Origin of the sequence: Flavobacterium geliluteum, assembly GCF_017948595.1 — a bacterium.
In the GTDB taxonomy this organism is placed as follows: Bacteria; Bacteroidota; Bacteroidia; order Flavobacteriales; family Flavobacteriaceae; genus Flavobacterium; species Flavobacterium flavipigmentatum.
Map to the genome: position 1 here is coordinate 1 of NZ_JAGFBV010000002.1, position 115,343 is coordinate 115,343.

General features: G+C 35.3%; 85 protein-coding genes, 1 other RNA gene and 1 pseudogene (1 of these 87 running past the window's edge). 27 read left to right on the forward strand and 60 right to left on the reverse strand.

The window, feature by feature from the left end; genetic code table 11:
• Positions 1 to 64: 64 nt before the first annotated feature.
• The 5 genes from J3495_RS01540 to J3495_RS01560 form a co-directional block, all read right to left on the reverse strand.
• Positions 65 to 553 carry a hypothetical protein gene (locus J3495_RS01540; RefSeq protein ID WP_210664806.1) on the reverse strand — a complete coding sequence of 163 codons (489 nt, stop codon included), beginning with the start codon at positions 551 to 553 and terminating at the stop codon, positions 65 to 67.
• A 74-nt stretch (positions 554 to 627) separates the two neighbouring features.
• A complete protein-coding gene (locus J3495_RS01545) occupies positions 628 to 2,385 on the reverse strand; it encodes a flavin monoamine oxidase family protein (protein ID WP_210664807.1) in 1,758 nt (585 codons plus the stop codon).
• Positions 2,386 to 2,398: 13 nt separating this feature from the next.
• On the reverse strand, positions 2,399 to 3,586 hold the full coding sequence (locus J3495_RS01550; protein ID WP_210664808.1) for an FAD-dependent oxidoreductase: 1,188 nt from the start codon (positions 3,584 to 3,586) through the stop codon (positions 2,399 to 2,401).
• 340 nt (positions 3,587 to 3,926) lie between these two features.
• On the reverse strand, positions 3,927 to 4,316 hold the full coding sequence (locus J3495_RS01555) for a DUF1398 domain-containing protein (protein WP_210664809.1): 390 nt from the start codon (positions 4,314 to 4,316) through the stop codon (positions 3,927 to 3,929).
• A 170-nt stretch (positions 4,317 to 4,486) separates the two neighbouring features.
• The gene (locus J3495_RS01560) at positions 4,487 to 5,251 is read right to left on the reverse strand and encodes a response regulator transcription factor (protein WP_210664810.1); all 765 of its coding nucleotides are present in this window, start codon (positions 5,249 to 5,251) and stop codon (positions 4,487 to 4,489) included.
• Positions 5,252 to 5,763: 512 nt separating this feature from the next.
• Here J3495_RS01560 and J3495_RS01565 point away from each other — a divergent pair.
• Both J3495_RS01565 and J3495_RS01570 read left to right on the forward strand, forming a co-directional pair.
• Positions 5,764 to 7,053 carry a hypothetical protein gene (locus tag J3495_RS01565; protein WP_210664811.1) on the forward strand — a complete coding sequence of 430 codons (1,290 nt, stop codon included), beginning with the start codon at positions 5,764 to 5,766 and terminating at the stop codon, positions 7,051 to 7,053.
• A gap of 750 nt (positions 7,054 to 7,803) precedes the next feature.
• Positions 7,804 to 10,272: a glycoside hydrolase family 95 protein gene (locus J3495_RS01570; RefSeq protein ID WP_210664812.1), complete on the forward strand. Its 2,469-nt coding sequence runs from the start codon at positions 7,804 to 7,806 to the stop codon at positions 10,270 to 10,272.
• Positions 10,273 to 10,333: 61 nt separating this feature from the next.
• On the opposite strand, the gene J3495_RS01575 is transcribed toward J3495_RS01570, so the two are convergent.
• The 21 genes from J3495_RS01575 to J3495_RS01675 all read right to left on the reverse strand — a co-directional run bounded on the left by J3495_RS01575 (position 10,334) and on the right by J3495_RS01675 (position 45,363).
• Complete coding sequence (locus J3495_RS01575; protein WP_317192624.1) at positions 10,334 to 12,229, reverse strand: glycoside hydrolase family 97 protein; 1,896 nt, start codon at positions 12,227 to 12,229, stop codon at positions 10,334 to 10,336.
• 70 nt (positions 12,230 to 12,299) lie between these two features.
• Entirely contained in the window at positions 12,300 to 13,658 is a 1,359-nt protein-coding gene (locus J3495_RS01580; RefSeq protein ID WP_210664814.1) for a glycoside hydrolase family 43 protein, read from the reverse strand.
• A 77-nt stretch (positions 13,659 to 13,735) separates the two neighbouring features.
• Positions 13,736 to 15,307: a glycoside hydrolase family 43 protein gene (locus J3495_RS01585; protein WP_210664815.1), complete on the reverse strand. Its 1,572-nt coding sequence runs from the start codon at positions 15,305 to 15,307 to the stop codon at positions 13,736 to 13,738.
• 44 nt (positions 15,308 to 15,351) lie between these two features.
• Complete coding sequence (locus tag J3495_RS01590) at positions 15,352 to 16,482, reverse strand: glycoside hydrolase family 43 protein (protein WP_210664816.1); 1,131 nt, start codon at positions 16,480 to 16,482, stop codon at positions 15,352 to 15,354.
• Positions 16,483 to 16,492: 10 nt separating this feature from the next.
• Entirely contained in the window at positions 16,493 to 18,793 is a 2,301-nt protein-coding gene (locus J3495_RS01595; RefSeq protein WP_236025372.1) for a glycoside hydrolase family 127 protein, read from the reverse strand.
• A gap of 70 nt (positions 18,794 to 18,863) precedes the next feature.
• Positions 18,864 to 21,401, reverse strand: coding sequence for a glycosyl hydrolase 115 family protein (locus J3495_RS01600; RefSeq protein WP_210664817.1), 2,538 nt, complete (start codon positions 21,399 to 21,401; stop codon positions 18,864 to 18,866).
• Positions 21,402 to 21,428: 27 nt separating this feature from the next.
• On the reverse strand, positions 21,429 to 23,093 hold the full coding sequence (locus J3495_RS01605) for a sialate O-acetylesterase (protein WP_236025373.1): 1,665 nt from the start codon (positions 23,091 to 23,093) through the stop codon (positions 21,429 to 21,431).
• A gap of 78 nt (positions 23,094 to 23,171) precedes the next feature.
• Positions 23,172 to 24,410 (reverse strand): SGNH/GDSL hydrolase family protein, encoded by a 1,239-nt coding sequence (locus J3495_RS01610; protein ID WP_210664818.1) that lies wholly within the window; start codon positions 24,408 to 24,410, stop codon positions 23,172 to 23,174.
• Between the two features lie 42 nt (positions 24,411 to 24,452).
• Complete coding sequence (locus J3495_RS01615; protein ID WP_210664819.1) at positions 24,453 to 26,183, reverse strand: glycoside hydrolase family 43 protein; 1,731 nt, start codon at positions 26,181 to 26,183, stop codon at positions 24,453 to 24,455.
• Between the two features lie 295 nt (positions 26,184 to 26,478).
• On the reverse strand, positions 26,479 to 28,422 hold the full coding sequence (locus J3495_RS01620) for a RagB/SusD family nutrient uptake outer membrane protein (RefSeq protein WP_210664820.1): 1,944 nt from the start codon (positions 28,420 to 28,422) through the stop codon (positions 26,479 to 26,481).
• 12 nt (positions 28,423 to 28,434) lie between these two features.
• Positions 28,435 to 31,524 (reverse strand): SusC/RagA family TonB-linked outer membrane protein, encoded by a 3,090-nt coding sequence (locus tag J3495_RS01625; RefSeq protein ID WP_210664821.1) that lies wholly within the window; start codon positions 31,522 to 31,524, stop codon positions 28,435 to 28,437.
• Between the two features lie 570 nt (positions 31,525 to 32,094).
• The gene (fsa, locus tag J3495_RS01630) at positions 32,095 to 32,751 is read right to left on the reverse strand and encodes a fructose-6-phosphate aldolase (RefSeq protein ID WP_210664822.1); all 657 of its coding nucleotides are present in this window, start codon (positions 32,749 to 32,751) and stop codon (positions 32,095 to 32,097) included.
• Positions 32,752 to 33,029: 278 nt separating this feature from the next.
• A complete protein-coding gene (gene xylA / locus J3495_RS01635; RefSeq protein WP_210664823.1) occupies positions 33,030 to 34,355 on the reverse strand; it encodes a xylose isomerase in 1,326 nt (441 codons plus the stop codon).
• Between the two features lie 7 nt (positions 34,356 to 34,362).
• Positions 34,363 to 35,847 (reverse strand): xylulokinase, encoded by a 1,485-nt coding sequence (locus J3495_RS01640; protein ID WP_210664824.1) that lies wholly within the window; start codon positions 35,845 to 35,847, stop codon positions 34,363 to 34,365.
• A gap of 79 nt (positions 35,848 to 35,926) precedes the next feature.
• Positions 35,927 to 36,961: a glycoside hydrolase family 43 protein gene (locus J3495_RS01645; protein WP_210664825.1), complete on the reverse strand. Its 1,035-nt coding sequence runs from the start codon at positions 36,959 to 36,961 to the stop codon at positions 35,927 to 35,929.
• 27 nt (positions 36,962 to 36,988) lie between these two features.
• Positions 36,989 to 38,422, reverse strand: coding sequence for an MFS transporter (locus J3495_RS01650; RefSeq protein ID WP_210664826.1), 1,434 nt, complete (start codon positions 38,420 to 38,422; stop codon positions 36,989 to 36,991).
• A 251-nt stretch (positions 38,423 to 38,673) separates the two neighbouring features.
• Positions 38,674 to 39,780: an endo-1,4-beta-xylanase gene (locus J3495_RS01655; RefSeq protein WP_210664827.1), complete on the reverse strand. Its 1,107-nt coding sequence runs from the start codon at positions 39,778 to 39,780 to the stop codon at positions 38,674 to 38,676.
• Positions 39,781 to 39,909: 129 nt separating this feature from the next.
• Complete coding sequence (uxuA, locus tag J3495_RS01660) at positions 39,910 to 41,082, reverse strand: mannonate dehydratase (protein WP_317192625.1); 1,173 nt, start codon at positions 41,080 to 41,082, stop codon at positions 39,910 to 39,912.
• A gap of 18 nt (positions 41,083 to 41,100) precedes the next feature.
• Positions 41,101 to 41,841 (reverse strand): SDR family NAD(P)-dependent oxidoreductase, encoded by a 741-nt coding sequence (locus tag J3495_RS01665; protein ID WP_210664828.1) that lies wholly within the window; start codon positions 41,839 to 41,841, stop codon positions 41,101 to 41,103.
• Positions 41,842 to 41,858: 17 nt separating this feature from the next.
• Positions 41,859 to 44,024: an alpha-glucuronidase family glycosyl hydrolase gene (locus tag J3495_RS01670; protein ID WP_210664829.1), complete on the reverse strand. Its 2,166-nt coding sequence runs from the start codon at positions 44,022 to 44,024 to the stop codon at positions 41,859 to 41,861.
• Positions 44,025 to 44,331: 307 nt separating this feature from the next.
• Positions 44,332 to 45,363, reverse strand: coding sequence for a LacI family DNA-binding transcriptional regulator (locus J3495_RS01675; RefSeq protein WP_210664830.1), 1,032 nt, complete (start codon positions 45,361 to 45,363; stop codon positions 44,332 to 44,334).
• Positions 45,364 to 45,606: 243 nt separating this feature from the next.
• Here J3495_RS01675 and J3495_RS01680 point away from each other — a divergent pair, with 243 nt between their 5' ends.
• Positions 45,607 to 48,234: a beta-glucosidase gene (locus J3495_RS01680; RefSeq protein WP_210664831.1), complete on the forward strand. Its 2,628-nt coding sequence runs from the start codon at positions 45,607 to 45,609 to the stop codon at positions 48,232 to 48,234.
• A gap of 116 nt (positions 48,235 to 48,350) precedes the next feature.
• Here J3495_RS01680 and J3495_RS01685 read toward each other — a convergent pair whose 3' ends face one another.
• Positions 48,351 to 49,040, reverse strand: coding sequence for an SIMPL domain-containing protein (locus J3495_RS01685; protein WP_210664832.1), 690 nt, complete (start codon positions 49,038 to 49,040; stop codon positions 48,351 to 48,353).
• Between the two features lie 54 nt (positions 49,041 to 49,094).
• The gene (locus J3495_RS01690; protein ID WP_210664833.1) at positions 49,095 to 49,733 is read right to left on the reverse strand and encodes a rhomboid family intramembrane serine protease; all 639 of its coding nucleotides are present in this window, start codon (positions 49,731 to 49,733) and stop codon (positions 49,095 to 49,097) included.
• Positions 49,734 to 49,849: 116 nt separating this feature from the next.
• Between J3495_RS01690 and J3495_RS01695 the strand changes: the two genes are divergently transcribed.
• Both J3495_RS01695 and J3495_RS01700 read left to right on the forward strand, forming a co-directional pair.
• Positions 49,850 to 50,719, forward strand: a complete 870-nt coding sequence (locus tag J3495_RS01695) for a lysophospholipid acyltransferase family protein (RefSeq protein WP_210664834.1) — start codon at positions 49,850 to 49,852, stop codon at positions 50,717 to 50,719.
• A 212-nt stretch (positions 50,720 to 50,931) separates the two neighbouring features.
• The gene (locus J3495_RS01700) at positions 50,932 to 52,416 is read left to right on the forward strand and encodes a glycosyl hydrolase (RefSeq protein WP_210664835.1); all 1,485 of its coding nucleotides are present in this window, start codon (positions 50,932 to 50,934) and stop codon (positions 52,414 to 52,416) included.
• Positions 52,417 to 52,496: 80 nt separating this feature from the next.
• Here J3495_RS01700 and glmM read toward each other — a convergent pair whose 3' ends face one another.
• Positions 52,497 to 53,885: a phosphoglucosamine mutase gene (glmM, locus tag J3495_RS01705; RefSeq protein WP_210664836.1), complete on the reverse strand. Its 1,389-nt coding sequence runs from the start codon at positions 53,883 to 53,885 to the stop codon at positions 52,497 to 52,499.
• Positions 53,886 to 54,080: 195 nt separating this feature from the next.
• Between glmM and J3495_RS01710 the strand changes: the two genes are divergently transcribed.
• The 12 genes and pseudogenes from J3495_RS01710 (at position 54,081) to J3495_RS01765 (ending at position 72,180) form a co-directional block, all read left to right on the forward strand.
• Positions 54,081 to 54,665: an acyl carrier protein phosphodiesterase gene (locus J3495_RS01710; RefSeq protein WP_210664837.1), complete on the forward strand. Its 585-nt coding sequence runs from the start codon at positions 54,081 to 54,083 to the stop codon at positions 54,663 to 54,665.
• Positions 54,662 to 56,350: a gamma-glutamyltransferase gene (gene ggt, locus J3495_RS01715; protein WP_210664838.1), complete on the forward strand. Its 1,689-nt coding sequence runs from the start codon at positions 54,662 to 54,664 to the stop codon at positions 56,348 to 56,350. Before J3495_RS01710 ends, ggt begins: the two co-directional genes overlap by 4 nt.
• 110 nt (positions 56,351 to 56,460) lie before the next feature.
• Positions 56,461 to 57,609 carry a S1 family peptidase gene (locus J3495_RS01720; RefSeq protein ID WP_210664839.1) on the forward strand — a complete coding sequence of 383 codons (1,149 nt, stop codon included), beginning with the start codon at positions 56,461 to 56,463 and terminating at the stop codon, positions 57,607 to 57,609.
• An 84-nt stretch (positions 57,610 to 57,693) separates the two neighbouring features.
• Complete coding sequence (locus tag J3495_RS01725) at positions 57,694 to 59,478, forward strand: chloride channel protein (protein ID WP_210665006.1); 1,785 nt, start codon at positions 57,694 to 57,696, stop codon at positions 59,476 to 59,478.
• A gap of 64 nt (positions 59,479 to 59,542) precedes the next feature.
• Positions 59,543 to 60,480: pseudogene (locus J3495_RS01730) on the forward strand (Fic family protein).
• A gap of 115 nt (positions 60,481 to 60,595) precedes the next feature.
• Positions 60,596 to 63,427, forward strand: coding sequence for an excinuclease ABC subunit UvrA (uvrA, locus tag J3495_RS01735; RefSeq protein ID WP_210664840.1), 2,832 nt, complete (start codon positions 60,596 to 60,598; stop codon positions 63,425 to 63,427).
• Positions 63,428 to 63,879: 452 nt separating this feature from the next.
• Entirely contained in the window at positions 63,880 to 64,239 is a 360-nt protein-coding gene (locus tag J3495_RS01740) for a cupin domain-containing protein (RefSeq protein ID WP_210664841.1), read from the forward strand.
• Between the two features lie 205 nt (positions 64,240 to 64,444).
• The gene (locus tag J3495_RS01745) at positions 64,445 to 65,173 is read left to right on the forward strand and encodes an LOG family protein (RefSeq protein ID WP_210664842.1); all 729 of its coding nucleotides are present in this window, start codon (positions 64,445 to 64,447) and stop codon (positions 65,171 to 65,173) included.
• 298 nt (positions 65,174 to 65,471) lie between these two features.
• Complete coding sequence (locus J3495_RS01750) at positions 65,472 to 68,222, forward strand: aminopeptidase (RefSeq protein WP_210665007.1); 2,751 nt, start codon at positions 65,472 to 65,474, stop codon at positions 68,220 to 68,222.
• 188 nt (positions 68,223 to 68,410) lie between these two features.
• Entirely contained in the window at positions 68,411 to 70,822 is a 2,412-nt protein-coding gene (locus J3495_RS01755) for an alpha-ketoacid dehydrogenase subunit alpha/beta (RefSeq protein ID WP_210664843.1), read from the forward strand.
• Positions 70,823 to 70,942: 120 nt separating this feature from the next.
• Positions 70,943 to 71,902: an IS110 family RNA-guided transposase gene (locus tag J3495_RS01760; RefSeq protein WP_210664844.1), complete on the forward strand. Its 960-nt coding sequence runs from the start codon at positions 70,943 to 70,945 to the stop codon at positions 71,900 to 71,902.
• A 95-nt stretch (positions 71,903 to 71,997) separates the two neighbouring features.
• Positions 71,998 to 72,180, forward strand: coding sequence for a hypothetical protein (locus J3495_RS01765; protein WP_210664845.1), 183 nt, complete (start codon positions 71,998 to 72,000; stop codon positions 72,178 to 72,180).
• A gap of 565 nt (positions 72,181 to 72,745) precedes the next feature.
• Here J3495_RS01765 and kdsB read toward each other — a convergent pair.
• Positions 72,746 to 73,477, reverse strand: a complete 732-nt coding sequence (kdsB, locus tag J3495_RS01770; RefSeq protein ID WP_210664846.1) for a 3-deoxy-manno-octulosonate cytidylyltransferase — start codon at positions 73,475 to 73,477, stop codon at positions 72,746 to 72,748.
• 701 nt (positions 73,478 to 74,178) lie between these two features.
• Between kdsB and J3495_RS01775 the strand changes: the two genes are divergently transcribed.
• Entirely contained in the window at positions 74,179 to 75,948 is a 1,770-nt protein-coding gene (locus tag J3495_RS01775) for a carbohydrate-binding protein (RefSeq protein WP_210664847.1), read from the forward strand.
• Between the two features lie 270 nt (positions 75,949 to 76,218).
• Here the strand turns inward: J3495_RS01775 and ygiD are convergent, their stop codons facing one another.
• Positions 76,219 to 77,049: a 4,5-DOPA-extradiol-dioxygenase gene (gene ygiD / locus J3495_RS01780; protein WP_210664848.1), complete on the reverse strand. Its 831-nt coding sequence runs from the start codon at positions 77,047 to 77,049 to the stop codon at positions 76,219 to 76,221.
• Positions 77,050 to 77,166: 117 nt separating this feature from the next.
• Positions 77,167 to 78,591, reverse strand: coding sequence for an ATP-dependent DNA helicase (locus J3495_RS01785; protein ID WP_210664849.1), 1,425 nt, complete (start codon positions 78,589 to 78,591; stop codon positions 77,167 to 77,169).
• 229 nt (positions 78,592 to 78,820) lie between these two features.
• On the opposite strand from J3495_RS01785, the gene J3495_RS01790 reads away from it, so the two are divergent.
• From J3495_RS01790 to J3495_RS01805, 4 genes are all read left to right on the forward strand, one after another.
• Positions 78,821 to 79,642, forward strand: a complete 822-nt coding sequence (locus J3495_RS01790) for a DUF3822 family protein (protein ID WP_210664850.1) — start codon at positions 78,821 to 78,823, stop codon at positions 79,640 to 79,642.
• Complete coding sequence (locus tag J3495_RS01795) at positions 79,639 to 80,241, forward strand: RsmD family RNA methyltransferase (RefSeq protein WP_210664851.1); 603 nt, start codon at positions 79,639 to 79,641, stop codon at positions 80,239 to 80,241. Before J3495_RS01790 ends, J3495_RS01795 begins: the two co-directional genes overlap by 4 nt.
• A gap of 150 nt (positions 80,242 to 80,391) precedes the next feature.
• Positions 80,392 to 80,562 (forward strand): winged helix-turn-helix domain-containing protein, encoded by a 171-nt coding sequence (locus J3495_RS19155; RefSeq protein WP_236025377.1) that lies wholly within the window; start codon positions 80,392 to 80,394, stop codon positions 80,560 to 80,562.
• A 98-nt stretch (positions 80,563 to 80,660) separates the two neighbouring features.
• The gene (locus J3495_RS01805) at positions 80,661 to 80,855 is read left to right on the forward strand and encodes a hypothetical protein (RefSeq protein WP_210664852.1); all 195 of its coding nucleotides are present in this window, start codon (positions 80,661 to 80,663) and stop codon (positions 80,853 to 80,855) included.
• Here J3495_RS01805 and J3495_RS01810 read toward each other — a convergent pair.
• The 3 genes from J3495_RS01810 to rnpB form a co-directional block, all read right to left on the reverse strand.
• Positions 80,850 to 81,761, reverse strand: coding sequence for a ketopantoate reductase family protein (locus J3495_RS01810; RefSeq protein ID WP_210664853.1), 912 nt, complete (start codon positions 81,759 to 81,761; stop codon positions 80,850 to 80,852). The two genes, J3495_RS01805 and J3495_RS01810, sit on opposite strands and share 6 nt — an antisense overlap.
• Positions 81,762 to 81,898: 137 nt before the next feature.
• Entirely contained in the window at positions 81,899 to 83,152 is a 1,254-nt protein-coding gene (locus J3495_RS01815; protein ID WP_210664854.1) for a cation:dicarboxylate symporter family transporter, read from the reverse strand.
• A 28-nt stretch (positions 83,153 to 83,180) separates the two neighbouring features.
• An RNA gene (rnpB, locus tag J3495_RS01820) (RNase P RNA component class A) lies at positions 83,181 to 83,502 on the reverse strand.
• A gap of 123 nt (positions 83,503 to 83,625) precedes the next feature.
• On the opposite strand from rnpB, the gene J3495_RS01825 reads away from it, so the two are divergent.
• Complete coding sequence (locus tag J3495_RS01825) at positions 83,626 to 83,919, forward strand: hypothetical protein (RefSeq protein ID WP_210664855.1); 294 nt, start codon at positions 83,626 to 83,628, stop codon at positions 83,917 to 83,919.
• Positions 83,920 to 84,236: 317 nt separating this feature from the next.
• Here the strand turns inward: J3495_RS01825 and J3495_RS01830 are convergent, their stop codons facing one another.
• The 6 genes from J3495_RS01830 to J3495_RS19160 form a co-directional block, all read right to left on the reverse strand.
• On the reverse strand, positions 84,237 to 84,608 hold the full coding sequence (locus J3495_RS01830; protein WP_210664856.1) for a LysM peptidoglycan-binding domain-containing protein: 372 nt from the start codon (positions 84,606 to 84,608) through the stop codon (positions 84,237 to 84,239).
• Between the two features lie 7 nt (positions 84,609 to 84,615).
• On the reverse strand, positions 84,616 to 85,095 hold the full coding sequence (locus J3495_RS01835; protein ID WP_210664857.1) for a BON domain-containing protein: 480 nt from the start codon (positions 85,093 to 85,095) through the stop codon (positions 84,616 to 84,618).
• Positions 85,096 to 85,273: 178 nt separating this feature from the next.
• A complete protein-coding gene (locus tag J3495_RS01840) occupies positions 85,274 to 85,738 on the reverse strand; it encodes an Mpo1 family 2-hydroxy fatty acid dioxygenase (protein WP_210664858.1) in 465 nt (154 codons plus the stop codon).
• 44 nt (positions 85,739 to 85,782) lie between these two features.
• Positions 85,783 to 87,012: a TMEM143 family protein gene (locus J3495_RS01845; RefSeq protein WP_210664859.1), complete on the reverse strand. Its 1,230-nt coding sequence runs from the start codon at positions 87,010 to 87,012 to the stop codon at positions 85,783 to 85,785.
• A 102-nt stretch (positions 87,013 to 87,114) separates the two neighbouring features.
• Positions 87,115 to 87,816, reverse strand: a complete 702-nt coding sequence (locus J3495_RS01850) for a gasdermin (RefSeq protein WP_210664860.1) — start codon at positions 87,814 to 87,816, stop codon at positions 87,115 to 87,117.
• A gap of 422 nt (positions 87,817 to 88,238) precedes the next feature.
• Positions 88,239 to 88,379, reverse strand: a complete 141-nt coding sequence (locus J3495_RS19160) for a hypothetical protein (RefSeq protein ID WP_236025378.1) — start codon at positions 88,377 to 88,379, stop codon at positions 88,239 to 88,241.
• 612 nt (positions 88,380 to 88,991) lie between these two features.
• Here J3495_RS19160 and dnaX point away from each other — a divergent pair.
• Positions 88,992 to 90,077, forward strand: coding sequence for a DNA polymerase III subunit gamma/tau (gene dnaX / locus J3495_RS01860; protein WP_210664862.1), 1,086 nt, complete (start codon positions 88,992 to 88,994; stop codon positions 90,075 to 90,077).
• 109 nt (positions 90,078 to 90,186) lie between these two features.
• On the opposite strand, the gene J3495_RS01865 is transcribed toward dnaX, so the two are convergent.
• On the reverse strand, positions 90,187 to 90,336 hold the full coding sequence (locus J3495_RS01865) for a hypothetical protein (protein WP_210664863.1): 150 nt from the start codon (positions 90,334 to 90,336) through the stop codon (positions 90,187 to 90,189).
• Here J3495_RS01865 and J3495_RS01870 point away from each other — a divergent pair.
• The gene (locus tag J3495_RS01870; RefSeq protein WP_229974385.1) at positions 90,317 to 90,760 is read left to right on the forward strand and encodes a DNA polymerase III subunit gamma/tau; all 444 of its coding nucleotides are present in this window, start codon (positions 90,317 to 90,319) and stop codon (positions 90,758 to 90,760) included. The genes J3495_RS01865 and J3495_RS01870 overlap by 20 nt on opposite strands.
• A 75-nt stretch (positions 90,761 to 90,835) precedes the next feature.
• Here the strand turns inward: J3495_RS01870 and J3495_RS01875 are convergent, their stop codons facing one another.
• The 12 genes from J3495_RS01875 to pyrR form a co-directional block, all read right to left on the reverse strand.
• A complete protein-coding gene (locus tag J3495_RS01875) occupies positions 90,836 to 91,414 on the reverse strand; it encodes an NAD(P)H-dependent oxidoreductase (protein WP_210664864.1) in 579 nt (192 codons plus the stop codon).
• Positions 91,415 to 91,470: 56 nt separating this feature from the next.
• Complete coding sequence (locus J3495_RS01880) at positions 91,471 to 92,031, reverse strand: Crp/Fnr family transcriptional regulator (RefSeq protein WP_210664865.1); 561 nt, start codon at positions 92,029 to 92,031, stop codon at positions 91,471 to 91,473.
• Positions 92,032 to 92,038: 7 nt separating this feature from the next.
• Entirely contained in the window at positions 92,039 to 92,620 is a 582-nt protein-coding gene (locus J3495_RS01885; protein WP_210664866.1) for a TMEM175 family protein, read from the reverse strand.
• A gap of 8 nt (positions 92,621 to 92,628) precedes the next feature.
• Positions 92,629 to 93,519: a Ppx/GppA phosphatase family protein gene (locus J3495_RS01890; protein ID WP_210664867.1), complete on the reverse strand. Its 891-nt coding sequence runs from the start codon at positions 93,517 to 93,519 to the stop codon at positions 92,629 to 92,631.
• 36 nt (positions 93,520 to 93,555) lie between these two features.
• Complete coding sequence (ppk1, locus tag J3495_RS01895; protein WP_210664868.1) at positions 93,556 to 95,637, reverse strand: polyphosphate kinase 1; 2,082 nt, start codon at positions 95,635 to 95,637, stop codon at positions 93,556 to 93,558.
• A 5-nt stretch (positions 95,638 to 95,642) separates the two neighbouring features.
• Positions 95,643 to 96,128, reverse strand: a complete 486-nt coding sequence (locus tag J3495_RS01900) for a SixA phosphatase family protein (protein ID WP_210664869.1) — start codon at positions 96,126 to 96,128, stop codon at positions 95,643 to 95,645.
• 600 nt (positions 96,129 to 96,728) lie between these two features.
• A complete protein-coding gene (locus J3495_RS01905; protein WP_210664870.1) occupies positions 96,729 to 97,226 on the reverse strand; it encodes a CAP domain-containing protein in 498 nt (165 codons plus the stop codon).
• Positions 97,227 to 97,392: 166 nt separating this feature from the next.
• Positions 97,393 to 98,037 (reverse strand): pyridoxamine 5'-phosphate oxidase, encoded by a 645-nt coding sequence (gene pdxH / locus J3495_RS01910; protein WP_210664871.1) that lies wholly within the window; start codon positions 98,035 to 98,037, stop codon positions 97,393 to 97,395.
• Between the two features lie 96 nt (positions 98,038 to 98,133).
• Positions 98,134 to 99,039 (reverse strand): ribonuclease Z, encoded by a 906-nt coding sequence (locus J3495_RS01915; protein WP_210664872.1) that lies wholly within the window; start codon positions 99,037 to 99,039, stop codon positions 98,134 to 98,136.
• A 122-nt stretch (positions 99,040 to 99,161) separates the two neighbouring features.
• Complete coding sequence (locus J3495_RS01920) at positions 99,162 to 99,494, reverse strand: ribonuclease Z (RefSeq protein WP_210664873.1); 333 nt, start codon at positions 99,492 to 99,494, stop codon at positions 99,162 to 99,164.
• A 123-nt stretch (positions 99,495 to 99,617) separates the two neighbouring features.
• The gene (locus J3495_RS01925) at positions 99,618 to 100,544 is read right to left on the reverse strand and encodes an aspartate carbamoyltransferase catalytic subunit (RefSeq protein ID WP_210664874.1); all 927 of its coding nucleotides are present in this window, start codon (positions 100,542 to 100,544) and stop codon (positions 99,618 to 99,620) included.
• Between the two features lie 93 nt (positions 100,545 to 100,637).
• A complete protein-coding gene (gene pyrR, locus J3495_RS01930) occupies positions 100,638 to 101,177 on the reverse strand; it encodes a bifunctional pyr operon transcriptional regulator/uracil phosphoribosyltransferase PyrR (protein WP_007805230.1) in 540 nt (179 codons plus the stop codon).
• Positions 101,178 to 101,822: 645 nt separating this feature from the next.
• On the opposite strand from pyrR, the gene J3495_RS01935 reads away from it, so the two are divergent.
• Both J3495_RS01935 and J3495_RS01940 read left to right on the forward strand, forming a co-directional pair.
• Positions 101,823 to 102,230 (forward strand): hypothetical protein, encoded by a 408-nt coding sequence (locus tag J3495_RS01935; protein WP_210664875.1) that lies wholly within the window; start codon positions 101,823 to 101,825, stop codon positions 102,228 to 102,230.
• 158 nt (positions 102,231 to 102,388) lie between these two features.
• Positions 102,389 to 102,562 (forward strand): hypothetical protein, encoded by a 174-nt coding sequence (locus J3495_RS01940; RefSeq protein WP_210664876.1) that lies wholly within the window; start codon positions 102,389 to 102,391, stop codon positions 102,560 to 102,562.
• 45 nt (positions 102,563 to 102,607) lie between these two features.
• Here the strand turns inward: J3495_RS01940 and J3495_RS01945 are convergent, their stop codons facing one another.
• The 6 genes from J3495_RS01945 to nagB all read right to left on the reverse strand — a co-directional run.
• The gene (locus J3495_RS01945) at positions 102,608 to 104,227 is read right to left on the reverse strand and encodes an ABC-F family ATP-binding cassette domain-containing protein (protein WP_210664877.1); all 1,620 of its coding nucleotides are present in this window, start codon (positions 104,225 to 104,227) and stop codon (positions 102,608 to 102,610) included.
• A 169-nt stretch (positions 104,228 to 104,396) separates the two neighbouring features.
• Complete coding sequence (locus tag J3495_RS01950) at positions 104,397 to 105,170, reverse strand: TlpA family protein disulfide reductase (protein ID WP_210664878.1); 774 nt, start codon at positions 105,168 to 105,170, stop codon at positions 104,397 to 104,399.
• A gap of 184 nt (positions 105,171 to 105,354) precedes the next feature.
• Entirely contained in the window at positions 105,355 to 106,053 is a 699-nt protein-coding gene (locus J3495_RS01955) for a DUF3592 domain-containing protein (RefSeq protein ID WP_210664879.1), read from the reverse strand.
• 473 nt (positions 106,054 to 106,526) lie between these two features.
• On the reverse strand, positions 106,527 to 112,040 hold the full coding sequence (locus J3495_RS01960) for a glycosyl hydrolase family 18 protein (protein WP_210664880.1): 5,514 nt from the start codon (positions 112,038 to 112,040) through the stop codon (positions 106,527 to 106,529).
• Positions 112,041 to 112,518: 478 nt separating this feature from the next.
• Positions 112,519 to 114,594: a beta-N-acetylhexosaminidase gene (locus J3495_RS01965; RefSeq protein ID WP_210664881.1), complete on the reverse strand. Its 2,076-nt coding sequence runs from the start codon at positions 114,592 to 114,594 to the stop codon at positions 112,519 to 112,521.
• A 157-nt stretch (positions 114,595 to 114,751) separates the two neighbouring features.
• Positions 114,752 to 115,343, reverse strand: the 3' end of a protein-coding gene (nagB, locus tag J3495_RS01970; protein ID WP_210664882.1) for a glucosamine-6-phosphate deaminase. The gene runs 1,346 nt beyond the window's last position; the window shows 592 of its 1,938 coding nt (coding positions 1,347-1,938); its start codon lies off the right edge, out of view — the gene reads right to left on this strand; its stop codon occupies positions 114,752 to 114,754.

Here is a 115,343-nt window from a genome sequence, read left to right on the forward strand (position 1 = left end):
ATAATAGAAAACGTCTGCATTCTTCTTTGGGATATAAAACACCTAAAGAAATCGAACTAGAATTTTATAAAATTAAAAGTGTAGCATAGGTCTTAGAAAATTTGTCCCACTTTTTGTTGCAAGTCCAATTACGAACTCCTCCCGGAACCAGATCAAATGTTAGTTTTTCTATATACTCTTGACATTCAAAACTATATTTTCCGGGAATAGTTCCTGCATTGGTACCCGGCGAAGGCATAATAGTAGTATGTATACCGGTCCCTATTAATTTTCTTTCACTTTTTTCGCTATTATTATAACTGACCCAGGTACCTTGTAATACTTTTAAAATACCGTAATCTACATTGTTTACTATCTTCTGTAGATTATCCTCATAAAAAGGCCTAATTGGATCTTCAATTTGAACTTTTGAATATCTTGACATCAAAGTTTCTAATATACCTTTGTTATCTTCCTGAACATCTCCCAGAAATGCTTCATTTCTATTTTGATCTGAATTTGAATTAACTTGATCTAAGTTTATATCCTCTTCAGGGTTGTTACGTTTTAGCATAATATTGTTTTTAAATTAATAATTTGTACATCTAATGTCTGATAACATCGTCTTTTTAAAAAAGTAGATTTATTTTACCATCCTAAATAATAATCTTTAGACAACCAGAACGGACGATCAAGTCCAAAATATTCCTGAAGCATTTTCTCTGCTTCACAAAAAGCACCTTCGACCCAACCTTGCTGATCAGAATAGGCTTCCCCGCAAATATGAATTTGTTCGTTAACATCGGGCTTTCTCATGTAAGGCATTACTTTTTTAACAGAATATCCAGCTTTCCATGCATGATATCCTGCACCAAAAGGGTCGTCTGTCCAATCCTTAAAATAAGTTACATAAGGTTCCGGTATCGTTACATCTGCACCGTGTAGTTCACGTAGCTGGTTCATCAATTCGCCTACCATCAATTTAGTAGCCTGAACATCATTTAATTCATGCAACTCTTTTAGCGAAGCTGATTTAGCCGGTTTTACCTCAAAAAGTACTTTATCATCAGAAAGTGCTTTCCAGAAGGTTTCCGTTTCCATATCTCCATAACTTCCTAATAACATAGAGTTGTTAGTTTTTTCATCTGTTCCAAAATAATAACATTGTCTCATTGGTAAATCAGTGATAGAATGCCCGGAGTCAATTCCTAATTCTTTCCACCAAGGGTATTCAAAACCCATTAATATTTTGAAAGCAGGTTCCATAATTACAGAACGGATATTTTTATTGATAACGGAGTTTTCATCTGCATTAAAAAAGAAATTATTTTGATCCAGAAGTTCTAAAGATTTTCTAGGCATAGCCAAGACTATAGAATTGGCAAATACATGCCATTTACTATTTGTTTTCAGATTTAGAAATGTCAGTTGGTATTTATGCGTTTTTACTGAATGTTCTTTTGTAAAAGTCACCAGTTTATTTTCAGACCAGATACAGGCACCTTCATGATCTATGTAAGAATTGGCTAATGCATACGCGATACTATCATACCCTTCTTCGATAGTTTTGTAAATGGTTCCTGCTGAAAAATCACCTACCATGTACGGGAAAGCTTCGGCTGAATTCCAATTGATCGTATTGGAATAATAACCTCCTGCATTCGCTAAAAATTGATATCCTTCCTGCGAAACCTGATCCTTAATTAAATTCCAGAAACCAAGATCATTTACTTTACGTTTGTCGTAAGGAGAATTAGGAAAATTATAAACCAATTTAGGTTTTATATCATCCCAGTCTCTGCTGTCTAATTCAAAACTATAATCGTAGATAGAAGGCCCTTTTTTGATTTTTTTAGCATAGTGTTCAGCAACCCATGGATCTGCCATTAAAACATCATAAATAATTTTATTAAAAAGCTGATCTGAACTAAATCCAAAATCATTTTCATTCAAATAATATCGGGTTGGCAGTTTTTTATCTTCTTCCTGAGTGACATTCCAGTCATCTTGTTTAAAATGCTCTTTTCTAAGATACATTAATAGTTTTGCGGGATCGCCCATAGGAAAAGGTACTGGCGTCATAATATCTTTTAAAATAGGGATATGTTTGCTGGGATCCTCCGGAGGTACATAACCTTCAATTAATGTTGTTACAATTTCCTGAGAAGTCAGGTAGCGCATTCCTCCTAACTCACCCCAGAAATTCATTCCAGGCATGATAACAGATTCCAGCCTTCCGCCTAGTTTACTATTCATATCAAAAATTTGTACCTGATCAGCAGTGTATTTTTTATCAGTAACGAGACGATAAGCAGTATATAATCCCGAAGTTCCGGCGCCAATAATAGCAGTTTCGATTTTTAAATCAGGTTTCATTCCTGAATTTAACGGCGTATTTTTATTCATAATATTGTCGTTTTTAAATTGCTTTAAAATATTTATATCCTAATTGAAATGGGGTAATATCAAAATCCGTATGTCCGTCTAAGGCAAGATCCGACATGATTTTTCCTAAAAACGGAGTGAATTTTGCTGCCCATCCGGTAGCGTATAACACGATGTTTTTATGATTGGGCACATAGCTTGGCGCAAAATCAATCAACAATTCCTTATTGGCAATTTTACTCAGGGCGATAAGACATGTTGATGTATATTCAGGTTCCGTACTTAATCCTGTCATGTGCTCTTTTACCCAGTCTGAAGTATAACCTAGTTCTTGCGGATTAGGAATTAAGGTTCTATCACTTGGTTCTTCGAGCGGATTGATCACAAAGTCTGGCGCTACGCGAATGTATTCGGGATGATCCCAGTCGACTGAAGGAAATCCATAAAACTGATTGCCATTTTCACCTACTGGATTTTGAAATACAAACCAGGTTGGGTATTGAATGTTGGGATCTGTTTTTTTAAAATATGCCGAAGACATATTCCAATACGTGGCTTCTATTTTAAAATCGAGCAGATTGACCACGCTATTGATGTAAGGACCAGGAATAATAACTATTTTTTTGGCGATGTAAATTCCGTTTGGAGTGGTGAGTTCAAAAAGTTCTCCCAACTGATTGATTGCCAGTACAGGAGAATTCTCTTCTAATTGAACCGTTTCTTCCTTTTTGCATAAATCTAAAAGTGTTTCATTGGTTGCTTTAAAATTAATACTGGCGCCATCGGCTTGAAACAATCCGGTATAGGTTTCCGGTAAATTCTTAAAATGGTATTTTTCTTCGATTTCTTTCGCTGTTAGCGTTGTATAAGGAACTCCTAATTCTTTTAATGCTTGTTCCGCTTCAGCAATATTTCCCTCTGTAGAATGCACAGCAGGATCTCCAAACCAAAGTGTCCCCACTTTATCGAGTAATGTCGTATTCGTTTCTTTTTCCAGCGCATCCCAATAAGGCTGAGCATCCAACGCCATCTGCACCATATATTCCTGCGGATATGGAATTCTAAACTGGCGAGAAACTCCTGCAGAACTTCCTAGCTGATTTACAAACGTAAACTGCTCTAAGACCAGAGTTTTTGCTTTTCGCTTGCCAAGATGGTATGCCGTAGCCAGACCAATTGGCCCACCACCAATAACGATTACATCGTAGTTTTCTGTGTTCATAATTTTCTTCTTTATTGTAGATTTTGGTTACGCATTTAGAACAATACACAAGCATTGCCATAAGTCTAAATTACTGGAGTTATAAAATCAATTATAAAAAAATGACACAAAACGGAGATTATAAGTCACAAGACAAACTTTAAACTGAATGAAATATGTTAAAACAAAAAAGATGCACAAAGTCCCCTGACATTTGTACATCTTTTATAAAATAATTCCATGTTAAATTAAAACTTGATAAGCACAGTAAAATATGTAGTTTTAACCCGTTGGGGGTAATTCCCCATGTTCGCACCCAAATTGACTCCTTCAGCTAACGATTGCAACACATAAAAAACACTTAAGAAGGAATTAGTTCTACCAAAATTTCCTTTCCAGCTTTATCGTAATAGGTACAGGTCATTTTGTCCATACAGATTTCCCACTTTTCAATACCAAAGGCCGCACACATTTTGATGAAGGTCAGAAAATCTGTTTTACCTTGTTGATGCGCTACCAATTCCGACTTAAATCCTTCACTTTGCGAGTTATCTGCAATTACTAAAGGCTCATATTTTGCCGGTACTTTTGCTGTATAATTGTTAGTTCCGTGGTAGTTAATATGTCCATCTGCAACATAAGCTTCGTAGTGCGTAACACCTAAAGCTTTGATTTCTTTAATGTAAGAAGAAAAGTCTGCACCAGATTTTACTTTACTGTGAGCCGCTTTAATTTGTTCTACTGTAAACATTTTTTTTTGATTTTAATTGTTAAACGATTTGTTGAATTACATGTTATCATAATGCTACTATATATCAAAATGATCATGATTTTAGAATTACATTTTCATTGCATGTACTTTAAGATTACAATGCAAAGATGCAGGTGCTAAAAGCCCTGTAATTGTAAAAAATCGTTTTTCTATAAAAACCGTTTAAAATTTTCTGGAGTTTCGCCTGTAAAGTGTTTAAAATCTTTGATAAAATGAGCCTGATCGAAAAAAAAGTTTTCATAACAGATTTCAGTCAATGTTTTAGTTTTTTGCAGATGCTCCAGAACTGTGTTGAAACGCACAATAGAAGCAAATTTTTTAGGTGTTGTTCCGACCACTTTTCTAAACCGTTTTTCAAAAGGGCTTTGGCTGATAAACAGTTTTTCGTTTAATTCTTTGATACGAATTGTGCCATTACTTTGGTAGATAAGTTTAATCGCTTCAACAATTAATTTGTCTGTTTGAATGTCTTTCAGTTGTGAGACCAAAAACTGTTCAACGATTTTTATTCTTTGTACATCTGTAGTCGCATTTACCAATTTTTCTTCCACTTCAATTACGCTATTTTTATGAAAAACATCATCTAAGGAAAGACTTAGATTAAAAAGTACATTTGCAGGATGTGATGCAAAATGAGTAAAACCAATTTCGGTAAAATAAACCAATATCGTCCCTATGTCGGTCGAATTTTTAAAGATTTTATAGCTGTCAGCAATTCCTGTTATTCCTGCCGAAGAGAGTTTGGTTTCTGTTTTATCATACACATTTACAAGTTTCCCTTTGTATTGAAAACCAATAACAAGTCCAGAAGATGGAAAGACTTTGTATTCATTTTCCAACTCATTCTCCGACACTACAAAATATTTTATGTAGGGTTGTAGTTGTTCACTCGGAAAATATTTGACAAATTTCATTATTAAATCTATTGGTTTGAATTCCCTAAAATTGCCAAAATCTGCTTATCCTCCAAAAACAGATACAAACACTTTAGTAGTTCATAAGAATTTGATCATTGCTAGATTTTTCGCTATATCTAATATAAAACTATTTTTTGTTTTAAGAATTATTTTTATTGAATAGCGGCAAAAAATAAAATTGATTAATAATATTATCTAGATAAAAAAACCGTGAAATTAATGTATTTACGTACTTTTATTTTTTTTAATGAACTTGATGGGAGTGAAATTCGAATCTCTATAATTGGAACAGTTTAGCCTTTAAATCGAATAAAAGAGTGCTAACAAGGAAAACTATTTGACTTTCTAAGCTTCTCCTAATCAATTTTGAACTCGTACATCTCTTCATTTTTTGTTTTTTATAGTTGTGAATTGTTTTTAAAGTTGTATATTTACAAAAGCCAACATAATGATTTTGTATTGCAAAATTATTATGCCAAATTTAAATATTAACCTAATACCCCCTTATCATGAAAAAAATTACTCAAATCATCTGTGTTCTTTTGACAGTTACAAGTATGAGTGCACAACAAGAGAAAGGAATTCTGGGCTACAACAACTGGTTAGACAACTGGACCGAATTTAAGCCACACAAAGTTGAGTATGGAGAACCTAACCAAATTTTAGCTGGAAATATAAGTGTTAATACAAAATTACTTAAGAGAAATGTTTACGTGCTACAAGGAAATGTGTATGTAACAAACAATGCTGTTTTAACAATCGAGCCTGGAACTTTAATTATTGGTGACTTTGAAACAAAGGGAACTTTAGTAGTAACAAAAGGTGCTCAAATCATCGCTGATGGCCTTGAGACTGACCCTATTGTTTTTACTTCAAATCGTAGTATGAAAAAAGCGGGAGATTGGGGAGGCGTAGTAATTCTTGGTGATGCTCCAATCAATAAATTTGGAAATGCTGGTTCTTATAATTTAGATCTTGATCCAACTCTTACCACTTATGGCGGTGAAAATCTTGCTGGAAATTCAGGAATTTTAAGATATGTGAGAATCGAATTTGCAGGAAAAAAAGTTAAAGGATTAGATACTTTTAACGGATTGACTATTGCTGGTGTTGGAAATAAGACAATTTTAGAAAACATAATGGTAAGTTATTCAGGAGGAGATTCATTTGCCTTTTTTGGAGGTGATGTAAATGCTACTAAATTTGTTTCTTACAAGTCAATCAACGACGATTATAAATTTACTCAAGGCGTACAATGTCGTTTATACAACTCATTGGCTGTAAGATCTTCTTATTTATCTAGTAATAAAGACGGATCCCGTTGTCTTGAAGTTAAATCATACGAAAGAAAAAACGAAACTGATTTTACTAAAAAAGGAACTCTAGTTGTCGCTTCAAATATTACAATGCTTAATGATAGCGAAAATATAAAAGCTGATATTCAGGCTGGTCTTGTAAAAGAAGCTGTTTATGTAGCTGAAAATGCATCACTTGAAATGAAACGCAGTGTGATTTCAGGATTTAATCCTGCCGTTTTATTAGACAGTAAAACAGAAATTAATGATGCAAATCTAAAGAAAATCAAATTTGAAGAGATGTTTTTCAATCTATGTAATGGAAATATCTTTACAGAAAACAATTCTAATAATGAAAACTTAGAATACTGGTATGGTAACAGCATCTTCTTTAATGTTTATTCACAAAGCGATAACAAAGAAACATTCGTTGATATATTTAATGCTAAAAGACCAGATTTTAGACTTCAATTAGGAAAAATTACAGCATCTAGCGGAAAATAAAATTATATTTATTTTAACAAGCGGTTTTTTTAAAATCAATAGAAGAATATTACACTTATGTATTAGTTTGAAAATTATTTAAATTAAATTTTTACATAAAAAAACAACCAAAATAGCCTTACCGATGGTATCATCAGTAAGGCTATTTTGATTTTTGAATATTTCTGCAGACTAACACATATAATTTATTGAAGCAAAATAATAAATAGCGCTTAAAAAAGACAGCCTGGTCTGCCATTTATCCATTGTCACTGCTAATTCCATTATTGATGTTACCCTTTCTAAGGTTTTTACAAATTCTGTCAAATCATTATTTTAATGCTTTGATAAATTCAGGTTTGATTGTTTTTTTGATGGTTTTTGCTGTCATGCCAAATTATACCAAACTGATTAAAAAATGGCTGTATCAATAATTATATGCAACTAAAACAATCCTCTATTTCACAACTTAGAGAACAGCTTTCTCTGAATAAGATTTTACAGAAAATCTTAAGCGTCTAGAAAGATTGCATTAAAAAGACGATCAGATTGTACCTTTTGAGCTGACTCCAAAAGCTTAAAAACTTTTAAAAAATGAAAATCTAATTTAGTATACAGGATTTTCTCATTCTGAAAATCTTCTTATTTTTCACATTTTTCCTCATAAACAACATTTTTTATAGATAATACCATTCTTCTAATTCTCTCTTTTATATTAAATTTACAAGAAAGAAATAATATACGCCCCAATAACCAATTAAACGCTAAAGAATGTTACATCATAGACTTAAGTTACTTACTTTTCTACTGCTTTTATCTGTTACGTTTGTTCATGCACAGCAAGACTTAAAAATGCATTACGATACGCCTGCAAAAGAATGGACGGAAGCACTCCCTATTGGAAACGGAAGACTTGGTGCCATGATATTTGGAAAAATCGAGGAAGAATTAATACAGCTTAACGAAGCATCTCTGTGGAGTGGCGGTCCTGTAAAAGCAAACGTCAATCCTGATGCTTTTCAGTATTTAGCCCCTGTGCGTGAGGCATTAAAAGAAGGCAATTACGAAAAAGCATACGACCTTACAAAAAAAATGCAAGGTATTTACAGCGAAGCCTACATGCCTTTGGGAGATCTTGTTTTAAAACAAAATTTTGACAACAAAAAGCCTACCGACTATTATCGAGATTTAAACATTCAGGACGGTATTGCTACAACTTACTTCACAATTGAGGGAGTAACGTACAAGCGGGAAATCTTTGCTTCGGCTCCCAGTGAATGCATCATCTTAAAACTTACCGCCAGCCAGCCAGAAAAACTATCGGTTGTTGTAAGCACGAAAAGTCTTTTAAAAAACAGCATAATAGCGCAAGAGCAGATTCTTAGCATGAAGGGAAAAGCTCCTGCTCATGCTGACCCTAATTATATTGAGTACAATAAAGAACCTATTATTTATAAAGATACGACCCATTGTCGTGGTATGCGTTTTGAGTTACTCGTTAAACCGATTATAAAAGGTGGCAAACTTACTACGCTTGATGATGCACTGAAAATAGAAAATGCGACCGAAATTTTATTAGTAATATCAGCTGCGACCAGTTTTAATGGTTACGATAAATGCCCTGATAGCGACGGTAAAGACGAGCACCAACTAGCGGAAGATTATTTAAAAAAATCGACCAGTAAAAAATATGAGGAACTGCTGAAAGAGCACCTCGAAGATTTTCATCATTTTTTTAATAGAGTCTCGCTAAAACTCAACAAAGAAGAAAAAAATAAATCATCACAAACTATCGAAACACGACTGGAAGAATACTCAAAAGGTGGGGAAGATTCTGGACTTGAAGCATTGTTTTTTCAATACGGAAGATACTTGCTTATTTCTTCTTCCCGAACTCATGGAGTACCGGCAAACCTTCAGGGAATCTGGAACCAGCACCTCCGTGCGCCCTGGAGCAGCAACTACACTACAAATATTAACTTACAAATGAATTATTGGCCTGTTGAATCTAGCAATTTGAGCGAATTATTTTTTCCATTAGATGAATTAATAAAAAATCTATCGGTGACAGGTGCTGAAACTGCAAAAAACTTCTATCATGCTAATGGCTGGGTAGTACACCATAACTCTGATATTTGGGGCACCAGCAATCCTGTTGGTGATTATGGAAAAGGCGATCCAATGTGGGCGAATTGGTATATGGGAGCCAACTGGTTAAGTAGGCATTTATGGGAACATTATCAATACACAGGAGACATTGAATATCTTAAAAAAGTGTATCCAATTATCAAGGGTGCGGCCACTTTTACATTAGACTGGCTGCAGCAAGACAAAGACGGGTATTGGGTTACCATGCCCTCGACATCTCCTGAAAATAAGTATTATTATGATGGAAAAAGAAAAGGAACAGTAACCACAGCAGCCACTATGGATATTGCAATTATAAAAGACCTATTTTCTAATACCATAGCGGCTTCGATTCAATTAAATATTGATCCCGATTTTAGACAAACCATAGAAAATGCAAACAAAAAACTATTACCTTTTAAAATTGGCAAAAAAGGACAATTACAGGAATGGATTGAAGATTTTGAAGAAGAAGATCCACATCATAGGCATACTTCACACTTGTATTCTTTACATCCTGCCAACTTAATATCTCCTTTGAATACGCCAGAATTAGCCGCCGCTTCAAAACGTACATTAGAACTTCGTGGTGATGATGGGACAGGTTGGAGTCTTGCATGGAAAGTAAATATGTGGGCCAGACTTTTAGATGGCAATCATGCTTATAAACTATTTAGAAAACAGCTTCGCCTCACGAAAGACAATGATCCTGAATATGAAGGACATGGTGGCGCTTATCCTAATCTTTTTGATGCACATCCGCCATTTCAGATTGATGGAAACTTTGCAGGAACAGCTGGAGTCATAGAAATTCTAATGCAGAGTCAAAACAATGAAATACATTTATTGCCGGCGCTACCAGACACGTGGCATCAGGGCGAAATTGAAGGCATTGTAGCCAAAGGCAATTTTGTTGTTGCTATTGCGTGGGATATGAATAAACTGAAAACCGCTACTATCACTGCAAAAAACGACGGTCCTTGCAAAATTAGAATAAATGAAGCCTTCAGTATTAAGGGTATTGCTGCCAAAAGTAAAAAATCAGCAATTGGGTATACCTTAATTTTTAAAGCTAAAAAAGGCAAAACATATACAATTAAAACTACAGAATAATAACTACAATAAAACAAACGAATCCTTTTTTACGAAAATGCAAACCAACAGTGTTTGCCACTTAATTTAGCAGCAAAACTCCCCCATTAGAAGGAATTTTTATTTCTACTTCATGATCATCATTTAGTTTTATTGCTTTAATGTTTCCATTTAATTTTTCATCATCAAAGTAGTGCTTTAATGCTGTGCCGGAAACAATCATTGGGAGTTTTATTTTAGTTATAAGAGTCTCCTTTTGAGCATTCACACCAGCTATATACCATTTTGCTTCTTTTCGGCGCGCAAGCACAACATATTTGCCCGGATATCCTTCCAAAAAAAGAACTTCATCCCAAGTTGTGGGTACTTCTTTCATAAAATCTACAGCCCAGGCAGGAGCATCAGTTAAATTATTTGGTGCCAATGCAAAATGCTGAACGCCACTTTGAAAAAGTACCGCAGTCGCTAATGCAAATACATCAGAGGTGATTCGTTTTGAGCCTTTGTTAGGAATATTTTCGCTATTGTAAAATTTATTTAAAGCACTTCCACCGAAATCCATACTTCCCACAACATTTCGGATAAAAGTATGTGTGGCGGCATTGGACGCTTCATTATCACAACTTGCTTGTCCAAAATACAAATTTTCACTCGCTAAAACAGCTTCACTAGCGGCAAAATTGGGATACATACGCTCCCATCCTCTTGGTAATGTACAACCGTGGAAAATAACCATTAAACCAAAATCATTTGCATCAGTTAGAATGTCTTCGTATAATTTCATGGTCACTTGTTTGTCGCCACCAAAAAAATCTACTTTAATTCCTTTTACCCCTATGCTTTTCATCCACGCCATTTCCTGACGGCGTATTGTGGGATTATCCATCTTACCTCTGGGACCTTGCAGTGCATCATTCCAATACCCATTCGAATTATACCACAAATACAAACCTACACCTTTTTTTGCACCATATTCAGCTAGTTCTGCTATTTTTTCTTTTCCTATCTGAGTGTCCCAAAGCGCATCAATTAAAATCGTTTCATACCCCATTGAAGCACTAAAATCTATATACTGTTTCTGTACTGGAAAAGTAGTATTATTATCCATTTTAATAATCCAGCTCCATGAACCTTTGGTATATTGGTATTCTTTTGAAGCTTCGTATTTTGGTTTAACCAAATCAAATGGGATAGTGGTGGTCACAATTGGAGCCAGAGTTTCTCCAATAGTTATAGTGCGCCAGGGCGTTTCACCTAGGAGCGATATTCCTGGTGCCGTGGTTCCGTTACCGTTATTTTCTCCAGCCATGGGAAATCCGATAGTATATAATCCTTTATCATGACCGAGTAACCTACTGCCACAATAACCACTGTCTACACTTGTTTCGGATAGTAAAACCCATCCATCGTTTTTTACTTTAAAAAGACATGGAAACGTATAGCCTTCACCAATACCATTTTTGCCCATCGGAGCATCTAAAGTATAAGAAGTTTCATAACTTGGAGCCGTTCTGGCAAATCCTGTCATGGGCTTACTTTGCGGACAGAGAAATGTTGTCGTTCCTTCGGGTAGAAGAAAGCCAGAAGACTCTTCCTGTACCACGCACGAACGAGATTCATTTTGAGGATATACCTTGTATCTGAAAGCTACATTATTATTACTCACCCTGAATATAATATCGATAGCCATTTTTCCGTCTTTTGTAAAAGAAAATACTGCCTCATTTGCAACATAATGTACATTACGCTGCTTTATATTAGGAAGTTGATAGGTTTCATCGATTTTGTTTTGATCTGGATCGGTTTTTAAAAATAATCCTGTACTAAAATCACCAACATTGGTGGTAAGACCAAGTGGGGAATTTTCGAGAAAAGTTTTTTGATTGTATGAAATACTATAGAATGGCATTCCGTTAGAAATAGAAAGAAAAACTTTCAGTTTACCATCGGGGCTTGTTACCACCGATTGTGCGTTCAATTTTAAAAAACAAAACAAACACAAGTATAAAAGATATTTAAAATTCATAACTGTCTTTTCGTTTATTAATTTATTTAGAAAACATCCAATAATCAAAATATAAAATCTGACTGGAGGCTTTTCCTTTAAATACAAAATAGAGATCATGTATTCCGGATACTTTTTTAACATCCGTTTTTATCAACACCCAGCGATCATTTCCGCCCGTCATGGGAACTTCAACTTTACCTATCAGTTCTCCTTCTACACTATCCAATCTTATTTCAAGAGCTACATTTCCGTTGTGAATAGTTCCTAAACGGGCTGTAAATTTTGAAGCCCCTTCTTTTCGAAAATCAACATCTCTTACTTTCGTAAAAGCATCATTTTTCATAGCTGTAATAAAAACTCCAACCTGCTCATTTTGCATCGCTTTTACCTCTTTTGACCAAGCTATTGTTTCTGCTTCGGTTTTAACATAAGGATTGAGGACAGCGATGCCTTTCTTAATTCCCTCGGTCATATTGAGTTCTTTTATTTTTCCATCTTGTTGAAAAGACATTTCTTCTACCGATACTGATCGGGTGAAACCTCCGCCTCCAGGCAAAGCGCCGTTATGATAGAAAAAATAGGTTTTCCCTTTAAAATCAATAACTCCGGGGTGATTTGTAAAACTTGTGCCCTGAGTAGGCATTACAATACCCTGATATTTCCAGGTACCGGTCAGACTTTTGCTCATAGAATAACCAATATGTTCCGGAATCGGACCAGCTGCAAAAAAAAGATAATACCAATTATTTCGCTTATAAAGCCACGGTCCTTCTTCGTAAGTGGTAGGCCTTTTAGGGTCTTCTTTTCCAAGTCGTTTCCCAAAAGATTCAACGGTATTGGGAATTGTTTTTATCTCTCCATCGAAAGAAATCATATCCTCGTTTAGTCTTACAAAATAACATTCCGGATTGCCCCAAAACAGATACGCCTGACCATTATCATCAATAAAAACAGTAGGATCAATATCGGCATTACTGTTACGAATGAGTGGTTTTCCTAAAGGATCAATAAAGGGCCCGTAAGGACTATCTGCAACGGCCACTCCTATTGATCCCTGACCCTCTTTGTTGGTGATAGGGGCGTACATATAAAACTTGCCATTACGCTCTATACATTGAGCTGCCCAAGCATTCATTTTGGCCCAGCTGAAGTTTTTATAAGATAAAATCACACCATGGTCCGTCCAGTTTACCATATCTTCTGTGGTGTATAATTTCCAATCATTCATAGTAAACCACGTTGAATTGTCTTCATCGTGAGTCGTATACAGATAGACTTTACCGTTATAAACCATCGGACTTGGATCTGCCGTGTAATTTGTCTGTACAATCGGATTTTGACTAAAACCCATCAGAGGAACGAAAATTAATGCTAAAAAGCTGCTTTTTTTTAAATCCATTGTTTTTTTATTAATCATGTTCAACGATTGTTTTTAGATTTTAGAAATTTGACTTCTTTTTCCTCTAATTTTACAAGCTACATTGTAATGGTATCACCAATATAGAAATAGTCAAAATCTACAAAACCGCCAACATTTTTAGTAGCATAATTGAACAACCCAAAACGATATCCCATAAAATGAGGAATTGTATACGGTAATTTTATTGTGCTTCCGATGCTCATCCATTTTTTTCCGTCAAGGCTGTAGAAAAATCTACCCGTATCTGCTTTGTCTTTAAAATTGCATTCTGCTTTCAAGTAAACTCTGTCCTGACTTAAAGAAACACTTTCAATTTCTACTGAATTATCTTTGACGGCTTCGATCATTACAATTTTTTTCGACCCTTTTTCAATTTTTACACCCACCAATCCATAATTCTTTTGTAACAACGAAAGTCCCGCAAAGTCGCCATCTTTCATTTTAGAAACTTCCAAAACAGTGGTTCCTGTGCATTCGGGTCCAAAAGTTCTTTGTGTTAATGTATTTTTAGCCTGAAGAAAAGTACTGTCTGTTCTAGCCGTTTTTAATCTTAAATAGCCTTTTCTTTCTTTTACAGACCAAAGCGAGTTATCCGGATTATGGCTCCATTGCCACATCAAAGGCAAATCGCTATCGGTTTTTTTTCGATTAAAATCATCAGATTGTACCATTCCAGGAATTAAACCTTTGCTTGCAGGCAAATCAAGATTATCGGGAACTTTACCATTCTCGCCCAAGATTGGCCAGCCATTCTCCCATTGAACCGGAACCAGATAAGGAATACGACCCACGCCACCGGAATCTCTAAACAAATAAGAAAACCATCTTCCGTCTGGTGTGTCTATAATTCCGCCTTGAGCGACACCTAAATCATGTAGGGCTACTTTTCCTTCCCAAGGTCCCAAAATATGATCGGCTTTGTGTATAATAACAGTGCGCATCCCTCCTTTTGGCCACGTTATATTAAACAAATAATATTTTCCTTTAACTTTAAAAAGCTGCGAACCTTCAGACTGTAACATGATATTATTTCCTGCGGGAGCACTCGCATTTTCGATCAACACCTTTTGGGTTTGTTTTTTTACATCCGAAAGATCTGATTCTAACTCTATAATTTGGAGTTTTCCTGCTCCCCAAACCATATAAACTTTACCATCATCATCAAAAAAAATCGAGTGATCATGATACGAATCATTCAAAATCACTTTTTTCCAAGGCCCTTTTTCAATATTTTTGGTAGAAAAAATATACGTTTTACCCGTTGTTCCAGAAAAAGTGCTTACATAATAAATACCATTATGATAACGAAAACTGCTGGCCCAAGAGCCTCTTCCGTAATCATTTTTTCCGTTATTTAAGTTTAAGCGGTCATTGTTATCCTCGAGTGTTTGATAAACGTAAGTAAGAAGCTCCCAATTTATTAAATCCTTAGATCTCATTATGGGCAAACCCGGATTCATGTGCATGGTGGTACTGCTCATGTAGTAAGTGTCGTTAACCCTGATCATAGACATATCGGGTACATCGGCAAATACTACAGGATTTTGAGCTTTATTTTGTTGTGCGTAAACATTTTTTACCAAACCAGACAGCAAAATAATCCATAAAAAAGCTTTTCTTATTTTCATAGTTTATTTTATAATTGAATTAAAAAACAACACCTCATCATTATCTATTTTTTGAGAGGTACTGTTTGTTCTGTCCATGTTGGACTATTGATATAAAATTTACCATCAGCATAATGTACGGGTTCAATGCCCATTTGAGGAAATTTTTCCCACGGCTGAAAGGTCTGACTATAAGGATAAGGTCTTTTTTCATCCATAAAATAATGGCACGATGTCCATAAATTGCCATCAGGTCCTTCAAACAAAGCATTGTGCCCAGTTTCTTGATAAGGATCATGTGTATCTGTAAATTGCAAATTATCGTACCCTCCGCTAACCGCTAATTCTGGTCGATATCCCTTTTTTCGGGTTCCAAAAATGGGTTCACAGGAAACTAATTCCCAAGGTCCCATCGGTGATTTTGATTTTAATAATCCTACTTCGTATCCGCGGGTCCAAGTAGAGAAAAACATAAAATAGACTTCTTCTTTTTTAATCACAAAAGGACCTTCAATTCCGCCCACCATCCATTCGGGATAACCGGGCTCTTTTTTGTCTAAAAATTTATGAATTGGAGTGGTTAATTTTCCTGATTTCAAATCAATTTTTGCCTGAAAAAGTCCATTGCCACTACAATACAGATACGTGTCGCCATTATCATCTTCAAATAAAGTAGCGTCATTATTATATTGGTTCGTCAACGGGCCATTCACCAATTTATAAGGCCCTGTAATTTTATCTGCCGAAAACAGCCAGATGCTGTGCTTACTCATTCCCTTTGGATCCTCCTTGGTAACCTTGCCACTATTGACAGTAAGCCAGTATTTATTTTGAATAAAATGAATTTCAGGTGCCCAAAAACGACCATTATACGGGCAGTCCTCCGGAAGTTTGCTAGCGTCAATTAAGTAAGAATGAAATTTCCAATGTATCATGTCATCAGAAACTAAAAGTTTAACGCCTGGATTAGGACCTGTCCAAACCGGATTTGAGGTGCCCGTGGCATACCACTTATCACCTACTTTATTGATCATATAATCACGCATAGAAAGTATAGAATCTCTTGTTATGGGATTCGTGTATTTGAATACTTTTTGTACCGTATTGTTTTTCAATCCTTTAGCTGTATCATTTTTTTGCGCTGACAAAACAGATAAAAAAAACAAAAACAGTATACTAAATTGGTTTCTCATCATTTCTGTTTTATTATAATTTTAAAATTCTAAGCTGATTGAACTTTGGGCTATTACGATCCGCTTTTACTGTTATTTTAATGTTTATCACTTCCAATTTGTCTATATTCAGCCTAATTACGTTATTTTCTAAAGAAACTGTCTGGGCAGGTTTATCATTTACAAGAATTATAATGGCATCCATTTTAAGTTCATCTATACTGCTTATATCCAAAAATCTACCCGAATTATTTTTGTTTATTAGTTGATATGAAATATAAGAACGGGTACTTCTCCAGGACTTTCCATCTTCGTAACCTGAATTTGTTTTCTCGCCTTTGTAAAGATGATCTACTTCTGACTGCTGTTCTCCGCAATTAATCTTGTCTACCGTTTTTGCCTCAAGCATCATCGCATCCGCTTCCTGTTGTTTAAGCAATGCAAGTTTTTCTTGAAACTGCTCTTTTGAATAGTTTTGAAAGTACATTTGATAACGTGCGTCATGTACTTTAAAAAAGGGTTCTAATTCTAATGAATCTAAACTGAAACGCATATTACCCAATTCCTTGAGGTTTTTAATATAATCTTCCTGATCTCCCACAATTGCAAAAGCTTTATCCAGAGAATAATATTTACCGCTTGCTGTGTGTCCCATGCGGCTTTCGTCAGCAAATAAACCCTCTAAATCTTTTGTTCCTGTTTTAGCGGCCAGTACAATTGGACCGTTGACAAATGCACTCCAGTTTGATCCATCAGGCAGTCCTTCTAAACGTGTTGTAGTTTTGAATCTTACCGCTATACGATCTCCCGATTTCCATTTTCTTTTGAGTGTCACATAACTGGATGGTCTGGCTTCTATTTGCTGCGATTTATTATTTATTGAAATTTCGAAATTTTTTGCCCATTCCGGACATCTGATATTCAAAGAAAATGTTTTACTTTTTTTAAGTTTTAAAACTAAGTCAGTAGTATTTTCAAACGGAAATTTTGTGGTTTGTTCGATCTGAATATCTTTTTCTGTCCATTGTAATATTGAAGGAATAAAAAGATTTACAAAAAGATCATTATCCGAATGGCTATAAATTAGTTCTCCGTATTTGGCATGATTTTCAAGCCCTGAACCTACACAACACCACATACTAGTTTCCGGCTGAGAATATACCCGATAATGATTGGGTCTAATAGGAGTAAAATAGACAAATCCGCCTTTTTCCGGATGTTGACTTGACAGGATATGATTGTAGAGTGTGCGCTCATAAAAATCAAGATAACTGATATCATTTTTGTCTAGAAATAAAGCCTTACTAAGACGTTCCATGTTATAAGAGTTACAGGTTTCCGGTCCCTGATTGGATCTGGTCATACTGCTGAAATCATCTGTGGGATTGAAATATTCGCCAACACTGTTTCCTCCAAAGGCTACACTTCGTTTTTGAGTCACATTTTTCCAAAAGAACTGTGCAGCATCTGACCATTCTTTATTACCGGAAAGTGATGCAATTTTTTCAAAACCAATAACTTTTGGTATCTGGGTATTCGCATGAAGCCCCGTTAATTTATCTTCTTTTTTCAATAGCGGATTTAAAAGCGCCAGATGAGAAATTTTTTCAGCTGTTTCTAGATACTTCTCATCTTTTGTGAGGATATACAAATCTGCAAAAGACTCATTTATGCCGCCATGTTCTGTTTTTAATATGTTTTGTATCTGCTCCTGTGAAAGTGGACGGATGAGTTCAATAAACCAGTCTCCGAGTTTTATCAAAACATCTTTTGCCTTTTCATTATGTGCATAACGGTAAGCATCATTTAAACCTGCAAAGAGTTTATGGATATTGTACAGCGGTACCCAAGTATTATTCAATCCAAAAGTGCTTCCATCAATATCACCATTGTGAAGTCGATCCCAAAAAACCTTTCCCTGCGGAATTCCTCCCACATAACCATTATCATTCTTATCCTGGCAAACAGCTAATTCTGAAATCATGTAATCTAATCGGTTTTTAATCTCAGTATTTCCGGTGGAAGCATACATCATTGCCAGCGCAGAAAGATAATGACCCGCAATATGTCCGTCAAGACCTATACTTTCCCAATTACCATATCGCTCTGCTTTTACAGGCAGACCGGAAGATACGAGGTAAGGTGCTAACAGTTTATCGGGATTCAAAGCCAAAATATATTTAAGATCTACATCCTGAGCATTTTTAAAAGGACTTTCTTTTAGTCTTACTTGATTTAAACCGAACGAATGCATTTGGGCTGTTGCCGAAAACCCCATGAATAATCCAAGTAGACAGTATGAAATTTTATATTTTATCAAAGCAATTTTCATCATATTTTGTAATTAAAAAGCTATCGAATTTTATATTTTTATATAATAACAACTCTATATTTATATCTGACTGCTATAAACCATCTTTAGAAATCATTTCACTCTCGGGCGGTCCTAAATAAGAAGGTTTTAATCCTCCGGTGTCAATCAAAATTTTCTGCAAAACAATTCCGGGATCCAAAACACGAAAACGCAAAACATGTCTTCCTGTTTTTGAAATAGTATGTTTAGTAGCCGAATGTATCAAATGTTCTGCCTGCCACTTTCCTAATTCACCACGGTAGTGTCCGTTAAAATTAATGAGCTGCGGTTTTTCTCCATCAAAAGAAACCTCGTAACGAAGTCCTTTATTACTGTTAAAATTAAGCGTAGGAGCCAAAAGCAACTCAACATTAAATTCGCCTGTAGAGATAAAATTAATTTCATATTCCACAGCAACATTATCGTCTGGTTGTGGATAAATGTGCTGCGGAAAAGTAGTAATACCGCTTTGTGTCTTTCCAAAATCGGGAATTACTTCCCAGTGGATTTTATCTGTGTTATTCGATTTAGAAAAATTCGCTGCTTCAATTGAAACATAACCTTCTTTTTCAACGAATACTTTTCGCACTATCTGATCCTTTTCTGAAACATAGTCGATTTGAGGCAGAATATTTTTAGGAGTATCATACCAATTTTTGTATCCGATGCGCATCTGATCCATAATGTGCGTCCATTTTCCGCCAGAAATTTCATTATTATATTTATTTTGAAGAACAGAATCTCTCTCAAAATTGCTTTTTACCTGATCAGCAAAAACATTGGCCAAAATATTTTTCTCTGATGCCAATTTTCTGTTTTTGGCCTGAGCAAAATACATTTCGTAAAGATTACAGCACGCATCTATCGTGTACAAAACCAATTGAAAATAAGCGTCTTTATAGTCATTTGGAAGATCATTGTAAATTCGATACGCATCAAGGGCCAGATTCTTGTAATCATTCACTACCGATTCAAATTCGTTGTAATTTTCAAGACTGTAGGTTTTACTGTCGAGCGTCTCCGGAGTAACTCTTCTGTTAAACTTTGGATAGGTATTTAATAACCTTGCGATCTCTTTTGCATGTTTTGTTCCGAATTGCTCTGCCGCCCATTTTTGGGTAAATTCAGTAAGATTCTGAGAGTTGAACTTATCCGGATTCCATGCCATTTCTAAAAAGAAACTTATAGGAAACTCCATTGGTTTGAGATCGCCCACATTAACAATCCAGACTTTATCAACACCATGCGAATAACTCAGATTCATCTGTTCCCAAACTCTCTGGATCGGACTAATGTTAATCCATTTTGAGTTTCTTGGGCCTCCTACATAATCAAAATGATAATACATGCCGTAACCGCCTTTATGCATGGGTTTGCTGAGGTCAGGAAGTTTACGCACATTTCCCCAATTATCATCACAGAACAACAAAATAACATCGTCCGGAACGCGCATTCCCTGATCATAATACTCCTGAACCTCTTTGTATAAAGCCCAAAGTTGAGGTGTTTTTTCGGCTTTTTTTTGTGTTACCTCAGCAATAATACTTCGCTGTTCTTTTACGATATTTTCCAGAAGACTTATATTAGTTCCTTTGCTCATCGCTTCATCGCCATCACCCCTCATTCCTATCGTGACCAATTTTTCCCAGTTTTTACTCCGCTCAATACCGCCCTTCCAGAATTGATCTAACACTTGTTTATTTTTGGAGTAATCCCATACATTTGGAAGATTATTTTTCTTAATATAACGATGCCAGTCTGTCTGTGCCAGAGCCAAAGGTTCATGATGAGAGGTACCTATTATAATTCCCATTTCATTCGCCAAAGGTCCGCTGGCAGGATCATCATCATAAAAAGCACTGCCCCACATTGCGGGCCAGATATAATTTGCTTTTAAGCGAAGCATCAGCTCAAAAACTTTTTCGTAAAACTTACTATTAAACCCTCCAAATGTAGCTTTGGCCCAACCGCTTAATGCCGGCGCTTCATCATTGAGGAAAATGCCTCTATACTTTACAGCAGGTTCGCCATCGCTGTATATTCCTTTTACAAAATAAAGGCTTTCTTTTTTCTCTACAGGAACATCCGCCCAGTAATACCAAGGCGAAACACCAATTTGTCGGGATAATTCGTAAATTCCGTAAATAGTTCCGCGCTTGTCACTACCCGCAATTACAAGTGCTTCTTCTACTCCGTCAAACGGATTTTTTACATTCTGAATACTAAATTTTTCGTTTTTTCCCTGAAGTGACTTTCCATCTATTTTTTTTCTTCTAATTAAATCATCAATTACATCGTTCGCACCGATCATTCCGATTATGATTAATGGTGAAGACCGATTTGGATTTTGATTGAAAATTACTGGTTTTTCTCCTGTAACTTTTTCAAAATCAAACTGTAAATTAGTAACAGCCCTCAAAATACCGGTATCGAGACTCGCATTAACAAAAAAAGAGAGAGGTACTGATTTCTCTTTCAAAACTATTACATCAGAACCTTTTTTATTTATGATAAAAGGCTGCGCTGCTTTTGAAGGCATACCTGTACAAAGTAAGACCAGTATGATGATGAATGTTGAAAATCTATTCATTGGATTTTTTTTAGATTAACGATTCAGTTAAAATTTATAAGATGCAAAACTGGACTGATCGACAGGCTTAAATAAAAACTGTGAAAACATGTACAAACCATTTTTCCAAACCTTAAAATCATGCACACCGGGCTCAATATAATAAATATGCGGCACCTCATTTTTATCTAAATAATCATGAGTTCGCTTGCTATTGTCAATAAGCCGATCATTATCTCCGCAGGAAATCCAGAGGAGTTGTAATTTCTTTTTTGCTTCTTCTGGATTAGGAAGCAATTCTTCCGGCATTTTAGTATTTGGAGCCGCTGAGAATGCACCAACCCAAGCAAATTGGTCTAAATTTCCTAAACCGAAATTCAGAGACTGCCCTCCTCCCATAGACAATCCAGCAATCGCACGGTGCTCGCTGTCTTTGTATGTAGGATATTTTTTTTCAATAAAAGGAATTAAATCATTGAGCAAATCTTTTTCAAAAGCGGCAAATGCTTCTATCTTCTCCGGAGCCATTATATTTCCAGAAGCGCTGTCATCTTTCATCGCTCTGCCATTTGGCATGACAACAATCATGGGTTCTATTTTTGCTTCAGCATAAAGATTGTCCAATATAATCTGAGGATTTCCTCCGTTGAGCCATTCTTTTTCATCACCGCCTATACCATGTAAAAGATATAAAACTGGATATTTTTTCTTTTTATTGAAGCCTGGAGGAGTATAAACAGTTGCTTTTCTGAGAGAGCCAACCGTTTTAGAATTATAACTAATGCTTTCAACCTTTCCTGATGCTATATTAGAGTTTAACTGATCATAACCAATAGGAGCATGGATTCTTAAAATCGTTTTACCATCATCCAATTTATATCCCAATAAAGACAGCATTCTCTGCGCATACCTTTTACCTAATTCTCTATAACCCGCAGCAGTAAAATGTAAATTATCATCTGCACCAGCGCATCCAGAGGATGAAATTACGTATGAATTGGGTATCGTTTGTGGCAGTTTTGTAATAATTTTGTTCATGACCGCACACTTACCATTCTGGTCTTCGCCTACGGTCTCACCAGAAAGCAACGGTACTTTTTTAGGATCCAGATTTAAATCTTTCATCAAATTATCGTAGACGATTTTTACCTTCTTCGGCCAAAGAGTGTCATTGGTATTCGACTCACCCTGATGCAATAATATACCTTTGATTACTCCTTTTTTCTGTGCAATTCTGGCCATCTCTACAAGTCTCGCATAGGGATTACCGTCGTATTGCTTGATCATGCCTTTCATCCAGTCGGGTGCTGTTGCGATATAACTCTCCGATTTATCTTTATCAAAAAGTTCAATTTTACAGCCTCCCACGGCAACATTTATAATACCTATTTTAACATTTTTGGGCAGATTGTCCACCATAGTCCTTCCAAAATAATCCGTTAGGGTTAGTCCGGTTGTACAGCGGCATAATGGCGGTATGGCGGTGTACCAATTACCCATTTTTCGTCCTATTTCTGGACAGTCTACCGCTGCCAGAACCTGAAATCGATCGTCTACCCCAACCTTATCCTGAGGCTCGATTTTAGCGCTGCCTTCCATGTTAGATTGTCCAAAACTCAAATAAACCTGAAAATCAGCATCCTGTGAATACCCTTTTTGTCCTATTGAAAAAAGAACAGCAAATGCGAAAAATTTAATTATTGATTTCATCATATCGATATTTTTATTGTCAAAATCATTTGAAACTGGAATAGTAAACATCCAATTCTAAAAACAAAATACTGTATTTTATTACTTAAATAAATCAAGATTTACAGCCTGTCCCATCGTAAAATAGCCTAATTCGTTAGGATGTAAAAAGTCGCCGTCATGCATGTTTGACAAAATCGTTTTTGAACCAATTTCTGAAACCATTATTTTATCAAAATCAATTACAGCATCAAAGGCATTACTATTTCGAATCCATGAATTAACGAGATCTCGTGCTTCCTGCCTGTAAGGTGTATCATAAAATGATTTTTCGAAAGGCAAAATAGTACAACCATAGACTTTAATACCCTTAGCATGAGCTTTATCAATCATTATTTTATAGGCATCGATAATCTCCTGAGCTTTAACTGAAGTATCTTCAGGACGTTTTATACCTCCAATATCGTTGATGCCTTCCAGAAGTACTAGCCATTTTGCCCCTTTTTGAGATAGTACATCCCTGTCAAAACGATCCAATGCAGTAGGGCCTAATCCTCCTCTAACCACACAGTTTCCTCCAATACCCAAATTCAAAACTCCTAATTTTTCAGTTTTTTTATCTGCAGATAATCTTGCCGATAAGATATCAGTCCATCTATTTTGCTTATTGGTTCCTGATCCGCGACCGTCTGTGATAGAATTCCCAAGACAAACTATCGTGGCAGAGTCGCTATCAGCATCGACATCCAGTCCCATAATCGTGTACCAGTGATCTGTTTTTATGGCTCCGTCAAAAGCTGCATTAGTAAGATTATCGCCCTGAAGCAGATATGAAGTCGTACGCGAACCCGGATGCCCCGAAGTTTTTGCCGAAGTTGTCCCATAATGAATAGTAATCGCCAATAGCTGTCCAGACTGCAATTCAAAATCAAAAGCATCTGAAAATACTTCCTCACCGGGATTCATTGTTATTCCGGGATTACCCGTAAAGCTAATTGTTTTTTGCGTCTTTAAATCAATAATCGGTGCATTGACAACATTTGCCACGCTAACAGATTTCAGGACTGTTGGCTGATCACTTAAGATGTTCGAAAAGCGGAGTCGTAAACGTTTTCCGCCTACTGAAACCCTAATAATTTGTCGCAAAGTATTCTCTGAAAGGCCTGGAACAGGTGGCATGTTATGAGGTTCTACCAACATCTGCGCGCAGGCCCAGGTGCCTACCCAATGCTCCTTATTTAATTTACTTTGTGCTACTAACGATGACGGATTACAGATACACCCCCAAACCAGAAAGAAGAATTGTAAAAAAAGTAGCCGTCTAAAATAATCCTTTTTCATATTTAATTTATAAAATTAATACGATTGCAATTTGATATTTTTTTATTCTGGTTGAGCATCATTTGCAGCCGTAGCGTATAATCCTATTAAGGCACCTGTAAAACCTCCGGCTACATTTGTTGACAAAATATCTCCCGAAACACTTCCGCCTAAGTTTACAAAATCAACTCCGTTTAAGGCATAACCAAATTCATAACTATCACCTGTGGCTTTAACCTGCAAACGAAGGCTCTTTTTGATGTCAATTTTAGCACTTGCAACAATGGTTGATTGCCCATTTTCTGTTCTCTGCAACACGATATAAGTATCATTCCCTTTTTTTGTTACACCAAATACATAATTAAATCGCTCGCTCTGCAAACACACAATTCCGGCAAGATCCTTTTCTGAAGAGGGTTGATAATCAAGTGTGGTCGAAAAAGAAAAAGTATTGTGCTGTTGTCTGTAAAAAAGTGTAGAAGTAGGTTTAATTTCTTTAATATTTACTTCGAATGGCTTAATCTCTAATCCTTTTTTTGTTATGGAAATAAAATTTTCTCGTGGTCCTCTGAGGCCTATCCAACGATAGTCTAATTTTTCGGTTGTAAAATTTTCGGTAAACGTAAAGTTGCCATTAGGAAAAAAGCCTTCTTTGCCCGTTTTATTTTCGACTCCTTTAGGCATTTTTAATTTTGGTCCCATAGGAACTAATCCGTTTTCAAAAACAGGAAAAACTCCTGACCAGTCTACAGGCAACATAAATGTTTCACGTCCTGCATTTACACGATCTTTGTCATTAGGACGAATACCCAAAAAGACGCCATAATATTTATTGTCTGGCCCTACTACTAAGTCAGCATGTCCTGCCCAATCTACTTTATTGACCCTGTCTTTTGGAAAATATCTTTGTGTAAGGATCGGATTATTGGAGGAAGGTACAAAAGGTCCTTTTGGGCTGTCACTTACAAAAATCACCTCACTGTGATTACCTCCAGTACCCCCTTCGGCACACATTAAATAATAACGACCCTCTTTTTTATACAAATGTGGCGCTTCAATCCAGATTGGTTTTTTAGAAAGATCAACACCTCCATCAACAATAATTTTATCTGTGCCCGGAATCACTTTATCAGCTGCAACATCATATTCCCAAACTTTTATTACGCGGTGTCCCTGATACAATTCTTTGCCTTTGTCGGGAGCATCATTGTGCACGATGTAGCCTTTGCCATTGTCATCAAAGAAAATACAAGGGTCTATTCCTCCAAAATCTAATTTAATTGGACTTCCCCATCCTTTCATCGGATCTTTGGTTTTTACTATAATATTTCCAAGACCTCCTGTAAAAGCGGTCACAATCATATAAAAAGTATCATTGTGCGGATTGTAAGTTATTCCCGGTGCATAAACGCCTTGGCTGATACCTGTATCGTGTGGATTAAATTCGTTAACGTTATTTAGAACGCCCCCCAAGTCTGTCCAATTTACTAAATCTTTCGAATGGAAAATTGGAACTCCAGGAAACATGGCAAATGAAGAACAGACCATGTAATAATCGTCTCCTTTTCTGGTAATCGCAGGATCTGGATAACATCCTTGCAAAATTGGAGAATAAAACTCATCTGCCTTTAATGGATTATTTTTATAAATAGCATCGTCTCCCTGATAAATAACATTCGAAAAAACAGGCGATTTTATTTTCTGTTTTCCTGTAATTGTATCTTTAACTGTAACTCCTTTAAAAGAAAAGAGAAACAATAATCCTAGTAAAAAAAGTAATTGTCGTTGTTTCATTTGTGGTTGTTCTAATGTTAGTACCGCCTCAAAAAGAGGTTTTGCTTTGTTTTAAAAATACTCAATTAAAGATAATTCATTACTTCCAGAAATATCTTTTATTTAAATTTGCTTCCAAATATTACTTATAAAAAGTACTTTTTTTGAAGCCGATCGTCTATCAAAATTGAATTCCGTTTAAAAGCCGGGAAAGTTATTCCCGGCTTAACTAATCAAACTTAAAAACTCAACTATGCATTATTTCGTAAAGTCAACTTTTACAGTCAAAGTAAAAGTCCTTTTCTATCAAACTATATTAATAACCAGGATTTTGGTAGGCTTGTTTTTCTGCTGCTGACATTTCCATACCATCTAATTGTCCTTGCGGTATTGGGCGCAAATAGTGATGAGCATCTATCGTTCTAGTGATAACTTGTGGAGTGTGATCTCCGTAATTAGATCCACCAATTGAATATTTTCCGGCCAATTCATTCCATTTTTGAGTTCTTACTAAATCATACCAACGGTAGCCTTCACCAAAGTATTCGCGAGAGCGTTCTGCTAGAATATAATTAATGTCAATTACAGCAGGAGTTGCATTTGTTAATGCGACGCTGTTATCTGCAATTTTTGCCACTCTTCCATTATTATCCCAACGCCATTTTCCGGCACGTGCGCGTATTACATTGATAAGATTTCTGGCAGTCAAAGTACCCGTTGCTCCCTTTACCGCCGCTTCTGCTGCAACAAAATAAAGTTCTGAAAATTTTGCCACTGCAAATGGTCGGGTACTTCCGGCATTTGGCTGTCCTAATCCTCCTGTATTATCTGTACGATAAGGTCCTAATTTCCATAAACCAGGATATACGATTCTGTTTATTCCTAACGGAGAAATTACATAATCAGATCTGCCTGGTAAAACTCCTGCGCCTACACCATTATCACCTGCTCCCGTTGGATATGTAATTGGGGTAGCTGGTTCCTGATTAAGAAAAGTAACAATTGCATCGCCTGGTTGTATTGGTAATCCATTAGCATTGTACAATGTTGGCACGGTGGTTAGCCCAGTTCCTGTAAGATTCCAATTTCCACGGTAAGCCGAAGTAAATGTCCCGTCGTATCTTGAATCATTTGTTTTATCTGCAAAAGTATTTGTAAAAACTTCTATTGGTGGCGCCATTCTTACCCACGGGCGTCCTAAGAATTGATCGGCAGCTCGTTGCACAGAAGAAACCGAAGCTCCCGCAGCATTTTTGCTTCTTATGGCGGTATAATTCCATGTTCCCATCCAGCCTGCAAAATTATCCGGTGCACCACCGCTACCAAATGAAAGGCTTCCTCCGTTATAATATTCGCTGTCCTGTGTATGATCGGCGTAAAGCATCATCTCTTTATTACGGTCATTAGATCCTAAGCTAACATCATAAAAATAATCCAGTAATGCATACGGTCCAGGATTATTAATTCCTTCTATCGCTACATCATACGCCTTCTGAAAATACCATTGCGCATTGTGCCCATCAGGATCTGTTCTTGGCGTATCAGGATAGGTCGGAATATTATTTGGATTTTCTAACCACCATCCATAAGTCAGATAAGCCTTTGCTAATATTAAACGAGCTAGAGTTTTAGTTGCTGTACCTGTTAGACGTGGGGCATCCGGAAGTTCGTTTACAGCCGCTATCAAATCTGGAAAAACAGCTTTGGTATACACCTCAGTTACTGTATTTCGTTTTGAAGATCTTGACGGTTTACTGTTAAATTTAAGTTCACCCGCTCCTAAATCCAAAGGAACACCTCCAAAAGTTTGCACTAATAAAAAATAATCAAAAGCTCTGAAAAATTTAGATTCTGCAATAAGACTGTTTGAAATACCCACTGCTGCGCCATTTTCGATAATTCCGCTGGCAGTATTTATATCGTTATACGAATTATTCCACAATACATCAGAACGACTCGAGTTTGGATTTATCACCCCAACTCCGGATAAGTCATGATCTTTAAAATTTCCGTCGGCCTGTTGTCCGTAGGTTGCTTCATCTGTACCAGTCTGGCTGGCATTATAAAAATAGGCTTGTCCGTAGATGTAGCGCAAGTGAGCATAATGTGAAGTTAATCCCTGCAATACGCCCTGTTCTGTTTTAAAATAGCCAGGCTCATAAAAATCATGTGGTTTTTCTTCTAAAATATCAGAGCAGCCTGCAAAGGAAAACAAAACTACTGATCCTATAATTAAATTTTTAAAAATATATCGTTTCATGGCTCTTCTTGATTAAAATGTTAAATTAAGTCCGAATAAATAATTTCTGGTAGTCGGTGTATTTGTTCCAATAACCAGAAATCTACGCTGATAGGAAGCTACTGCCTGATTTTCATCTCCAAACGAATTGGTTTCCGGATCCATTCCAGACTGTTTGTGGTAAGGAGAGAAAAGTACAAAAGGATTTTGTGCCGTAAAATAAAGTCTAAGTTTCTCAATACCTAAATTTCTCATAAACTCCTGATCTAAAGTATATCCTAAAGTTAAGGCTCTGATTTTTACATAAGAGGCATCAAAATAACCCATTGTTGACATATATTTTGGATTATCACCGCTTCTAATACCTCTTGGATTTGGATATTCAGCATCTCTGTTGTCGGGTGTCCAATAATCTACATCGACATTGCTTCTGCGTCCGTTAAGTAAATTAAGGTAACTGGCGCCACCGTAAAGTGTACTCACCAAAACCCCTCCGCTTTTGAATGCTCCAACAGCAGAAAAATCAAAACCTTTATACGTTAGATTTGTATTAAAACCACCTTGAAAATCAGGGTCAGTCTCGATAATTTGTCTGTCACTTGCATTAATTGCGCGTGTTGGTGAACCATCTGCATTAAAATCTCCTGTATATTTTACTTTTATAGATCCTACTACTGTTCCTTGTTGGTTTATACCCGTTGGACCTGGCTCTAAAATAGACATATATTGATCACCTTCCTGCCAGATGCCTACTTTTTCGTAATCATAGATAGAATTTATATTATAACCTACAAACCATGAGTTCGCCTCATCTCTTTGTGATCCAGAAGCAAGTGCCACGAGTTTATTCTGATTTGCATATAAATTAAATCCAACGGTCCAGCTTAACCCTTTTGGATTGTCTAAAATGACACCATTTAAAGAGATTTCGTAACCTTTATTTTCGCTTTCCCCAACGTTTGCTACATAACTGCTAACACCCGATGTTGCCGGTAAACCCACTCTTTGCAAAAGATCTTTTGTATTTGTTTTATAATATTCAATTGTACCTGACAAACGATTATTAAAGAATCCAAAATCTATTCCATAGTTCCAAGTTGTAGAAAACTCCCAACCTAAATCTGGATTAGGCAATTCGGTAACATAAACACCGGTAGAATTAGTTGTTCCAAAATTATAGGGTCTCGTACTTAAAGCTCCCAAAGTAGCATAGGGATTAACAGCCTGATTGGAAGTTTCACCGTATCCTGCACGTAATTTCAGCAAACTTACTTTTGAAAACTTTTTCATAAAAGATTCATTAGAAACTGTCCATCCTGCAGAAACAGCCGGATAAGTTACCCATTTATTTCCTTTGGATAATCTTGATGAACCATCAGAACGAATGGTTCCTGAAATAAAGTAGCGGTTGTCGAATGAATACATTGCTCTCGCCATGTAAGATCGTAAACCCCATTGTGTATAGTCCTGATTGGCCGGATTTATAACGGCCTCTTCTTCACTTTGTCCTAAGTTGTAAAACTGAAATGCATCCGAAGTGATTCCGTTTCTTGATATTTGAGAAGTATTTCCTGTAAACTGCTCATTCGAATATAATCCGACAAAATTAATAGTATGCTTTTGAGCAAAAGTCTTGTCATAAGTTAACAAGTTTTCAATAAGCCATTGAGTCGATAAAGTATTGCTAATAGAAGCGTTTGATATTGTAGCAGGGTTTACGTCAAATACACCTTGTCCTTCATAATAACCATTATTAGCGACACGTAAATTTAATCCCGTGTTTATTCTGTACTTTAAACCTTCAACACCAGGAATTTTAAGTTCTGCAAAAATATTGTTATACGAACTAAAAGCTCTGTTTAAATTCACATAAGAATCACCAAGGTTATTAATAGATTCTCTGGTATAAACCCATTGATCGTCTGCGCCCATTCTAACAGTTCTTTTTAAAGATCCGTCTGCATTGTAAGGATTAGCCAAAGGCGAAGTTCCTAAGATCGTTCCCGTGCCAATGTTGTCTCCATTTGTAACCGCGTAATTGCTATTTGTATTGAATCCCATACGAAAAGCCGATCCCAGCTGCTGGTCTAGACCTGCTCTAAGGCTAAAACGCTCATATTTTTGGCCCGGTAATACAGACTCTTCTTTATAATAGCCTAAACCTGCATTGTAAGATCCGCGCTCACTACCTCCGGAAACGCTCACATCATGGCTAATCATTTCTCCAGCGCCGTAAAGCGAGTCCTGCCAATCTGTGTTCGTACCTCTGGATTCATCAACACCATCTGTATACAAACCAGCGTAATCACGAAGTGCTCCAAACTTAGCGCCATCCATCATATCGTATTTACCAAAGACTTGTTTGATACCGCTAAACGCATTATAATTAAACCTAGCTTTTTGATTTTTACGCCCTTTATTACTGGTAATTAATATAACTCCATTGGCACCACGTGAACCATAAATAGCGGTTGCAGAAGCATCTTTTAGAATATCAACCGATTTAATATCCACCGGATTAATATCGCCAATTGAACCCGCAAATGGCACTCCATCAAGTACAATTAACGGATCGTTGCTTCCTGTAAGAGACCTTGTTCCACGAATACGGATCTGCATTGAAGCTCCCGGTTTTGATGAAGTCTGTGTAAGCTCTACACCAGGCAACCTGCCTTGTAATGCCTGTGTAACGTTTGCGGCAGGCACATCATTTAATTCCTTGCCGCCAATAGACGCTACAGAGCCCGTTACAGCTTCTTTCATCTGCGTTCCATACCCGATTACCACAACCTCTTTCAAAAGACTGGAATCTTCTTCGAGAGTTACATTTATTACGGTTTGCCCGTTTACAGCAATTTCTTTGCTTTTTAAGCCTAAGAAACTAAAAACAAGAACTCCGTTGGAAGGCACAGTAATAGAATAATTACCATCAAAACTGGTACTTACTCCATTTTTTGTTCCTTTTAAATTTACATTAGCTCCCGGAATTGGACCACTTGCATCCGATACCATGCCTGTTACTTTAGTCTGTGCACTCGAATGAAGTGACAACACAAACATTAAGATCAAAAAACAAAAGCATTTTAGATGCTTCGCTTTACTTGTAACGAAAAGGTTATTCATAAAAATTGATTTAAATAGTTAAAATTCGATTTCGGTTTGGTTAATTAGTGTATTTACAACAAATATAAAAAAAACAATTAATACACAATCGGTTGTTTGTATTTTTTTTTACGAATTAACAAAAAAAATACGTTCAAAAAAACATTCTATATATTTTTAAATATAAATATTTAAACAATCCATAAACGCTCAATCCTTTTTAAATAAAATTTTAATGATTTAAAGAAGTTTTTTTAGATTCTTTAAAAAAATCATAAAACAAAAAAACCTAAAAAACTTGCTATCCATCAACAGTAGCCAGTAAAAATGAAATACAAATAGTACTAAAATAGAGAATACATAAAATGATATCGATTGCGAATATGAATATACCTGATATTAATTCTGTTTCTAATATTCATTAAAAACCCTTTAAAACAAACAATCGGTTGTTTATACAACAAAAACTCCTTTTCAATATCAATTTGAAAAGGAGTTTAAAATTAGTTTAAAAACTAAATAAGGACTATTTTTTGAAATTATACTTCTAATTTTTTGTTTGAATTGAACTTAAAACTTAGTAATTTTTTTTTACAAATTCATCTTTTTGGCATCTTCTATAAATTGTTTTAACCCAATATCTGTTAGCGGATGCTTGAGTAAACCTTTAATTGCCGATAATGGCCCAGTCATCACATCAGACCCAACTTTTGCGCAGTTTACAATATGCATCGTGTGACGTATAGAAGCCGAAAGTATTTGAGTTTGAAAATTATAATTATCATAAATCTCCCTTATTTCGGCTATTAAATGCATTCCGTCTGTTGAGACATCATCTAATCTTCCCAGAAATGGCGACACATAAGTAGCGCCAGCTTTGGCGGCCAATAAAGCCTGACCTGCCGAAAAGACCAAAGTAACATTGGTTCTGATTCCTCTATCAGAAAAGTATTTACAAGCTTTAATTCCGTCTGCAATCATTGGCAATTTTACCACAATTTGTTCGTGCAACTCAGCGAGTTCCAATCCTTCTTTGATCATTCCGTCAAAATCTGTTGAAATAACTTCTGCCGAAACATCGCCATCGACAATATTACAAATATCAAGGTAATGTTTTAGAATATTGTCTTTGCCCACAATACCTTCTTTTGCCATGAGAGAGGGGTTTGTAGTTACGCCATCCAGAACCCCCAGAGCCTGAGCTTCTTTAATATCTTCTAAATTTGCTGTATCAATAAAAAATTTCATTTTTGTGTTTTTTGGTTTGGTTAATTATTGCTTTCTAAAATATTGATTATAAGCATCGTAAAATACTTATTCAGATATAAAATAAATTTTTGGAAAAAAAATAAGGAAACTAAAGTATCCGAAAAAAACCTGATAACCAGTTTTTTTGATCTTTTATTGGGATAGAAAATTAAAAAAGAAACCACTAACTAAATTTCATTTTTAACGTTTTACAGCTATCACACAAAAAAGAACCGAACTTTAATTTCCTTATAAAATGCTCTCAACAACCTTAGAGATTAAATATATTGGTTGATGATGTTTTCAAACAATTCCTGTTTGCCACTTTGAAGATTTAATTCTCCGTTTTCGTGAGCAATTTTGTATAAATCCTGAAGATTTAATTTTCCATCAGCAAAATCCTTTCCTTTTCCAGAATCGAATGAACTGTATCTTTCTTTTCTTAATTTTTCGTAAGGAGAAGACGTGATGATTTTATCTGCGGTCAAAAGTGCTCTTGCAAAAGTATCAGCACCGCCAATATGAGCCAAGAAAACATCTTCAAGATCGGTAGAATTTCTTCTTATTTTTGCATCAAAGTTAACACCACCGCCTTGCAGGCCACCCGCTTTTAAGAAAACAAGCATTGCCTCGGTAGTTTCCTGAATGTTGTTAGGAAATTGATCCGTATCCCAGCCATTTTGGTAATCGCCTCTGTTGGCATCGATGCTTCCTAACATTCCTGCTTTTGCAGCCACTTCCAGTTCATGCTGAAAAGTGTGTTGAGCCAAAGTAGCGTGATTCACTTCAATATTAATTTTAAAATCTTTATCCAATCCGTATTCGCGTAAAAAGCCAATAGCTGTCGCCGAATCAAAATCGTACTGGTGTTTTGAAGGTTCCATTGGTTTTGGCTCGATAAAAAACGTTCCTTTAAAACCTTGGGCTCTTGCGTAGTCTCTGGACATAGTCAAGAATTGTGCCATGTGGTCTAATTCTCTGCCCATATCAGTGTTTAATAAAGACATATATCCCTCTCTACCACCCCAAAATACGTAATTTTCTCCGTCTAATGCAATAGTAGCATCCAAGGCCAGTTTTACTTGTCCGCCCGCTCGGGCAACCACATTAAAATCGGGGTTGGTCGCTGCTCCATTCATAAATCTAGGATTTGAGAAACAGTTAGAAGTTCCCCAAAGCAACTTGATACCAGATTCGGCTTTTTTCTGTTTTAAATATTCTGTAATCGTAGCCAGACGTCTTTCAGATTCTACAAAAGTCGGACCTTCGGCAACCAAGTCATAATCGTGAAAACAGAAATAATCAAAACCCATTTTGCTGATAAACTCAAAAGCAGCATCTGCCTTATCTTTTGCGGCCTGAATAGGGTCTGTCGATTGATCCCAGGCAAATCTTTGCGTTCCTGGCCCAAACGGATCGCTTCCTTGCCCACAGAACGTGTGCCAGTATGCAATAGCAAATCTAAAATGTTCACGCATGGTTTTTCCTGCCACAACCTGTTCCGGATTGTAATATTTAAAAGCCAGAGGATTGTCGGATTCTTTTCCTTCAAACTTAATTTGACCTATGCCTTTGTAGTATTCTTTATTACCTAAAACTATCATTTGTATCTTATTTATGTGTTAGTATTAATTCTAATTCTTGTTTCCATTTTTGATATGCTTTCTCGTAAGGCTCTTTGTTTTTTAGAGGTAAAAAAGTCATAACATGATCGTTGGTGGTAATACTTGATCCAAATTTTTCAAAATCACCATCCCTTAGTCCAACGGCTCTGGCAGCTCCTACTGCGCCTGTTGTATTGTAAATTTCAATTTCATGTCCGATTAAAGTTGCCACGGTATTCGAAAAAATTTCTGATCGAAAAAGGTTATCATTTCCAGCTCGTATTACATTGATGGCGGCATTATCATCCTTCAGACATTCCATTCCATACACAAAAGAAAAAGCGATACCTTCCAGCGATGCTCGAAATAAATGGGCACTGCTGTGAATGTTTAAATTCAGATTTAAAAAATGAGTACCGATCGTTTTATTGTAGAACATACGCTCAGCGCCATTACCAAATGGAATCACCACTACTCCATCGGCACCAATCCCAATTTTTGAAGCCTTTCGGTTCATGGTTTCATAGGTTTCTGTGCCCATATTATTACGCAGCCAACGGTACTGAATACCTGCTCCGTTGATGTTGAGTAATTTGCCAATTCTTGGCGATGCAACAGCATCATTTACATGTACAAAATTATTTACTCTAGTGCTTTTATTTCCTGCAGCACTATCGCTAACGGCGTAAAAAACACCCGAAGTACCGCCTGTTGCCGCCACTTCACCCGGATTTAAAACATTAAGAGACAAGGCATTGTTGGGCTGATCTCCAGCGCGGTAAACCACAGGAATACCAACAGGAAGCCCCGACTCTTTAGAAGCTTGTGCTGTCACCAAACCCTGATCTGTAAAATTTTCGACAATTTTCGGGGTCAATGACGGATCTATTCCATAATATTCCAGCAGCCATTGGGCAACTTTGTTTTCTGTATAATCCCAAAGCATTCCTTCAGAAAGACCGTTTTTGGTGGTCGTAATCTCGCCCGTAAGTTTAGAGGCGATATAATCCCCAGGCAACATGTATTTGTAAATTTTACTGTAAATTTCGGGTTCATTTTCTTTGACCCATTTTAGTTTCGAGGCGGTAAAATTCCCAGGAGAATTTAGCAAATGTTGCATGCATTTTTCTTTTCCTAAATCATCAAAAGCCTTATCACCAATAGCAACTGCACGGCTGTCGCACCAAATGATCGCATTTCGCAACGAATTGTAATCCTTATCAACAATAACCAATCCGTGCATCTGGTAAGAAATACCGATTCCAAGAATTTTTGAAGCATCGATATTGGCCTCTAAAATGGCTCTTTTGGTAGCTACGCAAATGTATTGCCACCAAATCTCAGGATCCTGCTCTGCCCAATCCGGCTGCAAGGATACGATTTCCATTTCGTTTTGAGGTTCATGCAAAACAACTATCTTTTTGCCCGTAAAAGCCTCTACTAAAGCCACTTTTACAGAAGAACTTCCAATATCATAACCTAGGTAATACATAATTTATACGTTTTTTTATCATTTATAAATTTAATAAATAATACTTTATAAAATTGTTCTTTAATCAAAAGCAGCCTTCTTAATCTGCTATTCCTGCCATTCCGTATGGATTTATGGTCACGATTGAACCATCTTCCAAATACTCAATTTTGGTAACTTTGATACTTCGCAAATGGGTCACGCCTTTTGATAAACTCGAATCATGGTAAAATAAATACCACTCATTGTCTACTTTACAAATCGAGTGATGAGAAGTCCATCCAATCACAGGATTTAGAATTCTTCCCTGATAAGTAAAAGGCCCATACGGATTATCTCCCGTTGCATAACAAATAAAATGTGTATCACCTGTTGAATAAGAAAAATAATATTTGCCGTTGTATTTGTGCACCCACGATGCTTCAAAAAAACGACGATCATTATCTCCTGCAAGGATATTTTTTCCGTTTTCATCTAGAATCTGAATTTCTTTTGGCGTTTCTGCAAATTCTAACATATCCTCGGTAAGAAGTGCCACAATTGGTCCTAACGCAGGTTCGTTTTTAGAAGGTTCTTCACAATCTGGATCATAGGTATTGGCTCGGTATTTTTGAAGTTGTCCACCCCAAATACCGCCAAAATAAATGTAATACTTTCCGTCTTCATCCTCAAAAACAGCAGGATCAATACTGTAACTTCCCGCAATTGGTCCCGGCTCAGGAGTAAAAGGACCTTCCGGTGAATCGCTAATTGCTACCCCAATCTGAAAAATTCCGTTGGCGCGTTTTGCCGGAAAATACAAATAATATTTTCCGTTTTTGCAGGCTGCATCGGGTGCCCACATTTGCTTTTCTGCCCAAGCTACATCCGCTACATGCAAAGCCACTCCATGATCTACAGCTTCTGATTTAATGGTTTCCATCGAAAAAACATGATAGTCTTCCATACCAAAATGATCCCCATTATCATTAAACGGAATACCGGCATCTATATCATGTGAAGGATAAATATAAATTTTATTATTGAATACGTGTGCCGATGGATCAGCAGTATAAATATTGGAAACTAAGGGTTGTGAAATGGCTTTTTTATTAATCTCTTCGAAATTAACTTGCTCAATACTATCTTCAGGCATCGTGATATCTTTATTTTTTAATACTAATTAAGTTCTTCTTTCTTTTAAATCCGATTCTATCTGTACTTCCATTTTTTTATTAATTTTATAGAAAAACAACAAGGCAACGCCAATTAAAAAAGGCATGGCCGGAAAAATACTAACCAATAATTTGATACCATTAATAGCAGTATCGGTTTGAATTAAAGAATTGGGTTGATAATGATAATAGCCCAGAAAAGATGTGGTCAAAGCGCCTCCTATGCTTAAACCTGCTTTTAGACCTACCATCATTGCAGAAAAAATGATAGCAGTGGCGCGACGATTATTTAACCATTCTGAATAATCTGCAACATCTGCAATCATGGCCCACAGAATCGGGATGGTGATACCATAGAAAAATCCGTGGAGAATTTGAGAATAAAACATGAGGCTAACAGACTGTTTTTCAAAAAAATAAAAAGCGATAATAAACAGCGTCGAAATAAATAAAAACGTCGCAAATACATTGCGCTTGCCATATTTATCGGCTAATTTTTTAGATAAGGTAATTCCAACTATCATAAAAATAATACCACCTGCATTAAACAATCCAAATCCCGCTGCAATAGGATCATTCCCAAACTGATTCAATCCCAAACTGGCTAATACTTCTAAAATTGGTTGTATAAAAGTGGCTAACTGATCTTTATTGACATAATTTTCGAAGTAATATACATACGCGCCGCCTTTCATGGCAAGAGTGATAAAAACTAATGTTGTAAGACTGAGCATGATCATCCAAGGTTTGTTTTTTGTCAAATCCTGTAGATCTTCTTTAATGCTTGATTTTTGTTCCGGTTTTGGAATAATGCGTTCTTTTGTAGTAAAAAAAGTGATTAATAACATGATGGTACCAATGATCGCCAAGACGGTCATGACTTTTTCGATACCAATTGCTTTGTCACCATTTCCAGCGCTTTTGATAATCCCAAGCATAAAAACCTGCACAAAAAACTGGGCAAACATAACCGCCACAAAACGATACGATGACAAACTGTTTCTTTCGCGCATATCGCCTGTAATAACTCCACTTAAAGCCGAATAAGGCAAATTATTACCAGCATAAAACAATAACAATAATGTATATGTGACTACTGCGTAAATCACTTTTCCTTTGTATGAAAAATCAGGTGTGGTAAAAGCTAACAAGGCGATCACTCCTAACGGAATTGCCGTTGCCAAAATCCAAGGTCTGAATTTTCCCCATTTCGTAAAAGTTCGATCTGCCAAAACGCCAATAATAGGGTTAAAAATAAAGGCTGCAATTAGTCCCACTACCAGCATGATAATAGAAGAATCCGTAGGAGATAATCCATATATATCGGTATAAAAATAAGCCAGATACGTCATCAAGGTCTGAAAGACTAAGTTAGCTGCTAAATCACCTAAGCTGTATCCTATTTTTTCTTTAATAGATAATTTGTGTGAAATGTTACTCATTATGGGTTGTGGTTATTGGGGTTAGCTTCCGATCAAAAACTGTTTTTTTTATAACAATAGTTAAAGTAATCATCTTAGTTCTTCATACAACCAAAGCAGGTTTTTAAAAGAATTTTAGTTTTAAACAATCGGTTGTGTAAATGTATATAAAAATACGGAATAAAAAAATTACGACATGATTATTTTAGAATCTGAAATAAAAACAATCAATTGTTAATTATTCTGTATTAATAAGTTCTTTTTAGCCTAAATTATTGTTTAGTTTGCTTTAAATTCACAACACTAAAATATGCTTTTTTAGGCTGCATTTTGGCGTCAAACAATAAAGGGTAATTAGTTCTCCCTTTTATAGGCCAATCATTAAGCCACGATTGTTTATCATCTACTCCCCAAAAGGTCACTCTGCTAATTTTATCTTTATGTTTTAGGAATAATTTAAAGATAGAGGCGTATCGGTCTGCCAGTTTGGTCTGAATAGAATCAGGAATTTTTTCTGCATACGGATTCATTTTGGCATTCCCTTCAAAATTTTGATTTACATCAGCACCTCTTAAATCCCAGGGATTTGGCAAAACCGTGATGTCTAATTCTGTAAAAGCTACTTTTAGACCCAGAGCCGAATAAGCCAGAATGCTTTCTTCGATTACTTCCAAAGATGGACGGTCTAACTTCCAATGTGCCTGAATACCAACACCATTAACTTTAGCGCCAGCTGCTTTTATTTTTTTTATTAATGTAATGGCACCTTCTCTTTTAGCAGGTTCTTCTATGTTATAATCGTTATAATACAGCTGTACTTGAGGGTCTGCTTTTTCTGCCAATTTGAAAGCATCAGCCAGATAATTTTCACCCAGTACATTCAAAAAAATTGATTTTCTTAACGTTCCATCTTCGTTTAAAGCTTCGTTGACAACATCCCAAGAATTGATTCTGCCTTTGTACTTAGAAACTATCGTTGAGATATGATCTTTCATAAAAGCTTTCATCTCGGTACTATCTTTTATTTGCTCCATCCAAGGTGCCAATTGGCTGTGCCAGATCAAAGTATGACCGTGAATAAACATTTTATTTTTTTCGCCATAAGCCACAAATTTATCCGATAATGTAAAATCGTACTTATCTTTAGAAGGATGTATGTACATCGATTTCATGATATTCTCCGCTGTAATACTATTAAACTCCTTGGTGATCAAAGAATCTGTTTTGACCTCTTTTTCTTCAATTTGACTGGCACTCAAAGCTGCTCCGATGTAAAAATCATCTTTGTAAGTATTTTTTAAAGAAACCTCTTCTTTAGAAGCGCAACTGTTTAAAATAAGAAGCGATAATAGCAATAAATAGTGGTTAAGTACTCTCATTTTTATGGTTTTTTGTTAGGTTAAAATTTATTTGGAGGCAACTTAGAAATTAAACAATAATGTCGGCGTCAATCATATTCACAAACAATTGTAAATATTTGGCAAACTGTAATGTTTTTTTTTGAAAATCTACTGAGCTAACTTGTAAACAATACCCATTTCGAGGCCTCTAAGTTCTGCCAGTCCTTTGAGTCTTCCTACCAAAGAATAGCCGGGATATTGATCCTCTCCTTCCTCAATGCTATGCAAAAAACCGTGATCAGGACGCATTGGCAAACTCACATTTCGCTGGTTCATCATCAACACTATTTTTTCGACAATCGCAGCCATTTTGGCGTCTCCATTTAAGTGTTCTGATTCTCTAAAAACATTTTCATTCTCTCTTATCGTATTTCTTAGATGCAAAAAATGAATGCGATCTCCATAATCGTCAATAATTTTTTCCAGATTGTTTTTGGGGTTTGCACCCAAAGAACCGGTGCAATAACACAATCCGTTGGCGTTTAAAGGTACAGCCTCAAAAATCGATTTGATATCATTTTCAGTCGACACAATTCGGGGCAAACCTAAAACTGAAAATGGCGGATCATCTGGATGAATGGCTAATTTTACCTGATACTTTTCTGCAATAGGAGCTACTTCTGATAAAAAGTAAATCAGATTTTTTCTTAATCTTTCATTATCAATATCAGCGTAATTATCTAGTAAAGTAAGGATTTGTTCTGTTGTGAAATTAATTTTACTTCCCGGCAATCCCAACAATACATTTTTAAAAAGTACTGCTTTTTCTTCTTCAGAAAGTTTACTGCCAAACTGTAATGCATTATTTTTGTCTGTTTCAGAATAATCTGTCTCCGCATTGGGTCTTTTTAAAAGATACAAATCAAAATAAGTAAAAGCATCTTTATTGTACAACAGCGCTTTACTTCCGTCTTGATTGATAAAACTGTGATCGGTACGAACCCAGTCTAAAATAGGCATAAAGTTATACGTAATAGTTTTGATGCCACAATCTGCAAGGTTTTTGATACTAATTTTATAGTTCTCGATGTATTGCAAATAATTACCTGACGCTCTTTTTATTTCTTCATGAACAGGCAGACTTTCTACCACCACCCATTGCATTCCGGCATTTTTTATTATTTGCTGCCTTTCTATAATGTCTTCAACTCTCCAAACTTCTCCAACAGGAATTTGGTGCAAAGCGGTTACAATTCCGGTTGCTCCGGCTTGCTTAATATCTAATAAACTAACTTTGTCTTGTGGACCAAACCAGCGCATGGTTTGCTGCATTTTTATCATGGTATGTCTGTATTATAATTAAAAACCAATACTGTTACCACCGTCTACAGGCAGTACAGTTCCAGTTGTAAATTTCGATTCGTTTGATGCAAAATAAAAAACAGCATCTGCAATATCAGATGGTTCTCCTAAGATTCCCATTGGCGTTCTGCCCAGCACTTTATTTTTTCTTTCGGGATCATTATCTAAAGCTTTCGCCGACATTTTGGTTTTGATAAAACCAGGTGCAACACAATTGACACGAATACCAAAAGGAGCCAATTCTACCGCCATTGCTCTTGTCATCGATTCGATCGCACCTTTGCTGGCCGAATAAGCAATGACTTTGGGAATACCATATTGCGATGCCATCGAACTGATATTAATAATGTTTCCTCCCTTATTTTCTTTCATGTTTTTTACAACGGCTTTACTCACTGCAAAAACACTTAAAAGGTTGGTATGAATTATCGATAAAAAATCTTCATCGGTGACATCCAGAAACTCTTTTTTGAGATTGATCCCTGCATTATTTACCAAAATATCAATCGGCGTATTTTTAGTCAATTTCTCAATCATGGCAGGGATTCCCGCTATATCATTCAGATCAAATAAAACCGGAATTGCATTTTTGCCTATTTCTTGACAAGCTTCTTCTGTTTTTTCTTTTGATCTTCCGATTACGTAAGTTGTTATGCCGTTATCACATAATTTTTTTGCTGTTGCAAAACCCAAACCTGAATTTCCTCCGGTTACAATTGCTGTTTTTTTTATGCTCATATTTTTTAATTTGAATATTAATTTCCAGGTGCAAAAGGAAATTTTAAGGATTGAAAATACTCTAAAGTTTGTGTGGGTTTCTCTACTCCGGCGGGTAATTCTTTACCCGAATACTGTTGAAAATAAAGCAAACATGCATCTCGCCACCATTTTGCTTCTTTATATTGAATTTCTAATAACATTTGTACCTCCTTAAAACGTTCGCCATCTACATACTTTTCAGTTTTATTCCAAATGTTTTGCATTTCTTTTACCTGATCTACACCTTCTTGATATTTCAACGATAAACCGTTCCAAAGTGTCTGTCCATTTTTAAGTTTATAATCCCAGGAGACATGATGAAACCACAATAAATCTTTTTCAGGACAAGTTGCCACGTTATCAAAAAGTTTCTCAATTTCCGGTGTGTATTGCGAGGTTGCATTCGTGCCAGTTTTTGATCTGTCGAAACCTATTCCGTTTTTATCTGCTTTGTGATAATAAACGGGATTCCATTCTGGTCTTGATAAATTGGCCACCCAAGGCCCCGGTCCATAATGATGCCCTGTATCCATGATATGATGCAAACCTAAAGGCGTCATATAATTTACAACCGTCTCACGCGATTTTATCATCATTTCCTTTACTGGTTTGATAAAATTTTCATCATTGGAAAAAGTACATTTCAGCCATTCATCAGCAATTGTTTCTGAATCTAAATACGGATTCCATGCTAATCTGCCAAAGCCATACCAATTTGCCTGCGCAAAAGGATGTCCGGTCCAGTTGAGATCGTTTCCAATGTTTGAAACTCCGGCAATTCCGGTAAATTTAGCATTATACAAAGAACCATCAACTACTTTGGCAACCGTAGAACCTTTCCCTTTTTGATAGGTATCCGAATCTAAAACTTCTTTAAATAATTGCGGGAGATAAACCAAATGAGTGCTAAAACCGAGATACTCCTGCGTAATCTGAAACTCCATCATAATAGGCGTTTTTTGCATTGCGCCAAACAAGGGGTGAAAAGGTTCTCTTGGCTGAAAATCAATCGCACCATTTTTGACTTGAACAATCACGTTATCTCTAAACTTACCGTCATAAGGCTGAAATTCGGCGTAAGCCTGTTTTGCTCTATCATTTGCATCGTGTTCTGAATAGACAAAAGCCCTCCACATAATCACACCCCCAAAAGGAGCGACAGCATCTGCCAGCATATTGGCACCATCAACATGATTTCTGCCATAATTTTGTGGTCCTGGCTGACCTTCTGAATTTGCTTTTACCAAAAATCCGCCAAAATCGGGAATTATTTTGTAGATTTTTTTCGCTTTATCTTTCCACCAATTTGCAACAGCGGTGTCTTTTGGGTCAGCCGTTTTTAAACCACCTATTTCAACCGGAGCCGAAAAACGGGCAGTCAGATACACTTTTATTCCGTAAGGTCTAAAAACATTAGCCAACGCCTCCACTTTTTCCAAATATTGAGGTGTAAGAATCAAAGCATTTGCATTTACATTGGTCAAAACGGTTCCGTTAATACCTATTGAAGCGTTTGCTCTGGCATAATCTATATACCTTTGATCAATAAAATCGGGTAATTTTTGCCAATTCCAGAGAGAAAATCCCGCATAGCCACGTTCTATAGTTCGATCTAAATTATCCCAATGATTTAAGATGCGGAGATTTATTTTTGGAGACTCAGTAATCTCCAGATTTTTGATGGATTTATTTGTCTGAATCCTTCGTAAAAAACTGTAAACTCCGTATAAAACACCTACATCATTTTTTCCTGTAATTACAATATGTTTTGCGTTATTTACGGTAACCGATTTAATTACAAAACCTTCCTCATTTATTTGAGTTATATCAGATGCTACTACTTTTTGAAGTTCAGGGTTTAAAGCAGACTGAGCTCCCACAACCAGAGTATTTTGACCTTCTAACTTAGATTTTACTTCTAATTTTTTTTCCAGCATACTGTTCAGGCCTAATTCTAATTCTTTCACAGCAATTTTAGAAGTTTCAGAATTTCCTAAACCAACGATTCCTGTAATGGATGTAGTATATTCTGAACGGATTTTGGAGTTGGTTATCTTATCATACTGAAGCCATAACTTATAATCCTTCTGAGCCCATGAAGAACATGAAATTATAAAAAGCACTATTACAAATGCTAACAAAGTCTTTTTTGTGTGCCTCATTATCTTAATTATTTTTTTATTTTGATTTACATCTAATTCGTTAATTCATACTTAAAACCGTGCTATTGGCAAAAAAATACTTAAAAAAGTATGGCATTAAAAAAAATACAACATTTGCAATCGGTTGTGTAAAAATATAAAAAAAACGTAATAAAAAAATAAAAACTTAAAAATTTAACTAGAGTAATGTTGTCAACTAGCATTTCAGTAGTTGCAATCAGATTGAATACGTTTTAATTTTCATCAAAAAGCCTATTAATACCTATGAAAGTATAACAGGCTTTTTGATTTAAATCTAAAATATAATTTAAATTTTCTTTGAAGACTCACGTACTAAAACCTGCGTGTTTAAAAAAGTAATTTCTTTGGCTTCTTCCTCTTTAACAGATTTTAAATTTTTAAAAATCAGCTCTGCAGCTGCTTTCCCCATCTTTTCAGCGGGATGCGTTATAGTAGAAATATTTGGTTCGATTATTTCTGAAATGGGATCATTATTAAACCCAATTACCGCAAACTGGTCCGGCACTTTGATACCTCTTTTTTTTGCAGTCTGAACAGCGCTTACTGCAAGAATATCTCCAGGAGCAAAAAGACCATCCGGAGGTAATTTTAAATCAAATAAGTGATTACTGGCTTTGACTCCCTCTTCATAAGTCATTTCTTTTAGGCTGATAATTAAATCATTTTCTACCGGCAAATCGTGTTCTAACAAAGCATCCGTATACCCTCTTTTTCGCTCATTATAAAGAGTCCCAAATTCTGATCCCGCGGTTAAGTGCGCAATTCTCTTGCATCCTTGCTCGATAAGATGCTTTGTTGCTTTATAACCCGCCAAATAATTATTGATCACTACTCGAAAAGTATCATAATCTCTCGGAACCCTGTCCACAAAAACCAGCGGAATATTATTATTGGAGAATTGTCTAAAATGAGAAGTATCTTTGGTTTCCATTGCAAGAGAACAAATCACCCCGCTGACACGATTACTGTATAATGATTTCGCCAAATCTACCTCCATCTCGTACGAGTCATGCGATTGCATAATAATAACCGAATACTCTGATTTTCTGGCAGTAATTTCGATACCGCTAATTAAAGAGGATAAAAAAGGCTGCGTAATTGTGGGAATTAAAATTCCAATCGTTTTAGATTGATTACCACGCAGTCCTGCCGCCAAAGTATTTGGAACAAACCCCATTTCTTTAGCAGTCTGTTTTACCTTTTTTATGGTTTGCTCACTGATAGTATGGTGATCTTTTAAAGCTCTCGAAATTGTTGAGGTAGCAAGATTCAGTCTCTCCGCAATATCATAAATCGTTACATGTCTGTGTTCTTCCATTAATTATTGTACTAAAAAGTAAAAGTAATTATTTTAATGATATAACAATCCATTCTCTGTCAATTTAGCATATTCTAAATCTCCAAATGATTTTAATAACAAATTATGATTATTTCGTATGATACTCAAAACATAATTTTTTTATTTTGAAAAAAAGCTATTTCTTTACACAATCGGTTGTTTGAAAGCTAAAGTAAATAATTTATAACCATACATTGTTTAATCTCAAAAAACATAAAGCTTATGAAATCACAAAAATTCAAATATCTAGTACTGCTATTGACCACGTGTTGTTGCTTCGGGCAGGAAAATCAGGGAAAATTTTTATTTCAAGATACTAATTTAACTTTTGAAGAACGAGTAGACGATCTCGTAAGCCGATTAACATTAGAAGAAAAAGTATCACAAATGCTCAATTCATCCCCAGCGATCCCAAGGCTGGGAATTATAGCTTATGACTGGTGGAACGAAACATTGCACGGTGTAGCAAGAACTCCTTTCAAAACCACGGTTTATCCGCAGGCAATAGCTATGGCAGCAACATTCGACAAAAATTCACTTTACAAAATGGCAGATTATTCGGCACTGGAAGGAAGAGCGATTTACAATAAAGCCGTAGAATCCAACAGAACCAACGAGCGTTATATGGGGCTTACTTATTGGACACCAAATATTAATATTTTTCGCGATCCGCGTTGGGGTCGCGGACAGGAAACTTATGGTGAAGATCCTTATTTAACGGGTACATTAGGAGATTATTTTGTTAGAGGTCTGCAAGGAGATGATCCTAAATATTTGAAAGCTGCTGCATGTGCAAAACATTATGCCGTACACAGCGGACCTGAGTCTTTGCGTCATACTTTTGATGTTGATGTTACACCTTACGAACTCTGGGATACCTATCTTCCCGCTTTTAAAAAATTAATAACCGAGTCGAATGTGGCAGGGGTTATGTGTGCTTATAATGCTTTTAAAACGCAGCCCTGTTGTGCCAGTGATATGCTGATGACAGATATTCTTCGTAACCAATGGAAATTTGAAGGTTATGTAACCTCAGACTGCTGGGCAATTGACGATTTTTTTAAGAATCATAAAACACATCCCGATGCTGAATCGGCTGCTGCCGATGCCGTTTTTCACGGTACTGACATTGATTGTGGTACAGATGCTTACAAAGCTTTGGTTCAGGCTGTAAAAAACGGAAAAATTAGTGAGAAACAGATAGATATTTCTGTAAAAAGACTTTTTATGATACGTTTCAGATTAGGAATGTTTGATCCGGTAGCAATGGTAAAATATGCTCAGACGCCATCTTCGGTTCTGGAAAGTCAGGAGCATCAACAGCACGCCTTAAAGATGGCCAGACAATCTATGGTCTTACTTAGAAATGAAAAAAATATTCTGCCTCTGAATAAAAACTTAAAAAAAATTGTTGTTCTTGGTCCAAATGCAGATAATTCAATTTCTATTTTAGGAAATTACAACGGAACCCCGAGTAAACTAACTACTGTTTTACAAGGTATTAAAGAAAAAATAGGTACAAACACAGAGATTGTTTACGAGAAAGCAATCAACTTTACCAACGATACTTTATTGGTATATCAAAACCTTAAAAATCAATATTCGTATGAAGAAAAACAAGGCTTTAAAGCCGAATATTATGATAATGTAAACTTATCCGGAAATCCCGTGATGACAAGAACTGAACCCGAAATAAATCACTTTTGGCAGGAAGGCGAAGCTGTTGTACAAAACATTAAAGCCAACCATTTTTCTGCCCGATACAGCACTAATTTTACCGCAGAGAGCGATGGCTCTATAACATTTGAACTCAGCGCAGACGATGGTTATCGTTTTTTAATTGATGGAAAAGAAGTGATAAACGCATGGACAAAAAACAGATGGGGAGAAAAAACATTTAAATTAATTACCAAAAAAAATACTGTCTACAAATTAGTTTTAGAATATTGGCAGGGAGAAGGAAAAGCAAATGTGTCATTAAATACTGGGAATTTTGAGAAAACTGACTTTATAAAATTAGTAGACAAACATAAAGATGCCGATGCTTTTATTTACGTTGGCGGGATATCTCCGCAGCTTGAAGGTGAAGAAATGCCTGTTAACTTTCCCGGTTTTTCAGGTGGAGACCGCACCTCTATACTGCTTCCTGAGGTACAAACCCGATTGATGAAGGCACTAAAAACCTCAGGAAAACCAGTGATTTTTGTTATGATGACCGGAAGTGCAATTGCCGTTCCCTGGGAAGCAGAAAATATTCCTGCCATAGTAAATGCATGGTACGGAGGTCAGGCGGCAGGAACCGCGGTCGCTGATGTTTTATTTGGAGATTATAATCCCGGGGGAAGACTGCCTGTAACTTTTTACGGCAGCGATTCAGATCTTTCTGCTTTTGTAGATTACAGTATGGAAAACAAAACGTATCGCTACTTTAGAGGCCGTCCGCTTTTTGGTTTTGGATACGGGCTCAGTTATACTTCATTCAAATATGATCAATTGGATGTTTCTTCTAAAATAAAAAAGAATAACAGTCTTGCTGTGTCTGTAAGGATAACCAATACGGGCAAAACTGAAGGTGATGAAGTAGCCCAATTATATATAATCAATCAGGATTCGTCTGTAAAAGCACCACTAAAAAGTCTTAAAGGATTTGAAAGGCTTACTTTAAAACCCGGTGAAAGTAAAAAAATTAGGTTTACTCTTTCTTCCGAAGACCTTTCTTATGTTACCGCTCAAGGTGAACTTAAACAATTTGAAGGCAAAATTAAACTTGCAATCGGAGGCTCTCAACCTGATGAAAAAAACCAAACAAAAAGCAATATTATTTCGAAAATCATTGAGATAGAAAAATAAAAACAGCAATCATTATCTCGACTTTAACAAGCTTATTTTTATAGCAATTACAATAAAAAATCCCATAACATCATGCGAGTTATGGGATTTTATGTTTTTTATTAAAGGTTTGTTTTTTATTCTAAAACAAAACTCACACTAACATTTGCGGTAATTTCTATTTCTCCGATAGCCAATGTTTCGTTTGAAGCACCTGCATCGGCAGACTCTTTCATTCGCATTGCAGCATATAAAGGCTGTGGGTGATATACTTGCGAGTTATCAGAAATAGTGATCGCTTTACCTACTTTTTGTCCTAATACAGAAACATAATCTTCTGCTTTTAATTTAGCATCTTTAATGGCCAATTTACGAGCTTCTGATTGATATTGTGCCAATTTAGATGATTCAAAAGTAACATTGTCCAGACGATTAATTCCTTGCTGCACCAATCCTTCCATCAATTCATCATATTTAGACAAATCTTTCAGAACAATTTCGACAGTTTGGTTAGCATTGTACGTTGTTTTCTTTTTCTCATAATCAAAAATTGGATTCAAAGAAACTTGTTTTGTTCTAAAATCGGCAGTTGGCACATTCATTTTTTTTATGAATTTTAAAACGGCATCCATTTTTTCGTCGTTTTGCTTTTTGACTTCTTTAGCATTACTCCCAGTGGTTTCAACTGTTGCCGAAATGCAAACCTGATCGGGTGTCACTTTTACTTTACCTTCTCCATTTACATTTATTTGCGGAATTTGTTTTATTTCTTGACCGTAAGACATTGTCATAAACATGATAGTTAAAAATAGTACTAGCTTTTTCATTTTCTGATTAATTTAAATTTGTTATGTAATCTCTTACCAAAAGTTGTGCCAACATTATAATTTATTCATTTTAGCCATCACAAAAAGTATTATAATAGGAATCGCCAATAAGATCGTCATTAAACTATGATCTACCATTAAACTTGGCTCTTTTATCAAAGTAATCAGATAGCCTCCCACCGCGCCGCCAAAATGTGCGGTATGCCCGATGTTATCATTTTTAGCTTTCATTCCATAAATAGAATATAAAAGATATAAAATTCCGAAAAGATAAGCCGGAATATTAATCAGGAAATACAAACCAATGGTAGAATTGGGTTCGAGCAAAATTGCAGAATATAGCACACCAGTAACTGCTCCAGAAGCCCCTACTGCACGGTAACTAAAGTCATTTTTATGAAAAACCATCGTCAGTAAACTGCCAAATATCAAACTGCCAACATAAATCAATAAAAAAGAAATACTGCCTAAATGCGCTATTACGGCTGGAGCAAAAAACCATAATGTTAGCATATTAAAAGCCAAATGCATCATATCTGCATGCAGAAATCCTGACGATAACATCCTGATTTGTTCTCCCGAACGAATACTTCCTACATGAAATTCATATTTTCTAAAAAAAGAATAATCATTAAAGCCTTTATAACTTACCAGAACATTCGCAACAATAATCCCTATCAAAATGGTATTCATACACTATATTTAATTTGAAGCGTAAATATAGTAATTCCGCTAAGAAACTAAAGTTAGCAAAAAGCCAAAATAATTCTGGATATTTATTTTTACTTTATATTTGTAAAAAAATTTAGATGCAGTTTCTTGTTTATATACTAGCCTACCCTTTGCTCTGGCTAATTTCTATACTTCCTTTTCGGATATTTTATTTGCTTTCTGATTTTGTCTATTTTCTGGTATATCATATTTTAAGATACCGCAGAAAAGTGGTTCGTGAAAATCTGTCACTTACTTTGCCCAATTTAAATGATGCTGAAAGAAAAACGATCGAAAAGAAATTTTATCAACACATGTGCGATATGTTTTTAGAAATGATAAAAACTATGACAATTTCGCCCGAAGAAATGGCAAAAAGATTTACCGTTACCAATATTGAATTAGTACGGGAATATGAAGCAAAAAACAAAAGTATTGTATTGTTTGCATCGCATTACGCCAGTTGGGAATGGCTTTTGACACTTAATAAACAACTTAAATTTAAAGCTTACGGAGTGTACAAAAAAATTGCAAATCCTTATTTTGATAAATTAGTTCGAAAAATCAGGTCGAAATACGATGCCGAATTGGTAGAAACTAAAAAAACAATTCCGTTGATGGCGCAAAATCAGCGTGAAGGAATTTTAAGCCTTTACGGTTTGGCGAGCGATCAATCTCCAAAAATGGATAGAATTTTTCATTGGAAAACATTTATGGGTATCGAAGTTCCTGTGCATACGGGAGCAGAAATGCTGGCAAAAAAATATGATTTGAGTGTTTTATTTGTGAAAGTAAAAAAATTAAAAAGAGGTTATTATGAAGCTACATTTGTTCCGATTTGTAATAATTCAAAAGAATTTAGTGATTTTGCCATCACAGAAATGTATTTGAAAGAAGTTGAAAAACAAATTCTAGAAGCGCCCGAATATTATCTTTGGACGCATAAAAGATGGAAATACAAACGATAAATTATTCAATTTCAAAAAGTCCAAAAGGTATCATTTACTTTCTGGACTTTTTTTGTTTATAAAGCTTCCGAAAGGAGTAAATAATTAAAGTATGTGTTTTTTGATGGGTTTTTGTAATGTTTTTTCCAAAACAATAAACTAAAAAAATGGTGTAAACGACTTACATTTGAAGTTGATAAGTTTAACCCAAATCTTTTCAAAAAATCCTACTTATGATAAAAAAAATAATTTTAGCACTCCTTATGAGCAGTGTTTCCATTAACAGTTTTTCGCAAAGCCCCAAACGCGGAATTGCTTATGGGAATCATTCTCTGCAAGATTTACAAGCTCTAAAACCCGGAATTTCGTGGTGGTACAACTGGGGTTCTCTTCCCGAGAATGATCTTAACGCCAATTATGCTTCTTTGGGAGTTGAATATGTTCCGATGGCATGGGGAAGGGTAAATGATACTGATCTTCAATCTTTTATTGAAAAAATAAAACCCGGCACAAAATATCTGTTGGCTTTTAATGAACCCAATTTTAATGATGGCGCTCGCTTAACGCCTCAAGATGCCGTGAATGCATGGACAAATATTGAAAAAATTGCTGCAGCAAAAAATCTGGAAATCATAAGCGCATCGCCGGCTTACAACGGTCCAAATAATTATGGCGGTTACAGCGATCCTTTGCTGTGGCACGATCAATTTTTTAGTCTTTGTCCAAACTGCAAAGTAGATTACATTTCGTTTCACACGTATGATAATACTGCGGGATCTGTCATTGGTGTTACCGGCCTTCTAAAAAAATATGGAAAACCTATTTGGGTAACCGAATTTGCGAACAGAGTTATTCAGACAGCTGATGAGAAAACTGCTTTTATGAAGCAAATCATAACAAATTTTGAAAATGATCCGGACATCTACAGATATTCATGGTTTACAGGCAGAGTTCCCGCAAATTGGACAGACATGCTTCAAGGACAGCTTTTAAATCCTACAAGCGGCGTTTTGAATCCCATCGGAACCGAATATATTAATGTTAGTTATACCACCAAAAAAATGAATGTTCCAGGCCGAATTGTAGCGAACAAACATTATCGTCGCAAAGGAACAAGCTTGCAAAACACTACAGATTCTGGAACTACCCAAAATGTGAATTTAATAAATGAAGGAGATTGGAATGAATTTATACTAAATGTCGCCGATGCCGGAACGTACAAACTAACTTTTAGAATCGCTTCTGCAACCACTTCCGGAAAATTTGATATTACTGTAAACGGTGTTGTTGCAAAAACTGATGAAACTTTTCCTGCAACGGGTGGATTGCAAACTTTTGCAGACAAAATTGTAAACGGAGTTACGTTGCCAAAAGGAGAAGTTTTATTAAAAATTAAATTCAAATCAAACGATATGAGTTTTAATTATATTGATGTTGCAACAGCAAATTTAGGCGTGAACGATCCTATAGTTGAAAAAGATTCTTTTAGTATTTATCCAAATCCGTTTAAAAATCAGGCGACACTTCAAATAAAATCAAGCAATACAGAACCTTTGACAATAAAAATTGTCGATATGAAAGGAGCCATTTGTTACTCGTCTGATGCTCATTCAACCAATGAAGATATTAAAATTGGAGATAAACTTTCGGCTGGAATTTATATCGTGACAGCAGTTTATGGCTCGGTTAAGAAATCATTCAAAATCATTAAAAATTAAGACTTCTCTAAAATAGTTGACACAAAAAAACTCTTTCAAACCAATGAAAGAGTTTTTTTTATTGAATGCATTTATAAAGATTAAATTCCTGCTATTGCTTTTATTTCATCTATAATTCGAAGTGCCAAAACATCCGCTTTTTCTTGTGAAGGAGCTTCAGTGTAAATACGAATAATTGGTTCTGTGTTTGATTTTCTTAAATGTACCCACTCTGTGGCAAAATCAATTTTCACACCATCAATTGTAGTAATATCTTCATTTTTGTATTTTTCTGTCATCGCTATCAAAATAGCGTCAACATCAATTTGAGGTGTAAGTTCAATTTTATTTTTGCTCATATAATACTCCGGATAAGAAGCTCTTAAAGCAGAAACCGACATTTTTTTCTGTGCCAAATGTGTTAGAAATAAAGCTACTCCAACCAAACTGTCGCGCCCGTAATGCAACTCCGGATAAATTATGCCACCATTACCTTCACCGCCGATAATTGCTTTATTTTTTTTCATCAATTCTACTACATTCACCTCGCCTACTGCACTAGCCTCATAATTTCCTTTATGAGCAACGGTTACATCACGCAATGCGCGAGAAGAGGACATATTCGAAACTGTATTGCCTGGAGTTTTACCCAAAACAAAATCGGCGCAAGCCACCAAAGTATATTCTTCTCCAAACATTTCTCCATCTTCGCAAATAAAAGCCAAACGATCTACATCGGGATCAACAACAACTCCTAAATGTGCTTTTTCTTTGACAACCAATTCCGAAATATCAGTTAAATGTTCTTTTAAAGGCTCTGGATTATGAGGAAAATGACCGTTTGGTTCGCAGTATAATTTTACCACTTCAACGCCCATTAATTCTAATAATTTAGGAATGATAATTCCCCCTGACGAATTTACGCCATCTACAACTACCTTAAATTTTGCTGCTTTTACGGCTTCAATATCTACCAATGGCAAATTCAAAACTTCATCAATATGAATATCCATATAAGCATCATTCGAAGTAATTTCGCCTAAACTATCCACATCCGAAAAATCAAAAGCTTCTGCTTCTGCTATTTCAAGAATTTTAGCGCCATCGTCGCCACTCAAAAATTCTCCTTTTTCGTTTAATAATTTCAGGGCATTCCATTGTTTTGGATTGTGGGAAGCTGTCAAAATAATTCCGCCATCTGCTTTTTCTAAAGGTACGGCAACTTCTACGGTTGGTGTGGTCGAAAGACCTAAATCGATGACATTAATTCCTAAACCAATTAATGTATTGACCACCAAATTATGAATCATAGGCCCCGAAATTCTGGCATCACGACCAATTACAACGGTTAATTTTTCTTTTGGAGAATTATTTTTAAGAAAAGTACCGTAAGCCGAAGCAAATTTTACAGCATCAACAGGAGTCAGGTTATCCCCTACTTTTCCTCCAATAGTACCTCGTATACCTGAAATTGATTTTATTAAAGTCATTTTTTTGAGTTATATTTATTGTTTTACAAATATAAAAAAGTTGCTCAGTAACTGAAGATAATAAGGGATTAAGTTTTGAAAAACATATTGTATGCTTAAAACGTGCAGCATATAATTTATGAAAGAAATTTTATACATTTACAATCATAAAGCGCACAAATTTGAATATTAAGACGCTTTGTAACACCAAAAACAATGAATTTTTTAGCGCACATTTACCTGTCTGGTGACCATGATTTGATAAAAATCGGCAATTTTATGGCCGATGGAATTCGAGGCAAACAATTTGAACATTTTCCGGAAGATGTACAAAAAGGAATTATTTTGCACCGATCAATTGACACTTATACCGATTCGCACGATATTTTTAGACAAAGCACTAAAAGATTACACGAAAAATACCACCACTATTCGGGTGTGATTGTAGATATCGTTTACGATCACTTTTTGGCAAAAAACTGGACAAAATATTCAGATGAAAATCTGGAAGAATTTATCAATAGATTTTATGCTTCATTGCACCAAAATTATGATATTTTAACAGAGAAAACAAAAGGAATGATGCCTTACATGATTGAGCACAACTGGCTTTTAAGTTATCAAACCGTTGAAGGAATTCATCGGATTCTGACTCAAATGGACAGACGTTCTAAAAACGAATCGAAAATGCAATTTGCCAGTGAAGAATTAGTAGCATTTTACACTGAATTTGAACAAGAATTTACCTTGTTTTTTGAAGATTTACGACAACATTCAAAACAAAAACTACTTTCTTTATGAAAAAGATCAAAACACTTATATTTAGCCTAATTTATGTAGGTTGTATTGCGCAGCAAACTACTACAAAACCAACAGGACTAGTGGTTACCAAAGCTATGGTGGTTTCTGCCCGACAAGAAGCCTCGCAAATTGGCGTTGCAATCATGAAAAAAGGAGGCAATGCTTTTGATGCAATGGTAGGTACAGAACTAGCGCTGGCAGTAGCATTTCCTTTTGCAGGAAACATAGGCGGTGGCGGTTTTATGGTCTATCGAAAAGCAAATGGTGAAGTAGGTTCGCTGGATTATCGCGAGAAAGCACCTCTGGCAGCCACAAAAGACATGTTTTTGGATAAAGATGGTAATGTCATTAAAGGAAAAAGCACCGAAACAGCTCTGGCAATAGGAATTCCCGGAACAGTTGCCGGAGTTTTTGCAGTACACAAAAAATTAGGTTCTTTGCCCATGTCTGAAATTTTAAAACCAGTTATCGCTTTGGCAGAAAAAGGCGTGATCGTCACCGAAAAGCAAGAAAAAAGCATGAACGATTACCGCGCCGCTATCGTAAAAATCAATGGTACGAAGACACTTTTGGCAACCGAATTTAAAAAAAATGATACCATTAAATACTTGGCTTTAGCCGAAACATTGAAAAGGATTTTAAAAAACGGCAGAGATGAGTTTTATAAAGGAAAAACAGCTCAAATTTTAGTTGATTATCTTCAAAAAAGAGGCGGTATCATTACACTTGAAGATTTAGCAAAATATGAAGCAAAATGGAGAAAACCTTTGCAATTTGCTTATAAAGATTTAAAAATAACTTCAATGTCTCCACCAAGCAGCGGTGGTATTTGTTTAGGTCAAATACTAAAGATGATTGCGCCTTATGATTTGGCACAAATGGGGCACAATACAGCAGCTTCTATTCAGGTAATTGTAGAAGCAGAAAGAAGAGCGTATGCTGATAGAAGTCAGTTTTTGGGCGATCCCGATTTTGTAAAAATTCCTGTAAAAGCTTTATTGGATGATGCTTATTTAAAAGGCAGAATGGCTACTTTTAATCCTGAAAAAGCCAGTTTATCCTCAGAAATTAAAGAAGGAAAAGTAAATTATAATGAAAGCCTTGAAACCACACATTATTCTATTGTAGATGCTCAGGGAAATGCCGTTGCAGCCACAACAACGATCAATGATGGTTATGGTTCTAAATATTATTGTGATGAATTGGGTTTCTTTTTGAACAACGAAATGGATGATTTTAGCGCAAAACCGGGTTCTCCAAATATGTTTGGATTGGTAGGAAATGAAGCCAATAGTATTGCTCCTCAAAAACGAATGTTAAGCTCTATGACACCCACTATTGTCGAGAAAAACGGAAAACTTTTTATGGTTTTGGGTTCTCCGGGAGGCTCTACTATTATAACCACTGTTTTACAGGCGATTCTAAATGTGTATGAATACAAATTAAGCATGCAGGAGGCGGTAAATGCACCTCGTTTTCACCATCAGTGGCTACCTGACCTTATTACTTTTGAGCCCAATACTTTCGACACAAAAACAATTGATGCCCTTAAGGCAAAAGGCTATTTGATCAATGAAAAAGCAACTCCAGTAATTGGAAAACTGGATGCCATACTGGTTTTGCCTAATAATACCCTTGAAGGCGGAGCAGATTTTAGGGGCGATGATACCGCCGTTGGATTTTAAATTTATCCATTCTTTTTTTTCGGAAATTTAGAGAAATAAGAGTTTTTAATTTTTAGAAAATGAAGTCTTTTTTTTATTAAATTTACAGCCAAAACCAAACAAAAACCTATATGTCCGAAGAATCTTTTTCAGAAGAAAAACAACCCACTAAGAATTCAAAAAAAATAAAAATTGGTATTACGATAGCCATTATTGTGGTACTTGGAGTTGCTTTTATCCCCAAAATATGGGCTAAATACAACAAAAAAGAAATCGTTTGCCTAAATGGTCAGACAGAAATTTATGAAAAATTTAAAGATGCTGTTGTATTGGTCAAACATACTTATGCACTGGAAATTAGTATCAAAGGGTCAGAACCTTTTCAAATTGAAGTTGATGACAGCACTTTAGAGCCAAAAACAATTTCTGGAACAGGCTTTTTTGTATCAGAGGATGGAAAAATTGTTACCAATCATCATGTGGCAGAACCGTGGTTGTATGGTGACGAAACTAAAAATTCTTACAGTTATCTAAAAGAACATATTGCCGCAGTTTTACCTGATTCTATAAAAGCCGAAGATTATAAAGCTTTTATCGAGAAAAACTGGAATTCGTATTATGAAGGTGAAGAGGGTGATTATGAAGAGGAATCTGAAGAAGTAGTTCAGACAGAGACTCCAAAAACTGTAGATTCTACCGCAGTAGTTGCAAGCGATAATTCTGAAAATACAAGCAATGATAGTAGCGCAGAAGAGGCAGTAACTCCAGAAAAAGTAGTGAATTATATAAAAGTAGATGACATAACGATTACGCCAAAAACTGTTGAAATTAGTGTTGCACTTCACGGCTCTAAAGAAGATTGGCTAAAATGCAAAGTATATAAAATTGCCGATGGTGAAGAAGTAGATGTGGCAGTTTTACAATTAAATAGCGAAACATTACCAGGATCGGTGACGAATATCGTCGATTTGGAGAATGCTGTAACAGATGATTCTCATATCAAACCGGGCACAAATGCCATTTTGATTGGTTATCCTATGGGAATGACACTTGCCAACACACGTCGCGGTATAAAAGTTCAAATATATGAAGGTCAGATCAATAAAGAATCTGATGGTGTGAGTTTACAGTACAATGTAACCTCTACTCATGGAGCAAGCGGATCGCCTGTTTTTAACGAATGTGGGCAACTTATTGCTGTAAACTATGCTGGATATGATGCTGCACAAGGGTACAATTTTGGCATCGTTGCCAAACATGCAGCGGCACTAATTCAGTAGTTGTTTTTCACAAAGAAGTTGTAATAGCCTTATTTTATTGATTAAAAAGCTAAATTTGCATTATATCTAACTTTTTAAAAAATAATCTTGAAAAAATATTTTCGAAAACTAGAAAGCATAATTGCTTTGGCTCAATCTATATTGACACCAAAGCAATTTATTTTTTTATCAAGTGTTCTGGTTGGTATATCGTGTGCACTGGCTGTAATCGTTTTAAAGACTTTTGCACACAGCGTCTTTTCATTTGCTACATACATAAACGGAATATTAAAAATTAGTTTCATCAACAGTATCCTTCCTATAATTGGTATTTTACTGACTGTTTTTGTCGTAAAAAAAGTCTTAAACGGAAGTATTCAAAAAGGTACTTCTCAAATTTTATATGCTGTTGCAAAAAAAGCAAGTATCATTCCGAAAAAGCAGATGTATGCTCAAATTGTCACCAGCTCGTTAACTGTTGGCCTCGGAGGATCTGCAGGTTTAGAAAGCCCTATAGTTATTACGGGTGCTGCTTTTGGCTCTAATTATGCTCAAAATTATAAACTTCCATATAAAGATCGAACATTACTCATCGGTTGCGGGGTTGCAGCAGGAATTTCGGCTGCTTTTAACGCACCAATTGCTGGTGTTCTTTTTGCTATAGAAGTTTTACTTGTAGATGTGAGCATATCAGCTTTTACTCCTATTATGATTTCTGCTGCTACGGGTGCCTTGGTTTCGGCTATTTTGTTAGACGAGACAATACTTCTTTCCTTCAAAACACAGCAAACATTTGATTATCATAATATTCCTTTTTATATAATTTTAGGCGTATTAACTGGTTTAGTCGCGATTTATTATGCTCGAAATTTTCAAAAAACAGAACATTATTTTTCACATTTAAAAATGAGTCCTTACAAAAAAGCACTATTTGGCGCTTCATTATTGGCTTTACTCATTTTTATTTTTCCAACACTATTTGGGGAGGGATACGAAAGCATCAAAACCTTGTCTGAGAGTGACCCCGGCAAGTTATTAGAAAACACTCTTTTTAGCCGCTACCAAAACAACAGTTGGGTATTGCTTATATTTGTGGGACTTACCATGATGGTAAAAGTCTTTGCTTCCGGACTTACTCTTGGCAGTGGAGGAAACGGCGGAAACTTTGCTCCTGCTCTATTTTTAGGTTCGTATTTAGGATACTTTTTTTCTAAATTAGTCAACATGACAGGGCTTGCCAATTTGCCTGTAAGTAATTTTACTATGGTTGGAATGGCAGGAATTTTAAGCGGATTATTTCATGCTCCATTAACCGCCATCTTCTTAATTGCTGAAATAACAGGAGGTTACGGATTAATGATTCCGCTAATGATTATTTCATCTATTAGTTTTGCTATTTCAAAAAGATTTGAAAAACATTCTTTAGATGTAAAAGGACTCGCGAAAAAAGGGCACGCCTTTACCAGCAATAAAGATTCTAATATTCTTTCGACTTTGGATATTGATACTATCATCCAAACCGATTATTTAACAGTTGCTCCGGAAGAAAGTCTGAGCAAATTGGTAGATCTTATTTCACATTCTAATCAGGTTGTTTTTGCTGTTATAAATAATGAAAAGGATCTTCTGGGCATCGTTCATTTTAATGATATTAGAGAAATTATATTCAATTCATACAGAGTAAAATATACTTTGATAAAGGATGTTATGAAAACTCCACCAGCCACGATTTACTCTTATGACAACATGGAAATTGTGATGAGTAAATTCGAAAAATCTAAATCGGCTTTTATTCCGGTACTTCGCAACGACAAATATTTCGGCTTTATTTCTAAATCTATAGCTCTGGAAGCCTACAGAACCAAATTACGTTCTATGACCATTGAATAATCCTTAATATCGGATAGGTTTATTATTTGGTTTATCCGATATTAAGAACTGCATTTGTTTTGTAATGTGGAACATAGACCTAACATACATAACTGATTTTCAATCGACTTTTGAAAGATTGTACCAAAAAAGGCAAGATTTGCAAAATAGCAGACCATTGCCCAATATTGCTTTGAATAAAATTCACGAGAGTTTATCATTAGAATGGACCTACAATTCAAACAGTATCGAAGGAAACAGTATGAGTCTACGCGAAACCCAAATGGTCATTCAGGAAGGTATTACCATCAAAGGAAAATCGCTTCGAGAACATTTCGAAACCCATAATCACGACAAAGCCATAGACTATCTTTATGCTATTGTCGATGAACATTACAAACTCCGAAGTATCGATATTCTTTCGATTCACGGATTGGTTTTACGTTCTATCGAAGATGATTTTGCAGGACGATTACGCAATGGTGGTGTTCGTATTTCCGGAGCAAATTTTATGCCTCCAAATGCGAATAAAGTTTCGGATTATTTAGACGAATTAATTGATTTTATTAACACAAATCCACTAGATTTAAATGATATCGAGCTAGCAACTATTCTTCATCATAAACTGGTTTGGATACACCCTTTTTTTGATGGCAACGGGCGTACAGTTCGTTTAAGCATGAATTTATTATTGATGCGTTGCGGTTTTCCTCCTGCCATTATCCTTAAAAATGATATAAAAAATACTACGAAGCGCTCAATCAGGCCAACAATGGGAATTATCAAAAATTAATTCTTTTGATGTGTCAGGCTTTAGAACGTACGCTTAATATTTATCTGAATGCGATGCCGGATAGCGACAATAACTTTCAAAAAATAGCTGATATCGTAAGCGAACCCGAAACTCCATACGGACAAGAATATGTTAGTTTATTAACCTGTACTGGAAAGATAGACGCTTATAAGGAAGGTCGAAATTGGTACACCACCAAAGAAGCCATCGAAGAATATATGCTTAACTGAAAAAGAAAACGCTAACTTAGGTTGGCGTTTTTTGTTACTAATTGTAACATAAACTTTTGCACTCAAGCATCAAAAGAATAAATCAAAATGGTAACTTTGCTTTTTGCTCAAATTTATGTTAGAAAAAGACAATACCATTGAAGTTCTTGGCGCAAGAGTTCATAATCTAAAAAATATCGATATTTCTATTCCGCGTGAGAAACTAGTAGTCATTACTGGTTTATCAGGTTCTGGAAAATCATCTTTGGCATTTGACACGATTTATGCCGAAGGACAGCGTCGTTATGTGGAAACTTTTTCGGCCTATGCCAGACAATTTTTGGGCGGTTTGGAACGTCCCGATGTTGACAAAATCGATGGGCTTTCGCCTGTGATTGCGATCGAACAAAAAACGACCAGTAAAAGTCCACGTTCGACCGTGGGAACTATTACTGAAATTTATGATTTCCTACGATTACTTTACGCTCGTGGCGCCGACGCATACAGTTATAATACCGGCGAAAAAATGGTATCGTATTCTGATGAGCAAATTAAAGAGTTGATTCTTCATGATTTTAATGGCAAACGAATCAATATTCTGGCCCCGGTTATTAAGGCCAGAAAAGGTCATTATGCCGAACTTTTTCAGCAAATTACCAAACAAGGTTTCTTAAAAGTGCGCGTAAATGGAGAAGTACAAGATTTGGTTTCAGGAATGAAACTTGACCGTTATAAAACCCATGACATTGAAATTGTCGTAGACAGAATGCTTATCGAAGACAATGACGACAACCAAAAAAGACTGGCTGAAAGTATCAATACCGCCATGCATCATGGAGAAAATGTATTGATGATTTTGGATCAGGATACCAATGAAGTACGCTATTTTAGTAGAAATTTAATGTGTCCTTCAACTGGAATTTCGTATCAAAATCCTGAGCCCAATTTATTTTCTTTCAACTCACCAAAAGGAGCTTGTCAACATTGTAACGGATTGGGAACGGTTCACGAAATCAATGTTCAAAAAATTATTCCGAATCCAAAATTATCGATAAAAAGTGGCGGATTTGCTCCGCTTGGAGAATACAAATCATCGTGGATCTTTAAACAATTGGAAGTTATTGGAGAAAAATTTGGTTTTAAAATAACAGACCCGATTGAGAAAATTCCAGAAGAAGCCATGCAAATGATTTTACATGGTGGAAAAGATAAATTTACCGTAAATTCTAAAGATTTAGGCATTACGCGTGATTATAAAATAGACTTTGAAGGAATCTCTAATTTCATAAAAAATCAATATGACGAAAGCGCTTCGACAACCATAAAACGCTGGGCAAAAGATTTCATGGACGAGATCAACTGTCCGGTTTGTGATGGTTCTCGTTTGAAAAAAGAAGCGCAGTTTTTTAGAGTAAATGAAAAAAACATCACCGAATTGTGTGATATGGATATTTCTGATTTGACAGCCTGGTTTCAAGATCTTAACACACATTTATCAGACAAACAGCTTTTGATTGCTTCTGAAGTGGTAAAAGAAATCAAGGATCGTTTGAACTTCCTGATGAATGTAGGTTTGAATTATTTGGCTTTAAGCCGAAGTTCAAAATCGCTTTCGGGTGGTGAGGCACAGCGTATTCGTCTGGCCACACAAATTGGTTCGCAATTGGTAGGTGTTTTATATATTTTGGATGAGCCAAGTATTGGTTTACACCAAAGAGACAATGAAAAATTGATTCATTCTTTGGAGCAATTGCGTGACATAGGCAACTCTGTAATTGTGGTAGAGCACGACAAAGATATGATTGAGCGCGCCGATTATGTTATAGATATTGGCCCAAAAGCTGGTAAATATGGTGGCGAAATCATTAGTATCGGAACGCCAGCAGAAACTTTAAAATCAAATACCATTACCGCTCAATATTTGAACGGAACAATGAAATTGGAGATTCCGAAAGAAAGACGCAAAGGCAATGGAAAGTTTATGAAACTTACCGGAGCAACCGGAAACAATCTGAAAAATGTTTCGATCGAATTGCCTCTAGGACAATTAATTTGTGTTACGGGAGTTTCTGGCAGCGGAAAATCGACTTTGATAAACGAGACCCTCTACCCTATTTTGAACGCGTATTATTTTAATGGTGTCAAAAAACCACAGCCTTATAAAAAAATTGAAGGTTTAGAACATATTGATAAAGTTATTGATATTGACCAAAGTCCGATTGGGAGAACACCTCGATCGAATCCTGCCACATATACAGAAGTTTTTACCGAAATTAGAAACTTGTTTACCATGACTTCAGAAAGTATGATTCGCGGTTACAAAGCGGGTCGTTTTAGCTTTAATGTAAAAGGCGGGCGCTGCGAAACCTGCGAAGGATCCGGTGTGAGAACCATTGAAATGAACTTTCTTCCCGATGTTTATGTAGAATGCGAAACCTGTCAGGGAAAACGTTTTAACAGAGAAACTTTAGAAATTCGATACAAAGGAAAATCTATCTCGGATGTTTTGAATATGACGGTGGATGAGGCGGTTCCGTTTTTTGAAAATATTCCGAAGATTTATCGAAAAGTAAAAACGATTCAGGATGTTGGTTTGGGATATATCACACTTGGGCAGCAAAGTACAACGCTTTCTGGCGGTGAGGCACAACGCATCAAATTGGCAGGAGAATTGTCTAAAAAAGATACTGGAAATACGTTTTATATTTTGGATGAACCTACTACGGGATTGCATTTTGAAGACATTCGTGTTTTGATGGATGTAATTAATAAACTGGTAGACAAAGGCAATACCATCTTGGTGATTGAACATAATATGGATGTCATAAAACTTGCTGATTATATTATCGATATTGGTCCTGAAGGTGGAAAAGGCGGCGGAGAATTGATCGCAAAAGGAACTCCAGAAGAAGTGGCGAAAAGCAAGAAGAGCCACACGGCGAAATTCTTGAAAAAAGAATTGGAATAAAAAATTTCACCATAAAATCTTTGACAAAGTTTGATATCCAAAGTTACTCTGCGCATTTTTGTCATACCGAGGTACTAGGGATCTCCATAAGTAGCTCGACAAAGGTGATGATTTTGATTAATGAGTTTTTTGCGGAGACCATATTTTTGGCATCACAAAAATGAGGATACAAAACCGTAAGATATCAATTCTTGAGTACACTATTTCTTAAACCTAGCACATTTTTATATTTTAACAAATCAAAATGACCTTTTTATCCGTTGAGGCGATCCGTTTTTATAAAAATTCATTACGATTTGATAATGAATCAAAAGCCTAAAATATATTTTAACAAACGTTACATTTAAATTAATAAATGTTCATTTTTGTGGCAATTCTTAAAAAAAGTACTAATTTAGCTAGCCGTTTTTGTTAAAGATTATTTGATTTTGACAAAGGTTAATATAAAATCTATGAATCTAAAAGAAAAATTTAGTAACGTTGACCAATATTTTTCTCCTAAAATAATTGATGAAGTAAACGATCAATATATTAAAGTTGCAAAAATAAAAGGTCAGGAAGTTCCGTGGCACAATCACGAAAATGAAGATGAATTATTTTATATCGTCGACGGTGAACTCTTGATGGAAATTGAAAACGAATCCTCATTTACCATGAAAAAAGGTGATTTATTTGTGGTCAAAAAAGGCGTAAATCATAGGGTTTCATCGGTTGAGGAATGTTCTATAATGCTTATCGAATCTAAAACTACAGAACATACCGGAAAAGTTAAAAGCAACATTACGAAGTCAATTGAAGAACAAACGTATTAATAAAAGAATCTTCGTTTTGTAGAACCAAATTTCTTTTGAAAACTACTGCCCTAGCCCTGATGGGAACGGCATCCTTTTGTGGTGGGGTTCACCACAAAAGATATAGTGTCCAGCAGGAAATAGCTCCTTCCTTTAACTATGCTTAGGATGACAATTTTAAAACACACAGCTAGAAATAAAAATATAAATAATTAAAATATCTAAAATGAGATTAGAAGATTTTGATAACGATGAGGATAAGGTAATTCAGGATCGTTTGAAACAAAAAACGTGGAATGAGATTAGAACCAATGACAGCTGGGCGATTTTTAAAATCATGGCCGAGTTTGTAAACGGTTATGAAAGTATGGGGCGTATTGGCCCATGTGTATCAATTTTTGGTTCGGCAAGAACAAAACCAGAGGACAAATACTATTTGTTGGCTGAAAAAATTGCTTATAAAATCAGCAAAGCTGGTTATGGCGTGATTACGGGCGGTGGCCCAGGAATTATGGAAGCTGGAAATAAAGGCGCTCATTTGGGTGGCGGAATTTCCGTTGGATTGAATATTGAATTGCCTTTTGAACAGCATTTTAACCCGTATATCGATCACGATAAAAACCTGAATTTTGACTACTTTTTTGTTAGAAAAGTAATGTTTGTAAAGTATTCGCAAGGTTTTGTAGTAATGCCGGGAGGCTTTGGAACTTTGGACGAAATGTTTGAAGCGATAACGTTGATTCAGACGAAAAAAATTGGAAAATTCCCTATTATTTTGGTTGGAGTTGAATTCTGGTCCGGGCTAATTGATTGGGTAAAAACGGTTTTGGTCGAAAAAATGCAAACCGTAAGTCCAGATGATTTAAACTTATTTAAGATCGTTGACACTGAAGATGAAGTAGTTGATGTCTTGGATAAATTCTACAAGAAATATGATTTGAGTCCGAATTTCTAGGTTTTTTTAACCGCAAAGGAAGCAAAGATTTTTATAACCTAAAATTTACAAAGTTCGCAAAGCAAACACCGCTTTGCGAACTTTCGTTTTATAAAACCTTTGTCTAAATACTTTGCGTCCTTTGCGGTTAAAAATTCATTTTTTATATTATTTTTACAAAAAACCAAAACTAATTTATGAACGTAAATTTAGTATCACCATCTTTTTATAACCAAAATTGAAATCATTTTATAAAATTATTCTTTTTGCCCTCGTTTTATTGAGCTCTTTAAAACAGTATGCACAGCATCATTCTAAAATGGAGGTTGCGGTAAATTTTGAGCTTAAAACATTAAATATACAACAAGACATCACGTTTTATAATGATTCAAATGATTCTTTGAAAACTATTGTTTTGAATGATTGGAATAATGCGTATTCGGGTAAAAACACGCCGCTCGCAAAACGCTTTTCGGATGAATTTTATAAAGGTTTTCATCTTGCTAATGAAAAAGAACGTGGCAATACCACCATTTTGAATGTTTCCGGCGAAGGAAATACTACCCTTGAGTGGGAAAGAACCGAGCAAAACCCTGATATTATAACCATACAACTAAATCAAAAATTACTTCCTAAACAAAAAGTAGCACTACATTTAAACTACATTGTAAAAATTCCGAGTGACAAATTTACACGTTATGGCTACACGGCAAGCGGCGGAATGATCTTAAAAAACTGGTTTCTAAGCCCTGCACGCTTTGACAATCATCAATTTGTAAAATACAACAATCTCAACATTGATGATAGTGCGAATGCCATCACAGATTATGATGTTGAGATAAAAATCCCGAATCTGTATTCAATAACAACCGACCTTAATTTGGTCTCTAAGCAAGAAATAAATGACTCTTTTGCTTCTTATTTTTTTAGTGGAAAAAACAGAACCGATTTTAGCCTTTTTATCGAAAAACAAAATAGCTTTAAAAGCTACGAAAACAACTCGCTGGAAGTGGTCACGAATATGAAAAGTAAGAAACTCAGTGAGATTCAGAAAGCTATTATTATCAACAGAGCGGTTTCTTTTGTGAGTGCTTTTATTGGTAAATATCCTCACGAAAAAATTACTGTTTCACAAATTGATTATGAACGAAATCAGTTTTATGGCCTGAACCAATTACCCTCATTTATAAGTCCGTTTTCTGATGAATTTGTTTTTGAAATTACTTTTTTTAAGACTTATCTCAATACCTATTTGAGAAACACTTTACGTCTAGACCCCAGAAAAGATAATTGGTTGTATGATGGAATTCAGATTTATACCATGATGAAATACATGGAAGAAAATCATTTGAACCAAAAGATGCTGGGAAGCCTCTCTGATCTAAAAATCTTAAAAAGCTATAATATTGTCAATCTCACTTTTAATGAGCAATACAGTTATTATTATATGCTGATGGCGAGAAAAAACCTCGATCAGCCACTTGGCAATCCAAAAAATAGTCTGATAAAATTTAACGAGCAAATTGCAAGTAAATATCGTGCAGGCCTTAGTTTTAGTTATCTTGACAATTACCTCAATCATGACATTGTCAACAAAAGCATTCAGGAATTTTATGATTTAAATCAAAATTCGCAAACGACTAGATTTGATTTTGAGAAAATTGTGACTCAAAACAGCCCCAATAATATCGATTGGTTTTTTAGCACTATTATCAATTCCAGAGACCTCATCGATTATAAATTTTCGAATGTTTCGAGAAACAAAGACAGTATTCAGTTTTCATTAAAAAACAAAACAGGACATTACGCTCCGATTCCGATATACGGAATCCAAAAAAATCAAGTAGTTTTTAAGCAATGGATTGAGCCCAAAACTAAAGATTCTATTTATACTTTAGAAAGAAAAAATGCTGATAAAATAGTTTTGAATTACGAGAACGAAGTTCCCGAATACAACTTAAGAAACAACTGGAAATCCCTCAAAAATTTAGCGATTACAGATCGACCTATAAAATTTAATTTTGCCAAAGACCTCGAAGATCCTTACTACAATCAAATTTTGTACATCCCAACGCTTACCTACAATTTGTACGATGGTTTCTCGCCTGGAATTCGTTTTCATAACAAAACCATTCTCGACAAGCCTTTCAATTTTGATATCAATCCTTCGTATTCGCTAAATGCCAGAACCATTTCGAGTTCTTCGGCCTTTTCATTCATCCAAAATTTTAGAAATAGCCGTCTTTATAATGTAAAATATTCTATCAGTGAGAATTACTTTCATTACGCACCCGATGCTACTTATCTAAAACTGAATACGATGATTCAGCTACGCATTAGGGAAAATGATTTTAGAGATAACCACAGGCAACTGATCATGTTGCGTCACGTAGGCGTGAATCGAGAAAAAAGTGCTTTCATAACTGATAATTCGCAACCAAATTACTCGATTTTTAATGCCCGCTATTACAATACCAAATCAGAAATGATTGATCATTTTAATTTCATGACCGATGTTCAGTTTTCGGGCAGCTTTGGAAAAATTGCTGCAGAAACAGAGTTCAGACATTTATTTGAGAACAATCATCAGCTGAATTTACGGGTATATGCAGGAAGTTTTCTTTATAACAAAACCAATTCTGACTATTACAGTTTTGGATTAGACAGGCCAAAAGATTATTTGTTTGATTATAATCTTTTCGGGAGATCAGAGACTACGGGGTTTTACAGTCAGCAGTTTGTCATGGCCGAAGGAGGTTTTAAATCAAAATTACAACCTGCTTATGCCAATCAATGGATGGCGACTTTTAATGCCAGTTATTCTATCTGGAATTGGATTGAAGCGTATGGAGACGTTGGTTTCCTGAAAAGTAAATCTCAAAAAGAGTCTTTTGTATACGATAGTGGCATCCGATTAAACTTGGTTCCGGACTATTTCGAGCTCTATTTTCCTGTCTATTCTAATAATGGTTGGGAAATTTCGCAAAATAAATACAACGAAAAAATACGATTTGTGGTCACTTTTTCTCCTAAAACATTAGTCAATCTTTTTACCCGAAAATGGTTCTAATTGAATAAATTTTAAATAAAAACATGAATTATTATTATTTAAAAGCAAATTATAATAATAATAATTTAAAAAAAGAAGCCTATTTTTAGTGTTTACTTGCAAATAATTAAATTATATTTATTTTAATGAATTATGATTATTGATACTTTTTAAGTATTTTTGCAGCACAACATAACCCATTCCAGATTATGATTAAAGAAAAAAACAATACTACATTAACTTTTGAGGATTTTAAAACAGAAGTATTAAACGACTACAAAATTGCAGTAACAAGCCGTGAGTGTAGTCTTTTGGGACGTAAAGAAGTATTGACAGGAAAAGCCAAATTTGGAATATTTGGTGACGGAAAAGAAGTGCCGCAGCTTGCTATGGCAAAGGCTTTTAAAAACGGAGATTTCCGCTCTGGTTACTATCGTGACCAAACTTTTATGATGGCGATTGGCGAACTTACACCTAAGCAATTTTTTGCAGGTTTATACGGTCACACCGATTTAAATTTTGATCCAATGTCTGCCGGAAGACAGATGGGCGGCCACTTTGTAACGCATAGTTTAAACGAAGATGGTTCTTGGAAAGACTTAACAAAACAAAAAAATTCAAGCTCAGATATATCTCCAACTGCTGGACAAATGCCAAGATTATTGGGATTGGCGCAGGCATCCAAAATTTACAGAAATGTTGAAGGAATCACCACCAAAGACAAATTTTCTGTAAACGGAAACGAAATTGCCTGGGGAACCATAGGAAACGCCAGTACTTCTGAAGGGTTATTTTTTGAAACCATCAATGCTGCCGGAGTACTACAAGTGCCAATGGTAATGAGTGTATGGGATGATGAGTACGGTATTTCGGTTCACGCCAAACATCAAACCACTAAAGAAAATATTTCTGAAATACTAAAAGGATACCAACGCGATGAAGACTCAAACGGGTATGACATTTTTAGAGTAAAAGGCTGGGATTATGCCGAGTTGGTCTCTACTTACGAGAGAGCAGCTGCCATTGCACGTGAGCAGCATGTGCCAGTATTAATTCACGTCAATGAGTTAACACAGCCCCAAGGGCACTCGACTTCGGGCTCACACGAACGTTACAAAAACAGCGACAGACTGGCTTGGGAGAGAGATTTTGATTGTATCCGTCAGATGCGTTTGTGGATGATCGCCATCAATATTGCATCTCCGGAAGAATTGGCTGAAATTGATTTTCAGTTAAAGAAAGAAGTTCTCGAAGCTAAAAAAGAAGCATGGGATTCATTCATCAATCCGATTATTGAAGACCAAAAAGAACTTATTGTTTTATTAGAACAAATTTCGGCGGCAAGCCTTAATCATAAAGATAAAATTCAAAATTATATCTCTGAAATCAAAGCCATCAAAGCACCTTTAAAAAAGGAAATGCTTACGATTGCCAGAAAGATATTGCGTTTTATCGAAGTACCGAATAGTAAAGTCCTATTATCCAACTGGATCACCAATTATATTGCTATAACACAACCAAGATTTAGCAGTCATTTACATTCTGACTCTGATAAAAATGTTTTTTCGGTACAAAAAGTACTTCCTCAATATGCCGAAAATGCAAAACCGGATCTGGATGGACGTATGATCTTGCGTGACAACTTTGATGCTTTGTTTACCAAATATCCAGAAACTCTGATTTTTGGTGAGGATGTCGGCAACATTGGCGATGTCAACCAAGGTTTAGAGGGGATGCAGGAAAAGTACGGTGAATTACGCGTTGCCGATGTCGGTATTCGTGAAGCCACAATAATTGGTCAGGGAATCGGAATGGCCTTGAGAGGTTTGCGTCCGATTGCTGAGATTCAATATCTGGATTATTTGCTATATGCGATTCAAATAATGAGTGATGACTTGGCCACTTTACAATACAGAACCGTTGGAAAACAAAAAGCGCCGCTAATCATCAGAACCCGAGGACACCGTCTTGAAGGCATCTGGCATTCAGGTTCTCCTATGGGAATGATCATCAACGCTCTTCGTGGTATCCATGTTTTGGTACCCCGAGACATGACACAGGCCGCAGGTTTTTACAATACTTTACTAGAATGTGACGAACCCGCTTTGGTAATCGAATGTTTGAATGGGTACCGTTTGAAAGAAAAAACACCTTTGAATTTTGGTGAATTCAAAACGCCAATTGGTGTGGTAGAAACCCTAAAAGAAGGCGCAGATATTACGCTTGTTTCTTATGGTTCGACCTTGAGATTGGTACAGCAGGCTGCAACAGAATTGCTAGATTTAGGAATAGATTGCGAGGTCATCGACATCCAGTCTTTGCTTCCTTTTGACATCAATAAAGATATTGTAAAAAGTATCGCAAAGACCAACCGTCTTCTCGTAATCGACGAAGATGTTCCTGGTGGGGCTTCGGCCTTTATTTTACAACAAATTTTAGAAGAGCAGGATGCTTACAAACACTTAGACAGCAAGCCGCAGACGTTAACTGCAAAAGCGCACAGACCTGCTTATGGTACAGATGGCGACTATTTTTCTAAACCTTCTGCCGAAGATATTTTCGAGAAAGTATACGACATGATGCACGAAGCAAATCCTTCTAAATTCCCTGATTTGTACTAAGAATTTATTCGGTTTTAAATATAAAAACAACCATGATTTAGCGCACGCAAACACCGATGAGTTTTTCACGCGACGTGAAAATATTGCGTAAATTAGATGTCTAAAAAAACATTTACGATTATGGAAACAGTTCAATTCGAACAGCTTATTTCTGTAGGATGCGGAATAGATGTTCATAAAGACATTATAGTTGCGACGATTCGCAAGAGTAATAAAGATTATCAAACCAAAAGCTTTAACGCTTTTACGAGTTCATTGATAGATTTAAGAGATTGGTGTAAATCAGAAGGAGTTACCCATATCGCGATGGAAAGTACCGGAATCTATTGGAAGCCTTTATTTAATATTCTGGAAGAGGATTTTGAAATCATCTTAGTTAATGCTCGTCACATCAAGAATGTTCCTGGGCATAAAACAGATAAGAAGGACAGTGTATGGATTAGTAAATTACTATTGAGTGGATTACTCAAAGGCAGCTTTATTCCACCGGTGGAGATACGTGAATTACGTGATCTAATTCGATACAGAAAGAAAAAAACACAATTCATTGCCTCGGAGAAAAACAGGATGATCAAGTTCTTAGAAGATTGTAATATTAAATTAAGCAGTGTTGTTTCTGATACTCAAGGAGCAAGTGCAACAAAAATGATCAACGATATTATTGATGGTAAAGACGATGTTGTAAGTTTGCTGACCCATGCCCATGGCAGGATTAAAGCCAGTAAGGAGGATATTGCAAAAGCCTTAACAGGGAGAATAACCCCTCACCATCGTTTTATGTTAAAAATGATTCGAGAAACCATCGATGAAAATGAAAAACTAATTAACAAATTAGATCAACAAATCGACTTAAGTATTGAAAAATATGAAATAGAATTACAGCTTTTGCAAACTATTGATGGTGTGGGACGCGATACAGCAATTACTATTATTAGTGAAATTGGCACCGATATGAGTCGATTCCCAACCGAACATCATTTAGCCTCCTGGTCTGGATTAAGTCCTGGAACTAATGAAAGTGCGGGTAAAAAAAAAGCACCCGAGTCATCCACGGAAACAAATACATCCAATCCACTTTAGTTGAAGCAGCATGGGGAGCAACTAGGAAAAAGGACGGCTACTTAAAAGGATTCTATCAACGATTGTTACTTAAAAAAGGAAGTAAAAAAGCATTGATGGCAGTAGGTCATAAAATTATCAAAGCAACGTATCATATTCTAAAAAATAAGGAAGAATACAGAGAACCATTGTTGCAGATAGAAAAAATAAAAGAAAGAAATAAACAAAAAAACGTTCAAAAATTTGTTACCCAATTAGCTGGACTGGGATTTAAGGTAAGACTAACCCCATCAGCATAAAGATAAATACAAGCTCGCCAGTTTTAATAGAACTATAAATCTGTGATAAAAACTGAGTATGAACTGGATAAGCACAAACACTTGTCGCAAAGAAATGTAGCAATACAAATCAGAAGCACGAATATGAAAATTTACATTTTCTTATCCTTTTATAATAAAAACAAAGAGATTAAACGTCTATAATTAAACAAATACCAATTATTGAAAGACTTCGAAATACCGAATCAAAAGACTAGAATTAAATTTTTAGCGGGTTTTTACTGGAGTCAAAAAAAATAAAACACATATGAAAAGCTCCAACATTCTGGAGCTTTTTTGCGTTTTATCCATAAAGATTGGTCATTCCGAGAAACGAAACAACCCTACTAATCTGATTTAGCAAATGAGATAGCTTCGTTCCTAACAAAGACAGCATTCGTATCAACTAATTTTTAAAGTTGAATTTATGGAAGCTATTTCCCGCTATTCGCTCCAATCTTTTATGCCGAACACCGGCACAAAAGGATTTCCACTTCTATCGGGGCTAGGGTACTCGTTTTTCAGAAGAAAACTTATTCTGAACAATTTAGACTCCTAAAATAGCTCTTGCTTTCTCTAAATCTTCAGCCGTATCAATTCCAATTCCGACATGCGTAGTTTCTACCATTTTGATTCTTTTTCCAAATTCTAAATAGCGAAGTTGTTCTAATTTCTCAGAAGCTTCGAGCGATTTCATTGGTAAACTATAAAAATCTAAAAGTGCTTGTTTTCGAAAAGCATAAATCCCAATATGCTGAAAATAGCGCACGCCCACATCCTTATCTCTTGGATACGGAATTACAGAACGCGAAAAATACAGCGCAAACTGCGACTGATCTACCACCACCTTTACATTATTTGGATTATTAATCTCGTCTTCATCCATGATTTCGCGCATCAAAGAAGCCAAATCTATTTTCCTTTCTTCATCATTTCTAAAAACCGACAACACTTGTTCTAATGGTCCTGCCTCTGTAAAAGGTTCGTCTCCCTGCACATTTACCACAATATCTACATCCAAACTTGCTACAGCCTCTGCAATTCGGTCGCTGCCAGACTCATGTTCTTTAACGCTCATAATGGCTTTTCCTCCATTCGAAACTATTTCATTAAAAATCAAATCTGAGTCGGTTACTACAAATACATCATCAAACAAGTTGGTTGCCACCGAGGCTTCATACGTTCTCAATATTACCGTTTTTCCACCTAAATCCTGCATCAATTTGGCAGGAAAACGTGTAGATGCGTAACGTGCCGGAATAACTGCTATTATTTTCATTTATTGCTATTGCTAATTCTTATTGAATATTACTAAAATTGAATTCTAATTACATTTTTTCTAAAAATCTAAATTTTGGAAATTAAATATTATTTAGATTTTAATTTTTTCTCTTTGCTAAAAATACTATAGTTTGGTTTTTCTATAATTAATTGTAGCTAAAATGATGTTCGCTTTTATTTTTCATTTACAAACTTATAATAAACAGTTTAAATTTCAACTTTAACTTATTCATTTATGTCATCCAAATAATCCCTTCAACACTAAAGTATAAGCAAATATAAAGTATTATCGAAACAGTATTAATGTAAATCTATAACTTAATAATCTGGGAGTAGATTAGTTAAAAATATTATTTTCAAATTACTAACTTTCATAATATAAAAAGATAAAGTTAAGACTTGACATTAATAATTCTATTGATAATTTTTTTTTTAATTTCTACTGTACCTTTTAATAATAAGAATGATACATCAAAAATGACAATATATAGAACAATTCTTGTTTATTTATTATTTTAAACAGTTTTTATTTATTTTTACTTAAAATCACTCACTTTGTTACATTAATTAACCCTACTTGATTTATAAATTTAATAACCCCAAAAAACCATGAAAAAACAAAAAAAATCACTAATTCAGTTAATTTTATTCTTATTTGCAATTACGACTGCAAAATCACAAGACTTGAATCTAAAAATTATGTCTTTTAATATCCAACAACCTTTTGGAACAAATTGGGACAATAGAAAATCAAATGTAGCTTCTATTTTTAATGTTACACAAGCAGATGTTATTGGTACACAAGAAGCTGTCAATTACCAACGTGATTATATTGCCCAACAAACAGGTTATGCATGGTATGGTATAGCTCGTGATGGCGGTGACAATGGAGAGGGATCGTGGATTTTCTATAAAGCAGATAAATACTCGTTAGATAGTTCAAATTCAGGAAGTTTTTGGATGTCAACTACGCCAAATGTTCCTTCCCGATTTGAAGGTGATTATAATCGTATTTGTACTTATGTCCATTTGATAGAAAAGTCTTCAGGGAAAAGCTTCTACATTTTTAATTCACATTTTCCTACTCCAGATTTACCTAATGCACGTCTAAAAAGCGCTAAACTACTCACAGAAAAAATAGCAAACAGAGCCATTAAATCTGATCCAGTATATGTCACTGGAGATTTTAATTCTACCGAAGGAGATGCAGTTACAATATGGATGAAAAATGGTTCCGACAATGCTATTAAATTTCGCGATACTTATAGAGATGTTTATCCTACTGGAAATGTAAATACTGGTTTTGGTACCAAGTTTGATTATATTTACTGTCCTACTGATTCAAAATACAATTCGTTAACATCATGGGTTATTAGTAGCCCTGTTGCTTCAGATCATTATCCAATAGCAGCAACAGTTCGATATAATAACTCTACAACACCCCCAATTCCTGCTACACAAATAATTCCAGGTAAAATTGAAGCTGAGAATTATTCTAATTCATTTGGTATTCAATTAGAAAACACAACAGATATCGGACAAGGTCAGAATGTAGGATATCTTGATTTGAATGATTGGTTAGAATATAAAGTGGATGTAGCTAGTGCATCTAAATATACTTTTGATTTAAGATATGCGAGCAACAGTGAAAGTGGTAAAATTAACGTTTTAATTGATGGCGTTTATTATCAATCGACAGATTTACCAATCACTAATGGATGGCAAACATGGCAGACAATAACTAAAAATATAGACTTACCAGCTGGATTACACACAATAAAGATTGAAGTAGTAAAAGGTGGTTTCAACTTAAATTGGTTTAATTTTTCATCTCAAACACCCTCTGGTTTGTCTATACCTGGTAAAATTGAAGCGGAAAATTACTCTATGACCTTTGGTACTCAGTTAGAGAATACTACCGATACGGGAGGAGGACAAAATGTTGGTTATTTTGATGTAAATGATATATTAGAATACAATGTCACAGTATCCAATACTGGAAATTATAACTTTGACATTAGGATAGCAAGTTTAGAAAAAAGTGGACGTTTAAATCTTTTGGTAGATAATAATTATCAAAAGTCAATAGATCTTCCTATTACTGGGGGATGGCAAAATTGGCAAACCTCAAGTACTACTGTTAATTTAACTCAAGGAAATCATAAATTAAAATTTGAGATAGTAAAAGATGGATTTAATTTAAATTGGTTCAATTTCTCTAATAATGGTACTTCTAAAACCAGTTCTAGTAAAAATATAGTTATGGAAGAGTCGGATTCAAATACCTTTTATCCAAACCCTGCAAAAGATTTTATTTATTTTAATAACGAATATGATTGGATTGTGTACTCTAATGCTGGTTCAAAAGTATTGTCAGGGCGTTCACAATTAGTAAATGTGAGTTCACTTAACTCTGGAATTTACATTGTAGAATTTAATGGCAAAAGAAAAAAACTACTTATTAATTAAATGTATTTCATCTATCAATAGAGAATACAAAAAATACTTACACCTATTTTATTCAAGAAATAAGTGTAAGTATTTTGTTTTTTTGAAATAGCATTTCACTATTACAAGCACTATCCTAAATTTATTTTTATTATTTTAGTTGAAACAAAAATATTATGTTATTAAAAAAATGTGTTTTAGATAAAATTATAATTCCTTTATTTTAATTTTAAAATTCCTCAAGTCTTTTTATTTATACAATAAATACAAACGTTGTTAAGATACTTTCTTCTAACAAATCCTCACCGAAGTCATACTCAAAGAACCTGCTAATAATTTATCATTAAACAAATTTAGCTCTTCTGATTTTTCTTTTAAACCCAAAGTGTACAACAAAGGCAAATAATGTTCGGGAGTCGGAATCGCCAATTGAATCGCCTTATTCATTTTTTCGAAATCAATCAAAGGCTGAAAATTACCATCCAAAAGATAATTATTAATTGTTTCGCGCGCTTCAATTGCCCAATCGTAACCGTAATTATCTTTGTCAAAATTTTGAAAATCAACTAGGCGTAAATTGTGTACAATATTGCCGCTTCCGATAATCAAAACCCCTTTACGTCGTAAGGACTGCAACTTCTGAGCCAGTTCATAATGATATTGCCCCGACTTAGTATAATCAATGCTTAATTGAATCACAGGCACATTGGCTTCTGGATACAAATGTTTGATTACACTCCAAGCACCGTGATCCAAGCCCCAATACTCATCCAAATCGATGCTCACGGGCTCTAATATTGCATGTACTTCCTGAGCCAATTCGGGACTTCCTTTTGCGGGATATTGCACATCAAAAAGTGCTTGCGGAAAACCACCAAAATCATGAATCGTTCTTGGCATTTGCATAGCAGTAACTTTGGTTCCGTTTGTAAACCAATGTGCCGAAATACACAAAATAGCATTAGGTTGTGGCAAAGTTTTAGCCAAATTACGAAAACCAGTCACAAACTGATTCTCCTCAATTGCATTCATTGGGCTGCCGTGTCCTAAAAACAGCACCGGCATTTTATCAGTATTCGAAAACGTTGATGAAATCGAATGTAAATCGTTTAGTGTTGTCATTGCTAAAAAATATTATTTTGCCACAGATTAAAAGGATTAAAAAATATTTTTCTAAAAATTCATCTAATTCTATTTATAATAAATCTGTAGGAATCATTTTAATCTGTAGCTAAATTTTTATTCTATAAAACTCTCGTCTTTAAATCCAATCAAATATAATTTATTTTTAGCACGTGTCATAGCCGTGTACAACCATCGAATATAATCTCTATCTATGCCGTTTGGCAGATAGGGCTGCTCAATAAAAACAGTATTCCACTGTCCTCCCTGCGATTTATGACAGGTAATCGCATACGAGAATTTTACTTGCAAACCATTAAAATATTCATTGGCTTTTACCTTTTGAAATTTCTTGTATTTGGTCATTTCGCTTTCATAATCTTTCATCACTTCCTCGTACAAACGGTTGGATTCTTCGTAGGTTAAAGAAGGTGATTCACTTTTTATAGTATCTAATAGCAGAACGGTTTCAAAAGGTTTTTGATCCGGATAATCGACCATCCTAATTTTTACTCTCGCAAAATTAAAACCGTACAATTCTTTGATTCCGAACATTTCCAGCACCTCAATAATATCTCCATTGGCAATAAAACCAGCTTCGTCTGTTTCTTTCAGCCAAAAATAATTATTCTTTACCACCATGAGAAAATCACCAACAGAAAGTTCGCTTTCTTTAAACAAAATTCGGGTTCTAATTTGCTCATTGTACTGATTGGCCCTTTTATTTGAGCGTACAATAAAAGCGGTATCTTCGATACTATAATTGCTGTAAGCCGTATTGATAGCATCCTGAATATCATAACCATCGGTGAGCCGAACAATGTCTTTAAACTTTTTTACATCAAATTTAAATTCGGTTATAAAACTATCTTTCAGCAGTTCTCGAAGGGCTGTGGCATTAAACAAAATTCCCGAACTTTCTTCCTGACGCATCACTTCATCAAGCTCAATGTGCTCTATTTCTTTATCATAATGGGCGCCCAAAGTATGCGTATCGAGTGCAGGACTAATATCTAAATTTACGGGAGGCAACTGTGCCGTATCTCCCAAGAGAATCATTTTACAGTTGGTTCCGGAATATACGTACGAAATCAAATCGTCGAGCAACGAGCCGTTATCATACAATTTTGAATCGGAATTGCTGTCTGAAATCATCGATGCTTCATCGACAATAAAAATCGTATTTTTATGCTTATTAATTTGTCTGGTAAAAGCAACGCCTCCGCCCGCAGATTTTTTCGGGAAATATATTTTTTTATGAATGGTAAACGCTGGCGTATTCGAATAATTGGCAATAACTTTTGCAGCTCGCCCAGTGGGAGCCAGCAAAACAAATTTTTTATTAATAGCTTCCAGATTGTTTACAATCGTCGAAATCACAGTTGTTTTTCCTGTTCCGGCGTACCCTTTTAGAACAAAAATAGTGTCATTATTGGTTTCCGTTAAAAAAATAGCAATTTTTTGAAAAAAAATATCCTGCTTATATGTGGGTGCAAAAGGAAATCGTTTTTGTAAAACGCTGTAAAACAGTGATGAATTCATAAAGTAAAATTGAACTACAAAGTACGGTTTTTTTAATGGTAATTTCACTTTCAATTTGAAAAATCAAAAGTAATTTTAGTGGTCACGTCAAAATAAAAACACAAACGCAAGTCTATATACTTATCGAATTTTACTATTGATTATTATTGTTGCTTTTTAATTTGTAAGTTTGTGTTCGAATTAAATTCATTCTTGATACTAAAGCAGGTAACGAATTGTAAATCAAACCATGTCATTGCAAAATACTAATATTACCACAAAAAATTACAAAAAATTATCCATTCAGGTTTCCTTGACTGGATTGTCTTTTTGTTGTTTTGATACACTCAACAATACTATACTTTCGCTAAACGAAGTACATTTTGATGCTTTTCATAAATCAACCCAAATAGAAGAATTGTTTGGAGAAGCCTTCAATAAACATCCTGAATTAAAAGATACTTATGACGAAATTTTAGTCATTCACAACAATAATCTTTCGACTTTTGTACCCACTGCCCTATTTGACGAAAACTACTTAGGTAGCTATTTACAGTACAATACAAAGGTTTTTGATACTGATTTTTTTGCTTTTGATGAAGTAAAAAATTATCAGATGAATGCAGTTTATATTCCGTATGTCAATATCAACAACTTTTTTATTGACCAATTTGGTTCTTTTGAATACAAACATGCCAACAGTATTTTGGTCGAAAAAATCTTAGAAGGATCAAAAAATAATGACGACAAAAAAATGGTTGTCAATTTTAATTTTGGTCATTTTGAAGTTATCGTTGTACAAAACCAAAAGCTTTTGTTGTTCAACTCATTTGAATATCAAACTCCGGAAGATTTTATCTATTATTTGCTTTTTACAGCCGAGCAAACCAATTTAAACCCAGAAACTTTTCCATTAGAATTACTGGGAACCATCAGTAAAGACGATGCTTTCTATGCTATAGCTTATCAATATATACGTAATATTTCGTTTTTTGATGTGAGCCCTTTACAGCAAAAAAATAACTTTTCAACTGCACAAAATCAAAAACATTATATTCTATTTCAATCATGAGAATCATTTCAGGAAAATACAAAGGACGTCGCATTTTTCCGCCAAAAAACCTTCCTGTAAGACCAACCACTGATATGAGTAAAGAAGCATTATTTAATGTCTTGAATAATCATTTTAGTTTTGATGGCTTAAAAATTTTGGATTTATTTTCGGGAACTGGCAATATTAGTTTTGAGTTTGCATCGCGCGGAAGTGCGCCAATCACCTCTGTTGATGGTGATTTTGGTTGTGTAAAATTTATCAAACAAGTGGCCTCAGAATATGATTTTGAGATTGCTGCTACCAAAAGTGATGTTTTCAAGTATTTAGAAAATTGCAAAACCTCTTACGATATTATTTTTGCTGATCCTCCTTATGGGTTGGATCAAGCCACTTTTGAAAAAATTGTATTACTGGTTTTTGAACGTGAGTTACTAAATGAAGACGGAATGATGATCATAGAACACTCAAAATACACAAAAATGGAACATCTGAGCAATTTTTCTTTTCAGAAAAATTATGGTGGTTCGTTCTTTAGTTTTTTCGAATTAAACTCTACAGACGACGATGAAGAACTTGCCGATAATTCAAATAAAATTATAGAAGAAGACGAAGGTTAAAAAATCAATTTGCCCAAATACGAAAACATTCAGATTGGTATATTCTTTTGATAGCAAACGTTTGACTTTGCGTTTTAATCAACAAATACAAACAGCTTACAGAGAAAGAAGCCACTCTCATTAAGTACTTTTTATATTCATCAAAATCAATTGCTCAAAAGAGAACAAATCCTTACTGCCATCTGGGGAAATGATGATTTCTTTTCTGGTAGGAGCATGGATGTTTATATCAGTAAACTCAGAAAATATTTTAAAGATGATGCTGGAATCCGTATTGAAAGCATTCGAAATATTGGTTTAGAATTCAAAATAACCCATTAATTTTCAGCCTGCGAATAATATAATTTTAGTAGTTAATTATGTAACGTTCTACAGATATAATACGAATACATTTGGAGTGAACATTTAAAACATAAATTATGAATCTAAAAAGATTTTTTGGTGGGCTGTTAACCGTCCTCGGAATAGTGGGTCTTATTTACACAGCCGTTATATTTGCTGGTACTTCAGGAGAGACGAGAGATATTAAATCGTTAATTATTTACGGTATTTTGGGAATCGTCTTCTTTATGTCCGGTATCAGTTTAGTTCGTGGTACAAAAGACGAATCATAACAAAGAACCACCAATCTTTTCATAGAGAGGAGTTTTTACGCCGTGTTTTAAACCTTCATTTACAACAAACTGCGTTAGCGAAATCACCTCGGTATTTTTGCCCGCTAATAAATCTCTGTGCATCGATGAAGTCGCTTCTTTAGGCGATTTTTCTAGTTTAATAATCGTTTGATTTACAATATCTTTTGGCAATTGCAACTCTTTTGCCTTTGCAACCGCTTCAATTTCGTACAATAGCGCTTCATACAATGATTTTGATTCCGGATGGCTTAAAATCTCACCAATATTTTGATTGAGATACGAAGTAGCCGAAGCCAAAGCCGAAATAAAAACAAATTTTTCCCAAACAGTTTCTTCTATATTTTCGACCAAATAACTTTCAATCTTAGCTTGTTGAAAAATACTTTGCAACTCATTCAATTTTGAAGAAGTCGCCGTTTTCGAACCAAAAAATAATTTTTCGTAAAACCCTATTTTTCGAATAACTCCCGGAGAAGAAATCATCGAAACGATATACACACAACCTTGCAGAATATCATTTTCAGGAAATAATAACTGAATGCGCTCTGGAGCATCAACCCCATTATACAAAGGAAGTATAACTGTTTTTGGATGTATACATTTCTCTAAAGAAAGCAAACTTTCTTCAATATCATACGTTTTTGTAGCACAAATTAAAAAATCTAATACACCTATTTCCTCTGGATTATTGGATACTATTTTGGGATAAACAATAGTTTCAGTTTCATCGGTTACGATTTTTAATCCGTGGTTAAATATTGCTTTTTGAGTTTCTCCGCGAGCGATAAAAACAATTTCAACTTCATCCGAATCCAAAAAGGCTTTCGCCAAAAGACCTCCAAAATATCCTCCAACACCTCCTAATCCTAAAATTCCTATTCTCATTCTACTATTTTTTATTTTTCACCCAATCTATGTCTTTGCGAGGAACGAAGCAATCTAATTTACAAAATCAAACTTTGTGTCTTTTGCTAGTGAGTTTGCTTCGTTCCTCGCAAAGACACAAAATTAGCACATACGAATTAATTATCTTCCGGAACAGGCTCTAAATTCAAAGTTGTAAAATCTCTTTCGGTCTTAGAAATTATAATCGTTGCGACAGTATTTCCTATCAAATTGGTTATTGCTCTGGCTTCGCTCATAAATTTATCAACTCCCAACAAAAAAGCCAAACCTTCTACCGGAATTTTATGAATTGCCGTAAGTGTCGACGCCAAAACAATGAACCCGCTTCCTGTAACGCCTGCCGCTCCTTTTGAAGTAATCATCAAAATACCAATCACGCTCAGGATTTCGAAAAAACTAAGATGTACATCATACAATTGCGCCAAAAATATCACCGACATCGACAAATAAATCGAAGTGCCATCCAAATTAAAAGAATAACCCGTAGGAATTACCAAACCAACCACCGATTTACTGCAGCCCATTTGCTCTAATTTAATCATAATACTAGGCAAAGCTGCCTCGGATGATGATGTTCCTAAAACTAATAAAAGCTCTTCTTTGATGTATTTTAGAATAGAAAGAATACTAATTTTATAATACCTCAGGATGGTTCCCAATATCAAAAACACAAACAAAATCATGGTAAGATAGACGCACAACATCAGCTTTCCGAGCGGAATCAAGGTTTCCAAACCAAACTTACCAATAGTGTAGGCCATCCCGCCAAAAGCCCCCAATGGCGCTAGGTACATGACATATTTCAAACCAAAGAAAACAGCTTTAGAAAACCGTTCCAAAACCAAGATAGTCGGTTCTCTATGTTTATAAAAATTCAATGCGATTCCCACGACAATAGCCGCTAAAAGAACTTGCAATGTAAAATTAGAAAGAAAAAATTGCAGCCACGAAAAATCTCCGGAAGGATTCTTGGTGTATTTACTGGCATCCTGAAGTGCCAATCCCGTTTTGTCTATTTTTCCGGGTTGAAAAAGATACGCAACCGCAATTCCGATCGCCAGTGCAATAGTCGAAACCACTTCAAAATAAGTCAGCGCTTTAATACCAATACGTCCTACTTTTTTAAGGTTGCCCATGCCGGAAATCCCCAAAACAATGGTTAAAAATATAATCGGACCAATAAAAAGTTTGATAATATCTACAAAAGTATCTCCAATAATCTTCATTTTTACACCCATGTTCGGTGTAAAATGTCCGAGTAAAACGCCTGCTATAATGGCGATTAATACCCAAAAAGTAAGATTGGTGATAATGACTTTAAAAGTGCTTTTCTTAGAAGATTGAGTCGGAGCTGGCGAAGATATATTCATAAAAGTAAGTTAGACTTTACAAATATATAAAAAAAGCAGACCTATAAGCCGGATTCTGTCCCTGATCAATCAGAGCCTTATCATTTATCTAGATCCAGCATTGCTGCTGGACTCAAGCTACCTACCCTTCAACAACGGACGAGAAGCCCTTAAATGCTGATATACTTGGTATTTCACCGCATAGAGTTTACCTGGTTTCACTACAGCATTACCTGTACATACTTTCTGTTGCACTTGTCCTAATCCTGATAATTATCAGGACCGACGGGGGTTACCCGCTATGCTTCTCTCTGGTGTCCGGACTTTCCTCCCTCCCGATAAATCAGGACGACGATAAGGCGGTCTGCAGGGCAAAAGTAGCGATTTATGAACTAACAACCGAGCATTTAAATTTCTGTTTTTTATAGAAATTACCTAATGATTTAATTTTAAATTGGTTATCTTTAAAATCATAATTTTAAAATTCATTTATTATGACTAAAATGTATCATTACGCAACTGTTTCAAAAGCTTTAGATCAATTGAATGAGAAAGGATTTACGTTTGATTTTAATTTAAATTCAGACATAATAAAAAAGAATCCTGAAAAATTTGAAATTGTTCATGTGTATCGATACGAAGGGGATTCGGACCCAGGCGATGAGGCAGTTGTATACGGAATCAAATCAATTTCAGGCAAAAAAGGAGTTTATGTAGCGGGTTTTTCGGCAGATTCAGATCAGGAAACCGCAAAATTTTTATTCGATTTAAACATTAAAGGAAGGTAATTTTCAGGAGCTTTTTCCTGCTGTACGCTTTATCTTTTTCTGGCAAAAAAAGCCAGCAAAAGGATGCCGCTTCCATCAGGGCTAGGACTTTAGGTTTCATTAGAAAATAATATTTTACAAAATATAAGTCATTGCGAGGAACGAAGTAAACTCATTTACTAAATCAATTTTCAGTGTAGTTGCTTCGTTCCTCGCGATGAATAAAAAACAACAAAAGCCCGTTTAAATCTTTGTTACTTTTATGCCTTCTAAAACCAGTAAGCCACAAAAAAAGTCTATCATAAGACAGACTTTTTAAAAACAACTCAAAAAAACAATTAAGCAGTTGGTATTTTTAATTTCCAGCCAGGCTGAATCAAATCAGGGTTTTTAATGACATCTTTATTGGCTTCGTAAATTGCTTGCCAAGAAACGCCGTGTTTTTTTCCAATTTTTGATAACGAATCGCCGCTTACCACGGTATAATCTGTAGTTGCTCCTTCTGTAACTGCAATATTCATCACAACATCAGCCGATCTAAAATCAGGGTCAATTTTTCCATAAGCCGACCATAATTTTTCTTTGTCCTCAGACGATTTTGCTGTACCATCAACATATAGCACATTATCTTGCTCTCTTACCTGCAAATTTGCTACTCCTAAACTACTGGCCAAATTTGTTAACTCTTTATATTTATCTTGTAAACTCATCTTGACTTTATTTAATAGTTAACTTATTTTCTACTTTTTTAGGTTTCATTTCCTGTATACTTTTTATCAAAGCCGGAAGTTGTTCCCTTTTTATATTTCCTGTAAGAGTTACAACACCATCTACAACTGAAGCACTAACGCCACTGTACGCTTTTACTACATCATTTACAGAAGTATTTAAAACTGCATCAGGGCTAATTTCAACAGGGGCAACCTCAGGGGCTGGTGCAGGCAAAGGAACTTGGCAGTTATTGACCACAGATTTTACTCCTTTGACTCCTTTAATGACTGTTTCTGCACTTTGTTTGACAAAATCATTTTCACACGTACCCGAAATAGTAGCAACACCATCCGTTACGGTAACCTCTACACCAGGCATATCGCTTAATTTTGCAGAGATTTCTTTTTGAATATCCGCATCTTTAGGACCACAAGCCCCTAACAAAAAAGCAAAGCCTATTCCTAATAAAATAGATTTAATCTTCATAATAATATTTTTTAAAGTTATTTAATCCTTTAAAATTAACGAATTAATTTACAAAATAGTATGCAATAACAATAAAAAACTTATATTTATTTACATTAGATAGTAATAAAACCAGCGGATTATTTTAAATATTTTAAAATAAGACATCAACTATCGGCCAATCCAGCATTCTAATAAACTATTTTCTAGAAAACAAATTGTCTAACACCCAAGCCGGGCCGATCATTAAAAACTGAATATCTTTTAAGAATGAAGGTTTTTTTCCTTCTATATTATGACCGTAAAATTGCCCGATCCAAGCTACTGCAAAAATAGCGATCGATACTATCCATAAAGGAGCAACTTGTGCAATGTAATAATTTATAATCAGACAAATCGCCGAGAAGATGGCGATTTTAAAGGCCATTGCAATAGATAATCTCACATAAAAAACAAGTACAAAAAGCAGTACAACTACCGCCCAGTTTTCGATAATAGGAACATTTAACTGCAAAGTATTAGCAATAATACCACTCGGAATACTCATTAACAACCCCACTATAGAAAAATAAATAGCAGGAACGCAAATGTAGTGTATTGCTTTGTTTTTTGGGTTTTGATGACTTACAGCATATTCTTCAAACCATTGTTCTAATGTTCTCATTTTTTTGAATTTTGATACGTAAATATACTAAAAAAACAGCTCTCTTATAACTGGTTATAATCAAAAACACCATCCCACAATTCATCAATCTGAATGAGCGCTTTGTCTATTGCAATCACTTGCCATTTTCCATCAGTTTCTATACCCAACCCAATGTTTTTTAGTTTTTGCAAAGCATCATTCACATCAAAATCAAGATAAGTATCAAGCTTTGTGGAGAACCATAATTCTATTTGATTATCAAGTTCTTCGGCCGTTAACGGATGATTACTTTTATTTAAAAAAGCAAAAGCCAAAATAGTTTCTTTAAGCACTTCTTCCTCAGAAGAATTTAACAAAGAATAAAAGGCTCCACTGTTATTTCCGAGGTTCTTAAAATACAGACTATCTGAAAGTATCTTTGAATACTTGATCTTCTTGTTGACAAAATTACTGTACTGTCTAAATAAATAAAGTGACAATATTCCGAGCGCAATTAACCCCTGATTGAGTGAGGCTTTACTGTTTAACAAATCTATAGTTTCTCCCGATTGGTAAGCGGCATACATGTTAATCAAAGCAGGAATTACTTTGGTACTCAATAACGAAAATCCTCCAAAAACCCCTGGCACCCAAAAGAACAGTTTGTCTTTAGTTGACATTTTGGGTACAGCATTTGGAAATATTGTTTCGAGGTCGTTTTTGGGTACACGCTTAAAGATTTTTAGCACGATAGATGCTGGATCCACAGGCATTTTTCCTAGTTTGACTTTCTTTTCTTTGAGATAATCTGCATCGTTATAATTGAGATAAATCATCACACGATCGTAATATTCTACTTCGATTTCTTTTTTCCAAAAAGTGTATTTAGTGATCTTTTCTTTGGCTTTATGATGCCCGCGAACATACAATTCGTAATCTCTAAATGCATTAAAATCAATAGCGAGATTTAAACCTATTAAATCTGAATTCTTAAATGCTTTGTCTAAAGTCTCCTGATCAATACGCCTGTAATTACCGTTATCCAAGACTTTGAGAAGTGTTTCCTTAAAAACAGCAAAATCACTTTTATCTCTAAATATTTCTCGCTCTTTCGGACTTAAATCGGGATCGAATAAGGCGTAATTTTGCTTTAAATTTCTATTAAGATTAAAGGCTTCGTAGTGATAATAATGCTCGATGATATCAAATAATTTTCTAAAATCATCTGCCTTCTTTTTATCTTCTCCGAAAGTGGCTAGTTGCTGCTCGAGTAAAAATTCCTTGTTGAAAGGAATGTAATGTTCTCGTGTCATTTTTTGTAGGTTCTTAGATTTGTAGCTACAAAGGTCTAAAAGTTTTTCTTTTTTTATTAAAAAAACAGTCTTAATTCTATACCCGCTTTTAGGTTTTATATGCTAAAATATATTGCTGCTGTCCGTAACCAAAATTAGTTTTTTAAACCTGCTTCTGTCATAATCTATTCTGCTGGCTTTAACCGCAACAGGAAAATAAATTTCTCCGTTGGCCACCATCTTAATTTTATTCTGAGCACTTTTGGTAAAATCTATTTTGCCTTCGACCATTTCGTTTAGGTTGGCCATTAATGCTCCATCAAATGCAAAATCAGTTTCGATATCGGCTACAAGGTTTTTAGCAAAAACAACTCCCGTTACCAGTAATATATTATTTTGGTTGGCATTTTTTAATAATGATGGATTTGGATGTAGAAAATCAGCTCCAAAAAAATACTCTTCAAGATTCCCAATAGCGTATTCTTTAGTAAAAGAGTTGTCATAGCTAATCGTAACCGACTTTCCTGATTTAATTTTAGCGCTGATTTCAAAAGCTCCCAAACCTAATGTTTTAAGGATTTCCTGCAGGAGCGTGATACCAATATTAAATCCGTAATCATCTTTTTTAGACGTATTGATGCTAAGCGCCGGGTTCTCTATCTCTGTGAGCACTACATCACTCTTAAAAGCATGATCAATGCTGCCATAATACAATTGCGCTTCATCAAAACTCTTTTTGAGCCACAATTGCAATGGTTTATGATTTCTAACCGGCCCTTCTATCAGGTCGTAACCCTGATTAGTCAAAAATTGTGTAAGTTTCATTTTATCGTATTTTAAGTTTTCTGGAGCTTTGAATAATTGTTACTAACTATTTTTCTCGCTGCCTTTGAAACATTAAAAGTACAAGAAAAAAATTAGTAAGATAATTGCTAAGATAAGAAGATTGTATGTTTTTTAAACTTCGAAAACTAAAAAGGTTAAAATTTTGTTTTTATTTAAAATAAACCAATGAATCTGCAATTATTCTAAAAAGTAACAACCACCACTAAAAATTGTTGAAACTAGAGCAAGGATTGAAAATTTCCTGAAAATTTTAGTCAAAGTGGATCTATTTTCATCAGTTTGGTAAAGTATAAGAAGACCAAAACCGCAAAGGTTGGGGAACTTTTGCGGCGGTGGTTTTAGAAACAGTTGATATAGTTGCTGCCAAAGAGCCTCTTTTTTTCTTTGACCACGTCTATATTTTAAGCTTCTGTATTTTCTTCAATAATATTTTGTACAATCAAAATAAAATTTTCTGTATTTTTAAGCTGATGTTTGATAGACGCATCAAAATCAGACAATTGAAACTCGTTAAGCATGTCTCTCTTTATATATCTTATCATAGAGTCAATACTTCGCGTGTCGTTTTGCATTTGCCTCTCTAACTCGCGCTGTTTGCTCTCTAAATAATTTAAAGTTTGCGATAATCTTTGAATATTTAATTTCTCCAACTTTTTTCTCTTATTAACATGATATAAAAACAAACGATAATCAGGAACCTGACAAACTCAAGATGCTCCAAAAACTACTTTTCATTCAAATCTATCCGATTCAAGAGTATCGTTTTTAACATATACGTATCAATAGAGGATTGGGTTTATTCGTATTGTAGAAAAATTTGAGAGAGCTTTTATTTTTCAAAAAGAAAACCAATTAAATAACTTAAAATCAATTCATTAATTCAAAATTTAGAACAAAAAAAATAATTTATTTTTTTTAAGTATTATTTTCGAAGTTTATGTTCGTTGGTGATACAAAAAAACAGATCATAATTCCCATATTTATTTTATGCATGTACAAACTTATAATATGCATAACTGGTAATTGTAATTTTAGGCCTAAAACACCAAAACCTTCGGCGGATCAAACACTTAAAATTACGTTTTAAATTTGTTGATTCCAGATTTGTGATTTGGTAATTTTCAGCCTATATTTGCTATCGAATAATAGAGAATATGGAACAATTTGTAGTATCGGCCCGTAAATATCGCCCACAGACCTTTAAGGATGTTGTAGGGCAAAAAGCCATTACCAACACTTTGTTAAACGCCATCGATAGCAATCACCTTGCCTCTGCCCTATTGTTTACAGGACCTCGTGGAGTAGGTAAAACAACCTGCGCACGTATTTTGGCTCGAAAAATAAATCAGCCCGGATATGATGATCCAACTGAAGATTTTGCTTTTAATGTTTTTGAATTGGATGCGGCTTCAAACAACTCTGTCGATGACATTCGAAGTTTGATTGACCAAGTTAGGATTCCTCCGCAAACAGGGCAATACAAAGTATACATTATTGACGAGGTTCACATGTTGTCTTCGGCTGCTTTTAATGCTTTTTTGAAAACATTAGAAGAACCGCCCAAACATGCTATTTTTATCCTAGCAACAACAGAAAAGCATAAAATTATTCCAACTATTTTATCGCGTTGTCAGATTTTTGATTTTAAGAGAATCACGGTAAAAGATGCCAAAGAACATTTGGCTGAAGTAGCGACAAGCCAAGGTATAAACTTTGAAGATGATGCGTTGCACATTATTGCTCAAAAGGCTGATGGCGCCATGCGTGACGCTTTGTCTATTTTTGACCGTGTCGTTTCGTATTGCGGAACCAATTTAACGCGTCAGGCTGTTACTGAAAATCTTAACGTTTTAGATTACGAAACTTACATTAGCATCACCGATTTACTTTTAGAAAATAAAATCCCGGAACTTTTATTGGCGTACAACGAAATTCTTTCAAAAGGTTTTGATGGACATCATTTCATTGCGGGTCTGGCCTCACATTTTAGAGACCTCTTGGTAAGCAAAACTCCTGCAACCATCGCTTTGCTTGAAGTAGGGGAGCAAGCGCAGCAAATGTATGGTATACAAGCTCAAAAATGTACGCAGGATTTTTTATTAAAAGGAATTGACCTTGCCAACGACTGTGATTTAAAATACAAACTGAGCCAAAACCAGCGACTTTTGGTCGAATTATGTTTGATGCAATTGGCCTCTATCACTTTTGATGGAGAAAAAAAAAAGCTGAGCAATTCATAATTCCGCCTACTTATTTTAAAAATGGAGGATATTCTATTGTAGAAATCTCTAATTTAAAATCTCAGGTTGCCAACCAAGAAGTTCCAGAAAAAAACAGTCTCAATGTCACTCAAAACGACAAGGCAGAAACAGCTACTCTACCTGTACAAACTACTCCTGTCGAGAAAATAGTTGAAACTCCTAAAGAAGTCAAACCAGCGAGTGCCACAGACAATCTGGCAAAGGTTTCAGCTTTTTCTTTGGCCAGTATTCGAGCCAAAAAAGCATTAGAAGAAAACAGCAAATCGTATATAAAACCCACTACAACACTGCCTACCGAACCATTTACAGAAACAGAAATGTTGTTGCAATGGAATAAATATGCGCAACGTTTGGGTGAAAAAGGTTTTAGAATCATGGAGTCGCTATTGCTTATTAACGACCCAACGCTAAACGGAACGGTCATTACACTAGAGTTACCAAATGAAGGATCAAAACTAGATTTCGAAAGTCAGATTCATGGGCTTCTAGGGCATCTAAAAGGGCATTTGCACAATCATGATATTACCATAGAAGTGATTGTAAACGAAAAGATTGAAAGCAAAAGAAGTTTTAACGATCAGGACCGATACAATCGTCTACTGGAAATAAATCCAAACCTAGAACTGTTGCGTTCTACATTTGGACTCGATTTACTTTCTTAGTTTTAAAGACAAAATTTTTTAATTTTATTAAATTGTATTACGAAAATCCTCATTGATGCCGGCCAATTTTTACCGCTATCTATTTCGTAACCCAAAATCATAGACTTTTTGTAGCCATTTTTTTCTTTGAAGCTCATCAGCTGTTTTTATGATACCGATATACGTCACTTTTACTGGTTTTACACCACAAAATTCTAAAGTACATTTCTTTAACTGATTGACACTCGGTCTCGCATAAAAAAATCTGTAATACCAACTCGGCTGATCAAGAGTGGTGATAATATGAGCAGTTTTTCCTTTTAATAGTTTATCCCACCAAACTGAATTTTCACGATATTGAAACGCCATTCCGGGCAAAAACAACCGATCTATAAATCCTTTTGTAAGTGCTGGCAATCCTCCCCACCAAACAGGATGAATCCAAACCAAATGATCTGCATTCTGAATTTTTTTCCAAGATTCTACTAAATCAGGCTCTAAATCAGTGCGTTTTTGGTAACCAAACTGTAAATTAGGATTAAATTGTAATGTTGCAATTGTTACAACATCTACCTCTGCGCCACAGGCTTTAGCACCTTTTAAATAGCTTTCGGCTAAGCCAAAATTAAAGCTTTGTGAATTAGGATGTCCGTTGATGACCAGAATTTTTTTCATAGTAGAGTTTTTAACAAAAATATCATTATCCTCTAAAATCATACTGGACAAATGTCCTATAAAATCGCTTTTCTGACACGACTGAGATGCCTCGGCGTTATGCCCAAATATGAGGCCAAATATTGAAGAGGAATGAGCTGAATATATTTTTGATGATGCTGAAATAATTCCTCATAACGCTGTTTTCCTGATAATTTCTGAAAGGAAATCATACGCTTTTGCAAGGTTACAAATTCCATTTCGGCCAATTTACGTCCGATTTCCTGCCAATGACTACTTGACTTATACAGCATTTCAAGACTTTGACGATCGATAACCTGCAACTCCACATCAGATAATGCCTGAATATTTTCTTCTGCTGGATTTTGCGTTATAAAACTGGCGAAAGAGGCCATAAACTCATTCTCAAAAGCAAAACAATTGGTAATTTCATCGCCTTGATGATTGAAAAAATAAGAACGTAAAATTCCTTTTTTGATAAAAAAAATTTCATTACAAACCTGATTTTCTTTCAATAAAAATGCTCCTTTTTTTAGTATGCGGGTCGTGATTAAATCATCCAACTGATCTAATTCAGCCGATGATAAAACATGAATTGATTGAAAAATTGATTTCATTAAATCGCTAATTTTTTGAAGCAAAAACTTTTTCAATTCTTTTGTCGGGAATCAACCATAACATCGATACCACAAAATATGCTACTCCAGAAATCCATTCGTAATAAAAAGAACAAATTATTCCAACGAGATATAATATTGTCGATACTTTGCCTTTTACATCTTTGCCTATCGCTTTGGCCAATACCGAGTTTTCTCCTTCGCTATTGATAATCGTCCTTTGTAGAATAAAATAAGCTATAGAAGAAAATAATAATACAACACCGTACAAAGTCATGGAAGCTTTTGCAAAATTATGTTCTCCCATCCAGCCAGTAGCAACCGGGATTAACGAAAGCCAAAAAAGCAAATGCAGGTTGGCCCACAGAATTTTTCCATTGACTTTTGATACACTATGAATCAAATAATGATGATTATTCCAGTAAATCCCGACATAGATAAAACTTAGAATATAACTAAAAAACTTAGACACAAGCGGCATAAGATCGGTAAATTGGTCACCATGAGGCACCTTAATTTCTAAAATCATGATGGTAATAATAATGGCCAAAACCCCATCACTAAAAGCTTCTAGTCTAGTTTTATTCATATAAAAAATTAAATTTTACCGTAATACATTGCTTTTACAATTCCGTCTGAAAGACCAATTTTTGGCACATAAATTTGTCGGGCTCCGCTCCATTTCATTGCATTGAGATAAATACGTGTGGCATGAATGATAACGTCAGCACGATCTGAATTCAATCCTAGCTCGGTGATTCTTTGTTCGTAGGTTAGCGAATTTAAAAAAGCATATTGTGAATTAATGTAAATATACGAAAGCGGTTTTTCCTGCTGTTTTCCTGACATTTTAAACAACTTATTGATGTTTCCGCCAGAACCAATTAGCGTGACTTCTTCATAATCGGCAGTATTGCTTTTAATCCATTTTTCGATTTCATCCCAAACCACATCGCATACCATATCGTTTAGCAAACGCACAGTACCCGCTTTGAAAGATCTGGAATTAATCATTTTACCATCAGAGAATAGCGTAAATTCGGTGCTTCCACCACCCACATCTACAAAAAGGTACGTTTGATCTGTTTTCAGTAAATGATGCAAATCGGTAGACGCAATTATAGCCGCCTCTTTTTTTCCGTCAATAATTTCGATTTTTATATCCGCTTTTTTCTTAATCAAAGCAACCACTTCTTTAGCGTTATATGCCTCACGCATGGCCGAAGTTGCAAACGCCATATAGCGTTCTACTTTATGTACTTTCATCAAAAGATTAAATGCTTTCATGGCATCTACCATTCGATCTATATTTTCTTCAGAAATTTCGCCAACCGTAAAAGCGTCTTGTCCTAAACGAATTGGCACACGAACAAGGGAACTTTTATTAAACTGAGGTTCTTTTCCGTCTTGTTCCACAACATTCGATATTAGAAGCCTCATGGCATTTGATCCAATATCAATTGCTGCGTATTTTTTTATTTTAATCATGCTCACTATGATTTGAAATTTTTTGTCGTATTATTATTAATTAATGTCCTGAACTACAGTTTTTGCCTGTTCTATTTTATTTTGATAGTATCTATAAGTTTCGAGTTGTGCCCTGAAAACCGGATGGTGATTACGCACTTTGTACTTATTGTCTAATTTATACGAATGGTAACGCACTTTTACATTTCCTTTCCATGCGATATCAAAATTATCAATAAGCTCTTTTTTTATTGATAAATCATAGATTGGACAGGTCACCTCTACTCTCCCATCCAGATTTCTGGTCATAAAATCGGCGGAGGAAATATAAACTTCCGTTAGTCCTGCATTCCCAAAAATATACACTCTTGAATGTTCCAGGTAATTATCTACAATACTGATTGCCTCAATATTCTCACTCATCCCCGGAATTCCTGGTATCAGTGAGCAGATTCCTCTTACCTGAAGCTGAATTTTTACACCCGCATTACTTGCTTCGTATAATTTATCAATCATTTTAAAGTCTGATAAACTATTCATTTTTAACTTAATATGTGTTTTTCGACCTGCTAAAGCATGCAAAATTTCACGATCAATTAGTTTGATAAATTTTGTTCTGGTATAATGTGGCGAAACAATCAAATGTTTGTAACGATGCACTCTGTAATTGATGTCGAAAAATTCGAATATTTTTGAAATATCTTTTAAAATACCCTGATGGCAGGTAAAAAGCGTTACGTCTGTATAAATTTTGGCTGTAGCTTCATTGAAATTTCCAGTTGAAACAAATCCGTAACGGCGCGTTTTACCGTCTTCAATTCTTTCGATAATACAAATTTTGCTGTGTACTTTTAATCCTTTTATACCAAAAATAAGTTCGATACCTTCAGTTTGCATTTGTTCGGCATACGAGATATTAGTAGCCTCATCAAAACGTGCCTGAAGCTCGATCTGAACCGTTACTTTTTTGCCGTTTTTTGCCGCATTAATCAAAGAACTGATAATTTGAGAGTTCTTGGCCAATCGGTACAAGGTGATTTTTATAGTAGTCACTTTAGGATCTAAAGCTGCTTCACGCAAAAACTTTGTGAGATACGAAAAAGACTGATATGGTGCGTGCAACAAATAGTCTTTTTTACTAATTTTCTCTAATATGCTGCCCCCCAAACTCAGATCCGGAATGGGTAAAGGATCATTAGTTTTATAAAGCAAATCAAACCTTCCGAGGTTCGGAAAGCTCATGTAATCTCGGCGATTATGATATTTACCTCCGGGGATAATACTGTCTGTTTCGACGATTTTCATTTTATCCAAAAAGAAACGCAACGTATCGTCTTCGATCAAACTGTCATAAATAAAACGTACCGGTTCGCCAATTCGTCTGTCTTTTACAGATGTAGCAATTTTTTCGAGCATACTTTTACTCAAATCACTATCGATGTCTAACTGTGCATCACGTGTAATTTTGATCATGTGCGCCGAAACACTTTTATAATCAAAAATATTAAAAATGTTCTTTAGGTTAAGACGAATTACATCATCGAGCAGAATTACATATTGTTTTTCGTCAGGCGAAGGCAAAACAACAAATCTATTGATCGTTTTGGGAATTTCGATTACTGCGTACCTAATTTCGTCATTGGTATTCATCTCAAGCCTAACGGCCAGATACCCCGAAGTATCTTTTAAAATAGGAAACTCGGCCAAATCATTCAAAATAATCGTAACCAGTTCGGGACTTAATTTCTGAACAAAAAAGTCTTTTAAAAAATCTTCCTGTTCTTTATTTATTTGGTCTTCTTTTACGATAAAAATGTTTTCGGCCTCTAGTTCGGCTTCAATATTACTTAAAATTCGTAAACTTTCAGATTGCTGCTGGATAACGATTTCGGTAATATCCTTGATTAATTGATGTGCCGAAACACCGCCTAAATATTTTTCACCTGAAATTCCAGAAAGGCTTAATCTGCGGATTGCCGCATAACGCACTCTAAAAAATTCATCTAGATTGTTAGAAAAAATTCCAACAAAACGCAATCTGTCCAGAAGTGGTACTGTGTTGTCTGCTGCTTCCTGAAGCACTCTCGCATTAAACGCTAACCAACTTTTTTCTCTATCGATATATCTTTGTTCGTGCACTTTATTTATTTTAAATCTTTGGGGAAAATTGTTTTATGGGTTTTACCTTTATTAATAGTGCTCCAGTTTTCTGTCTCAAACTGCAATGCTACAAATCCGGATGTAGGAACATTTTCTATAAAAACATCCCCAAATTTATTAACAAAATTTGTAATAGCCTCGTTATGCCCAAAAAGAATAACGCTTTCTAAACTATTATCACAAGATTTGATAACTTTCTCGAGCTGTTTTTCGTCAAAGGTGTAAAGATCGTCTTTATAAACGATACTTTCTATGGGATACGACAGGTTTTGGGCAAAAATAAGAGCAGTTTCTGATGCGCGTGCAGCAGTACTACTCCAAATTATATAAGTCTTAGGAAGAAAATTAGAAATTTTGACAGAGACATCGTGAGCATCTATAATTCCTCTTTTCATCAAAGGCCTGTCAAAATCTTTGAGAGGAGCTTCCCAGCTGGACTTTGCATGTCGTATTAAAACTAAATTTTTCATAGAAAAAGTATATTAAGTAACAATATGTGCTATTAGAAAATTATTTCAGTTCTAATTTACAAAAGAATTTTTAATCCGCTGTTGTTTTTTAATTCTGTTAACATTTTGCTTAAATAATTATTTAGAATCTCAAATTATTATAAAAAATAACATTCATCCCAAAAAATGATTTTGATGAGAATGGCTCTCAGTGAGAAACATCATGTTTACAGTTGGCAATATCATGTTTACAGTAAGCAAAATCTAATTTTTAGTTAGCAATATCTTGTTTTTAGTAAGCAAAATCTAATTTGCAGTTGGCAATATCAGGTTTGCAGTAAGCAAAATCTAATTTGCAGTTGGCAATATCATGTTTGCAGGAAGCAAAATCTAATTTGCAGTTGGCAATATCATGTTTGCAGGAAGCAAAATCTAATTTGCAGTTAGTAAAATCTTGTTTGCAGTAAGCAAATTTTTAATTGTTTTACTATAAACTTTGGGTTGATACTTGTTTTTTATTCCGGGTAATTATTCTGGATAATTATTTTTTTTCGAACAAAAAAAAGTCGTTGCAACCTAAGTCACAACGACAACCAAAAAATAAACCAGTCCAATTTTCTTTTAGATCTTAGCAAAAATATTAGTATAATATTTTCTGCCATTACTGTCTAACTTTACAGCAATGCCAAAATGCGTATAATCACCTTCTATATTTTCCTTATGGCCAGGACTCTCTAACCACCCCTTGACCACATCTGCGGAAGTTTTGTAGTTGTAGGCAACATTTTCTCCTACTTTACTAGCTCCTAGAACACTAACAATATTCTCTGACCTATCTTCAAAACCATTATGATTGACAACATTGTTGGCGATCATATACAAATCATGCTCCGCTGATTTATAAGAAATATGATTTACTATTTCTAATTTTCTTAATCCAATACTTAGACGATAATTATTTATCAATTGCATTACTTCCAACTCATCATTATTATAAGTATAATTTGTTACTAACCCTGCCGTTGTATTTGTTTCAGTAACATCATCAGAGTCTTTGGAGCAAGACAATACCGACGTTATTAAAATTATAAACACTACAGAACGCATAATACTTTTCATAACTAAGAGTAGTTTAAGTTTAAGTAGATTGTGGGGCAAACTCTTTAACTATATTTGACAAATTGTTTATTTTCTTGAAATAAAAATACTTCATTTATCGTTAAACTACCAAAAAAAATCGATGAAATACACTTTTTTTATATTACACAATGTATTTTTCTTACTTTTAAGGAGAGAGCCTATCAATACTCCAGGAGAAATCAGACTGACTCGTATATCGGATTCTGTCGTGTAATCTATTGGCTCTTCCCTGCCAAAATTCTACCTGCAAAGGCGTCACCAAATAGCCTCCCCAATTTTCAGGTCGAGGGATTGATTTTCCTTCGTAATCCTTTTCTAATTGTTTCAGATTATCTTCTAAAAAAGTTCTGGACGGAATGACCTCACTTTGGTTCGAAACAACAGCGCCCAATTTGCTGCCTTCGGGACGAGAGTCAAAATAGCCATCAGAGATATTTTCAGAAGTCTTCTGGGCTATCCCTTTTATAATCACCTGACGCTCCATTTCCGGCCAGAAAAAAGACAGACAAACATTGGGATTCTGAGCCATCGCTTTTCCTTTTTCCGAATTATAATTGGTGTAAAAAATAAATCCTTCTTCAGAAAATTTCTTCAATAAAACAACCCTTGATTTAGGAAAACCGTCTAAACCAATGGTCGAAACAGTCATTGCATTTACTTCTCCGCTTCCGTCAAAATCTTCTACTTCGTGGAACCATCTGTTAAACAAATTAATAGGATCCTCCGGAATATTGGTTTCTAACAATTCGCTTTTTTCGTATGATTTTCTATAATTACTTAAATCGTTCATGAGTTTAGATTTTAAATTGATGATTTTTGATTTTTAACTTTTTACATTTTACTTTTTACATTTTACTTTTTACTTTTTACATAGTAGTACTTTCAACTAAAATTCAAAACTGCTGCCGTCATCTGCCAAAAGCACGTTCGGAAAAATTGTTTTGGCCTCTTCTTTAAAACGTTCTATTCCTTCGTATCTGGTCGAATAATGTCCTAAAATAAGTTGTTTTGCGTTTGCTTTCAAGGCAATTGTGGCGGCTTCTATTGCTGTCGAATGCAATGTTTTCTGAGCCAAAGCTTCTTCTGATTGCAAGAAAGTAGCTTCGTGATATAAAACATCTACGTTTTTTATGATTGGAAGTATGGCTTCGTGATAAGCGGTGTCTGAACAAAATGCATAACTCAGTGGCGGAATTGGATCGAATGATACTTTTTTGTTTTCGATTACGGTTCCGTCTTCGAGCGTGACATCGCCACCATTCTTTATTTTTTGATAATACGCCGTATGAATGTGATATTGTTGTACAGCATCAACATTTAGTTTTCTTTCGCCCAATTTTTCTTCAAACAAAAAGCCATTAGTATAAACGCGGTGTTTGAGTGGAATAGTTTTGACAACGACTTTACTGTCTTCGAAAATAATTTGACTTTCGTTCGATTCTAATTCGTGAAAAAACAAATCATAAGTCGTCCAGGAATTGGATAATCGCAGCTGTAATGTTATGATTTCCTTCACTCCTTTTGGTCCGTAAATATGCAGGTCGGTAGTTCTTCCTAAAAGTGCAAAAGTTGAAATAGTACCAATCAATCCAAAAAAGTGATCGCCGTGCAGATGCGAAATAAAAATATGATTGATTTTGGAAAATTTGATTTTATTTTTGCGCAATTGCACCTGAGTTCCCTCACCACAATCGATTAAAAACAACCTGTTTTTTATTTCTAAAACCTGCGCAGTCGGATTGGTAATTGTTCTGGGAGTAGCGGCATAACAGCCAAGTATGGTTAGTTTCAATTTTTATTGATTCGTTTAATTGTTTAACTGTTTAATCGTAAAAATGGTAATTTGTTTCATCATAAAATTGATTAAACAGCGAAACGATTAACCCATTAAACAGTTAAACAATTAACCAATTTCTAAAATCCCAAATCTCTTTCAATTTCTTCCATTTCGATGATGTCGTGCGCTTCAAGAAGCGAAGGCACTACAGTTAGCTTGTCAGAAACAGAGTTAAAATCAAAGTCAGCAACGACTACTACAAAAGATTTTTTAGCTTTTTTGTGTTGCTTCGAAAGTGGCAGGAATAACTTAACATCAGCTTCCGGCAAACTAGAATAAGCCGTTAAATCGATGACGATATTTTGTTTTTCAAAAGTTTTAAATTGCTGCATCACTTTTTCTAAGAAAGAATTAATATCTCCCTGTGTATCTTTAATTGTAACGGTATGTCCTTTTTGATCTACTTTCATATTTATATTTCTAGGCTTATATCAACTCTCCATTTTTGAAAGCTAAGATACAAAGTTTTTTTAGTTTTATTTTCAGGTTTAACAGGCTGAACGTTCCAAGACCAGAAACCTGAAACTTTAATTTTACTGAATCTTAGAAGCCAAAAGATAAATCACCGCCATTCTTATCGCTACACCGTTCTCGACCTGGTTTAAAATTACAGAATGTGCAGAATCTGCCACCTCAGAAGTTATCTCTACGCCTCTGTTTATAGGTCCTGGGTGCATAATGACGATTTCTTTTCCAAGAGAATCTAATAAGGGTTTATCTACACCATATTGTTGTGCGTATTCGCGTGTTGACGGGAAAAAATTCACATCCATACGCTCATTCTGAACGCGAAGCATATTGGCTACATCACACCATTCAAGCGCTTTGCGTAAATTCGGCTCGACCGTAACACCAAGCGACTCAATGTATCTCGGAATCAGGGTTTTTGGCCCGCATACTTTTACTTCTGCACCTTGCATCTGCAATGCATAAATATTAGACAATGCCACTCTTGAGTGCAGAATATCGCCTACAATAACGACTTTTTTCCCTGCTACGTCACCCAATTTTTCTCTAATAGAATAACTGTCCAACAGAGCCTGCGTTGGGTGTTCATGAGCACCATCGCCAGCATTTACGATACTTGCTTTGACATTTTTGGACAAAAAATAAGCCGCTCCGGGATTGGAGTGGCGCATGACAACCATATCTACTTTCATAGACAGGATATTGTTTACAGTATCTATAAGTGTTTCGCCTTTTTTGACAGACGACTGCGCTGCCGAAAAACTAATTACATCTGCAGACAAACGTTTCTGTGCTAATTCGAAAGAAAGTTTGGTTCTGGTACTGTTTTCGAAAAAAATGTTGGCAATGGTAATATCTCGTAATGAAGGAACTTTTTTAATGGGTCTGTTAATGACTTCTTTAAAATGATCGGCCGTTTCAAAAATTAGGTTAATATCATTCTCGTTGATGTATTTAATTCCTAATAAGTGATTTACGCTTAATTCTTTCATTGTGTGTGTTTATAGGTTTATTTGTTGAATTGTTTAATCGTTTGGCTTGCGGTTAAACCATAAAACGATTAACCAATTAAGCGATTAAACTTTTTAATTTGTAACGAGGTAAACCACGTCTTCGCCTTCATTTTCTTTCCAGCTTACTTTTACTTTTTCATTATTAATAGCATCTACCTGACGACCACGATAATCGGGCTGAATTGGCAGATTTCTACTAAAACGTCTGTCGATTAACACTAGCAATTCGATTTCTGAAGGTCTCCCAAAAGACTGAATAGCGGTTAAGGCAGAACGGATACTGCGTCCGGTAAACAAAACATCATCGATAAAAATGACTTTTTTGTTTTCGACTATAAAATTAATTTGTGTTTTATTGGCTTCAAGCGGTTTATCAGTGCGGCGAAAGTCATCTCTAAAAAAAGTGATGTCAAGATATCCCAAAGAAATCTCGGGAGTTTGGTATTCGTTTTCTAATATTTGTTTTAGACGTTCGGCTAAAAAAACGCCTCTTGGCTGGATTCCAACTAAGATAGTATCAGAGAAATCAAGATGTTTTTCGATCAACTGACAAGCCAAACGATGGAGTATGATAGTAACTTCTTTTGAATTAAGTAATACTTTTTGGCTCATAATTAAGTGTGATGTTTGGTTGGGCAAATATACGAAATCAGATTTTATTTGTTGCGGTGTTGGGGAGGGAATATTTTTTTTGGTCGGCAACGGGTTTTAGATTCTCAAACAAGTTTTTTTAGGTTAAAAGCCCCATCGATGGGGTTGCGAACCCCAACGTTGGGGTTCGTAACCCCAAATTTGACGTCTAGAACCTCATTTTTGACGTCCACAACCCCAAATTTGACGTCCATAGACGTATAATTTGACGTCTGCAACCTAAAGTTTTACGTCCAGAACCTAAAACTTTAGGTTCTGGACGTCATCGACGGAGCTTTTAACCCCAAAATTGCTGTTTTTAGAACCTTGATAGACTTAAATAACTATTTATGAGTCTTTATTTGAAAAATATTTTAAAATAAAATTACTATTTTTGAATTATGACTACCATGGAAATTAAAAAAGAGAGCAATAAGGCTCTGGATCAAGTTCCGGAAAAACCTTCTTATCAACATTTTAGGCTTCATAAAACAAATACAGGCAGATAATAATGCTCCATGATTTCTTAAAAACAAATCAAAATCATCCATAAAAAATAGGTGTTAATTACCATTTTTTAGATACTGAAAAACAAATGACTAATTATAAATAAGAGGCAAACTCAAAATGAAAGAAAGCACTAGAAAGTTTCTAAAAAACCCTAAAAATATATTTCTCATAGACGGTTTTGGTGCTTTACTTACTGTTGCATTACTTTTCTTTGTTCTTAGGACTTTCAGCCCATATTTTGGTTTATCAAAAACCATTTTCGAATATCTTTCTTTGCTGGCATTGGTATTTGCATTTTATTCTATTACTTGTTTTTTTCTAATCACTAACATTTGGAAACCGTATTTAAAAATAATCTGCATTGCTAACGTCCTGTATTGTGTTGTAACATTTGGAATCATATTCTATTATTACCAAAGTATTTCAGTTTTGGGTATCGTTTACTTTTTAGGAGAAATAATAGTCATATCAGGGATTGTATTTTTAGAAATAAAAACAATACAAACTCCTTACCAAGTGCCATAATTGATCTTATCTGCTAATTGAAATCTAGTAAAATCTCCAAATATTAGAACTTTTCTCAAAAATTATATAAACTATTTTTTTGTCGTTTCAAGTAATTTTATCGTTCGATAATTAAAAGGATAAATTCTTTTTTGAAATAATTAAAAAAAAGCAAAATCATGCAAAAAAACATTACACGTTTGTTAATGGTACTCGTAATACTGTTTTCATTTACAAGTTGCGAAATTATAGGAGATATTTTTAAAGCCGGAATGGGATTCGGAATATTTATTGTAGTGGTTGTAATTGCAATAATTATTTTTGCTTTTGCAAAACTATTTGGCAGAAAATAAAACATAAAAAAAATCCCGCTACTCAGGTAACGGGATTTTGAAGTTTTATTTGGTGTACATCTTTACTCTTAATTCCTGAACTTTTTCATCATCCAGATATTCGTCAAATGTCATGTAGCGATCAATTGCTCCGTTTGGCGTCAATTCTACTACTCTATTACCTACAGTTTGTGCAAACTCATGATCATGAGTGGTAAAAATCACAGAACCTTTAAAGTTTTTTAATGAGTTATTAAATGCCGTAATCGACTCCAAATCAAGGTGATTTGTTGGTTCGTCAAGCATCAGGATATTGGCGCGCTCCATCATCATTCTCGACAACATGCAACGTACTTTTTCTCCTCCTGATAGAACTCGGCTTGTTTTTAAAGCTTCTTCTCCAGAAAAAATCATTTTACCTAAAAATCCTCTAATAAAAACCTCATCACGCTCTTCTTCAGTTTTTGCGTATTGACGTAACCAATCTACAAGGCTCAAATCGTTTTCGAAGAAAGAATGATTCTCAGCAGGCAAATAGGCTTGGTTAGTGGTAATTCCCCAATCAAAAATTCCTGCATCTGCTTTTTGCTGATTGTTTAAGATTTCGTAAAAAGCGGTAGTGGCGCGTGAATCTTTAGAAAAAAGAACAATTTTGTCGCCTTTTGCCATATTCAAATTAACGCCTTTAAACAAAAGGTCGCCTTCTACAGAAGCGGCTAAATTTTCAACATTTAAAATCTGATCACCTGCTTCGCGATCCTGATCAAAAATAATCGCAGGATAACGACGGCTTGACGGTTTGATATCTGAAATATTTAATTTAGAGATCATTTTTTTACGAGAAGTAGCTTGTTTCGATTTTGCAACGTTGGCACTAAATCGACGAATAAATTCTTCTAATTCCTGTTTCTTTTCTTCTGCTTTTTTGTTTTGCTGCGCACGTTGTTTTGCGGCCAATTGGCTCGACTCGTACCAGAAAGTATAGTTACCTGAATAATGGTTTATTTTTCCAAAATCAATATCCGAAATATGTGTACAAACCGAATCTAAAAAGTGACGATCGTGAGATACTACGATTACGGTATTCTCGTAATTGGCAAGGAAATTTTCTAACCAGGCGATGGTTTCAAAATCCAAATCGTTGGTAGGCTCATCCATAATAAGCAAATCCGGGTTTCCAAAAAGGGCTTGCGCCAAAAGCACACGAACTTTTATTTTTCCCTCCAAATCACCCATTAAAGTATAATGGTGGTCTTCGTTAATCCCTAAGTTAGACAACATCGAAGCGGCATCAGAATCTGCATTCCATCCGTTCATTTCTTCAAACTGTACCTGAAGTTCCCCTATCCTATCAGCGTTTTTGTCGTTGTAGTCTAAATAAAGTTCATCCATTTCTTTTTTAACAGCGTACAAAACTTTATTTCCCATCAAAACGGTTTCCAAAACCGTATGCTCATCGAACATGTTGTGATTTTGGTTTAAAACCGACATACGTTTTCCCGGTTCTAAATGAATATGTCCGGAAGTTGGGTCAATATCGCCCGAAATGATTTTAAGAAAAGTAGATTTTCCAGCACCATTGGCTCCAATAACGCCGTAAATATTTCCGTGAGTGAAAGTTGTATTTACTTCGTCAAACAAGATACGTTTGCCAAATTGAACTGATAAATTATTGACTGTTAACATGAATGTCTTTTTAATTAATTTTGTGCAAAAGTAAGGAAAAAGGTTCAGAGTTGCAAAGATACAAAGGCGCTAAGTTTTTTAAATCGTAAGATGCAAAAGTGAAAAGTAAAATATCTTATTATGCCCAAATACAAGAACATATAACTTCTGACTTTTAACCTCTAACCGTTTACAACTTACTTTCTTTCTCCAAAGCTACTTCTAAACTCTTATAATTGGGTAAAACTTTAGCAATTACGCCTTCTTTATTAAGGATGAAATGCGTTGGAAAAGCATTCAATTGCAAGGTTTCATTCATGTAAATTTTCATGTTTGGAATTACAGAATATGACAACGGCTTTCTTGCCAAAAACGTTTTTAATTGTTCTGGTGTATCTTCTGCTAAACTCAAGAAAACAATATCTTTTCGGTCTTTGTATTTTGCCGCCAAAGCATTTACCTCAGGAAATTCTTTGATACAGGCAGCGCAATGAATGTACCAGCATTTAATAACGATTATTTTGCCCTTCATCGTTTCGTTAGAAACTAAATTTCCATCTAAATCGGTAAAAGAGAATTTTGGAAAAGGAGTACCTTCCATTTTAAAATTTTTGTACGCATCAAAAGCTTCTTGATTGATGGTTGCTTTTATACTGGTATCTGCTTTGGGTAAAATTTTGAATAATTTATAATAAATAATAGAATCGTTTGATTCTAATCGGATTGGGATGTAGTTTGTGTTTACCAATTCATTCAAAAAAGATTCTTTTGAAATTTCTTTTGAATCTGCATCTAATGCTGTAAAATCTCTCGAAAGCATAATCTTTTTGCTCTGATACGGCCACCAATCAGCGTATTTTTGTTGAATTTGAATAGGATCAACTTCAGGATTTCCAAATTTATTTTGACTAAAACCAGCAATTGAAATTAGAAATGTGATTATTATAATGATTAAATTCTTCATGAAAGTTGATACAAATATTGGACTCAAAAGTACTTATTTTTTCACGCAGATTTGGTAGATCTAGCAGATTTTTTATTTATGATCTTGTCATCCTGACGGAGGAAGGATCTTCATAAAGTAGGCAAATTGCTATTTGATTTTTCGCCTTGTCTTCTCTCTTCTAATCACTTTTTCTTATGAAAATTTAATTCTTCTTTTTTGGCAAGAAAGAAATATCCATAGAATACGTGGTTGGATCTTCTGGATCAATTATGACTGTTATTTCTTCTGTTTGTATAAAATCTGTCGGGTCGAACCAAATATCCTCGCTTTCAAAAAGATATATTTCATTAGTTCTTGAATCCAACCATTGACTGCAAATTAGATAAGGATGGCTATCGTTTACTGCTAAACTTAAATTAAGCTTCACATCAATAAATTTTGTCATAATACTTTTGCCACTTTGCTGTAAAAAATTTATTTTTTTTCTTTTTAAACGATCTGATCTAAGACCCAAAAAACCTACCAAAGCGAAAGCCATTCCTATTACGCCCAAAGCTAATGAACCTAAATATAAAGAGCTAAAATCATCAATAAATGCCTTATTAGGATTTGTCGGATCGTACAAAACAGCTACGCTTTCGTCTATGTCATAACTAGGAGGATCGCTGCTTACATTCGAAGTAAACTCTATTTTTTTTTCGTATTTTGTATAAAACACTACCACCGGACTGTATGTTGATGATTTGCTCGACTTTACCTCACGCAACTCTATAACAGTACCCTGTGCATCGACTGCTGTTTTTATAAAAGAGAATTTTTCAAGAAAGAAATAAATAGCTGCTATTACTAAAGCCGAACCAACTATAGCGGAAGCATATTTAAAAAAAGTAAAGGTTTTCATATTTGGGATGGATCAAATTTGGTGCAAAATACACTTTAAATTAAAAAACTATTTAAAAGAATATGATTATTTTATTTCACGAATATTTTGCAGTTTTAAGCAAATTCCGGGAGCTTTTTTTATTCTCTTTTTTATGTAAAAATATAATGTCTTATGAAACCAGATGCCTTAGCCCTGATAGCAGCGGTATCCTTTTTCTGGCTCCTTTCAGCCGGAAAAAGATACAAGCGGATAGCAGGAAATAGCTCCTGAAAAAAAAATACTAGATTACATTTTAAACCATAAAAAAACCTGACAACGTAAATTGCCAGGTTCATAATGCTCTGGTTTAGGCGAAAACCAAATAACAAATCGCCTAAATTCGATGCATTTATTCGAAATATAAAAATCAGATTAAAAAATAAATAACCAAACTCAAAATTAACCTTTTCGATTTTTGTACTTCTAATTTTTACATTTTTTGGTTTTGAAACTTAGTTTAAAAAGTTCATCACCTTGAATGAATGTTTGTTTCCTGATTTATCAGTTACAATGACGATGAACAATTGTTTGGTAGAGAAATTTCTGTTTTGCAGGTAGATTTCTTTATTGCTCTGAACGTTATCATAACTCACTAATATTTGCCCGATACTATTGAAAACAGACACCTGAGCAATTTCTTCAGCATCATTTTTCACTGTTAAAACATCATTATTAAAATAGGTAACAGTACTTGTGCTTTGTGGTTCAATTTTAGCCGCAGAGAATATTTTATTCCCCGATTGTAATGCAAAATAAGCGGCATACGCCTTAGATAATTCAGATGAATTACCACAAGAAGAAGCATCCCAGTTTACAGACCAAGTCATTAAACCTCTCAAATTAGGATAAGGGCCTCCAGGTTGCATCGTGTACGTTCTTCCTGAAAATGTGGTTCCTGTTCTTAAATAATGCAAAGCACTAATTCCTTCGGCCGGAGTGATAAAACCACTACCTGCTGCACTTGGACAAGCGGGTAATCCTATAAGGATTTTTGAAGGTGGTAAACCATCAAAACGCATTCCAGTTGTACCAATACTATACCCTTTTACAAGCATATCAGTTAGGGCGGTCACCATATTTGCTCTCTTAGCTGAACCATAGTATTGACCATCTAATCCGTTTTCTCCACCTGTATTATACAATTGTACGGCTAACAAATCCAATTCATTACGTAAGTTTTGAATAATTGGCAGAAAGGAACCAAAAGTATCATTATAGGTAGAATATCCTCCTTGTACGTATTGTGTTTCCGGAGCTGCAGTTAATAAAAATCCAGGTCCATAGTGCGCTTTTAATTCTTTGAAAGCATCTACTACGTTTTTTAATCTTGGATAAGCAGAAATACCCGTATAAGAAATATCTCTTAAACCTCCTGCACTAAAATTCATCGATCCGCCTTCAAAATCTATATCAACTCCATCAAATTGATACTCGTCAATAATTGCTTTTAGACCATTAACAAAAATATTTTTTTGAGCTACATTCTCCAAAACAACATGACCATTTTGACCTCCAATAGAGATAATAACAGGAACGCCGCTATCTCTTAAGGATTTTATATCGTTTTTCAACAACTGTTTATTGAAAACGCCATTAGTCAAATATCTCGTGTCATTTGTAGTTAGTACTGGTGTATAACCATCACGATTCACTGTTTCTACGAAAGAATAATCAACTACGTTAAACTTGCTTCCCACCATTTGAGAAAAATATAAAAATGGAGCAGAAGCGTTTTCCCAAGAGTGGGCATATCCTAAAATTATCTTTGAAGGAAGTGGAATAAACCTATTATTGTTTATCGGAGCTATTTTAATGGTATTGTTTAAAGTAGTTACGCCGGATTTGTTATCAGTTGCTTTTATTACAACTGGATAATCCTGATAAGCAGATGGTGTAAAATTATACGTATACGTATTGTTTGCTCCCGCAGCCATATTAAAAGTACCTCCGTTGATTGTAATAGTTACCCCCGAAACCGATCCGTCACTATCAACAGCTGTTACAGAAATTGGCACTACCTGAAAAGAACTTTGGTTTACAGTAGTATTTGATGGCGTATTCCAAGTAATTACAGGCAATGAATTAGGACAATTTGCACCTGAGCAATTTAATGTAAAACTATACGTTTTCGCAGCTATTGTTCCGTTTGAAGCAGTAGCCGTAACCGTTAACGTATGGCTAAGCGAAAACTGATTTGCAGCTGGTGTCCAACTTGCTGTATAAGTTCCCGAAGAATTTGTAGCACTCAAGCTTTGTCCATCTAAACTAAATACAACAGATGAGATTGTAGTGGCATCAGTAGCACTTAATCCAACACTTGCAACAAAATTAATTGCTGATCCTAAATTTATAGCAATCGCTGAACTTGTTGGTGCAGTAATAGTAACCACTGGAGTTGTAGCAACTACCGATTGAGTATTAAAATTAAATACTTGTGGTGCAGTTGGAAGATTTGTTTGTGGATAAGATGGTAAATAAGTAACATCTTGATTTTCCCAAGCATTAATCTTTAGACTTAAAAAAGTAGTATAACCATTAATGGCGGCATTTTCGAAATGATAATTTCCTTGGGAATCTGACAAAGTTGATAAGTTAATCCATCCGTGAGTATCATTGGTATAGGGTAAAATTAAATCTACTTTTATTCCAGCTACTGGAGCTGTTCCATTCTTAACAGTCCCGCTAATTAAATACCCATTGGCAACATTTTGCGTGAAGTTTAGAGTCTTACTAGAAGCAATAGCAGTATAAATAGTAGATGACGGACTAAAACTTAAACCCGTTTTTGAAGCGGTTACAATATAATCTGATCCTGCAATTAAATTAGACAAAATATAATTTCCGCTGGCATCAGAAACTGCGGTAAGCGTTGTAGTTCCAGAAGTTGCTGAAACCGTTACACCAGCAACTGCCGTTGTACCATTTTTAGTTGTTCCGCTTACAGTGTAATAAACAGGCGTCACTATATTTTGCGTAAAGCTTAAGGTTTTGTTTGCACTAATGGCATTGTAAACCGTTGAAGCAGGAGTAAATGTTAGTCCAGATTTTGCAGCCGTTACTGTATAATTAGATCCTGAAACCAAATTAGCTACACTATAATTACCACTGGCATCTGAAACGGTTGTTAAGGTTGTAGTCCCCGAAGTTGCTGAAACCGTTACGCCAGAAACTGGAGTTGTTCCGTTTAAGACATTTCCGCTTACGGTGTAATAAACTGGATTCACAACAGTTTGGGTAAAACTCAATATTTTATTTGAATTTATAGCCGTATAAACCGTTGAAGCAGGAGTAAATGTTAGACCTGTTTTGGCAATTGTTACGATATAATCAGATCCTGAAACCAAATTTGCTACAATATAATTACCCGTTGCATCTGAAACAGCTGTTAGAGTTGTAGCTCCAGAAACTGCTGAAATTGTTGCACCAGAAACCGGAGTTGTTCCGTTTAAAACAGTTCCGCTTACGCTGAAATAAGTTGGCGTAACTACTACATTCGTATTAAAATCATAAATTGTTGCCGTTGCAGGAATCGGAAAGTTAGTCAGATTTGATGGTAAATAAACGACATCTCCATTTTCCCAAGCGTTCAGTTTTAAACTTAAAACTGTATTGTAGCCACTTAAAATATCATTACTAAAACTATATTTTCCCTGTGCATCTGTAGTGGCAAAAACACTTTTCCAGCCATGTGCATTATCTGTCCAAGGTAACACCAATTCTACTTTTGCACCAGGTACCGGAGTTGTTCCGTTTTTTACCGTTCCGCTAATTTTATTGCCGCCAATTACCACAACATCTTGAGAGAAGTTTAATGTTTTATTGGCATTTAAATTACTGTAAACAGTTGAAGCCGGTGTATATGTCTGACCAGATAATGCAGCAGTCACTGTATAATTGCTTCCGGAAGGTAAACTAACTGAATACACACCGCTTGCATTGGTAACAGCCGTAAAATTTCCGCTTGCAGAAGCTGCTGTAACGGTCACGCCCGAAACTGGAGTACTATTGTTTAAAATTGTTCCGCTTACCGTGTAATTTACAACTGCCGCACCTTGCGTAAAATTTAATGTTTTATTGGCATCAATTGCGGTATAAACTGTTGAAGCAGGCGTATATGAAAAACCTGATTTTGCAGCTGTAACGGTAAAATTTAACCCAGCTGTTAAACCTCCAATAGTATAAACTCCGCTAGCATTTGAAACCGCTGTTACAACTGTTGTCCCTGAAGTGGCAGAAACCGTTACGCCAGAAACTGGGGTTGTTCCGTCTAAAACCGTTCCGCTAACAGTGTATAAAGGCTGCGTTCCCTGAATTACTACCGCAGTCTGATTGGCTGTTACATTTGTCAAAGTAACGGGTGTAAAAGTGTAAGTCGCTTTTGATGCTATAAGCGAATAATTTTGCCCTGAAGCCAAATTATTAAAAGAAAAATTACCTGTTGTAGCAATCACCGTACTTAAAACAGTATTGCTTGCATCGCGCAACTCTACTGTCACATCCGGAACTAAAGCTGTTCCGTTTTTTACAGTCCCCGCAATACTTACACTTCCCGGCAAAATGCTTCCGAAAGAAGTATCTACCTGATTGAGTAATGCGTTTGGAATTGCTCCTCTTGTGTCCTGAGACAGCTCCCAAATCATTCCTCCTGCTAAATTTTTTGATTTAATATATTGCACTTTCAAATCCATTGATTGTTTATCTTCATAACTGATAAACTGTTTCAAAGTCGCATTATACAAATAAGGTACTTTTGTAGTATTATCAAAATAACGAACCCATCCTGCAGCTGCGGCCGTTGGCGTCACCAACATAGTATTGGGATCTAAGTAAGGATGCGGATTGGTAACGGGATTCCCGACCAAATCACAGATTTCGATACTGCCCGATTTTTCACAAGCGGCCGGACCATCCCAAGTACCTGTAGGATTTTGTGGATTGGTACATCCCGGAACGGCATATCGTGGTGCCGTTACAAACAATCCCGGAAAGTTTGGATTCGTTCCGTTATTGGCAACATTATCAAATTTTTTACCATAAAAAGGCAATCCCATGATTAATTTGTTTGCAGGAAAACCCACAACATTCAAAAATTGATTCGTCAATTCATCCAATGATTCAGATTGTGTTGCGCCGTATAAAGGATCATTCGGATTTCCACTGGCATACAAAGGAGCATTGTAGCAGGTTTTATCGTACCAGTTTCCTCCAAGATCATATCCAAAATAAGTGATATAATCGCAATACGTTGAGATATCCTCTGTCATGCCGTATTGTGATCGGTTGTTTGGGCCTAAATATTGTGCACCCACTTTTCGAACATTATTTCCAGCAGCAATTGTAACCAATTTGTTGGGCATTGCAAGGCGCATTGCTTTCAACAAATATACCAGATTTTTGTTGTCGTCTGGGCTGTATTTTTGCGGAGGAATTGGCGATCCATTAATAACTTCTGTACCATCTGTTCCTCCAGAAAGCGGATATTCCCAGTCAATATCAAACCCGTCAATAAAAGGATAAGTTGTTATAAAGTTTGCCATATCTGCGGCCAAAGCGGCTCTTGCGACAGGACTAGCAGCAATAGGAGAAAGATCCTGACCTTTGGTCCATCCTCCAACAGAAATTAAAACTTTTAAGTGTGGGTATTTTTCTTTTAACTTTTTCAAGTCATAAAAATTCCCTTTTACGGGAGCATCCCAAGGAATTCCACCTTCTGTGTGCTCAAAATCGGCATAAGTATCCAAACATTTTAGTTTGGTGTTCTGTGGCTGGGCAGGATCAAAAGTCGTCCCATAAAAAGAATAATTCAAATGTGTCAATTTGCTACCATCAATTTTAGGAATATTAAAATCCCGGGCATAAATCGACCATTGCGCGTAGTATCCCACTACCTTTTTACCGTGGGCTGGTTGAGCCAACACGAGTAAGGGAAACAGTAATAAAAAAAGTAACCTGTAATAATGTTTCATAATTAATAAATATTGGTTAATAGAAAATTCAAAATAGGATATCCTAAATGCACAGTTGAGCACTCAGAATATTAAAAATGGATTCAATTCATTACAATTGGACTAGAATTGCAATTCATTAAAAAATGAATTTGTAAAACTTCTATAAATAAAAATTACTATTACTACTTTAGATCAAATCATCGGTAAATAGTACGGATTGATATTTATATGTGATTTAAATATTTGGTTTAAACACAAAAGATAAATTGATAATTTATCACTCTAAATACTTGATTTGTTTTTTCATTGGTTTCTTTTCGATACTATTTGGTTTTAGGGTTATTATTTTATTTGAATATTTTTTGGTTATTTTTTTTATGCTTTTAAAGAGTATTTCAATCGATTTTTCGCCATGATTATCCCTGCCAGAAATTCCGACAGAAATAACTTTTCCTAAAAAAACATGGCAACTAAAACTATTGAATACTAACTCAAATTAAACTTTCTCTATCAATTTCTTCAAGCTTGTATATACCGCCAACTCTACATCTGCGTGATCTTTTGTATTACAGGCTTCGATTAAATTTTTTAAATCTGTTATTTTTAATGTCTGTTTATTATCTAAAAAAAGTAACAATTGCTCTGATGCATCACTTAATTTTTTAGCCAAAGGCAAAATAGGTTGCATCAGTGGGGCATTTTCACTCAACTGAATAAGTTCTTTATTTATAACCACCCATTTGCTTAAAAAAGCAACGACTTTTGCTTTGTTTTCGGGAGATTGAGTTGCTAAATACTGATTGACCGCTTCATCAAAAGGAATCACATCCGGGGCATCCGGTGTGCATGCATCGGCAAAAAGAGTAAATGGAGAATACATTTGATATTCTGTTCCGTCTTTATTTCTCGAATATCCTTTTAAGGGTTCGCAAACATTTGAAAACTCATCAAGTGCTTTTATGTTTTGATTGTTTACAATATTTCTAAGGATAACTGCTTTATTTCGAATGTGAGTCAATCCTAATTCTTCTAATCGAAAAGAAACTGTTTCGAGACGTTTGCGCATATTGGCAACATCCTTAATTTCTTCGGCAGACCAAAGTCTCTCGGCAATCGCTGCTGTCCTTGGCCATAGTCTTGAATCTATGGTTGTTCGTGTTACCAATTCTGTCCACATAGTTGCCTCGCCTCCTAATATTCTGGCCTTTTCCTCGGTAGATAATGATACTCCTGCCGGCATCGGATCGTTGAGATAATGGCTTTCGACACCCAGTACCAAATCGATATAATATCCGTTTGATAAAACAGTTTCATAACCATTTTTTACGGCATTTATTAAGGATTGACGCGTTGGAACTCCTTCGTTAGCGCCTTTCCAAGAATGAATAATAGCGTCTTTTGTCATGTCTTTTGTCATGATTTCTTCCCAACCCATTAATTGTTTTCCATGTTTTTTGAGCATCGGCACCAGCTGCATCGTAAAATAAGTCTGCAATTCGTGATTTGTAGCCAATTTGTGCTTCTTTTTAAACTCTTGAATTTTCGGGTTCGCATCCCAATCTTTTCCTTCATTCTCGTCTCCTCCTATATGAAAGTAAGCACCGGGAAACAAAGGACAAACCTCATCAAATAGTTCGCTTAATAGCTGGTATGTTTTAGGATTTGAAGGATCTAATGTTGGCGAAAAAATACCAGCATTTCTTTCAATTCCATAGGTTACGATTGCCGTTCCCTGAATATTTTTTTCTGAAGTTCCGCCCGTGAGCGTCATTACTTTACTTCCTATTTCGGGATAAGCCGTTAAGATTGCCGATCCGTGACCCGGAACATCTATTTCTGGTACTACCAAAATACCACGCTCATCTGCATATTTTACGATGTTTTTTATTTCTTCTTGCGTATAATACATTCCATCTGAGGCCAATTCTATCAGCTTTGGATGTTTTGGCGTTTCGATTCTCCAACCTTGATCATCAACCAAATGCCAATGAAAAACATTCATTTTCATCGCTGCCAATCCGTCTATATTTCTCTTAATCACATCCACCGGCTGAAAATGTCTTGCGACATCAATCATCAAACCTCTCCATGTAAATCTGGGAAAATCTGAAATTTGAGAATTCGGAAAATAAAAAGAAGTAGCATTATTTTGTAACAATTGTAATAACGTTTCAAGACCGTGCAAAGCCCCTAAATCGCTAGTGGCGTTAAGTATAATTTTATTTTGTTTGATCTCTAAGTGGTAACTTTCGTCTTCGTACAAACCAATTTTTCCGTTCTTATCACAATTAATTTGCAAAGAAGCCGAAGGAAATTCATTTAATTTTGAAATAAAACCCTGTTCAAAAAACATTCCTGTTCTACCATCTAACCTACGCAAAAAACGAGTAACTCCCCCAAAAATCCTAGAGTTAGGATTTCCGGTAATGTTTACTTTAAAATTTTTTTCCAAAGTAAAATTACCATCATTTAAAACAACGTTTTGAGGCCAGGGCATAAGATTTAGCTGCTCTTTTTTTGTTTGAGCAACAGTTGTTAAACCCGCAAATAGTAGGACTAATAAATATTTCATTTTAATTTTTTTTTGAAAAGTGGTTCTCCGAAAACAACCATAATAAATAAGGAAAATCAACAAAACTCAGACGACCTCTACTAAACCTCACTTTCGCTTGACAGCTATCTGAATTTTGTAATTTGACTCCCTTTAAACCGAATCTTAAAGAAACCTTTTAGTAATCAAAACGCTTAAAAGCTTCGATCGCTTCATATTCTGCAAGACCTAAATCGTCATACAAAACGGCTGTATTTTTATTGCGATCCTCTGCCCTAACCCAAAATTCTCTGGAGTCATTTCCTTGAAACATCACCCTGTCTTTCTGAGATTGATGGTACAAAATAGCATGACGTTTGAGTAATACTTCTGATGGAGAAAGTGGCACCGCCATATCAATTTCGTGAATATCCCACTCGTGCCAAGCGCCTCTGTAGAGCCATAACCAGCAATCATCCATGTAGGGTTGCGGTTTTAGCTCGGCCATGGCGGCAAAAATAGCATTGAGACAAACTTCATGCGTTCCGTGTGGATCGGCGAGATCACCAGCAGCAAACACCTGATGCGGTTTTATTTGAGCAATAATATCTTTTACGATCGCAATATCTTCTGCGCCAAGCGGATTTTTCTTGACCTGTCCTGTTTCGTAAAAAGGAAGATCCAAGAAATGAGTATTTTCATCTTTTAATCCGATGTATCTTGTTGCGGCATACGACTCTCTTCTGCGGATAAGTCCTTTTAATTTTCGAACTTCCAAAGAATCTATTTGA

Bases quoted from the DNA above. Each gene is read 5' to 3' on its own strand.
- J3495_RS01540 (WP_210664806.1), bottom strand. From the start codon at position 553: ATGCTAAAACGTAACAACCCTGAAGAGGATATAAACTTAGATCAAGTT.
- J3495_RS01545 (WP_210664807.1), bottom strand. From the start codon at position 2,385: ATGAATAAAAATACGCCGTTAAATTCAGGAATGAAACCTGATTTAAAA.
- J3495_RS01550 (WP_210664808.1), bottom strand. From the start codon at position 3,586: ATGAACACAGAAAACTACGATGTAATCGTTATTGGTGGTGGGCCAATT.
- J3495_RS01555 (WP_210664809.1), bottom strand. From the start codon at position 4,316: ATGTTTACAGTAGAACAAATTAAAGCGGCTCACAGTAAAGTAAAATCT.
- J3495_RS01560 (WP_210664810.1), bottom strand. From the start codon at position 5,251: ATGAAATTTGTCAAATATTTTCCGAGTGAACAACTACAACCCTACATA.
- J3495_RS01565 (WP_210664811.1), top strand. From the start codon at position 5,764: ATGAAAAAAATTACTCAAATCATCTGTGTTCTTTTGACAGTTACAAGT.
- J3495_RS01570 (WP_210664812.1), top strand. From the start codon at position 7,804: ATGTTACATCATAGACTTAAGTTACTTACTTTTCTACTGCTTTTATCT.
- J3495_RS01580 (WP_210664814.1), bottom strand. From the start codon at position 13,658: ATGGATTTAAAAAAAAGCAGCTTTTTAGCATTAATTTTCGTTCCTCTG.
- J3495_RS01585 (WP_210664815.1), bottom strand. From the start codon at position 15,307: ATGAAAATAAGAAAAGCTTTTTTATGGATTATTTTGCTGTCTGGTTTG.
- J3495_RS01590 (WP_210664816.1), bottom strand. From the start codon at position 16,482: ATGATGAGAAACCAATTTAGTATACTGTTTTTGTTTTTTTTATCTGTT.
- J3495_RS01595 (WP_236025372.1), bottom strand. From the start codon at position 18,793: ATGATGAAAATTGCTTTGATAAAATATAAAATTTCATACTGTCTACTT.
- J3495_RS01600 (WP_210664817.1), bottom strand. From the start codon at position 21,401: ATGAATAGATTTTCAACATTCATCATCATACTGGTCTTACTTTGTACA.
- J3495_RS01605 (WP_236025373.1), bottom strand. From the start codon at position 23,093: ATGATGAAATCAATAATTAAATTTTTCGCATTTGCTGTTCTTTTTTCA.
- J3495_RS01610 (WP_210664818.1), bottom strand. From the start codon at position 24,410: ATGAAAAAGGATTATTTTAGACGGCTACTTTTTTTACAATTCTTCTTT.
- J3495_RS01615 (WP_210664819.1), bottom strand. From the start codon at position 26,183: ATGAAACAACGACAATTACTTTTTTTACTAGGATTATTGTTTCTCTTT.
- J3495_RS01620 (WP_210664820.1), bottom strand. From the start codon at position 28,422: ATGAAACGATATATTTTTAAAAATTTAATTATAGGATCAGTAGTTTTG.
- J3495_RS01625 (WP_210664821.1), bottom strand. From the start codon at position 31,524: ATGAATAACCTTTTCGTTACAAGTAAAGCGAAGCATCTAAAATGCTTT.
- fsa (WP_210664822.1), bottom strand. From the start codon at position 32,751: ATGAAATTTTTTATTGATACAGCAAATTTAGAAGATATTAAAGAAGCT.
- xylA (WP_210664823.1), bottom strand. From the start codon at position 34,355: ATGATAGTTTTAGGTAATAAAGAATACTACAAAGGCATAGGTCAAATT.
- J3495_RS01640 (WP_210664824.1), bottom strand. From the start codon at position 35,847: ATGTATTACCTAGGTTATGATATTGGAAGTTCTTCTGTAAAAGTGGCT.
- J3495_RS01645 (WP_210664825.1), bottom strand. From the start codon at position 36,961: ATGCCTGAAGATAGTATTGAGCAAGTTAATTTCGAAGAGATTAATAAA.
- J3495_RS01650 (WP_210664826.1), bottom strand. From the start codon at position 38,422: ATGAGTAACATTTCACACAAATTATCTATTAAAGAAAAAATAGGATAC.
- J3495_RS01655 (WP_210664827.1), bottom strand. From the start codon at position 39,780: ATGAGAGTACTTAACCACTATTTATTGCTATTATCGCTTCTTATTTTA.
- uxuA (WP_317192625.1), bottom strand. From the start codon at position 41,082: ATGATAAAAATGCAGCAAACCATGCGCTGGTTTGGTCCACAAGACAAA.
- J3495_RS01665 (WP_210664828.1), bottom strand. From the start codon at position 41,841: ATGAGCATAAAAAAAACAGCAATTGTAACCGGAGGAAATTCAGGTTTG.
- J3495_RS01670 (WP_210664829.1), bottom strand. From the start codon at position 44,024: ATGAGGCACACAAAAAAGACTTTGTTAGCATTTGTAATAGTGCTTTTT.
- J3495_RS01675 (WP_210664830.1), bottom strand. From the start codon at position 45,363: ATGGAAGAACACAGACATGTAACGATTTATGATATTGCGGAGAGACTG.
- J3495_RS01680 (WP_210664831.1), top strand. From the start codon at position 45,607: ATGAAATCACAAAAATTCAAATATCTAGTACTGCTATTGACCACGTGT.
- J3495_RS01685 (WP_210664832.1), bottom strand. From the start codon at position 49,040: ATGAAAAAGCTAGTACTATTTTTAACTATCATGTTTATGACAATGTCT.
- J3495_RS01690 (WP_210664833.1), bottom strand. From the start codon at position 49,733: ATGAATACCATTTTGATAGGGATTATTGTTGCGAATGTTCTGGTAAGT.
- J3495_RS01695 (WP_210664834.1), top strand. From the start codon at position 49,850: ATGCAGTTTCTTGTTTATATACTAGCCTACCCTTTGCTCTGGCTAATT.
- J3495_RS01700 (WP_210664835.1), top strand. From the start codon at position 50,932: ATGATAAAAAAAATAATTTTAGCACTCCTTATGAGCAGTGTTTCCATT.
- glmM (WP_210664836.1), bottom strand. From the start codon at position 53,885: ATGACTTTAATAAAATCAATTTCAGGTATACGAGGTACTATTGGAGGA.
- J3495_RS01710 (WP_210664837.1), top strand. From the start codon at position 54,081: ATGAATTTTTTAGCGCACATTTACCTGTCTGGTGACCATGATTTGATA.
- ggt (WP_210664838.1), top strand. From the start codon at position 54,662: ATGAAAAAGATCAAAACACTTATATTTAGCCTAATTTATGTAGGTTGT.
- J3495_RS01720 (WP_210664839.1), top strand. From the start codon at position 56,461: ATGTCCGAAGAATCTTTTTCAGAAGAAAAACAACCCACTAAGAATTCA.
- uvrA (WP_210664840.1), top strand. From the start codon at position 60,596: ATGTTAGAAAAAGACAATACCATTGAAGTTCTTGGCGCAAGAGTTCAT.
- J3495_RS01740 (WP_210664841.1), top strand. From the start codon at position 63,880: ATGAATCTAAAAGAAAAATTTAGTAACGTTGACCAATATTTTTCTCCT.
- J3495_RS01745 (WP_210664842.1), top strand. From the start codon at position 64,445: ATGAGATTAGAAGATTTTGATAACGATGAGGATAAGGTAATTCAGGAT.
- J3495_RS01750 (WP_210665007.1), top strand. From the start codon at position 65,472: ATGGAGGTTGCGGTAAATTTTGAGCTTAAAACATTAAATATACAACAA.
- J3495_RS01755 (WP_210664843.1), top strand. From the start codon at position 68,411: ATGATTAAAGAAAAAAACAATACTACATTAACTTTTGAGGATTTTAAA.
- J3495_RS01760 (WP_210664844.1), top strand. From the start codon at position 70,943: ATGGAAACAGTTCAATTCGAACAGCTTATTTCTGTAGGATGCGGAATA.
- J3495_RS01765 (WP_210664845.1), top strand. From the start codon at position 71,998: ATGGCAGTAGGTCATAAAATTATCAAAGCAACGTATCATATTCTAAAA.
- kdsB (WP_210664846.1), bottom strand. From the start codon at position 73,477: ATGAAAATAATAGCAGTTATTCCGGCACGTTACGCATCTACACGTTTT.
- J3495_RS01775 (WP_210664847.1), top strand. From the start codon at position 74,179: ATGTCTTTTAATATCCAACAACCTTTTGGAACAAATTGGGACAATAGA.
- ygiD (WP_210664848.1), bottom strand. From the start codon at position 77,049: ATGACAACACTAAACGATTTACATTCGATTTCATCAACGTTTTCGAAT.
- J3495_RS01785 (WP_210664849.1), bottom strand. From the start codon at position 78,591: ATGAATTCATCACTGTTTTACAGCGTTTTACAAAAACGATTTCCTTTT.
- J3495_RS01790 (WP_210664850.1), top strand. From the start codon at position 78,821: ATGTCATTGCAAAATACTAATATTACCACAAAAAATTACAAAAAATTA.
- J3495_RS01795 (WP_210664851.1), top strand. From the start codon at position 79,639: ATGAGAATCATTTCAGGAAAATACAAAGGACGTCGCATTTTTCCGCCA.
- J3495_RS01805 (WP_210664852.1), top strand. From the start codon at position 80,661: ATGAATCTAAAAAGATTTTTTGGTGGGCTGTTAACCGTCCTCGGAATA.
- J3495_RS01810 (WP_210664853.1), bottom strand. From the start codon at position 81,761: ATGAGAATAGGAATTTTAGGATTAGGAGGTGTTGGAGGATATTTTGGA.
- J3495_RS01815 (WP_210664854.1), bottom strand. From the start codon at position 83,152: ATGAATATATCTTCGCCAGCTCCGACTCAATCTTCTAAGAAAAGCACT.
- J3495_RS01825 (WP_210664855.1), top strand. From the start codon at position 83,626: ATGACTAAAATGTATCATTACGCAACTGTTTCAAAAGCTTTAGATCAA.
- J3495_RS01830 (WP_210664856.1), bottom strand. From the start codon at position 84,608: ATGAGTTTACAAGATAAATATAAAGAGTTAACAAATTTGGCCAGTAGT.
- J3495_RS01835 (WP_210664857.1), bottom strand. From the start codon at position 85,095: ATGAAGATTAAATCTATTTTATTAGGAATAGGCTTTGCTTTTTTGTTA.
- J3495_RS01840 (WP_210664858.1), bottom strand. From the start codon at position 85,738: ATGAGAACATTAGAACAATGGTTTGAAGAATATGCTGTAAGTCATCAA.
- J3495_RS01845 (WP_210664859.1), bottom strand. From the start codon at position 87,012: ATGACACGAGAACATTACATTCCTTTCAACAAGGAATTTTTACTCGAG.
- J3495_RS01850 (WP_210664860.1), bottom strand. From the start codon at position 87,816: ATGAAACTTACACAATTTTTGACTAATCAGGGTTACGACCTGATAGAA.
- J3495_RS19160 (WP_236025378.1), bottom strand. From the start codon at position 88,379: ATGATAAGATATATAAAGAGAGACATGCTTAACGAGTTTCAATTGTCT.
- dnaX (WP_210664862.1), top strand. From the start codon at position 88,992: ATGGAACAATTTGTAGTATCGGCCCGTAAATATCGCCCACAGACCTTT.
- J3495_RS01875 (WP_210664864.1), bottom strand. From the start codon at position 91,414: ATGAAAAAAATTCTGGTCATCAACGGACATCCTAATTCACAAAGCTTT.
- J3495_RS01880 (WP_210664865.1), bottom strand. From the start codon at position 92,031: ATGAAATCAATTTTTCAATCAATTCATGTTTTATCATCGGCTGAATTA.
- J3495_RS01885 (WP_210664866.1), bottom strand. From the start codon at position 92,620: ATGAATAAAACTAGACTAGAAGCTTTTAGTGATGGGGTTTTGGCCATT.
- J3495_RS01890 (WP_210664867.1), bottom strand. From the start codon at position 93,519: ATGATTAAAATAAAAAAATACGCAGCAATTGATATTGGATCAAATGCC.
- J3495_RS01900 (WP_210664869.1), bottom strand. From the start codon at position 96,128: ATGAAAAATTTAGTTTTAATACGACATGCAAAGTCCAGCTGGGAAGCT.
- J3495_RS01905 (WP_210664870.1), bottom strand. From the start codon at position 97,226: ATGAAAAGTATTATGCGTTCTGTAGTGTTTATAATTTTAATAACGTCG.
- pdxH (WP_210664871.1), bottom strand. From the start codon at position 98,037: ATGAACGATTTAAGTAATTATAGAAAATCATACGAAAAAAGCGAATTG.
- J3495_RS01920 (WP_210664873.1), bottom strand. From the start codon at position 99,494: ATGAAAGTAGATCAAAAAGGACATACCGTTACAATTAAAGATACACAG.
- J3495_RS01925 (WP_210664874.1), bottom strand. From the start codon at position 100,544: ATGAAAGAATTAAGCGTAAATCACTTATTAGGAATTAAATACATCAAC.
- pyrR (WP_007805230.1), bottom strand. From the start codon at position 101,177: ATGAGCCAAAAAGTATTACTTAATTCAAAAGAAGTTACTATCATACTC.
- J3495_RS01935 (WP_210664875.1), top strand. From the start codon at position 101,823: ATGAAAGAAAGCACTAGAAAGTTTCTAAAAAACCCTAAAAATATATTT.
- J3495_RS01940 (WP_210664876.1), top strand. From the start codon at position 102,389: ATGCAAAAAAACATTACACGTTTGTTAATGGTACTCGTAATACTGTTT.
- J3495_RS01945 (WP_210664877.1), bottom strand. From the start codon at position 104,227: ATGTTAACAGTCAATAATTTATCAGTTCAATTTGGCAAACGTATCTTG.
- J3495_RS01950 (WP_210664878.1), bottom strand. From the start codon at position 105,170: ATGAAGAATTTAATCATTATAATAATCACATTTCTAATTTCAATTGCT.
- J3495_RS01955 (WP_210664879.1), bottom strand. From the start codon at position 106,053: ATGAAAACCTTTACTTTTTTTAAATATGCTTCCGCTATAGTTGGTTCG.
- J3495_RS01960 (WP_210664880.1), bottom strand. From the start codon at position 112,040: ATGAAACATTATTACAGGTTACTTTTTTTATTACTGTTTCCCTTACTC.
- J3495_RS01965 (WP_210664881.1), bottom strand. From the start codon at position 114,594: ATGAAATATTTATTAGTCCTACTATTTGCGGGTTTAACAACTGTTGCT.